110 protein-coding genes, 4 tRNA genes and 3 pseudogenes (2 of these 117 only partly in view) are annotated in these 112,025 nt (G+C 72.0%); 30 read left to right on the forward strand and 87 right to left on the reverse strand.

Annotation, left to right across the window (positions count from 1 at the left end; translation table 11 throughout):
- Together rplM and V2S66_RS07530 are read right to left on the reverse strand one after the other, a co-directional pair.
- Positions 1–137: the 5' end (the start) of a 50S ribosomal protein L13 gene (gene rplM, locus V2S66_RS07525; RefSeq protein WP_330793735.1), read on the reverse strand. 307 nt of this gene lie to the left of the window's left edge; only the first 137 of its 444 coding nucleotides appear in the window; the start codon lies at positions 135–137; its stop codon lies beyond the left edge, outside the window.
- A gap of 279 nt (positions 138–416) precedes the next feature.
- Positions 417–2,039: an ABC-F family ATP-binding cassette domain-containing protein gene (locus V2S66_RS07530; RefSeq protein WP_330793736.1), complete on the reverse strand. Its 1,623-nt coding sequence runs from the start codon at positions 2,037–2,039 to the stop codon at positions 417–419.
- 162 nt (positions 2,040–2,201) lie between these two features.
- Between V2S66_RS07530 and V2S66_RS07535 the strand changes: the two genes are divergently transcribed.
- Positions 2,202–3,785: a hypothetical protein gene (locus V2S66_RS07535; RefSeq protein ID WP_330793737.1), complete on the forward strand. Its 1,584-nt coding sequence runs from the start codon at positions 2,202–2,204 to the stop codon at positions 3,783–3,785.
- 39 nt (positions 3,786–3,824) lie between these two features.
- Here the strand turns inward: V2S66_RS07535 and truA are convergent, their stop codons facing one another.
- From truA to V2S66_RS07705, 34 genes are all read right to left on the reverse strand, one after another.
- Positions 3,825–4,670: a tRNA pseudouridine(38-40) synthase TruA gene (truA, locus tag V2S66_RS07540; RefSeq protein WP_330793738.1), complete on the reverse strand. Its 846-nt coding sequence runs from the start codon at positions 4,668–4,670 to the stop codon at positions 3,825–3,827.
- Between the two features lie 89 nt (positions 4,671–4,759).
- Complete coding sequence (gene rplQ, locus V2S66_RS07545) at positions 4,760–5,296, reverse strand: 50S ribosomal protein L17 (protein WP_330793739.1); 537 nt, start codon at positions 5,294–5,296, stop codon at positions 4,760–4,762.
- 112 nt (positions 5,297–5,408) lie between these two features.
- Complete coding sequence (locus tag V2S66_RS07550) at positions 5,409–6,431, reverse strand: DNA-directed RNA polymerase subunit alpha (RefSeq protein ID WP_033177813.1); 1,023 nt, start codon at positions 6,429–6,431, stop codon at positions 5,409–5,411.
- 133 nt (positions 6,432–6,564) lie between these two features.
- Positions 6,565–7,191, reverse strand: a complete 627-nt coding sequence (rpsD, locus tag V2S66_RS07555) for a 30S ribosomal protein S4 (RefSeq protein ID WP_330793740.1) — start codon at positions 7,189–7,191, stop codon at positions 6,565–6,567.
- 26 nt (positions 7,192–7,217) lie between these two features.
- The gene (gene rpsK, locus V2S66_RS07560; protein ID WP_037912406.1) at positions 7,218–7,622 is read right to left on the reverse strand and encodes a 30S ribosomal protein S11; all 405 of its coding nucleotides are present in this window, start codon (positions 7,620–7,622) and stop codon (positions 7,218–7,220) included.
- 73 nt (positions 7,623–7,695) lie between these two features.
- Entirely contained in the window at positions 7,696–8,076 is a 381-nt protein-coding gene (rpsM, locus tag V2S66_RS07565; RefSeq protein WP_330793741.1) for a 30S ribosomal protein S13, read from the reverse strand.
- A 183-nt stretch (positions 8,077–8,259) separates the two neighbouring features.
- Positions 8,260–8,373, reverse strand: coding sequence for a 50S ribosomal protein L36 (rpmJ, locus tag V2S66_RS07570; RefSeq protein ID WP_003956441.1), 114 nt, complete (start codon positions 8,371–8,373; stop codon positions 8,260–8,262).
- Positions 8,374–8,401: 28 nt separating this feature from the next.
- Entirely contained in the window at positions 8,402–8,623 is a 222-nt protein-coding gene (infA, locus tag V2S66_RS07575) for a translation initiation factor IF-1 (RefSeq protein WP_003956442.1), read from the reverse strand.
- Between the two features lie 135 nt (positions 8,624–8,758).
- Entirely contained in the window at positions 8,759–9,595 is an 837-nt protein-coding gene (map, locus tag V2S66_RS07580) for a type I methionyl aminopeptidase (protein WP_330793742.1), read from the reverse strand.
- 128 nt (positions 9,596–9,723) lie between these two features.
- Complete coding sequence (locus V2S66_RS07585) at positions 9,724–10,383, reverse strand: adenylate kinase (RefSeq protein ID WP_330793743.1); 660 nt, start codon at positions 10,381–10,383, stop codon at positions 9,724–9,726.
- Positions 10,383–11,699 carry a preprotein translocase subunit SecY gene (gene secY, locus V2S66_RS07590; RefSeq protein ID WP_330793744.1) on the reverse strand — a complete coding sequence of 439 codons (1,317 nt, stop codon included), beginning with the start codon at positions 11,697–11,699 and terminating at the stop codon, positions 10,383–10,385. The genes V2S66_RS07585 and secY overlap by 1 nt, the downstream gene beginning before the upstream one ends.
- A 192-nt stretch (positions 11,700–11,891) precedes the next feature.
- Positions 11,892–12,344, reverse strand: coding sequence for a 50S ribosomal protein L15 (gene rplO, locus V2S66_RS07595; protein ID WP_413966324.1), 453 nt, complete (start codon positions 12,342–12,344; stop codon positions 11,892–11,894).
- A 2-nt stretch (positions 12,345–12,346) separates the two neighbouring features.
- Entirely contained in the window at positions 12,347–12,529 is a 183-nt protein-coding gene (gene rpmD, locus V2S66_RS07600; RefSeq protein WP_031524772.1) for a 50S ribosomal protein L30, read from the reverse strand.
- Positions 12,529–13,134, reverse strand: a complete 606-nt coding sequence (gene rpsE / locus V2S66_RS07605; protein ID WP_031524774.1) for a 30S ribosomal protein S5 — start codon at positions 13,132–13,134, stop codon at positions 12,529–12,531. The genes rpmD and rpsE overlap by 1 nt, the downstream gene beginning before the upstream one ends.
- A gap of 52 nt (positions 13,135–13,186) precedes the next feature.
- Positions 13,187–13,570, reverse strand: coding sequence for a 50S ribosomal protein L18 (gene rplR, locus V2S66_RS07610; RefSeq protein ID WP_330793745.1), 384 nt, complete (start codon positions 13,568–13,570; stop codon positions 13,187–13,189).
- A 2-nt stretch (positions 13,571–13,572) separates the two neighbouring features.
- Positions 13,573–14,112: a 50S ribosomal protein L6 gene (gene rplF / locus V2S66_RS07615; RefSeq protein ID WP_330793746.1), complete on the reverse strand. Its 540-nt coding sequence runs from the start codon at positions 14,110–14,112 to the stop codon at positions 13,573–13,575.
- Between the two features lie 21 nt (positions 14,113–14,133).
- Positions 14,134–14,532 carry a 30S ribosomal protein S8 gene (gene rpsH / locus V2S66_RS07620; RefSeq protein WP_093713219.1) on the reverse strand — a complete coding sequence of 133 codons (399 nt, stop codon included), beginning with the start codon at positions 14,530–14,532 and terminating at the stop codon, positions 14,134–14,136.
- A gap of 226 nt (positions 14,533–14,758) precedes the next feature.
- Positions 14,759–14,944 carry a type Z 30S ribosomal protein S14 gene (locus V2S66_RS07625; protein WP_030890724.1) on the reverse strand — a complete coding sequence of 62 codons (186 nt, stop codon included), beginning with the start codon at positions 14,942–14,944 and terminating at the stop codon, positions 14,759–14,761.
- Positions 14,945–14,947: 3 nt separating this feature from the next.
- Entirely contained in the window at positions 14,948–15,508 is a 561-nt protein-coding gene (rplE, locus tag V2S66_RS07630; RefSeq protein WP_330793747.1) for a 50S ribosomal protein L5, read from the reverse strand.
- Positions 15,508–15,831, reverse strand: a complete 324-nt coding sequence (gene rplX, locus V2S66_RS07635; RefSeq protein WP_330793748.1) for a 50S ribosomal protein L24 — start codon at positions 15,829–15,831, stop codon at positions 15,508–15,510. Before rplX ends, rplE begins: the two co-directional genes overlap by 1 nt.
- A 3-nt stretch (positions 15,832–15,834) precedes the next feature.
- The gene (gene rplN / locus V2S66_RS07640) at positions 15,835–16,203 is read right to left on the reverse strand and encodes a 50S ribosomal protein L14 (protein WP_069462148.1); all 369 of its coding nucleotides are present in this window, start codon (positions 16,201–16,203) and stop codon (positions 15,835–15,837) included.
- Between the two features lie 109 nt (positions 16,204–16,312).
- Entirely contained in the window at positions 16,313–16,597 is a 285-nt protein-coding gene (rpsQ, locus tag V2S66_RS07645; RefSeq protein ID WP_326451242.1) for a 30S ribosomal protein S17, read from the reverse strand.
- Positions 16,597–16,830: a 50S ribosomal protein L29 gene (rpmC, locus tag V2S66_RS07650; protein WP_330793749.1), complete on the reverse strand. Its 234-nt coding sequence runs from the start codon at positions 16,828–16,830 to the stop codon at positions 16,597–16,599. Before rpmC ends, rpsQ begins: the two co-directional genes overlap by 1 nt.
- Positions 16,830–17,249 carry a 50S ribosomal protein L16 gene (rplP, locus tag V2S66_RS07655; protein ID WP_188284648.1) on the reverse strand — a complete coding sequence of 140 codons (420 nt, stop codon included), beginning with the start codon at positions 17,247–17,249 and terminating at the stop codon, positions 16,830–16,832. The genes rpmC and rplP overlap by 1 nt, the downstream gene beginning before the upstream one ends.
- A 5-nt stretch (positions 17,250–17,254) precedes the next feature.
- Entirely contained in the window at positions 17,255–18,097 is an 843-nt protein-coding gene (gene rpsC, locus V2S66_RS07660; RefSeq protein WP_330793750.1) for a 30S ribosomal protein S3, read from the reverse strand.
- Complete coding sequence (rplV, locus tag V2S66_RS07665) at positions 18,097–18,444, reverse strand: 50S ribosomal protein L22 (RefSeq protein WP_330793914.1); 348 nt, start codon at positions 18,442–18,444, stop codon at positions 18,097–18,099. The genes rpsC and rplV overlap by 1 nt, the downstream gene beginning before the upstream one ends.
- 58 nt (positions 18,445–18,502) lie before the next feature.
- Positions 18,503–18,784, reverse strand: a complete 282-nt coding sequence (gene rpsS, locus V2S66_RS07670) for a 30S ribosomal protein S19 (RefSeq protein ID WP_330793751.1) — start codon at positions 18,782–18,784, stop codon at positions 18,503–18,505.
- A gap of 12 nt (positions 18,785–18,796) precedes the next feature.
- Positions 18,797–19,633 (reverse strand): 50S ribosomal protein L2, encoded by an 837-nt coding sequence (rplB, locus tag V2S66_RS07675; protein WP_330793752.1) that lies wholly within the window; start codon positions 19,631–19,633, stop codon positions 18,797–18,799.
- Positions 19,634–19,681: 48 nt separating this feature from the next.
- On the reverse strand, positions 19,682–20,014 hold the full coding sequence (rplW, locus tag V2S66_RS07680; protein ID WP_330793753.1) for a 50S ribosomal protein L23: 333 nt from the start codon (positions 20,012–20,014) through the stop codon (positions 19,682–19,684).
- A complete protein-coding gene (gene rplD, locus V2S66_RS07685; RefSeq protein ID WP_330793754.1) occupies positions 20,014–20,664 on the reverse strand; it encodes a 50S ribosomal protein L4 in 651 nt (216 codons plus the stop codon). The genes rplW and rplD overlap by 1 nt, the downstream gene beginning before the upstream one ends.
- Positions 20,665–20,669: 5 nt before the next feature.
- Complete coding sequence (gene rplC / locus V2S66_RS07690) at positions 20,670–21,314, reverse strand: 50S ribosomal protein L3 (protein ID WP_330793755.1); 645 nt, start codon at positions 21,312–21,314, stop codon at positions 20,670–20,672.
- A 14-nt stretch (positions 21,315–21,328) separates the two neighbouring features.
- Complete coding sequence (gene rpsJ / locus V2S66_RS07695; protein ID WP_014144312.1) at positions 21,329–21,637, reverse strand: 30S ribosomal protein S10; 309 nt, start codon at positions 21,635–21,637, stop codon at positions 21,329–21,331.
- A gap of 398 nt (positions 21,638–22,035) precedes the next feature.
- On the reverse strand, positions 22,036–23,010 hold the full coding sequence (locus V2S66_RS07700) for a helix-turn-helix transcriptional regulator (protein WP_330793756.1): 975 nt from the start codon (positions 23,008–23,010) through the stop codon (positions 22,036–22,038).
- A gap of 99 nt (positions 23,011–23,109) precedes the next feature.
- Entirely contained in the window at positions 23,110–24,882 is a 1,773-nt protein-coding gene (locus tag V2S66_RS07705; RefSeq protein WP_330793757.1) for a putative Ig domain-containing protein, read from the reverse strand.
- 267 nt (positions 24,883–25,149) lie between these two features.
- On the opposite strand from V2S66_RS07705, the gene V2S66_RS07710 reads away from it, so the two are divergent.
- Complete coding sequence (locus V2S66_RS07710; RefSeq protein WP_330793758.1) at positions 25,150–26,205, forward strand: YihY/virulence factor BrkB family protein; 1,056 nt, start codon at positions 25,150–25,152, stop codon at positions 26,203–26,205.
- Positions 26,206–26,217: 12 nt separating this feature from the next.
- Here the strand turns inward: V2S66_RS07710 and V2S66_RS07715 are convergent, their stop codons facing one another.
- The 3 genes from V2S66_RS07715 to V2S66_RS07725 are packed head-to-tail and all read right to left on the reverse strand — an operon-like array spanning position 26,218 to position 27,930.
- Entirely contained in the window at positions 26,218–26,787 is a 570-nt protein-coding gene (locus V2S66_RS07715; protein WP_330793759.1) for a DoxX family protein, read from the reverse strand.
- A 28-nt stretch (positions 26,788–26,815) separates the two neighbouring features.
- Positions 26,816–27,088, reverse strand: a complete 273-nt coding sequence (locus V2S66_RS07720; protein ID WP_330793760.1) for a DUF397 domain-containing protein — start codon at positions 27,086–27,088, stop codon at positions 26,816–26,818.
- The gene (locus V2S66_RS07725; protein WP_330793761.1) at positions 27,085–27,930 is read right to left on the reverse strand and encodes a helix-turn-helix domain-containing protein; all 846 of its coding nucleotides are present in this window, start codon (positions 27,928–27,930) and stop codon (positions 27,085–27,087) included. Before V2S66_RS07725 ends, V2S66_RS07720 begins: the two co-directional genes overlap by 4 nt.
- Before the next feature lie 213 nt (positions 27,931–28,143).
- Between V2S66_RS07725 and V2S66_RS07730 the strand changes: the two genes are divergently transcribed.
- Together V2S66_RS07730 and V2S66_RS07735 are read left to right on the forward strand one after the other, a co-directional pair.
- Complete coding sequence (locus tag V2S66_RS07730; RefSeq protein WP_330793762.1) at positions 28,144–28,596, forward strand: ATP-binding protein; 453 nt, start codon at positions 28,144–28,146, stop codon at positions 28,594–28,596.
- Between the two features lie 89 nt (positions 28,597–28,685).
- Positions 28,686–29,287, forward strand: a pseudogene (locus V2S66_RS07735) (Uma2 family endonuclease).
- 43 nt (positions 29,288–29,330) lie between these two features.
- On the opposite strand, the gene V2S66_RS07740 reads toward V2S66_RS07735, so the two are convergent.
- Both V2S66_RS07740 and V2S66_RS07745 read right to left on the reverse strand, forming a co-directional pair.
- Positions 29,331–31,025 (reverse strand): hypothetical protein, encoded by a 1,695-nt coding sequence (locus tag V2S66_RS07740; protein WP_330793763.1) that lies wholly within the window; start codon positions 31,023–31,025, stop codon positions 29,331–29,333.
- Positions 31,022–31,732, reverse strand: a complete 711-nt coding sequence (locus V2S66_RS07745) for an ABC transporter ATP-binding protein (RefSeq protein WP_330793764.1) — start codon at positions 31,730–31,732, stop codon at positions 31,022–31,024. Before V2S66_RS07745 ends, V2S66_RS07740 begins: the two co-directional genes overlap by 4 nt.
- A gap of 335 nt (positions 31,733–32,067) precedes the next feature.
- Here V2S66_RS07745 and V2S66_RS07750 point away from each other — a divergent pair, with 335 nt between their 5' ends.
- The 4 genes from V2S66_RS07750 to V2S66_RS07765 all read left to right on the forward strand — a co-directional run bounded on the left by V2S66_RS07750 (position 32,068) and on the right by V2S66_RS07765 (position 41,202).
- Positions 32,068–33,825 carry a PIG-L family deacetylase gene (locus tag V2S66_RS07750; protein WP_330793765.1) on the forward strand — a complete coding sequence of 586 codons (1,758 nt, stop codon included), beginning with the start codon at positions 32,068–32,070 and terminating at the stop codon, positions 33,823–33,825.
- A gap of 147 nt (positions 33,826–33,972) precedes the next feature.
- Positions 33,973–34,683: a hypothetical protein gene (locus V2S66_RS07755; protein ID WP_330793766.1), complete on the forward strand. Its 711-nt coding sequence runs from the start codon at positions 33,973–33,975 to the stop codon at positions 34,681–34,683.
- 61 nt (positions 34,684–34,744) lie between these two features.
- A complete protein-coding gene (locus V2S66_RS07760; protein WP_330793767.1) occupies positions 34,745–38,914 on the forward strand; it encodes an NACHT domain-containing protein in 4,170 nt (1,389 codons plus the stop codon).
- Between the two features lie 2 nt (positions 38,915–38,916).
- A complete protein-coding gene (locus V2S66_RS07765) occupies positions 38,917–41,202 on the forward strand; it encodes a glycosyltransferase (protein WP_330793768.1) in 2,286 nt (761 codons plus the stop codon).
- A 116-nt stretch (positions 41,203–41,318) separates the two neighbouring features.
- Here the strand turns inward: V2S66_RS07765 and tuf are convergent, their stop codons facing one another.
- The 12 genes from tuf to rplK all read right to left on the reverse strand — a co-directional run bounded on the left by tuf (position 41,319) and on the right by rplK (position 58,402).
- Positions 41,319–42,512, reverse strand: a complete 1,194-nt coding sequence (gene tuf, locus V2S66_RS07770) for an elongation factor Tu (protein ID WP_073492364.1) — start codon at positions 42,510–42,512, stop codon at positions 41,319–41,321.
- 151 nt (positions 42,513–42,663) lie between these two features.
- Positions 42,664–44,793, reverse strand: a complete 2,130-nt coding sequence (gene fusA, locus V2S66_RS07775) for an elongation factor G (RefSeq protein ID WP_330793769.1) — start codon at positions 44,791–44,793, stop codon at positions 42,664–42,666.
- A 38-nt stretch (positions 44,794–44,831) separates the two neighbouring features.
- Positions 44,832–45,302 carry a 30S ribosomal protein S7 gene (rpsG, locus tag V2S66_RS07780; protein WP_205044586.1) on the reverse strand — a complete coding sequence of 157 codons (471 nt, stop codon included), beginning with the start codon at positions 45,300–45,302 and terminating at the stop codon, positions 44,832–44,834.
- Positions 45,303–45,304: 2 nt separating this feature from the next.
- Positions 45,305–45,676 carry a 30S ribosomal protein S12 gene (gene rpsL / locus V2S66_RS07785; protein WP_014144289.1) on the reverse strand — a complete coding sequence of 124 codons (372 nt, stop codon included), beginning with the start codon at positions 45,674–45,676 and terminating at the stop codon, positions 45,305–45,307.
- A 332-nt stretch (positions 45,677–46,008) separates the two neighbouring features.
- A complete protein-coding gene (locus tag V2S66_RS07790) occupies positions 46,009–46,446 on the reverse strand; it encodes a DUF1707 and DUF4190 domain-containing protein (protein ID WP_330793770.1) in 438 nt (145 codons plus the stop codon).
- 233 nt (positions 46,447–46,679) lie between these two features.
- A complete protein-coding gene (locus V2S66_RS07795; protein WP_330793771.1) occupies positions 46,680–50,579 on the reverse strand; it encodes a DNA-directed RNA polymerase subunit beta' in 3,900 nt (1,299 codons plus the stop codon).
- Positions 50,580–50,685: 106 nt separating this feature from the next.
- Positions 50,686–54,171, reverse strand: a complete 3,486-nt coding sequence (rpoB, locus tag V2S66_RS07800) for a DNA-directed RNA polymerase subunit beta (RefSeq protein ID WP_330793772.1) — start codon at positions 54,169–54,171, stop codon at positions 50,686–50,688.
- A gap of 505 nt (positions 54,172–54,676) precedes the next feature.
- Positions 54,677–55,063 (reverse strand): 50S ribosomal protein L7/L12, encoded by a 387-nt coding sequence (gene rplL, locus V2S66_RS07805; protein ID WP_330793773.1) that lies wholly within the window; start codon positions 55,061–55,063, stop codon positions 54,677–54,679.
- A gap of 131 nt (positions 55,064–55,194) precedes the next feature.
- Entirely contained in the window at positions 55,195–55,725 is a 531-nt protein-coding gene (gene rplJ, locus V2S66_RS07810; protein ID WP_330793774.1) for a 50S ribosomal protein L10, read from the reverse strand.
- A gap of 312 nt (positions 55,726–56,037) precedes the next feature.
- Positions 56,038–56,892: an SCO4651 family lipoprotein gene (locus V2S66_RS07815; protein WP_330793775.1), complete on the reverse strand. Its 855-nt coding sequence runs from the start codon at positions 56,890–56,892 to the stop codon at positions 56,038–56,040.
- Positions 56,893–57,045: 153 nt separating this feature from the next.
- Positions 57,046–57,771, reverse strand: a complete 726-nt coding sequence (gene rplA / locus V2S66_RS07820) for a 50S ribosomal protein L1 (protein WP_330793776.1) — start codon at positions 57,769–57,771, stop codon at positions 57,046–57,048.
- Between the two features lie 196 nt (positions 57,772–57,967).
- A complete protein-coding gene (gene rplK / locus V2S66_RS07825) occupies positions 57,968–58,402 on the reverse strand; it encodes a 50S ribosomal protein L11 (protein ID WP_330793777.1) in 435 nt (144 codons plus the stop codon).
- A gap of 230 nt (positions 58,403–58,632) precedes the next feature.
- On the opposite strand from rplK, the gene V2S66_RS07830 reads away from it, so the two are divergent.
- Positions 58,633–59,430 (forward strand): SGNH/GDSL hydrolase family protein, encoded by a 798-nt coding sequence (locus V2S66_RS07830; protein ID WP_330793778.1) that lies wholly within the window; start codon positions 58,633–58,635, stop codon positions 59,428–59,430.
- A gap of 110 nt (positions 59,431–59,540) precedes the next feature.
- On the opposite strand, the gene nusG is transcribed toward V2S66_RS07830, so the two are convergent.
- The 3 genes from nusG to V2S66_RS07845 all read right to left on the reverse strand — a co-directional run bounded on the left by nusG (position 59,541) and on the right by V2S66_RS07845 (position 60,944).
- The gene (gene nusG / locus V2S66_RS07835; protein WP_330793779.1) at positions 59,541–60,401 is read right to left on the reverse strand and encodes a transcription termination/antitermination protein NusG; all 861 of its coding nucleotides are present in this window, start codon (positions 60,399–60,401) and stop codon (positions 59,541–59,543) included.
- Positions 60,402–60,481: 80 nt separating this feature from the next.
- Positions 60,482–60,766, reverse strand: a complete 285-nt coding sequence (secE, locus tag V2S66_RS07840; RefSeq protein ID WP_330793915.1) for a preprotein translocase subunit SecE — start codon at positions 60,764–60,766, stop codon at positions 60,482–60,484.
- 105 nt (positions 60,767–60,871) lie between these two features.
- A tRNA-Trp gene (locus V2S66_RS07845) sits at positions 60,872–60,944 on the reverse strand.
- Positions 60,945–61,097: 153 nt separating this feature from the next.
- Here V2S66_RS07845 and V2S66_RS07850 point away from each other — a divergent pair.
- Positions 61,098–62,348, forward strand: a complete 1,251-nt coding sequence (locus tag V2S66_RS07850) for a pyridoxal phosphate-dependent aminotransferase (RefSeq protein ID WP_330793781.1) — start codon at positions 61,098–61,100, stop codon at positions 62,346–62,348.
- A gap of 125 nt (positions 62,349–62,473) precedes the next feature.
- Complete coding sequence (locus tag V2S66_RS07855) at positions 62,474–63,502, forward strand: adenosine deaminase (RefSeq protein WP_330793782.1); 1,029 nt, start codon at positions 62,474–62,476, stop codon at positions 63,500–63,502.
- Between the two features lie 37 nt (positions 63,503–63,539).
- On the opposite strand, the gene V2S66_RS07860 is transcribed toward V2S66_RS07855, so the two are convergent.
- The 6 genes from V2S66_RS07860 to V2S66_RS07885 all read right to left on the reverse strand — a co-directional run bounded on the left by V2S66_RS07860 (position 63,540) and on the right by V2S66_RS07885 (position 66,233).
- The gene (locus V2S66_RS07860) at positions 63,540–64,586 is read right to left on the reverse strand and encodes a UDP-N-acetylmuramate dehydrogenase (protein WP_413966328.1); all 1,047 of its coding nucleotides are present in this window, start codon (positions 64,584–64,586) and stop codon (positions 63,540–63,542) included.
- Between the two features lie 155 nt (positions 64,587–64,741).
- Positions 64,742–65,170, reverse strand: coding sequence for a MaoC family dehydratase (locus V2S66_RS07865; protein ID WP_330793784.1), 429 nt, complete (start codon positions 65,168–65,170; stop codon positions 64,742–64,744).
- Positions 65,170–65,640 carry a MaoC family dehydratase N-terminal domain-containing protein gene (locus tag V2S66_RS07870; RefSeq protein WP_330793785.1) on the reverse strand — a complete coding sequence of 157 codons (471 nt, stop codon included), beginning with the start codon at positions 65,638–65,640 and terminating at the stop codon, positions 65,170–65,172. The genes V2S66_RS07865 and V2S66_RS07870 overlap by 1 nt, the downstream gene beginning before the upstream one ends.
- 153 nt (positions 65,641–65,793) lie before the next feature.
- Positions 65,794–65,958 carry a 50S ribosomal protein L33 gene (gene rpmG / locus V2S66_RS07875; protein ID WP_004571794.1) on the reverse strand — a complete coding sequence of 55 codons (165 nt, stop codon included), beginning with the start codon at positions 65,956–65,958 and terminating at the stop codon, positions 65,794–65,796.
- Between the two features lie 84 nt (positions 65,959–66,042).
- Positions 66,043–66,115, reverse strand: a tRNA-Met gene (locus V2S66_RS07880).
- Positions 66,116–66,160: 45 nt separating this feature from the next.
- Positions 66,161–66,233: transfer RNA gene (locus V2S66_RS07885), tRNA-Thr, on the reverse strand.
- Between the two features lie 239 nt (positions 66,234–66,472).
- On the opposite strand from V2S66_RS07885, the gene V2S66_RS07890 reads away from it, so the two are divergent.
- Positions 66,473–67,720: an amidohydrolase family protein gene (locus V2S66_RS07890; RefSeq protein WP_330793789.1), complete on the forward strand. Its 1,248-nt coding sequence runs from the start codon at positions 66,473–66,475 to the stop codon at positions 67,718–67,720.
- Positions 67,721–67,729: 9 nt separating this feature from the next.
- The gene (locus V2S66_RS07895; RefSeq protein WP_330793791.1) at positions 67,730–68,380 is read left to right on the forward strand and encodes an NAD(P)H-binding protein; all 651 of its coding nucleotides are present in this window, start codon (positions 67,730–67,732) and stop codon (positions 68,378–68,380) included.
- Between the two features lie 192 nt (positions 68,381–68,572).
- Here the strand turns inward: V2S66_RS07895 and V2S66_RS07900 are convergent, their stop codons facing one another.
- Together V2S66_RS07900 and V2S66_RS07905 are read right to left on the reverse strand one after the other, a co-directional pair.
- On the reverse strand, positions 68,573–69,538 hold the full coding sequence (locus tag V2S66_RS07900) for an aldo/keto reductase (protein WP_330793792.1): 966 nt from the start codon (positions 69,536–69,538) through the stop codon (positions 68,573–68,575).
- An 89-nt stretch (positions 69,539–69,627) separates the two neighbouring features.
- On the reverse strand, positions 69,628–71,016 hold the full coding sequence (locus V2S66_RS07905) for a serine hydrolase domain-containing protein (protein WP_330793793.1): 1,389 nt from the start codon (positions 71,014–71,016) through the stop codon (positions 69,628–69,630).
- Between the two features lie 169 nt (positions 71,017–71,185).
- Here V2S66_RS07905 and V2S66_RS07910 point away from each other — a divergent pair.
- Positions 71,186–72,141, forward strand: a pseudogene (locus tag V2S66_RS07910) (aldo/keto reductase).
- Positions 72,142–72,466: 325 nt separating this feature from the next.
- Here V2S66_RS07910 and V2S66_RS07915 read toward each other — a convergent pair.
- Positions 72,467–73,057 (reverse strand): hypothetical protein, encoded by a 591-nt coding sequence (locus V2S66_RS07915; protein WP_330793794.1) that lies wholly within the window; start codon positions 73,055–73,057, stop codon positions 72,467–72,469.
- Between the two features lie 541 nt (positions 73,058–73,598).
- Between V2S66_RS07915 and V2S66_RS07920 the strand changes: the two genes are divergently transcribed.
- Both V2S66_RS07920 and V2S66_RS07925 read left to right on the forward strand, forming a co-directional pair.
- Positions 73,599–75,002, forward strand: coding sequence for a sulfatase family protein (locus tag V2S66_RS07920; protein ID WP_330793795.1), 1,404 nt, complete (start codon positions 73,599–73,601; stop codon positions 75,000–75,002).
- 189 nt (positions 75,003–75,191) lie between these two features.
- Positions 75,192–76,148 (forward strand): formylglycine-generating enzyme family protein, encoded by a 957-nt coding sequence (locus V2S66_RS07925; protein WP_330793796.1) that lies wholly within the window; start codon positions 75,192–75,194, stop codon positions 76,146–76,148.
- A gap of 83 nt (positions 76,149–76,231) precedes the next feature.
- On the opposite strand, the gene V2S66_RS07930 is transcribed toward V2S66_RS07925, so the two are convergent.
- Positions 76,232–76,313 (reverse strand) — tRNA-Tyr (locus tag V2S66_RS07930).
- A gap of 221 nt (positions 76,314–76,534) precedes the next feature.
- Here V2S66_RS07930 and V2S66_RS07935 point away from each other — a divergent pair.
- Entirely contained in the window at positions 76,535–77,023 is a 489-nt protein-coding gene (locus V2S66_RS07935; RefSeq protein ID WP_330793797.1) for a YajQ family cyclic di-GMP-binding protein, read from the forward strand.
- Positions 77,024–77,082: 59 nt separating this feature from the next.
- Here the strand turns inward: V2S66_RS07935 and V2S66_RS07940 are convergent, their stop codons facing one another.
- The 13 genes from V2S66_RS07940 to V2S66_RS08000 all read right to left on the reverse strand — a co-directional run bounded on the left by V2S66_RS07940 (position 77,083) and on the right by V2S66_RS08000 (position 88,927).
- Positions 77,083–77,538: a peroxiredoxin gene (locus V2S66_RS07940; RefSeq protein WP_330793798.1), complete on the reverse strand. Its 456-nt coding sequence runs from the start codon at positions 77,536–77,538 to the stop codon at positions 77,083–77,085.
- 58 nt (positions 77,539–77,596) lie between these two features.
- Positions 77,597–77,989 carry a YccF domain-containing protein gene (locus V2S66_RS07945; RefSeq protein WP_330793799.1) on the reverse strand — a complete coding sequence of 131 codons (393 nt, stop codon included), beginning with the start codon at positions 77,987–77,989 and terminating at the stop codon, positions 77,597–77,599.
- Positions 77,986–78,846 carry a zinc metalloprotease HtpX gene (gene htpX / locus V2S66_RS07950; RefSeq protein ID WP_330793800.1) on the reverse strand — a complete coding sequence of 287 codons (861 nt, stop codon included), beginning with the start codon at positions 78,844–78,846 and terminating at the stop codon, positions 77,986–77,988. The genes V2S66_RS07945 and htpX overlap by 4 nt, the downstream gene beginning before the upstream one ends.
- A gap of 122 nt (positions 78,847–78,968) precedes the next feature.
- On the reverse strand, positions 78,969–80,540 hold the full coding sequence (locus V2S66_RS07955) for an NADH-quinone oxidoreductase subunit N (RefSeq protein ID WP_330793801.1): 1,572 nt from the start codon (positions 80,538–80,540) through the stop codon (positions 78,969–78,971).
- Positions 80,540–82,162 (reverse strand): complex I subunit 4 family protein, encoded by a 1,623-nt coding sequence (locus V2S66_RS07960; protein ID WP_330793802.1) that lies wholly within the window; start codon positions 82,160–82,162, stop codon positions 80,540–80,542. The genes V2S66_RS07955 and V2S66_RS07960 overlap by 1 nt, the downstream gene beginning before the upstream one ends.
- Before the next feature lie 6 nt (positions 82,163–82,168).
- Entirely contained in the window at positions 82,169–84,163 is a 1,995-nt protein-coding gene (locus V2S66_RS07965; RefSeq protein ID WP_330793803.1) for an NADH-quinone oxidoreductase subunit 5 family protein, read from the reverse strand.
- Positions 84,160–84,543, reverse strand: a complete 384-nt coding sequence (gene nuoK / locus V2S66_RS07970) for an NADH-quinone oxidoreductase subunit NuoK (RefSeq protein WP_330793804.1) — start codon at positions 84,541–84,543, stop codon at positions 84,160–84,162. Before nuoK ends, V2S66_RS07965 begins: the two co-directional genes overlap by 4 nt.
- Positions 84,543–85,139, reverse strand: a complete 597-nt coding sequence (locus V2S66_RS07975) for an NADH-quinone oxidoreductase subunit J family protein (protein ID WP_330793806.1) — start codon at positions 85,137–85,139, stop codon at positions 84,543–84,545. Before V2S66_RS07975 ends, nuoK begins: the two co-directional genes overlap by 1 nt.
- Positions 85,136–85,762, reverse strand: a complete 627-nt coding sequence (locus V2S66_RS07980; RefSeq protein ID WP_330793808.1) for a NuoI/complex I 23 kDa subunit family protein — start codon at positions 85,760–85,762, stop codon at positions 85,136–85,138. The genes V2S66_RS07975 and V2S66_RS07980 overlap by 4 nt, the downstream gene beginning before the upstream one ends.
- Before the next feature lie 3 nt (positions 85,763–85,765).
- Positions 85,766–86,728: a complex I subunit 1/NuoH family protein gene (locus tag V2S66_RS07985; protein WP_330793809.1), complete on the reverse strand. Its 963-nt coding sequence runs from the start codon at positions 86,726–86,728 to the stop codon at positions 85,766–85,768.
- Positions 86,725–87,897: an NADH-quinone oxidoreductase subunit C gene (locus V2S66_RS07990; protein ID WP_330793810.1), complete on the reverse strand. Its 1,173-nt coding sequence runs from the start codon at positions 87,895–87,897 to the stop codon at positions 86,725–86,727. The genes V2S66_RS07985 and V2S66_RS07990 overlap by 4 nt, the downstream gene beginning before the upstream one ends.
- The gene (locus tag V2S66_RS07995; RefSeq protein WP_413966329.1) at positions 87,894–88,481 is read right to left on the reverse strand and encodes an NADH-quinone oxidoreductase subunit B; all 588 of its coding nucleotides are present in this window, start codon (positions 88,479–88,481) and stop codon (positions 87,894–87,896) included. Before V2S66_RS07995 ends, V2S66_RS07990 begins: the two co-directional genes overlap by 4 nt.
- Positions 88,482–88,537: 56 nt before the next feature.
- Positions 88,538–88,927, reverse strand: coding sequence for an NADH-quinone oxidoreductase subunit A (locus tag V2S66_RS08000; protein ID WP_330793813.1), 390 nt, complete (start codon positions 88,925–88,927; stop codon positions 88,538–88,540).
- Between the two features lie 170 nt (positions 88,928–89,097).
- On the opposite strand from V2S66_RS08000, the gene V2S66_RS08005 reads away from it, so the two are divergent.
- Positions 89,098–90,333, forward strand: a complete 1,236-nt coding sequence (locus tag V2S66_RS08005) for a sensor histidine kinase (RefSeq protein ID WP_330793814.1) — start codon at positions 89,098–89,100, stop codon at positions 90,331–90,333.
- Between the two features lie 148 nt (positions 90,334–90,481).
- Positions 90,482–91,804: a sensor histidine kinase gene (locus tag V2S66_RS08010; RefSeq protein ID WP_330793815.1), complete on the forward strand. Its 1,323-nt coding sequence runs from the start codon at positions 90,482–90,484 to the stop codon at positions 91,802–91,804.
- A gap of 146 nt (positions 91,805–91,950) precedes the next feature.
- On the opposite strand, the gene V2S66_RS08015 is transcribed toward V2S66_RS08010, so the two are convergent.
- Positions 91,951–92,925, reverse strand: coding sequence for a quinone oxidoreductase family protein (locus V2S66_RS08015; protein ID WP_330793816.1), 975 nt, complete (start codon positions 92,923–92,925; stop codon positions 91,951–91,953).
- 170 nt (positions 92,926–93,095) lie between these two features.
- Between V2S66_RS08015 and V2S66_RS08020 the strand changes: the two genes are divergently transcribed.
- From V2S66_RS08020 to V2S66_RS08030, 3 genes are all read left to right on the forward strand, one after another.
- Positions 93,096–93,755, forward strand: coding sequence for a response regulator transcription factor (locus tag V2S66_RS08020; protein WP_330793916.1), 660 nt, complete (start codon positions 93,096–93,098; stop codon positions 93,753–93,755).
- A gap of 199 nt (positions 93,756–93,954) precedes the next feature.
- Positions 93,955–95,895, forward strand: coding sequence for a 2-oxoacid:acceptor oxidoreductase subunit alpha (locus tag V2S66_RS08025; protein ID WP_330793817.1), 1,941 nt, complete (start codon positions 93,955–93,957; stop codon positions 95,893–95,895).
- Positions 95,888–96,979 (forward strand): 2-oxoacid:ferredoxin oxidoreductase subunit beta, encoded by a 1,092-nt coding sequence (locus tag V2S66_RS08030; RefSeq protein ID WP_330793818.1) that lies wholly within the window; start codon positions 95,888–95,890, stop codon positions 96,977–96,979. The genes V2S66_RS08025 and V2S66_RS08030 overlap by 8 nt, the downstream gene beginning before the upstream one ends.
- Before the next feature lie 100 nt (positions 96,980–97,079).
- Here the strand turns inward: V2S66_RS08030 and V2S66_RS08035 are convergent, their stop codons facing one another.
- Positions 97,080–97,451, reverse strand: a complete 372-nt coding sequence (locus V2S66_RS08035) for a winged helix-turn-helix transcriptional regulator (RefSeq protein ID WP_330793819.1) — start codon at positions 97,449–97,451, stop codon at positions 97,080–97,082.
- Positions 97,452–97,557: 106 nt separating this feature from the next.
- Here V2S66_RS08035 and V2S66_RS08040 point away from each other — a divergent pair, with 106 nt between their 5' ends.
- From V2S66_RS08040 to V2S66_RS08050, 3 genes are all read left to right on the forward strand, one after another.
- Positions 97,558–98,430: an NmrA family NAD(P)-binding protein gene (locus V2S66_RS08040; RefSeq protein WP_330793821.1), complete on the forward strand. Its 873-nt coding sequence runs from the start codon at positions 97,558–97,560 to the stop codon at positions 98,428–98,430.
- Between the two features lie 168 nt (positions 98,431–98,598).
- Positions 98,599–99,576, forward strand: coding sequence for an EamA family transporter RarD (gene rarD / locus V2S66_RS08045; RefSeq protein ID WP_330793823.1), 978 nt, complete (start codon positions 98,599–98,601; stop codon positions 99,574–99,576).
- 49 nt (positions 99,577–99,625) lie between these two features.
- Positions 99,626–100,201 carry a flavodoxin family protein gene (locus V2S66_RS08050; protein ID WP_330793824.1) on the forward strand — a complete coding sequence of 192 codons (576 nt, stop codon included), beginning with the start codon at positions 99,626–99,628 and terminating at the stop codon, positions 100,199–100,201.
- A 58-nt stretch (positions 100,202–100,259) separates the two neighbouring features.
- Here the strand turns inward: V2S66_RS08050 and V2S66_RS08055 are convergent, their stop codons facing one another.
- The 4 genes from V2S66_RS08055 to V2S66_RS08070 form a co-directional block, all read right to left on the reverse strand.
- Positions 100,260–101,237: an ABC transporter permease gene (locus V2S66_RS08055; protein WP_330793825.1), complete on the reverse strand. Its 978-nt coding sequence runs from the start codon at positions 101,235–101,237 to the stop codon at positions 100,260–100,262.
- A complete protein-coding gene (locus V2S66_RS08060; RefSeq protein ID WP_330793826.1) occupies positions 101,224–102,201 on the reverse strand; it encodes an ABC transporter ATP-binding protein in 978 nt (325 codons plus the stop codon). The genes V2S66_RS08055 and V2S66_RS08060 overlap by 14 nt, the downstream gene beginning before the upstream one ends.
- 97 nt (positions 102,202–102,298) lie before the next feature.
- Positions 102,299–103,597 (reverse strand): LolA family protein, encoded by a 1,299-nt coding sequence (locus V2S66_RS08065; protein ID WP_330793827.1) that lies wholly within the window; start codon positions 103,595–103,597, stop codon positions 102,299–102,301.
- Between the two features lie 303 nt (positions 103,598–103,900).
- On the reverse strand, positions 103,901–104,920 hold the full coding sequence (locus tag V2S66_RS08070) for a polyprenyl synthetase family protein (protein ID WP_330793828.1): 1,020 nt from the start codon (positions 104,918–104,920) through the stop codon (positions 103,901–103,903).
- 400 nt (positions 104,921–105,320) lie between these two features.
- Here V2S66_RS08070 and egtA point away from each other — a divergent pair, with 400 nt between their 5' ends.
- The 4 genes and pseudogenes from egtA (at position 105,321) to egtD (ending at position 109,978) form a co-directional block, all read left to right on the forward strand.
- The gene (gene egtA / locus V2S66_RS08075; RefSeq protein WP_330793829.1) at positions 105,321–106,622 is read left to right on the forward strand and encodes an ergothioneine biosynthesis glutamate--cysteine ligase EgtA; all 1,302 of its coding nucleotides are present in this window, start codon (positions 105,321–105,323) and stop codon (positions 106,620–106,622) included.
- Positions 106,623–106,805: 183 nt separating this feature from the next.
- Positions 106,806–108,110, forward strand: a complete 1,305-nt coding sequence (gene egtB / locus V2S66_RS08080; protein WP_413966330.1) for an ergothioneine biosynthesis protein EgtB — start codon at positions 106,806–106,808, stop codon at positions 108,108–108,110.
- Positions 108,110–108,823: pseudogene (gene egtC / locus V2S66_RS08085) on the forward strand (ergothioneine biosynthesis protein EgtC); the annotation flags it as partial. The gene egtB and the pseudogene egtC, both read left to right, overlap by 1 nt.
- A 210-nt stretch (positions 108,824–109,033) precedes the next feature.
- A complete protein-coding gene (gene egtD, locus V2S66_RS08090) occupies positions 109,034–109,978 on the forward strand; it encodes an L-histidine N(alpha)-methyltransferase (RefSeq protein ID WP_413966331.1) in 945 nt (314 codons plus the stop codon).
- A gap of 88 nt (positions 109,979–110,066) precedes the next feature.
- Here the strand turns inward: egtD and V2S66_RS08095 are convergent, their stop codons facing one another.
- Positions 110,067–110,612, reverse strand: a complete 546-nt coding sequence (locus tag V2S66_RS08095; protein ID WP_330793831.1) for a DinB family protein — start codon at positions 110,610–110,612, stop codon at positions 110,067–110,069.
- 108 nt (positions 110,613–110,720) lie between these two features.
- On the opposite strand from V2S66_RS08095, the gene V2S66_RS08100 reads away from it, so the two are divergent.
- Complete coding sequence (locus tag V2S66_RS08100; RefSeq protein ID WP_330793832.1) at positions 110,721–111,224, forward strand: hypothetical protein; 504 nt, start codon at positions 110,721–110,723, stop codon at positions 111,222–111,224.
- A gap of 86 nt (positions 111,225–111,310) precedes the next feature.
- Here the strand turns inward: V2S66_RS08100 and nuoN are convergent, their stop codons facing one another.
- A protein-coding gene (nuoN, locus tag V2S66_RS08105) for an NADH-quinone oxidoreductase subunit NuoN (RefSeq protein ID WP_330793833.1) crosses the window boundary here: on the reverse strand, positions 111,311–112,025 show its end. It continues 950 nt past the right edge of the window; 715 of the gene's 1,665 nt are visible here — the last part of the coding sequence; the start codon falls outside the window, past its right edge; its stop codon occupies positions 111,311–111,313.

Consider the following 112,025-nt stretch of genomic DNA (forward strand, 5'->3'; position numbering starts at 1 on the left):
GGCGCGTAGATGGGCTTGTGCTTGCCCCGCAGGAGGTTGGCGGCCGTAGTGGCCAGACGGCCCAGGACAACGTCCTGCGCGTCGATGACGTGCCACTGGCGCTGGACATCGCCGGGCTTGGGGCTGAACGTACGCACGGTCGTAGCCTTCGCTTCTTCTCAGTAGGTGTTCCCCCGGGTCCGCGAGGATCACGGGGAAGGGGTCCTGACAAGGCCACCCGGACGATCACGACAGCCGTGGCGGCGCACGGGGACGCAACCCGTTCGCCTGCCGCTGGTCATCGGCCCGGTGGACCGGCGTAAGGGCCCCTCACGTGAGATAGAGCAAGCCAATACGCATAACGAACCGTAAGAGTACCGTTCGGCCCCCGCACGGGTCAAAACGCCTGCCCCGGCCGCCACCCGCCCGGCGCGCCCTCAGCGGTCGCGCCGCACCCGCCGCTCGTCCCAGACCGGCTCGCTCGTCTCCCGTACCAGCCCGTCGGAGCCGAAGACGAGATAGCGGTCGAAGGAGCGGGCGAACCAGCGGTCGTGGGTGACCGCGAGCACCGTGCCGTCGTAGGACTCCAGGCCCTCCTGGAGGGCCTCCGCGCTCTCCAGGTCGAGGTTGTCGGTGGGCTCGTCGAGCAGCAGCGCGGTGGTGCCCTGGAGCTCCATCAGGAGGATCTGGAACCTGGCCTGCTGGCCGCCGGAGAGCTTGTCGAACGGCTGGTCGCCCTGCCGCTCCAGCTCGTAGCGGCGCAGCACGGACATGGCGCGGCCGCGGTCACGGGCGTGCTCGCTCCACAGGATGTCGACGAGCGTGCGGCCGAGCAGCTCCGGGTGCGCGTGGGTCTGCGCGAAGTGGCCGGGCACCACCCGCGCGCCGAGCTTGTACGAGCCGGTGTGCGCGACGCTGTCGTCCCCGGCCAGCAGCCGCAGGAAGTGCGACTTGCCGGAGCCGTTGGAGCCGAGCACCGCGACCCGCTCGCCGTAGTACACCTCCAGGTCGAAGGGCTGCATCAGGCCGGTCAGTTCGAGCTTCTCGCAGGTCACCGCGCGGACCCCGGTACGGCCGCCCTGCAGCCGCATCCTGATGTCCTGCTCGCGCGGCGGCTCCTGCGGGGCGCCCGCGTCCTCGAAGCGGCGCAGCCGGGTCTGGGCGGCGTGGTAGCGCGACGCCATGTCGGGGCTGATGGCGGCCTGCTGGCGCAGCCGCAGCACCATCGCCTTGAGCTTGGCGTGCTCCTCCTCCCAGCGGCGGCGCAGCTCCTCGAAGCGGGCGAAGCGCTCCTTGCGCGCCTCGTGGAAGGTGTCGAAGCCGCCGCCGTGCACCCACACCGTGGACCCGGCCGGGCCGGTCTCCACGCTGACGATCTTCTCCGCGCTGCGGGCGAGCAGCTCGCGGTCGTGGCTGACGAACAGCACGGTCTTCTTGGTCTGCGCGATCTGCTCCTCCAGCCAGCGCTTGCCGGGGACGTCCAGGTAGTTGTCCGGCTCGTCCAGCAGCAGCACCTCGTCGGGGCCGCGCAGCAGCGCCTCCAGGACCAGCCGTTTCTGCTCGCCGCCGGACAGCGTCCTGACCTCGCGCCACTGCGCCCGCTCGTACGGGACGCCGAGCGCGGCGACCGTGCACATGTCCCAGAGCGTCTCGGCCTCGTAGCCGTGCGCCTCCGCCCAGTCGCCGAGCGCGTGCGCGTACGCCATCTGGGCCGGCTCGTCGTCCTGCGCCATGATCGCCAGCTCGGCGGCGTCGACGGCCTTGGCGGCCGCCTGGATGCGCGGGTGCGCCACGGAGACCAGCAGGTCCCGTACGGTGCGGTCGTCGCGGACGCTGCCCACGAACTGCCGCATCACGCCGAGGCCGCCGCTGACCGTGACCGAGCCGCCGTGCGGGGCGATCTCGCCGGAGATCAGGCGCAGCAAGGTGGTCTTGCCCGCGCCGTTCGGCCCGACCAGGGCGACGGCGGCGCCTTCGCCGACCCGGAACGAGACGTCGCCGAGCAGCGCCCGCCCGTCCGGCAGGTAGTACTCGAGGTGCGCTGCTTCGACATGTCCCATACCGGCGATTGTCCCTGCCCGGCGCGATGCGGCCCAACCCGTTTTCCCCCGGGTGCGCGCCCGGCGCGGTCCGGCGGCGGACGGCCGGCGGTCAGCGGGCGGGGTACGGGTGTTCAGCCATCGCGATAGGTGAAGGCGCGAGGCGTCACTATGATGCGCGACATGACTGAAGGGCCCGGGCAGCAGCCCCCGCAGGAACCCCGTGACGGCGCCTCCGACGGCGGACGCGAGGTCCTGGAGGGGCTGGTCATTCCCTCACGACGCCAGCCGCGCCACGCGACGCACCACGATCCGCGCCGCGACTACGCCGCGCCGCAGGACGCCTCCGGCGGCGAGCAGCCGGACGCGGCCGCGCCCGGGGCCGGGCCGGCCTGGAGCCCGGAGTCCGCCGCCGCGACCGGCCAGGGCGGCCAGCAGCCGCCCGCGTCGGACCCGCCGCGGACCGCCAAGGGCCTCCCCACCCGCCAGCCGAGCGGCAACCCGCCGCAGATCGCCCAGGCCGCCCGGCCCGCGCCGGGCGGGCAGGACGCGTGGGGCGCAGGCGCCCCGCAGGCACAGGCACCGGGCACACCCGGCCCGACCGGGCCGCAGTCACCCCTCGGCCAGCGCCCGCCGGGCACTCCCGGCGCGCAGGACGCGTGGGGCGCAGGCGCCCCGCAGGCCCAGGCACCGAGCACACCCGGCAGCCGGCCGCACCCCGGCCCGACCGGGCCGCAACCACCCCTCGGCCAGCGCCCGCCGGGCACTCCCGGCGCGCAGGACGCCTGGGGCGCAGGCGCCCCGCAGGCACAGGCACCGAGCACACCCGGCCCGACCGGGCCGCAGCCGCCGCTCGGGCAGCGCGCGCCGGGGGGACGCGGGTCGCGGGGGCGGACGGCGGGGCGGGCCGGACGCGGCGCGGAAGGGGCGGAGGCGGCCGGGATTGCGTTCCGGCGGGAGCCGGACGGCGGCGGGACACCCGACTGGGGCGCGCTGGCCGCCGAGCAGGAGGCGTCGGGCCGGCGCCGTCGCAAGGTGATGATGCTGACCGGCGCGATCGTCGCCGTCGCGGTGATCGCCGGGGGCGTCGCGACCGCCGTCGTGCTGTCCGGCAAGAGCAGCTCCGACACCGCGATCGACAAGCCGTCCTCGTCCACCGGCGGCTCCGCGACCCAGGCGTCGCTGCCGCCGCAGCCGTCGTTCTCCTCGGTGGCGCCGCCGCCGCCGGCGAACCCGGTCGACTACATCGGGACGGCCGCCAAGGACAAGGCGCCGCTCACCCCGGGCAGCCTCTTCCCCGGCAAGCAGTTCCTGATGGACGGCCGGGTCTATGTGAAGACCGCCGCGGCCGGCACGACGTCGTGCGCGAGCGGCGCACGCTCCGCGGTCGCCCAGGCGCTCGCCGCCAACGGCTGCCGCAAGCTGATCCGCACCACGTACACCAGCGGCGGCGTCGCCGTCACCGTGGGCGTGGCGGTCTTCGACGACACCGCGCACGCCACGAAGCTGAAGACGGTGGCGCAGTACCTCGCCCCGCTCAACGGCGGCGGCGTCCACGACTTCTGCCACGCGGTGGCCTGCCGGATGACCTCGAACTCGATCGGCCGCTACGCCTACTTCGCCATCGCCGGGCTGAAGGACGGCAAGACGATCACCGCCAGCGACAAGGTGGCCCTGCTCGGCGCGAACGACGCGTCGAACTTCGCCTTCCAGCGGATCATCCAGCGCGGCAGGGACGCGGCGGCCGCCGACCCGAGCCGCCGCTGAGCGCGGCGGCGCGCGCCGCCGCTCAGGGGCAGCCGCCGCTCAGGGGCAGCCGGGCAGCGTCCGCTTGTTGCGGGCCTCCCGGGTGCGGGCGGCCAGCTGGTCGTCCGCGGGGTAGCCGACCTCCTCAAGGGTCAGGCCGTGCGGGCGGACCACGTTGACCGCGGAGTGCCGGACCCGCCCGGCCAGCACCTCGCCGGGGAAGCCGGGCGGCCGGTGGCCGTCGCCGACCAGGATCATCGCGCCGACCAGCGCGCGGACCATGTTGTGGCAGAAGGCGTCGGCCCGCACGGTCGCCACCGCGAGCCCGTCGGGGGTGCGCTCCCAGTGCAGGTCGATCAGGGTGCGGATGGTGGTCGCGCCCTCACGCTTCTTGCAGTAGGCGGCGAAGTCGTGCTCGCCCAGCAGCAGCTTCGCGGCGGCGTTCATCGCGTCCACGTCGACCGGGCGGTCGTGCCACAGGACGTGGCCGCGCAGCAGCGGGTCCACCCCGCCGGGGTGGTCGCCGACGCGGTAGGCGTAGCGGCGCCAGATCGCCGCGAACCGGGCGTGGAAACCGGCCGGCGCCTGCCGGACCTCCCAGACCCGCACGTCCCACGGCAGCCGGCCGGCGAGCCGGCGGCGCAGCCGGGCGCCCTCGTCCTCCCAGGCCGCGGCCGGCAGGTCGACGTGCGCGACCTGGCCGCGGGCGTGCACGCCGGCGTCGGTGCGGCCCGCCACGGTCAGCTCCACCGGGTCCGGCAGCCGCAGCACCGTCTGGATCGCGGACTCCAGCTCGCCCTGCACGGTCCGCCTGCTGCGCTGCTTCGCCCAGCCGGAGAACCCGGCCCCGTCGTACGCGAGGTCCAGCCTGACCCGTACGAAGCCGGGCGCGGGGTCGTCGCTCACAGGTGGTTCCTCGCTCTTCGCTCGTTCTCGGATACGGAAGCGGGCCCGCACCCCAAGGGGTACGGGCCCGTCCGGCGGTCTCAGGACGCTCAGGCGTCCTTGGACTCCTCGTCCGCGTCGGCGGGGACGGCGTCCTCGACGACCTCGGGCTTGGCGTCCTCGACCGCGTCGTCCTTCTTGACGTCGGCCTTGGCCTCGTCACCGGCGCGGTCCTTGGCGGAACGCTTGGTCGCGGCCTCGGCCTCGCCCACGGCGTTCTGCTGCACGGTCAGCGCCTCGACCAGCTCGATGACCGCCATCGGGGCGTTGTCGCCGCGACGGCCGCCGATCTTGGTGATCCGGGTGTAACCGCCGGGGCGGTTCTCGTACCGCGGCGCGATCTCGGTGAAGAGCGTGTGCACGATGCTCTTGTCGGTGATCTGCTGCAGCACCTGGCGACGGTTGTGGATGTCGCCCTTCTTCGCCTTGGTGATCAGGCGCTCCGCGACCGGGCGCAGCCGGCGCGCCTTGGCCTCGGTGGTGGTGATGCGGCCGTGCTCGAAGAGCGACTTCGCGAGGTTCGCGAGGAGCAGCTTCTCGTGCGCGGCGCTGCCGCCCAGACGGGCACCCTTGGCGGGCTGAGGCATGGTCTTTCTCCTTCTTCGCTGCACCGGCCGTGTCAGGTACCGATGTCAGTGCGAACCGGCGGCCGCCGGTTCGTGGGGGTCCGGCGTGGGGTGAGCCACGCCGGAAGGCGTGCTAGTACTGCTCGGTCTCGACGAAGCCCGCGTCCACGTCGTCGTCGGCGCCGAAGGCGTCCGCGGCGGCGGTGGGGTCGAATCCGGGCGGGCTGTCCTTGAGGGCCAGGCCCATGCCGGCCAGCTTCGCCTTGACCTCGTCGATCGACTTCGCGCCGAAGTTGCGGATGTCGAGGAGGTCCGCCTCGGAGCGGGCCACCAGCTCGCCCACCGAGTGGATGCCCTCGCGCTTGAGGCAGTTGTAGGAGCGGACCGTGAGCTCCAGCTCCTCGATCGGCAGGGCGAGGTCCGCGGCCAGGGCGGCGTCCGTGGGGGACGGGCCCATGTCGATGCCCTCGGCGTCGACGTTCAGCTCGCGGGCCAGGCCGAACAGCTCGACCAGGGTCTTGCCGGCCGACGCCATGGCGTCACGTGGCCGCATGGCCTGCTTGGTCTCGACGTCGACGATCAGCTTGTCGAAGTCGGTGCGCTGCTCGACACGGGTCGCCTCGACCTTGTAGGTGACCTTGAGCACCGGGCTGTAGATGGAGTCGACCGGGATGCGGCCGATCTCCTGGCCCTGCTGCTTGTTCTGCACCGCGGAGACGTAGCCGCGACCGCGCTCGACGGTCAGCTCCATCTCCAGCTTGCCCTTGGCGTTCAGGGTGGCCAGCACCAGGTCGGGGTTGTGCACCTCGACACCGGCCGGCGGCGCGATGTCCGCGGCGGTGACGACACCCGGGCCCTGCTTGCGCAGGTACATCACGACCGGCTCGTCGTGCTCCGAGGAGACGACGAGCTGCTTGATGTTGAGGATGACGTCGGTGACGTCCTCCTTGACGCCCGGCACGGTGGTGAACTCGTGCAGGACCCCGTCGACGCGGATGGACGTGACCGCCGCACCCGGGATCGAGGAGAGGAGGGTACGGCGCAGGGAGTTGCCGAGGGTGTAGCCGAAGCCGGGCTCCAGCGGCTCGATCACGAACCGGGAGCGGAATTCGTCGACGACCTCTTCGGTCAACGAGGGACGCTGAGCGATCAGCATGAGTCTGGTTCCTTCAGTCGTGGGCGCCCGCTATTTGACGCCCCCTGTACTACGAGGGTACGGGCGGCACGGCGCGAACCCGGAATCCGGTTCCGCGGCGCGTACCGCCCGTGACCGCTGAGCTGCCGCCCGACTACTTCGAGTAGAGCTCGACGATCAGCTGCTCCTGCACCTGGGTGTCGATCACCTGGCGCTCGGGCAGGCTGTGCACGAGGATCCGCAGCTGTCCGGCGTTGGACTCGAGCCACGCGGGCACGGTCTTGTCGCCGGCCTCGCCCTGGGCCACCTGGAAGGGGGTCAGGGTGCGGGAGGACTCGCGGACCTCGACGATGTCGTTCACGGACACGCGGGCCGACGGGATGTCGGTCTTGCGGCCGTTCACGGTGATGTGTCCGTGACGCACCAGCTGACGGGCGTGGTCGCGGGACTTGGCGAAGCCGGCCCGGTACACCACGTTGTCGAGGCGGGTCTCAAGGATGCGCAGAAGGTTCTCACCGGTCTTGCCGGACTTCTGGTTCGCTTCCTTGTAGTAGTTCACGAACTGCTTCTCGAGGACACCGTAGATCCGCGCGCACTTCTGCTTCTCACGCAGCTGAAGCAGGTACTCGCTGTCCTTGGTGCGCCCGCGTCCGTGCTCACCCGGGGGGTAAGGACGGATCTCGATCGGGCACTTCGCGCTCTCGCACTTAGCTCCCTTGAGGAAGAGCTTCTGCTTCTCCCGACGGCATCGCTTGCAGTCGGCCCCGGTATAACGCGCCATTGTCTCAGTTCTCCTGTATCAGCTGGTCAGACGCGGCGGCGCTTCGGCGGGCGGCAGCCGTTGTGCGGGGTCGGGGTGACGTCCTGGATGGACCCGACCTCCAGGCCGGTGGCCTGGAGGGAGCGGATCGCGGTCTCACGGCCGGAGCCGGGACCCTTGACGAAGACGTCCACCTTGCGCATGCCGTGCTCCTGCGCCCGGCGGGCGGCCGACTCGGCGGCCATCTGCGCGGCGAAGGGGGTGGACTTGCGCGAGCCCTTGAAGCCGACGTGGCCGGCGGAGGCCCAGGAGATCACGTTGCCCTGCGGGTCGGTGATCGAGACGATGGTGTTGTTGAACGTGCTCTTGATGTGGGCGTGCCCATGAGCGACGTTCTTCTTTTCCTTGCGGCGCACCTTCTTGGCTGCGCCCTGACGGCCCTTAGGAGGCATGTCCTGGTTTCTCCCGGTGGAGGTGGTCGGTCCTACAGCGAAGACCGCTTATGTTGCGTCGTCCCGCTGAGGACTACTTCTTGCCCGGCTTCTTCTTGCCGGCGATGGCGCGACGCGGGCCCTTACGGGTGCGGGCGTTGGTGTGCGTGCGCTGGCCGTGGACCGGCAGGCCCCGGCGGTGGCGCAGACCCTGGTAGCAGCCGATCTCGACCTTGCGGCGGATGTCGGCCTGGACCTCGCGACGGAGGTCGCCCTCGGTCTTGAAGTTCGCGTCGACGTACTCGCGGAGCTTCACGAGGTCTTCCTCGGAAAGGTCGCGGACGCGGGTGTCCGGGTTCACACCGGTCTCCGCGAGCACCTGCTTCGAGAGCGAGCGCCCGATGCCGAAGACGTAGGTGAGGGCGATCTCCACGCGCTTCTCACGCGGGAGGTCAACGCCTGAAAGGCGTGCCATTTTCTTGGCTCCAAGTGGTTGGCGGAGGTCTTCCGCAGCGCCGGTTCCCGGCCGCCGTATGAGGTACGGACGGGTCCCCGGCCTCCACCGGGGGTGTCGTCGCCCTCTGTGGGCGACGGGTGCTGCGTATGTGCTCTGTGTGCGTCGCGCGAAGTTCTGCGAGGAGCAGGTGGTCGGCGTGCGTCAGCCCTGGCGCTGCTTGTGGCGCAGGTTGTCGCAGATGACCATGACCCGGCCGTGGCGGCGGATCACCTTGCACTTGTCGCAGATCTTCTTGACGCTCGGCTTGACCTTCATGGGTCTCAGGTTCTCCGGGTCTTGAGATCTACTTGTATCGGTAGACGATCCGTCCGCGCGTCAGGTCGTAGGGAGACAGCTCCACCACGACCCGGTCATCCGGGAGGATGCGGATGTAGTGCATCCGCATCTTGCCGCTGATGTGCGCGAGGACCTTGTGACCGTTCTGCAGCTCCACCTTGAACATCGCGTTCGGCAGAGACTCGATCACGGTGCCTTCGATTTCGATGGCGCCTTGCTTTTTGGCCATGTCCTGCTTTCGGGATCGGCTACCGGGGTCGGCTCCGGACATGCCGGAAGACACGCGGGGCCGACGTATGAGTCTACGGCAAGCCCTCCCGAAAGACGAATCGGGGAGCATGCCCACACTCGGTGATCGTTAAGCTCAGGCCAGCGGGTCGGGAGCGGCGGTGACGCCCAGCTCGGCGAGCTTGGCCCTGCCGCAGTCCGGGGCGGTCAGCACCAGCGGGCCCTTCTCGGTGAGCGCGATGGTGTGCTCCCAGTGCGACGACCACGAGCCGTCGTCGGACTTGACCGTCCACTCGTCCTCGAGGACGTGGGTGTGCGGGGAGCCGAGGGTGACCATCGGCTCGATCGCCAGGCACACCCCGGGCACCAGCTTGATGCCGCGGCCGCGCTTCTTGGTGACGTAGTTCAGCAGGTGCGGGTCCATGTGCATCTCGGTGCCGATGCCGTGGCCGCCGTAGTCCTCGACGATGCCGTACCGGCCGGCCGGCGGACGCGGCTGGCGGCGGATGTACGACTCGACGGCCCGGGAGATGTCCTCCAGCCGGTTGCCCTTGCGGAAGGCGGCGATGCCCGCCCACATGGACTCCTCGGTGACCCGGCTCAGCTCGATCAGCTCGTCGGCGTGGCCGCTGCCGACGAAGCAGGTGAAGGCGGCGTCGCCGTGCCAGCCGTCGACGATCGCACCGGCGTCGATGGCGATGACGTCGCCGTCCTTGAGCACCGTGGCCCGGTCCGGGATGCCGTGCACGACGACGTCGTTGACCGAGGTGCAGATGTTGCCGGGGAAGCCGCCGTAGCCGAGGAAGTTCGGCTTGGCGCCGTGGTCGGCGATCACCTTGGCGGCGACCTCGTCCAGGTCCTTGGTGGTCGCGCCGGGGACCGCGGCCGCCCGGGTCGCCTCGTGGATCGCCGCGACGACCAGCCCGGCCTCGCGCATCTTGGCGATCTGCTCGGGGGTCTTGATCTCCACCATCGCGGCTGACGCCTTCCTCGTGTCGGTTGTGCCCGTTCAACGATACGGCCGTGGCGCCCCTGAGGGCACCACGGCCGATTGCCGTACCGGGGCCGCGTCGCGCGGGCGCGGCCGGGGTGGCGCTGGTGTTACCGCCGCTCGCCGGCCCGCAGCGCCTCCATGGCGCGCGCGGTCACGTCGGCGACCGCGCCGAGCGCGGAGATCGTCTGCACCAGGCCCTGCTGCTTGTAGTAGTCGATGATCGGCTCGGTCTTGCTGTGGTACTCCTCCAGCCGGACCCGGACCTTCTCCGCGGTGTCGTCCGCGCGCTGGTACAGCTCGCCGCCGCAGACGTCGCAGACGCCCTCGGCCTGCGGCGGGCTGTAGTCGACGTGGAAGAGGTGCTTGTCGTTGTTGCGGCACAGCCGGCGGCCGGCGATCCGCTTGACGACCTCGTCCTCGGGGACCTCGAGGTCCAGGACCGCGTCGAGCCCGATGCCCGCGTCGGTCAGGAAGACGTCGAGCGCCTCGGCCTGGCCGACGTTCCGCGGGAAGCCGTCCAGCAGGAAGCCGTTCTCGGCGTCGGACTGCTGCATCCGGTCGGTGGCCATCCCGATGGTGATCTCGTCCGGCACGAGCAGGCCCGCGTCCGTGTACTCCTTGGCCTTGCGGCCAAGCTCCGTGCCCTGGCTGATGTTGGCGCGGAACAGGTCGCCCGTGGAGATGTGCGGGATCGACAGGTTCTTGGCGAGGAACGCGGCCTGCGTACCCTTGCCGGCGCCGGGCGGCCCGACCAGGACGATTCGCATCAGCGGAGGAACCCTTCGTAGTTACGCTGCTGGAGCTGGCTCTCGATCTGCTTCACGGTCTCCAGGCCCACACCCACGATGATCAGGATGCTGGTGCCGCCCAGCGGGAAGTTGCCGTTGCTCCCGTTGAAGATCGCGATGGCGACCGTCGGAACGAGGGCGATGAGACCCAGGTACAGCGAGCCCGGCCACGTGATGCGGTTGAGCACGTAACTGAGGTATTCCGCGGTGGGACGACCGGCCCGGATACCCGGGATGAACCCACCATACTTCTTCATATTGTCGGCGACCTCTTCGGGGTTGAAGGAGATCGCGACGTAGAAGAAGGCGAAGAAGACGATCAGCAGGAAGTAGGCGGCCATGTAGATCGGGTGGTCGCCCTTGGTGAAGTTGCGGCTGATCCACTGCGCCCAGCCGGACGTCGATCCGGAGAACTGGACGATCAGCGCCGGGATGTAGAGCAGCGACGAGGCGAAGATGACCGGGATCACACCCGCCTGGTTGACCTTCAGCGGGATGTACGTCGAGGTGCCGCCGTAGGACCGCCGGCCGATCATGCGCTTCGCGTACTGCACCGGGATGCGGCGCTGCGCCTGTTCGACGAAGACCACCAGGCCGACCATCGCCAGGCCGACCGCGATGACCGCCAGGAACTCCACCCAGCCGCCGGCGATCTTGCCGGAGACCTTGATCGCCCACAGCGAGCCGGGGAAGCCGGCCGCGATGGAGACGAACATCAGGATGGACATGCCGTTGCCGATGCCCTTGTCGGTGATCAGCTCGCCGAGCCACATGATCATCACGGTGCCCGCGGTCATGCACGTGACCATGGTCACCGTGGTGAAGATCGACTGGTTGGGCACGATCTGGTCGGTCTGGTTACACGTGGAGAAGAGGCTGCCGGAGCGGGCGGTGGCCACCAGGCCGGTGCCCTGCAGGACGGCGAGCGCCACCGTCAGGTAGCGGGTGTACTGGGTGATCTTCGTGGTGCCGGCCTGGCCCTCCTTCTTGAGGGCTTCCAGCCGCGGGATCACCACGGTGAGCAGCTGGAGGATGATGCTGGCCGTGATGTACGGCATGATCCCGAGCGCGAAGATGGTGAGCTGCAGCAGCGCGCCGCCGCTGAACATGTTCACCAGACCGAAGAGGCTGTTGTTGCCCTTCGTCTGCTTCACGCACTCGTTGACCACCGTGTAGTCGATACCTGGCACCGGAACGTGCGCGCCGAGCCGGTACACCACCACGATGGCCAGCGTGAAGAGCAGCTTCTTGCGCAGGTCGGGCGTCCTGAACGCCCGGGCGAACGCGGTGAGCACGGTGCCTCCTGCACCCCCCGCGCAGGGCGGAAGGACGGTCTGATGAGGTTCGGGAAGAGAGCAGCGTCAGCCACCATACCGGCGAGGCGGCCCCACCGGGAATGACCAACCAGGAAAGGAAAGTCATAGGAAGAGAACGACCGGGGATGCCCCCACGTACTGGGCATCCCCGGTCGGGTGTCGCATCCGGGCTCAGACGAGCTCGGTGACACTGCCACCGGCAGCGGCGATCTTCTCCTTGGCGGAGCCGGAGGCCGCGTCAACGGTCACCTGCAGCGCCACGGAGACCTCGCCGGTGCCGAGCACCTTGACGAGCTGGTTCTTGCGCACGGCACCCTTGGCGACCAGGTCGGCCACGGTGACCTCGCCACCCTCGGGGTAGAGGGTGGCGAGCTTGTCCAGGTTGACGACCTGGTACTCGGTGCGGAACGGGTTCTTGAAGCCCTTGAGCTTCGGCAGCCGCATGTGGAGGGGCATCTGCCCGCCCTCGAAGCGTGCCGGAACCTGGTAGCGGGCCTTGGTGCCCTTGGTGCCACGACCGGCCGTCTTGCCCTTGGAGCCCTCACCGCGACCCACACGGGTCTTCGCGGTCTTGGCGCCAGGAGCAGGACGCAGGTTGTGGATCTTGATCGGGTTGTCACCCATGATCAGTCGACCTCCTCAACCGTGACGAGGTGGCGGACGGTGTGGACCATGCCGCGGATCTCCGGGCGGTCCTCCTTGACCACGACGTCGTGCAGGCGCTTGAGCCCGAGCGAACGCAGGGTGTCACGGTGGTTCTGCTTGCTGCCGATGTAGGACTTGGTCTGCGTGACCTTCAGGCGCGCCATCACACACCCACTCCGGCACGGGCCCGCAGCAGGGCGGCGGGCGCGACGTCCTCGATCGGCAGGCCGCGGCGGGCGGCGATCTCCTCGGGCCGCTGAAGGCCCTGGAGAGCGGCCACCGTGGCGTGCACGATGTTGATCGCGTTGTCCGAGCCGAGGCTCTTGGACAGCACGTCGTGGATGCCCGCGCACTCCAGCACGGCGCGCACCGGGCCACCGGCGATGACGCCGGTACCGGGGGAAGCCGGCTTGAGCAGGACGACGCCCGCGGCCTTCTCACCCTGGATGGGGTGCGGGATGGTGCCCTGGATACGGGGGACCTTGAAGAAGTGCTTCTTGGCCTCCTCCACACCCTTGGCGATGGCGGCCGGCACCTCCTTGGCCTTGCCGTAACCGACACCCACGGTGCCGTCACCGTCGCCCACCACGACCAGCGCGGTGAAGCTGAAGCGACGACCACCCTTCACAACCTTGGCGACGCGATTGATCGCGACGACCCGCTCGACGTAGGCGGTCTTCTCGGCCTGCTGGCCACCGTCCCGCCGGTCCTTACGGTCCCGTCGCTCGCCGCCACCGGCACCGCTTCCGCGGCGCTGGGGTCCAGCCATTGGAATTACCTCTCGATCTCTTCGGCGTTTCTCCGCTAGCTAACGGAACCGGCTAGAAATTCAGACCGGCTTCGCGGGCGGCGTCCGCCAGGGCGGCGATGCGCCCCGCGTACTGGTTGCCGCCACGGTCGAACACGACAGCGTCGACGCCCTTGGCCTTCGCACGCTCGGCCACGAGCTGGCCGACCTGCTTCGCCTTGGCGCTCTTGTCGCCTTCGCCGCCGCGGATGGACGCGTCGAGGGTCGACGCGGACGCGAGCGTGTGGCCTGCCAGGTCGTCGATGACCTGGGCCACGATGCCGCGGTTGGAACGCGTCACGACCAGGCGCGGACGCTCGGCCGTCCCGGAGATCCGCTTGCGGACCCGGATGTGACGGCGCTTGAGCGCCGCTCCCTTGTACGCCTTGCCCTTGGCGATCTTCACACCGTATGCCATGGCTACTTACCAGCCTTTCCGACCTTGCGGCGGATGACTTCGCCGGCGTACTTGACGCCCTTGGCCTTGTACGGGTCGGGCTTGCGCAGCTTGCGGATGTTCGCGGCGACCTCGCCGACCTTCTGCTTGTCGATGCCCTCGACCGAGAACTTGGTCGGGGACTCGACCTTGAAGGAGATCCCGTCAGGTGCCTCGACGAGGATCGGGTGGCTGTAGCCCAGCGCGAACTCCAGGTTGGAGCCCTTCGCCTGGACGCGGTAGCCGACACCGCTGATCTCGAGCGCCTTGCTGTAGCCCGCGGTCACGCCGGTGATCATGTTCGCCACCAGCGTGCGGGACAGGCCGTGCAGGGCCTTCGAGACACGCTCGTCGTTCGGGCGGGTGACGAGCAGCGTGCCGTCCCCGTCCTTCGCGATCTCGATCGGCGCGGCGACGGTGTGGGTGAGAGAGCCCTTGGGGCCCTTCACCGCGACCGTGCGGCCGTCGATGGTGACGTCCACTCCGGCGGGAACCGAGATGGGCAGCTTGCCGATGCGCGACATTGCTATACCTCGCTTTCCCGGTTACCAGACGTAGGCGAGGACTTCCCCACCCACGCCCTTCTTCTGCGCCTGCTGGCCGGTGAGCAGCCCGTGGGACGTGGAGATGATCGCCACGCCCAGGCCGCCGAGCACCTTCGGCAGGTTGGTGGACTTTGCGTAAACCCGAAGACCCGGCTTGCTGATCCGCTTGATGCCGGCGATCGAGCGCTCGCGGTTGGGGCCGAACTTCAGCTCCAGGACGAGGTTCTTGCCGACCTCGGCGTCCTCGACCTTCCAGCCGGTGATGTAGCCCTCCTGCTGGAGGATCTCCGCGATGTGCGACTTGATCTTGCTGAACGGCATCACGACGTCGTCGTGGTACGCCGAGTTCGCGTTGCGCAGACGGGTGAGCATGTCTGCGATGGGGTCGGTCATGGTCATGAGTTGGCCCTGGGCCTCTCTCGCCGGGGTTTCCTGGTGCAGGGTCCCTCTCCCCGAGAGGTACTCGCCGTGGCGGGTACGTCGGGACGGGTGCGATGCGGTGGACCTACGGCGTAGTAAGTCGATGCGGGCGGCGAGCGCCCAACCCTTCTACCTTACGGGATGAAAGGCTGGGGTCTCGCCGGCCATCTGCTTACCGAGAGCTTCCGGGAGTCCCTTGTCGGGACTACCAGGAGCTCTTGGTCACGCCCGGCAGCTCGCCGCGGTGGGCCATCTCACGAAGGCACACACGGCACAGGCCGAACTTGCGGTAGACGGAGTGCGGCCGGCCACAGCGCTGGCAGCGGTTGTAGGCGCGCACAGCGAACTTGGGCTTGCGAGCGGCCTTGGCAATGAGAGCCTTCTTCGCCACGGCTCACGCCTCCTTGAACGGGAAGCCGAGGTGACGAAGGAGCGCACGGCCCTCAGCGTCGTTGGTCGCCGTGGTGACCACGGTGATGTCCATACCCCGGACGCGGTCGATCTTGTCCTGGTCGATCTCGTGGAACATGACCTGCTCCGTGAGACCGAAGGTGTAGTTGCCGCGGCCGTCGAACTGCTTGGGGGACAGGCCCCGGAAGTCGCGGATGCGCGGCAGCGCCAGCGACAGCAGTCGGTCGAGGAACTCCCACATGCGGTCACCGCGGAGGGTGACGTGGGCGCCGATCGGCTGACCCTCGCGCAGCTTGAACTGCGCGATCGACTTGCGGGCCTTGGTGATCTGCGGCTTCTGGCCGGTGATCGTGGCGAGGTCGCGGATGGCGCCCTCGATCAGCTTGGAGTCGCGGGCGGCGTCGCCCACACCCATGTTGACCACGATCTTGGTGAGACCGGGGATCTGCATGACGTTCTCGTACTTGAACTCGTCACGCAGCTTGCCCGCGATCTCCTCGCGGTAGCGCGCCTTCAGACGCGGTGCCGTAGTGGTGGCAGTCATCAGATGTCCTCACCGGTCCGCTTGGCAACGCGGATCTTGTTGCCCTCGTCGTCGAAGCGGTAGCCGACGCGGGTCACGACCTTCTTGCCGTCCTTCTCAACAACCAGCTGCACGTTGCTGATGTGGATCGGCGCCTCGGTGGTGATGATGCCGCCGGTCTTGGAACCGCGGTCGGTCTGACCGGCCTTGGTGTGCTTCTTGACCCGGTTGACACCCTCGACCAGGACGCGGTCCTCGCGGGGGAAGGCCACGATGACCTTGCCCTGCTTGCCCTTGTCCTTACCGGTGATGACCTGGACCAGGTCGCCCTTCTTGATCTTCATCGGTTACAGCACCTCCGGCGCGAGCGAGACGATCTTCATGAACTTCTTCTCGCGCAGCTCACGGCCCACCGGGCCGAAGATTCGGGTGCCACGCGGGTCGCCATCGTTCTTGAGGATGACGGCCGCGTTCTCGTCGAAGCGGATGTACGAGCCGTCGGCACGGCGGCGCTCCTTGACGGTGCGCACGACGACAGCCTTGACGACCTCGCCCTTCTTCACGTTGCCACCGGGGATCGCGTCCTTGACGGTGGCGACGATGACGTCACCGATGCCCGCGTAGCGGCGACCCGAGCCACCGAGAACACGGATGCAAAGGATCTCCTTGGCACCAGTGTTGTCGGCGACACGAAGTCGCGACTCCTGCTGGATCACGTCTATCTCCTGTTTGTCGCGTCGGTTCCCGGCGGGGTCGGTGTGCACCGACCCCGCCGAGCCTGACGGAACGGTCCTGAGCGGACACCCGCTCAGGGATTACTCGGCCTTACTTGGCCTTCTCGAGGATCTCCACGACACGCCAGCGCTTCGTCGCGGACAGCGGCCGGGTCTCCATCAGGAGGACGCGGTCGCCGATGCCGGCGGCGTTCTGCTCGTCGTGCGCCTTGAGCTTGTTGGTGCGGCGGATGACCTTGCCGTAGAGGGCGTGCTTCACACGGTCCTCGACGGCGACCACGACGGTCTTGTCCATCTTGTCGCTGACCACAAGGCCCTCACGGGTCTTGCGGAATCCGCGCTGCTCAGTCGTCTCAGTCACGTTGTTCTCGCTCATCAGGCGTTCTCCACCGTTTCCACGGTCTCGATGCCCAGCTCGCGCTCGTGCATCAGCGTGTAGATCCGGGCGATGTCCTTGCGGACGGTCCTCAGCCGGGTGTTGTTCTCCAGCTGTCCGGTGGCCGCCTGGAAGCGGAGGTTGAACAGCTCCTCCTTGGCCTCACGCAGCTTGCCGACGAGCTCCTCGTCGCCCAGCTGGCGCAGCTCGGTCGCCTTGGTACCGGCCGCCATCACGACTCACCTGCCTCGCGCCGCACAATGCGGCACTTCATCGGAAGCTTGTGCGCGGCGCGGGTGAGCGCCTCGCGGGCAACCTTCTCGTTCGGGAAAGACAGCTCGAACATCACCCGTCCCGGCTTGACGTTCGCGATCCACCACTCCGGCGAACCCTTACCGGAACCCATGCGGGTCTCGGCGGGCTTCTTCGTCAGCGGGCGGTCCGGGTAGATGTTGATCCAGACCTTGCCGCCGCGCTTGATGTGACGGGTGATGGAGATACGAGCGGACTCGATCTGCCGGTTGGTCACGTAGGCGGGGGTGACGGCCTGCAGGCCGTACTCACCGAACGCCAGCTCCGTGCCGCCCTTGGCCATGCCGTCACGACCGGGGTGGTGCTGCTTGCGGTGCTTGACCCTGCGGGGGATCAGCATGGTACTTAGCCTTCCGTTCCGGGGGTCTCCGCGGCCGGAGCCTCAGCGGCGGCGGGTGCCTCAGCCTTGACGGCTGCGGGCGCCTCGCCCTGGGGACGACGGCCACGGCCACCGCGCTCGCCGCCGCGCTCGCCACCGCGGCGCTGCGGACGCTCGTTGCCGCCGCCGCGGGCCGGGCGGTTGCCCGCGCGGGCTGCGGCGTTGTCGGCGCGGACCTCGGCGATGTTCTTCACGTCGCCCTTGTAGATCCACACCTTGACGCCGATGCGGCCGAAGGTGGTCTTGGCCTCGAAGAAGCCGTAGTCCACGTTCGCGCGCAGCGTGTGCAGGGGCACCCGGCCCTCGCGGTAGAACTCCGAGCGGGACATCTCGGCGCCGCCGAGACGGCCGCCGCACTGGATCTTGATGCCCTTGGCGCCGGCCTTCAGCGTGCCCTGCATGCTCTTGCGCATGGCGCGGCGGAAGGAGACACGGGAGGACAGCTGCTCGGCGACGGCCTGGGCCACCAGCTGAGCGTCCATCTCCGGGTTCTTGACCTCGAGGATGTTCAGCTGGACCTGCTTGCCGGTCAGCTTCTCCAGGTCACCGCGGATGCGGTCGGCCTCCGCGCCGCGGCGGCCGATGACGATGCCCGGCCGGGCGGTGTGGATGTCGACGCGGACGCGGTCACGGGTGCGCTCGATCTCCACCTTGGAGATGCCGGCCCGCTCCATGCCCTGCGTCATCATCCGGCGGATGGCGACGTCTTCCTTGACGTAGTCCTTGTACAGCTTGTCGGCGTACCACCGGGACTTGAAGTCCGTGGTGATGCCGAGCCGGAACCCGTAAGGGTTAACCTTCTGGCCCATTACCGGGTCCCTTCCTTGCTGGCGACGACCACGGTGATGTGGCTGGTCCGCTTGCGGATCCGGTAGGCGCGGCCCTGGGCGCGCGGCCGGAACCGCTTCAGGGTCGGGCCCTCGTCCACGAACGCCTCGCTGATGAACAGCGACTCGGCGTCCGTGTGGTCGTAGTTGTGCGCGGCGTTGGCGATGGCGCTCGCAAGCACCTTGCCGACCGGCTCACTCGCGGCCTGCGGGGTGAAACGCAGGACCGCCTGAGCCTCCGTGGCATCCATGCCACGGATGAGGTCCACCACGCGGCGGGCCTTCATGGGCGTGACGCGGATGTACCGCGCCTGGGCCCTGGCTTCCATGGTTGTCCCTTCGGTGTCAGTCATGTCTGTCGCTCTCGCGTGACGCTTGATCGTGTGATCAGCGACGACGCGACTTGCGGTCGTCCTTCTCGTGGCCGCGGAAGGTGCGGGTCGGCGCAAACTCGCCGAGCTTGTGGCCGACCATCGACTCAGTGACAAACACCGGGACGTGCTTACGGCCATCGTGCACCGCGATCGTGTGGCCCAGCATCGCCGGGACGATCATCGAGCGGCGGGACCAGGTCTTGATGACGTTCTTGGAGCCGGCCTCGTTCTGTACGTCCACCTTTTTGATGAGGTGGTCGTCGACGAAGGGCCCCTTCTTGAGACTGCGCGGCATCTACACCCGCTCCTAGCGCTTCTTGTTCGTCTTGCGGCGGCGGACGATGTACTTGTTGCTCGCCTTCTTGGGAGAACGAGTACGACCCTCCTTCTGACCCCACGGGGAGACCGGGTGGCGACCACCGGAGGTCTTGCCCTCACCACCACCGTGCGGGTGGTCCACCGGGTTCATGGCGACACCGCGGACGGTCGGGCGGACGCCCTTCCACCGCATGCGGCCGGCCTTGCCCCAGTTGATGTTCGACTGCTCGGCGTTGCCGACCTCACCGATGGTGGCGCGGCAGCGGACGTCGACCATCCGGACCTCGCCGGACGGCATGCGAAGGGTGGCCATGTTGCCTTCCTTCGCCAGCAGCTGCACCGAGGCGCCCGCGGAGCGGGAGATCTTGGCGCCGCCACCGGGCCGCAGCTCGATCGCGTGGATCGTGGTACCCACCGGGATGTTGCGCAGCGGCAGGTTGTTGCCCGGCTTGATGTCGGCGTTGGCGCCGTTCTCGATCCGGTCGCCCTGCTGGAGCTTCGCGGGGGCGAGGATGTAGCGCTTCTCGCCGTCCGCGTAGTGCAGCAGCGCGATGCGCGCGGTGCGGTTGGGGTCGTATTCGATGTGCGCGACCTTGGCGGGCACGCCGTCCTTGTCATGGCGACGGAAGTCGATGACACGGTAGGCGCGCTTGTGGCCACCGCCCTGGTGGCGAACGGTCACACGACCGGCGTTGTTACGGCCGCCCTTGCTGTGCAGGGGGCGGACCAGCGACTTCTCCGGCGTGGACCGCGTGATCTCGACAAAGTCGGCGACGCTGGAGCCACGACGGCCCGGCGTCGTCGGCTTGTACTTGCGGATACCCATTTCTCAGTCCTCGGAAAGTTCCGGACTTCTGAACGACTCCGATCTCCGTTAGGAGACCGGGCCGCCGAAGATGTCGATGCGGTCGCCCTCGGCAAGGGTCACGATGGCGCGCTTGGTGTTGGCGCGCTTGCCGAAACCGGTGCGGGTGCGCTTGCGCTTGCCCTGCCGGTTGATCGTGTTGACCCCGGTGACCTTGACCTGGAAGACCGCCTCGACGGCCTGCTTGATCTGGGTCTTGTTCGCACGCGGGTCGACGACGAACGTGTACTTGTTCTCGTCCAGCAGCGCGTAGCTCTTCTCGGAGACCACCGGCTTGATCAGCAGGTCACGGGGGTCCGTGTACGTCTTGCTGGTGATCGCGGTCTCGGTGTGCTCGGCCATCAGGCGTCGCTCCCTTCGGTCTCGGCGTCGCCGTTACCGATGAAGCGGTCGAAGGCGGCCTTGGTGAAGACCACGTCGTCGGAGACGAGCACGTCATACGTGTTCAGCTGGCCCGCGTCCAGGATGTGCACCTGGGGCAGGTTGCGGGCGGACAGCCAGCCGGCCTCGTCCGCGCGCTCGACGACCAGCAGCAGGTTCTTGCGCTCGCTGATCTTGCCGAACAGGGTCTTGGCCGCCTTCGTCGACGGGTTCTCGCCGTCGACGACGCCGGTCACGACGTGGATGCGGTTGTGGCGGGCCCGGTCGGTGAGGGCACCGCGCAGCGCGGCGGCCTTCATCTTCTTCGGGGTCCGCTGCGAGTAGTCACGCGGCACGGGGCCGTGCACGACGCCACCGCCGGCGAACTGCGGCGCACGGGTCGAGCCCTGGCGGGCGCGGCCGGTGCCCTTCTGGCGGTACGGCTTCTTGCCGCCACCACGGACCTCGCCACGGGTCTTGACCTTGTGCGTGCCCTGACGGGCCGCGGCCAGCTGCGCGACGACGACCTGGTGGATCAGCGGGATGCTGACCTTGGCGTCGAAGATCTCGGCCGGAAGCTCTACGGTCCCGGCGGTGTCGCCCGCGGGCGACAGAATGTCAATGCTGCTCATTATCCTCAGGCCCCCTTGGCCGCGGTGCGGACCAGGACGAGGCCGCCGTTCGGACCGGGAACCGCACCCTTGATCAGGAGCAGGCCCTTCTCCGCGTCAACGGCGTGGACGGTCAGGTTCTGGGTGGTGACCCGCTCGTTGCCCATGCGGCCCGCCATGCGCATGCCCTTGAACACGCGACCGGGGGTGGCACAGCCGCCGATGGAGCCCGGCGAGCGGTGCTTGCGCTGGACACCGTGGCCGGCGCCGAGGCCCTTGAAGTTGTGACGCTTCATGACACCGGCGAAGCCCTTGCCCTTGCTCTTGCCGGTCACGTCCACCTTGACGCCGGCCTCGAACACCGCAGCGGTGATCTCCTGGCCGAGCGTGTACTCACCGGCGTCTGCGGTACGCAGCTCCACCAGGTGGCGGCGGGGGGTGACGTCGGCCTTCGCGAAGTGGCCCTTGAGGGGCTTGTTCACCTTGCGCGGGTCGATCTCGCCGAAGGCGATCTGGACCGACTCGTAGCCGTCGAGGTCGTTGGTACGCACCTGGGTGACGACGTTGGGGCCGGCCTTGACGACGGTCACGGGGACGACACGGTTGTTCTCGTCCCAGACCTGGGTCATGCCGAGCTTCTCGCCCAGGATGCCCTTGATCTGCTTGGTCATCTTCTCCGCGCCTCTCAGAGCTTGATCTCGATGTCGACGCCGGCCGGAAGGTCCAGGCGCATCAACGAGTCAACGGTCTTGGGCGTCGGGTCGAGGATGTCGATCAGGCGCTTGTGCGTGCGCATCTCGAAGTGCTCGCGCGAGTCCTTGTACTTGTGCGGCGACTTGATGACGCAGTACACGTTCTTCTCAGTGGGCAGCGGCACCGGGCCTGCGACCTGCGCACCAGTGCGGGTCACCGTCTCGACGATCTTCTTCGCCGAGGAGTCGATGACCTCGTGGTCGTAGGCCTTGAGCCGGATGCGGATCTTCTGTCCCGCCATGGCTACTCCGTAGTCCTTGTCTCTTTTTGAGCTCCGGCATCCGCTTGCGCCGACCCACGCGGTCGGGCGTGTCGCACTCCTCGCCATGGTTTTCCCGCATGCGGAAAAGCCCTGATCAAGGGGTTTGCGTGGGAGAAAACACCCACCGGATGCCTGGCCGGAGCCGCACTGACGCTTCCCGGAAGATTCCCGTACGTCCGCCCCAGCGCTGCCCACCAGGGCAGATAAGGCGACGAGTACTGTGGGACTCGCTTCCGGTCCTCCCGACGGGAGGCGCGCAGCATCGGCGCTCGACCGAGCAACTTGAGTAGTCTGCCATACCGGGCGCACCCCACGCCAATCGAGCCGGGTAGCTTACCCCTCCGTGGCGAGACCCCAAACACAGGTGCGCGGCGGTCTCACCGGTCGTCCGACAGCCACCCCAGCCGGGCGGCCTTCACGCCCGCCTGGAAGCGGGTGGAGGCGTCCAGATGGCGCAGGATGTCCGCGACCCGGCGCTCCACGGTGCGCTCGGTGATGTTCAGCGCGCGGGCGATCGTCCGGTCCTTGGCGCCGCTGGCCATCAGCCGCAGCACCGCCAGGTCCCGCGGATCGGGACCCCGCCGGCAGTCGGCGGCCCCGCCGAGCGGCGTCGCCCGCTCCCACAGCGTCTCGAACGCCAGCAGCAGCGCGTCCAGCAGCGGCGAGCGGCGGATCAGCAGCCGGGTCGCCGCGTCGGTGCCGGTGAAGCTGATCGGCACGATCGCCTGCTCCCGGTCGGCGATCAGCATCTTCATCCGGATCTCCGGCAGCGCGCGGGCCTGCTCCCCCACCGCCAGGTACTGCTCCAGCAGCTGGCTGCCGCCCGGCTCGGCGAGCGTCGGCGCGTGGTAGATCGCCCGGTACGACACCCCCCGGGCGAGCGCCTGCAGCTCGTTGGTGTTGAGCGAGCCCGCCTGGAGGTACGGCGGGCTGTCGATGATCAGCACCTCCTCGCGGGCGCCCAGCTCCAGCCGGGTCAGCGCGCGCAGCACCGCGTCCGCGCCCTCCAGCACCTCGATCAGGTCGCCGGGGCCCGCGCCCTCGGTGGCCTTCGCGCGCAGCGACAGCTCCCGCGCCTGCACCCGCAGCCCGTCCAGCTCCTGGTGGTGGTGGAGCACCAGCGCGTCCAGCGCCACCTCGGGCGGCGCGGCGATCCAGCGCACCGGCCGGCCGAGCAGCCGGTTCGCCAGCCCGGCCGCGGCGAGGCGCGCCAGCGCGGTGCGTATCCGCGGCGCGGCCACCTCCAGCGCCTGCGCGATCTGCGGCACCGCGGCCTGCGCGTGCGCCAGCAGGTGCAGGTAGACGTCGCTCTCCACCGGCCCGAGGCCGACCGGCTTCAGCAGATGGTCCATCGGCGGCACCTCGTGTCCGGTCGGCGGGAGGGGAACGCGGGTCCGTGCGGGGCGGCGCGAGCCGCCCCGCACGGCGGGGAGGAAGGACGGGCCCTGTGGTCAGAATGCCCGGTAGACCGTCCACAGGAAGCTGGTCGTGCCGGAAACCCCGTCCGCGTCCACGGCCCTGACGGTCACCGTGCGGGTGCCGGCGACGGTGGGCGTGCCGGAGACCGCGCCGCTGCGGCTGATGGACAGCCCCGCCGGCAGCCCGGTCGCGGTGAAGGTCAGCGCCTCGCCGGCGCTGTCGCTCGCCTGGATCTGCAACGGGATGGACTGGAACCCGGTGAAGCCGAACTGCTGCCCGGGGTTGGTCACGGTGACCGTGCCGCCGCCACCGCCCGTGCCCTTGACCGTCCAGGTGAAGGCCGCGGAACCGGTCCTGCCCGTGCTGTCCTTGGCGGTCAGCGTGGTGCGGAAGCTGCCGGCCGCGGTGGGCGTGCCGCTGATCGTGCCGGACGAGGCGTCGATCGCCAGGCCGCCCGGCAGCCCGGACGCCGACCACGTGTACGGAGCGGTGCCGCCGCCGGCCGAGCCCTTCACCGGCGTGACGGCCGTGCCGACGGTGCCGCTCTGGTCGCCGGGGCCGGTGACGGTCAGGTCGCCGGGGGGCGGCTGGCTGCCGCCCGCGGTGAACGCGCCCACGCCCGCCGGGGTGCCGAGCCCGGTCGGCCCGTCCCAACCGGTGCGCGCCGCGCAGATCGCCGTGCCGCAGCTGCCGTTGGTGCCGGTGGTCACGTCGTTCAGCTGGTCGGTGTGCGCGTACGGGTACGCGGCCGGGTCGTCGTTCGCGCCCGGCGCGCCGGCCAGCGCGTACATCGCGGTGATCAGCGGGGTGGCGAGGCTGGTGCCGCCGTACTGCTGCCAGCCCGCCGCCTGGTAGGTGTCGTAGATGGCCAGGCCGGTCTGCGGGTCGGCGTCCGCCGACACGTCGGAGTTCGCCTCGCGGGAGCAGCCGGTGCTGACGCCCGCCTGCCACGTCGAGCGGGTGCGGTACTGCGAGCAGCCGGAGCCCGCGCCGCTCCACGCGCTCTCCGACCAGCCGCGGGTGCTGGAGTCGCGCTTCAGCGAGGTGCCGCCGACCGCGAGGGTGTACTGCGAGGACGCCGGGTACTGGGTGCCGCCGCTGTAGCCGTTGTCCCCGGTGGCGAAGGCGAAGAGCACGCCCGGCACGTTCCAGTGGCTCTCGTCCTGGCCCTGGGTGGAGTCCTCCGAGGAGCTCCAGGAGTTCGACACCAGCTTGGCGCCGAGCCGCACCGCCTGGTCGTCGGCGGCGTAGAGGTTCGGGTCGTTGTTGTCGTCGGACTCCACCAGCAGGATGCGGCACTGCGGGCAGGCCGCCGAGACCGCGTCGAGGTCGAGGGTGATCTCCTCCGACCAGCCCGCGTCGCCCTGCGGGTAGGAGGTGCCGCCGCGCTGGTCGACCTTGCGGAAGCAGCCGTTGGCCGTGGTGCACGCCGGCAGCCCGTACTGGCTGCGGTACGTCGCCAGGTCCGACTCCGCCCGCGGGTCGTCGTAGGCGTCGACGATCGCGACGGTGACGCCGCTGCCGCCGCTCGGCAGCCGGTACGCGGACTGGATGTCGGACGGGCCCATGCCCGAGGGCACCGCGGGCCGCACGCCCGTCGCGCCCTGCACGCCCGTCAGCCGCTCGGCCCAGCAGTTGGCGTGCCCTGGCTCCGCGGTGGCGCAGCCGGCCGGCTGCACGGCGGCCCTGGCGGCCGGCGCCGGCGCGGCCTGCGCGGCGCCCGGCAGCAGCGCCAGCCCCGCGAGGGCTGTCGCCGCCGCCAGGCCGGCCGCGCGGGCCTGCCGGGATATCGACGTGGACTTCATCGTGTCGGGTGTCCTCTCCGGTGGGGAGCCGACGGCCGGCGCCCCCTGCGCGGTGGGGTGGTCCGCAGGCGGCGCCGACGGGCGGCGAGGGTGACCGCTGCACCGTAGAGGCGGCCGCCCGCCCGCACACCGGCGAGATCCGACAACGTCGGCAACCCGACACCGGTGGCCCGCGGCCTGCCCCCGTGCGGTGTCCCGGCGGCGTCTCAACCGCGCCCGGCGGGGCAGAAGACGGGTGATGTCGGCCCACACCGCTTGGGGGTGGAGGTGCGCAGCAGCGTCCGCCGGTTCGACGCCTTCCAGCGGCGCCGGCCGTGGGCCGGGGTCCCGGTCGCGGTGGTGTACAAGTTCGCCGAGGACCAGGGCGGTTACCTCGCCGCCCTGATCGCCTTCTACGGCTTCCTGTCGGTCTTCCCGCTGCTGCTCCTGCTGGTCTCGGTGCTCGGCTTCGTGCTGCACGGCGACCCCGCGGCGCAGCGCCAGGTGCTGCACTCGGCGCTCAGCCAGTTCCCGGTCATCGGCGACCAGATCGGCGAGAACATCCGCTCCTTCAAGGGCAGTCCGCTGGCGGTCGCCGCGGGCGCGCTCGGCGGCCTCTACGGTGTCCTCGGCGTCGCGCAGGCCGCGCAGAACGCCCTGGCCAAGGTGTGGGCGGTACCGCGGTACGTCCGCCCCGACCCGTTCCGCGCCCGGCTGCGCAGCCTGCTGGCGGTGCTCGTCCTCGGCGCCGGCCTGGTCGCCAGCACCGCGCTGGCCGCGCTCTCCGCCCAGACCAGCAGCTTCGGGGAGCACTTCGGGGCCGCTCCGCGCCTCGTCGCGGCCCTGCTGTCGGTGGCGCTGAACGCGGCGCTGGTCCTCGCCGCCTTCCGGGTGCTCGGCCCGCGCACCGTGACCTGGCGGCCGCTGGGCGGCACCGCGGCCTGCGCGGCGGTGCTCTGGCACGGCGTCCAGTGGGCCGGGACCTTCTACGTACGCCACGAACTGACCGGCACCACTGCGACGTACGGCCTCTTCGGCATCGTGCTCGGCCTGGTCACCTGGATCTACCTCGGCGCGCTGATCTTCGTGCTGGCCGCCGAGACCGCGTCCGTACGGGCCCGCCGGCTGTGGCCGCGCAGCCTGCTCACGCCGTTCACCGACCACGTCACGCTGAGCGCCGCCGACCAGCGCGCCTACACCTCGTACGCCATGACGGAGACGTTCAAGGGCTTCGAGCGGGTCGAGGTCAGCTTCGAGCCGCCGCCCGTACGGCGGCGGCCGGGCGCACGCCCGGCCGCCGAGGAGGAGGACGACGGCGACGTCGGCGGCGCCGACGTCGAGTGAGGTCGAGTGGGGTCAGGGCAGGTGCTTGCGGACCGATCCGACGGCGCCGCTGACGCCGTCCGCGGCGCTGCCGACCACGTCGCCGGCGCGGTCGACGACCGCGTGCGCCTGCTGCGACACGGCGTCGGACGCGTGCCGGGTGCCACGCCGGGTGCGGTACGCCAGCGACGGCTTGCCGTGCGTGTCGGCGGCGGCGATCAGCAGGCCGCCGAGCAGCGAGACGTTCTTGAGGAAGTGGGTCCGCTGCACGGCCCGTTCCTCCTTGTCCTCGACCTCCCAGAACCGATGGGCGGCGAGCGTCGTCGGCACCAGGGTCACGGCGAGCGCCAGCGCGGCCGGGCGCGGCAGCCGCCCCAGCGCGAGCAGCACCCCCGCGCCCAGCTGCACGGCGCCGTTGAGCCGGACCAGGTCCTCCGGGTTCTCGGGGAGCAGCGACGTGCGCGGCGCCACCGTCGAGGCGACTGGGTCGGTCACCGGCAGGGAGGCGGGCACCAGCGCCGCGGGCTCACGCACCGCGTCGTAGCCACCGCTGATGAACATCGAGGCCAGCAAGGGCCGGGCGAATCTGCGCAAGACAGCCATGTCTGTCGGTTGCCCCGCCGCGTCGACGTCACACCGCGTCGGTGTGCTCCGACGCGAACGCGACGAAGGTGGTCCACGCCTCGGGCGTGAGCGTCAGGTGGGGACCCTGCGGGTCCTTGGAGTCCCGCACGAGGATCGCCTCCGGCGAGGTGGCGACCTCGACGCAGTCGGGGCCGTCGTTACTGCTGTAGCTGGACTTCGTCCAGGCCACCTCGACGCACTCCGGTCCGTCGTTCGTGCTGTAACTGGACTTGACCCACTCCGGCACGGAACCGGCCCCGGTGGAGGGCTTGAGGCTCATCTCTCTCCCCGCAACTTCTCGATGAAGGCCAGCGAATCACGCGGCGTGAGGGCCTGCGCTCGGATCATGCCATACCGCATCTCCAAGATCTGGACCTCCTTCGGGTCGCTGATCAAGCGGCTGGTCAGCTGCACCTCGTTGTGCCCTACGGCCGATCCGTCGATCAGTTTGAGCACTTGAAGCGAGCCGCCCAGCCCAGCGTGCTCCTCGCTCTCGGTGGGCATCACCTGAATTTGAACGTGCGGCAACCTACCCAAGTCCAACAGGCGTTCGAGCTGGTGCTGCCTGACCATCTTGCCCCCGACCGGGCGACGGAGCACTACCTCCTCCTGCACGAAGGTCAGGAGCGGAGCCGGATGCCGCTCGAAGATCCGCTGCCGGTCCATCCGCCCTGCCATCAAGCGTTCGAGTTCGTCCTCGCCGTACGTCGGGCGCCGTTCACGGTAGTTCGCCCGCGCGTACTCCTCGGTCTGCAACAAGCCATGCACCACGGTGTTGCCGTACGCCCCCAACTCAACGGCGTCAGCCTCAAGTTTGGCCAGATCCCGCACCTTCTTGGGGTAGCGGGCCTCCGCGACGTCCGGCTTCATCGCGGCCAGGAAGCCGCCCGCCTTCAGGACGCGGTCCGCGTTGTCGAGGAACTCCGCCTTGGGGACGCGGACTCCGCGTTCGACCTTGGAGACCATCTCCTCGCCGTAGCCGATGGCCGCGCCCAGCTCCGCCTGGGTGAGCCCGGCCAGCTCGCGCCGCGACTTGATCAAGCGGCCGACCATCCGCATGACCCCGGTGGAGTCGTCCTCCAGGCTCGCGTCCCACCGGGATTCGTCCTTCTCAGCGTCCATGTCAGCACCGCCACGCTCTGTACAGGTCGTTTCGAGACGCAAGCGTATGAAGAGGCGACTGTGCGTGTCCGGGGAAGTCACATAAAGTCACGCGTGAATGTTTCCGCCGGGCCCGTACAGGGCCGGCGGGTGGCCGTACAGCACCCGCCCAGGAGGCGGCGGTACGGGCGTCGCGGCTGGTCGGAGGGGGTGGACGGGGCCACTCTCGGTGGGGTGACCCAGGACATCCGTATCCCCGAACTCACCCCGGCCGCAGGCCGGTTCAGCATCCAGTGGGCGGCCTCGCGGCGCAACGCCCACCGCGCGCGGACGGCCGCCGCCGGGCAACTGCGCGCGTGGGGGCTGCCGCACGAGGCGGCCGCGCACATCGTCGCCGAACTCACCGCGAACGCGGTCACGCACGGGCGGGTGCCCGGACGCGACTTCCGGCTGACGCTCGTCGCCTCGGCGACCGTGCTGCGGATCGAGGTGGCGGACGCGCGCGGCGACCGGCTGCCGGTCGCCGCGCGCGAGGCGGACGACGCCGCGGAGTCCGGCCGCGGCCTGCTGCTCGTCGCCGCGCTCGCCGACCGCTGGGGCGTCACCTCGGGCCCCTCCCCCACCAAGACCGTCTGGGCCGAACTCGACCTGCCCCCAAGTTGCGCCGACCCGGCCCTGACCTCGTGACAACCGTCCGCAACCGGGCTCCCCGGATACCATGGGAGCGGGTTTCCAGCCCCGGCCTGGCCGGCCATCCGCAGAGAGGAGTGCGTGTCATGACCATCGCCCCCGACGACGCACGGCATGACGCACTCCAGTATCAGGCGATGCGGGACATCGTCGAGCGGATGCAGTTCGACGTCCCCGGCAAGCTGGAGATCACCAGGGAAGGAATCGTTCACGACCTGATGTCCCGGGCGGGCCGCACGAGCTGACGGCCGCGCGCGTCGGACGGCGGCTGGAGAAGGTCCTGCCGGACGGCCTGTTCGCCCACACCGGCACGCCCGACATCGAGGACGTCGACCAGGGCGTGATCCGCCATCCGGACATCATCGTGATCGCGGAAGCCGACATGGAGGTCGAGGGGTCCTTCGACCCGCGGACGCTGCTCGCCGCCATCGAGGTGGTGTCGCGGTCCAACCCGGACAACGACTGGGTCGGCAAAATGCGTGACTACCCGCAGATGGGCATCCCGGTCTACGTGATCTTCGATCCCCGGACCGGCCAGGGTGCGGTGCTGGACGACATCCACTCCACGCCCGACGGCCCGCGCTACGCGACGCGCAAGGACTTCGTCTACGGCGAGGACGTCACCATCGGCGCGTGGACGATCTCCACGGAGAACCTGCCGCGTTACGCCGCCTCCGGGCGGTCCTGAGCGCCCGGTGCGCCCGGTGCCCGCGGAGCGCGTCGCGCGGATCTCAGTGTTCCAGCAGGCGGTCGGCGGACCGGCGGACGACGAGGGTGAGCGCCGTGGTCAGAAGCGCGGCGATCCACGCCGCGCGAGCGGCATCGGCAGCGGAAGGGTGGACGACCGCCGGGTCGAGGACGAGGGCGAGGACGACGACGGAGACGAGCGGCCCGGCCGCGTACCAGGCCAGGTAGATGAGCGGCCCCGGGCTGCCGACCGGCGATCCCCCGCCGAGGAACATGAGCTGCGTGCGGGCCGGCCCGCGACACGCCCCGTACAGCGCGGCAACGGTGAACGGCGGCACGCACACCGGCATCAGCACCAGCGCCCACGGCTCCCCGCGCACGGCGAACGGAACCGCCGCGAGCACCGCCAGCACCACCCCGAGCACCAGCGGCACGACCCCGTGCTGAAGCATCAGCGTGCGCAGCCGGTACGGCGACCAGGCCGACCGCCGCAGGTCGTCCGTCTCGACCCGGGCCGGCTCGGCGAGCGCCCCCACCGCGAGGTACCCGCAGAGCAGGCCGACGACCAGGCCGACCGGGCGCCGCTCTCCGCCGAGGTCCGCGCCGAGCCCGGCCGCGCCCGCCGCAGCGGCGGCCCACAGCGCGGCGCGCCCCAGCCGGCCGGGCGCGCGCAGCAGCGCGAGCGCGTCGCGCCACACCACGGCGAGCCTGCGGCCGGACCGGCCGCGCGGCGGCCGCAGCCGCACCAGCCGGCCGGACTGCCCGCCGCCCGCCTCCATCAGCGCGAGTTTCGCCGCGCGCAGCTCCAGCGACCAGGCGACCGAGGCCACGGTGGTGGCGGTGGCCGCCCGCACCCGCAACTGGGCGGTCGGCACCGCGGCCGCGTCCCGGTGCGCGTGCGCGACCGCCGCGGCCGTCGCCACGACGAGCAGCGCGACCGCGGCGGGCCAGCCGGGCGCCGCGCCGCCGCAGGCCCGCACCACCGGCTGGGCCGCCCACCCCCACGGCCCGGCCCACAGCTCGACCCACTCCAGCGCGCGCACCCGGTGCCCGGCGCCGGCCGCCCACGTCTGCCCGGCCAGCGCGATCAGCAGCAGCAGGGCGGGGCCGCTCCAGCGGCGCACCGCACGCGCCCAGCGGGCACGGCGCTCCACCGCCATGCCGAGCGCCACCGCGAGCAGCGGCAGGCACAGCGCGCCGGGCAGCGCCGCGGCCAGCGCCTCCCCGATCGGCGCCCGCCCGGTGACGCGCAGCGCCACCGCGCCCACCAGGCCGCCGGCCGCCCCCGGGGCGAGCGCCAGCCACGCCGACAGCCGGAACCACGGCCGCAGCACCGCCCCGCGCCGCACCGGCTGCGCCAGCAGCCAGCCCACGCTGGGCCCCGGCACCACCACCGGGCCGCGCCACAGCGCATCCCGGGCGGCGACCAGCGCCAGCACGCCGCCGAGCAGCGTGAACAGCGCGGGCACCGCCCGCACCAGGCCCTCGCCGAAACCGCCGTAGTCCGCGCCCTCGTTCAGCCCGCGCAGGAAGTGCACGGCGACACCGCTGCCGTACGCGACGGCGGCGAGCACCAGCGTGTACAGCAGCACCGCCAGGTCGCGGCCCTGCTGCCGCCGGTGCGCGCGGCGTTTGCGGCGCAGCCAGGCGAGCGTCTCGGCGGTCCTGTCGTCGTCCGCCTCGACCCAGCCCGCCTCGACCGCGCCCGCCTCGACCGCGCCCGCGTCCTCGGCGGTCACGGGCGCCGGCCGAGGTCGTCCAGGACGACGGCCGGCGGGCCCTCGGCGATGACCCGGCCGTCCTCCAGGGCGATCATGTGATCGGCGACGGTCCGCGCGAGGTCGGGCTGATGGGTGGCGAGCAGCACCGCGACGCCGCTCTGCTTCTCGGCGACCAGCAGGTCGGCCAGCCGCTGCCGGGCCTCGGGGTCGAGGCGCTGCTCGGGCTCGTCGAGGATGAGCAGGTCGCGCGGGCGCACCAGCGCGGCGGCCAGCAGCAGCGACTGCATCTGGCCGGAGGAGAGCGAGCCGGGCAGCGCGTGCGCGTGGTCCGCCAGCCGGCGGTCGGCGAGGATCTCGTCGATCCAGCTGTCCGCGTCGTCCACCGCGTGTGCCACGGTGACCAGTTCGAGGTGCTCGCGGACGGTGAGGTCCGGGTAGCAGGCCACGGTGTCGCCGACGACGGCGACGCGCGCCCGCACCTGCGGGTCGTCCTCGTCGACCGGCCGGCCGTCGAACAGCGCGCGCCCCGCCGTCGGCGCGTCCCGGCCACCTGCGATCCGCAGCAGCGTCGACTTGCCCGAGCCGTTGTGGCCGTACAGCGCGATGCACCGCCCCGCGTCGAGCCGCAGGTCCAGCGGGTGCAGTGCTTTTCTCTCCCCGTACGTCCTGCTGACGCCCCGCAGCTCCACCAGCGCGCTGCCGGTCGGCTCCGCCGTCCCCGCCATTGGTCCTCCGTATCCCCACCGCGCGCCGATCGTACGCGCCCACCGGGCTCCGCCCGGGGCTTTTCAGGGGCGCGAGGAACTGCGCGACCAGCCACCACGACAGCTGCACGACGCCACCGGCCCGAAGGGGCAACTGCGGTCGCCGACCGGACCACCGGCCGGCGGCCGGTTGCCCGCGCCCCCGGCAGGGCGCAACGCCCAGCGCGGTCCGGGCGCCAGCCCGGCGCGAGCTCGGGGAGGGGGCGAGGCGCGGCGTTGGGGGGGCGCACCGCCGGGTGAAGGGGGTCACATCGGGTGGAGGGAACCCCTCCGGGCAGGAGAACCTCATCCGGCGTGTGGACCCGATCGGCAGACGCACACTCCTCGCGGCGGCAGCCGCCACCGCAACCGCCACCGCAACCGGCTGCGCCCCCGCCCCGCGCGGCCACGGCACGCTGCCGGACCCGAGGGCGACCCAGCCGTACCGCGACGCACCGGGCGGCCGCGCGAGCGTCGTGCAGGTGCTCGCCCACCCGGACGACGACCTGTACTTCATGAACCCCGACACCCTGCACTCGCTGCAGGCCCGCACCCCGGTGGTCTCGGTGTACGTCACCGCCGGGGAGTCCACCGGCGTCAACCACGAACCGTACGGCCCGCGGGTGCGCCACCACCGGGACCGCCCGGCGTACTCCTCGGCCCGCCACCAGGGCCTGCGCCAGGCGTACGCGACGATGCTCGGCCTCCCCCACTTCACGCCCTGGCGGCGCGAGGTGACCGTGCTCGCGCCAGGGATACACGCCGAGACGAACACCCTCGGCCACGCCACGCTGATCTTCCTGCAGGTCTCCATGCACGAGCTGAGCGCGACCGCGAGCCTGCCGATGATGTGGGAGCAGCCGGGGGTGACGCTGGCGTACGTGGACGCGCAGGGCGCGCCGGCCGGGGCGGCGGGCCGGGCGACGTGGACGCACGGCAAGCTCGTCGACGCGCTGGCCGGGATCTTCGACCGCTACCGGCCGACGCTGATCAGGACCCTCGACCCGGACCCGGACACGCAGGTGCACGACCGCCGGCACCCGACGAGCAGCGACCAGCCCGGCTACTCCGACCACCGCGACCACACCGCCGCCGCGCTCTTCGCCTGGAAGGCGATGGACCGCTGGGTGGCGTCCGCGGCGGCGCGGGACGGCGAGGTGCCGGCGTTCACCGTCACCGCGTACCGCGGGTACTACAACCAGCGCTGGCCGTTCGACCTGCCGCCGGCCACCGTGGCGCTCAAGGGCCGCTTCCTCTTCCAGTACGGCGGGGACGTCACCTGGGCGTGCGGCAACCCCGGCGGTTGCGGCGACTACGGGCAGGGACGCGACCAGCCGCTGACCAACCGCAAGGGCTGGGTCCGGTCGACCCGCGTCCGCTACCCCGGCGCGGGCCGCAAGCTCACCGGGCCGCCCGGCGCCCGCACCGCGTACGAGGTGCTGGGCACCCGCGCGACCCGCCGCGACGAGACGGCGCCCGGCGTGTGGGGGCCGCCGCAGGACCTCGGCGGCGGCCCGCTGGCGCCCGCGCTGTCGGTGGTGCGGGACGCCTCGGGGCGGACCCTGCTGTTCGCGCTGCGCTTCTCGGTGCTGGCCGGCGACGGCGGCGGCGACCTGCGGGACGTCGTGGTCCGGGCGGACGGCCGCTGGACCTCGCTGGGCACGCCGGACCGCGAGGGCGACCTCGGGCGGCGCACCGGCTCGCCCGTCGCGGTGGCCGCGCCGGACGGGCGCGTGCACGTCTTCGCGCGCACCGCGGCCAAGGGCGTGGCGACCCGGGTGCTGGCCGGCGGCCGCTGGAGCCGCTGGCGCGACCTGGGCGGCGCGGAGGTCCAGGAGGGCCTCGCGGTGCTGACCGACGCCACCGGCCGGGTGCACGTCTTCGCCTCCGGCCGCGACACCGTCCACCACTGGGCGCAGTCCCACCCCGGCGGCCCGGTCCGGCTCCGGCCGCCCACCGGGCTCCCCCGCCCCAGCGACCCCCCGGCCGCCGTCCTCGCCCCCGACGGCACGATCGCCCTCACCTACCCCCGCCCCGCCTCCGCCCACCCCCACCGCGCCCGCCTGCGCGTCTGACCCCGCCGCCCGAGCCCGCGCCCGCAGCCGCGGGCGGAACCGGGGGCGGCACCGGCGCTGTGACCACCCGCCCCCGTCCGGGTTCCGGCCTGCCGCCGGGCCAGGGGTGGCAGACTGGCGGCGGGGCCGAAGGCAGGGGTGGGGATCGTGTCGGTGATCGTGAACATCGCGATCGGGCTGGCCACCAGCGTCATCAGCGGCGTCCTGGTGTGGGCCTGGGAGCGCGGCAAGCGGGCGCGGGCGCTGACCCGCAAGGCGCGCTTCTTCGGGATGGCGCCGGGCCGGGCCTGCCTGATCGTGATGAACGACAAGTACAACGCGCCCGGCAGCGCCGCGCACCAGGACGTCCAGGCGATGATCGACGTGGCCACGCTCGCCGGCGAGTTCGGCTGCGAGGTGTCGGTGGCGGCGGCCGGCACGTTCACCGGCAGCAACGGCGACCGCACCGAGTTCTGCGTCGGCGGCCCGCTGGCCGGCTCCAACCCGCGCACCGGCGGGCACCTGGCCGCCTACCTGCCCGGCGTCGCCGTCCACCCCTTCGACGCGGGCCCTGACGCGGCCGCGTTCCTCGTCGGCGGCCACACGTACCGGTTCGACCGCGGGGAGCAGGAGTACGCGCTCATCGCGAAGTTCACGCCCGCGGAGGCCACCGCCTCCGTCATCCTGATCTGCGGGCAGAGTGCGACCGGCAACCGTGCGGCCGTCCACTTCCTGAAGCGCGCCCACCGCGAGCTGGCGCGGTCCGTGGCCTCGCAGGACCGCTACTGCCTGATCGTCAGGCTCGCGGCCGTGCGGACGTACGGCCACCTGGGCACGAGTCTCGAACGCGACGTGACGGACGCGGCGTTCGCCGGCTGACCGGCGGGCGCGGGCAGGCACCGAGCCGGCGCTGGGCCGACAGAAGGGGGGCGGGGGCGCGATGGACGACCTCCAGTTACTGACGCTCGTACTGGGCAGCGTCGGCATCGGCGGCGCGCTGGCCGTCGTGCGGCTGCTGATCACCCGCTGGCTCGTCTCCTGGCGGGGGCCGGCCCGCCTGCGGTGGGCCAGGATCTCGGTGTGGCGGGGCGAGAACAGCTCGGACACCGGTCTCCGGTACACCGACCTGAACGTGGCGACCAGGCCGGCGGTCACCAGGCCGTCGGCCGCCGGCGCCGACCACTACGGCCCGGACGGCGTCCTGCCGGCCGAGGAGACCCTGCTGCGCCTGCTCAGCCCGGCCCGCGGCAACGTCGTGGTCCTCGTCGGCGACGCCGGCTCCGGCAAGTCCACCGTGCTGCGCAACCTCGCGGCCGTCCTGGCCAGCCGTTCGATGCGCACCCGCCGCCGCCCGGTGCCCATCCTGCTGAACCTGCCGGACTGCCGGGAGGCCGCGCACAGCCACGCCCTCTCGATCGCCGAGATCGCCCGGCACGCCTGGACCGCACGGGAGATCCTCGGCCCGCTCAAGCAGCGCTGGCTGTCGCGCGGCCGCTGCGTCCTGCTGCTCGACGCTCTCGACGAGATCGTCGACCCCTACGACCGCGTCCTCGTCCTGTCCTGGCTCCGCGAGCAGATGGCCGCCTACCCGGGGAACTCCTGGATCGTCGCCACCCGCCCGCTCGCCGCCCGCCCGCTCCCCGCCGCGCCCGGCTCGGACCCCGGCTTCGGCTTCGAACTCGGCTTCGACCAGCCGATGAACCTGTGGCTCCAGCCGCTCACCCCCGAGCAGATGGGGCACTTGGTCCGCGCGCAGTACGCCCTGCCGCGCGACCGGCCCGTCCCGGTCGGCCGCGAGCCCGTCGGCCGCGAGCCCGTCAGCGAGGCCGCGGACCGCGCGGAGTCGTCGGTGCTGGGCTGGGTCCGCAGGAACTCCCTGGAGGAGCTGGCCGCCGATCCCCTCGTGCTCCGGCTGATCGTCTCGCTCTACCAGTACGAGGACTCGCTGGAACGGGTCTCCGCGCCCGACATCTACGCCCAGGTGTGGGAGCTGCACCAACGGCGCGCGTCCCCGCACTCGTACCGCCTCGGCAGCCGGGGGGCGGTGCTCGCGGGCGCCCTGGCGCTGCAGATGCTGTCCCGGGGGCGCAGCCGGGTCAGCGGCGACGAGGCGGTCCGCATCATGGCGGGTGAGGAGGGGCTCAGGGGATCGCCGGGCTTCCTGGGCGAGTACTTCGACTGGCTGCGCGAGAGCGGCGTCCTGTCGTTCCGGCGCGACGGGTACGGATTCGCCCTGGACGGCATGCGCGACTACCTGGCCGCGGAGTACCTGCGCGGCGACCGCCGGGTCTCGCCGCTCACCGAGCAGATCCTCAACCCGTCGTGGTACGGGACGATCCTGATGTGGTCGGCGATGGCCGACGCGAGCCCGGTGATCGAGGCGTGCCTGGACGTGGGCACGCCACCGGTGCTGGCGCTCGCCCGCCGCTGCGCCGAGGTCAGCCCGGCCGTCGCCGCCGGACTGCGCAGGGAGTTGCGCCGGATGCTCGCCGAGGACGCCGAGCGCGGCGCACCCGCCGCGGAGCTGCGGCCCGCGCTCGCCGGGACGACCTCGGCGCTGGCGCAGTACGTCGAGGAGCGGCACCCGCAGCCCGCCGATCCGGCGGAGGTGGATCTGGCGATACGCCGGGTCGGGTACAGCTGGGACCCGCGGGCGCAGGAGCACGACCCCGCGGTGTACTTCGCCGCGGCGGCGGCCTGCGCCGGCCGCGCGGAGAGCAGGGACGTCGACCGGCTGCGCTTCCGCGGCCTGATCGGGCTGGCCCTGCGCATGCGGGCCCAGCACCGCGGCTCCTCCCGCGACCTGTGCCTGGCCGCGCTGACCTGCCTGGACCGGCGTGAGCGGCACCGCAGCGACCTGGCCCTGGCGATCACGGTCTATCTCGGCGCGGACCCGCAGGACAGGGATCTGGACGCCAGGGACGTGCCGGCCGTCACCCACGCGCTGCTCCGGCACCTGCGGGAGGTCGGCCCCGGCGGCTTCGAGACGGTGGTGCCGCTGCTCGCCGCGCACGAGGACGCCGCGGCGCTCGTCCACCTCTGCGTGCGCGCGGACCTCGAACTGAAGGACTACGCCGAGCGGTTCCTCACCGTCCGCGCTCCCGGCGCGATGTCGGCCCCCGACGCCTGGGCCGACCTGGCGGAGGAGTGGCGGCTCGACCGGAGCCGGCTGATCCGCGGCCTGTCGGCGCTGTGCCGGCTCACGCTGGACCGGGACGCGCTGCGCGAGGCGGGCGAGCGGCTGGCCGGGCAGCGCGAGACAGCCCCCAAGGGCCTCGCCGACGACCTGGACGGCCTGGCCGACGCGCTCGCCGCGCTGGGCCGCTCGCTCGACGACTGGCGGTTCGACCAGCAGGACGCGGCGCTGCGCGGGGCGGTCAGGATCGCCCGGGAGGTGCGGGCCACGGTGGCGGCCGCGCCGACCGCGCTGGCCGTGGAACTGGTGGAGCCCGCGGCCGCCCACATCGAGGTGCTGGCCGACACCGCCCGCAGGCGGCTGGCCCGCGCCCTGCCGCCGCGCCCCGACGTCACCGCGGCGCTGCCCGCCGCCCGGCTGCGCGACGACACCGTCACGTTCCAGGTGCGGGTGGGGAACGCCGAGGGCAGCGCGCCGGTGCAGTCCGGGTGGCTGGAGGTCGGGGTCGGGTCCGGCGGGTTCGCGCCGGCCACCCAGCGTGTCGACCTGCCCGCGGTGGTCCCCGGCGGCGGCAGCGCCACGGTGCCGGTCCGCCTCGACCTCACCGAGGCGGACTCCGACGCGGCCGCTGTCGAGGTGACCTTCACCCTGCGCCACACGGCGCGCGGCGGCGCACCGGCCGCCGCCGTCGAGGGCCGGCTCTCGCTCGCCGTGGACCGCGCCTTCGACCCGATCGACCCCAACCCGTTCTCCACCGGCGCGCTGGGCCGCCCGGTGGACGACCCGAGGATGTTCTACGGCCGCGACGAGCTGCTGGGGCGGGTCCGCGCCCGGCTGCGGGAGGCGGCCTCACCGGGCGTCGGCATCGCGGTCTTCGGCCAGAAGCGCACCGGCAAGTCCTCCATCCGGCTGCAGTTGATGCGCCTGCTCGCCGAGGAGGACGGGCTGCCGGTGGTGGACGTCGGGAACCTCGGCGAGCTGCTGCCGACCGGGCCGGACGGCGTGGACGAGCGGGTGCTGGGCCTGCTGCTGTGGCGCATCCTCGACGGCGCCGACCGGGCCGCAGCCGACGGCCCCCGGCTGCTGCCGGCCGGCTTCGACCGGGAGCGGCTGATCGCCAGCCCCGACCCGGTGATGGACTGCGCCGACCTCTTCCGCCGCTACCGGCAGGCGCATCCGCAGTGCCCGCCCTGGGTGGTCTTCATCGACGAGTTCCAGTACCTGGACCAGTGGATCAGGGAGGGGCTCGTACCGGCGTCGATCATGCGCGCGTTCAAGGCGATCGTGGAGCGGCAGCTCTTCCACCTGGTGCTGGTCGGCCAGTCGGACCTGGAGCGGCTGATCGCGGCCGACCCGAACGCCTTCGGGGTCTTCGGCATCGAGCGGGTCAGCTACCTGGCGGAGCCGGGCGCCCGCGCGCTGATCGAGGAGCCGGTGCCGCTGCCCGCCGGGAGCGCCCCGCACGACGACGGCGGCCCGAGCCGCTACCGGGGCCGGGCCGTCGAGGAGGTCATCCGGCTCTCCGGCGGCAACCCCTTCTACATCCAGCGGTTCTGCTCGGTGCTGGTCGACCACATGAACGCCGAGCGGGCCGCCACGGTGACCGAGGCGGACGTCGCGCAGGTCGCGGACGGCCTGGTGAGCGCGCTGCGGGCGGGCGACTTCGACAACCTGGAGTCGCCCGCGACGGCGGACGCCCGCTGGACCGCCGCCGACGTCAGGACCGTCCTCGCGGCCGTCGCCAACGCCACCCGCGAGCTGCCCGACGGCGGCGCGGCGACGCTGCGGGAGATCGAGCACTGCCACCCCGGGCCGCTCCCCGACGGCCTGCTGGAGGACCTGGTCGCGCGCCAGATCGTGCGCGGCGAACGCGACGGCTACCGGATCGTCGTCGGCGTCTACGAGGCGTGGCTCCGCCGCTACTTCGGGCCGCCGGAGCGGCCGCAGAGCAGCCCGAGGGTGAGGACACGGTGAACGTGAGCACGACCGGCCCGTACCGCTTCGTCGGGATGATCCCGACCGGCGGCCAGTTCGTCGAACGGCCCGAGCTGACCCGCAGGATCACCGGGCTGTGGCGGCAGCCCGGCCGGCCGGGCAACCTGAGCCTCTTCGGGCACCGGCGCGTCGGCAAGTCCGCCCTGGTCGCGCACGCGCTCGGGCAGCTCGCCCACGGCGAGCGGCCGGACCTGGCCGTCGTCGGGCTCGGCCTGGGCGGTCAGGGCTCGGTCTACGACCTGTTCGGCGCGGTGACCCGGCAGATCGCCGCGGCCTTCCCGGACGCCGCCGGCCTCACCGAGCTGTCCGCGGCGGTGGGCGCCGCGCGCGGCTGGTTCGACCTGCACGGCGCGCTCGCCGCGTTCTTCCGCGAGGTCGGCCGGCGGAACCTCCACGTGCTCCTCGTGCTGGACGACTTCGACCGGGCCCCGCGGGTGCTCCCCGAGCTGTCCGCCTTCCAGCTGCTGCGCTCCCTGGCCAGCGAGCCCGGCTACACGGTCGGCCTGCTGACCGTCTCGCGCCGCCCGGTCATCGACATCGAGACCGACGCGGCGGGCGGCTCGTACCTGGACGGGGTGATCGCGCAGCGCGCCTACGTGGGCATGTTCACCGCCGCCGAGGCGGGCGCGCTGGTGGACCGGGCCAGGGCGGCGGGGGTCGACCTGAGCGCGGTGCTCCCCGGCCTCGTCGCCCGGTCGGGCCTGCACCCCTACCTGCTGGGGCTGCTCTGCCGGGAGCTGGTGGAACACCACGGGCAGACCGGGGTGGTCGACGTCGACGCCGCCTTCGGCTCGGTGGCGGGGGAGTTCCGCGCGCACTTCGACCGGCTGCTGGAGGCCGTCGACGTGGACAGCGGCGGCCGCGGCCGGGCGCTGCTGCGGTCGATCGCCGCCGGCGAGCGGCTCCCGGCCAGGACCCAGGACCTCCAGCAGCTCACCGACCTGGGCGTGGTGGTGGCCAACGGCGAGGACCTGCGGCTGTTCGCCGCGGAGTTCGCCTCGTACGTGCGCGACCCGCGGCAGCCGCAGGACGCGGGCGGTGCGGCCGGCGGGCGGCGCGGGGCCGGCGCCCACCGGTGCACGGCGCTGGTGGTCGCCACCGAGTGGAGTTCCGCGCACGGCGGCCTGAGCACCCTGAACCGGCAGCTGTGCACGGCGCTGGCCGGGCAGCGGGTGCAGGTGTTCTGCACGGTGCTGGAGGCGACCGCCGAGGAGGTGGCCGACGCCGCGGCGCGCGGGGTGACCCTGCTGGTGCGGACGCCGGTGGCCGGCGCGCCCGCGGAGACCCGGCTGTTCCGGCGGCCCGGCCTGCCCGACGGGGTCGTCCCCGACCTGGTGATCGGGCACGGGCGGATCACCGGGCCGGCGGCGCTGATGCTCGCCGAGGACCACTTCCCCTCCGCGAAGAAGCTGCACTTCGTGCACATGGACCCGGACGAGATCGAGTGGCACAAGCCGGACCACGCGGACGACGCGGTGTACGACGCCGAGTCCCGCCGGAACATCGAGCTGGCCCTGGGCCGGGCCGCGGATCGGCTGGTCGCGGTCGGACCGCGGCTGCACGGCCGGTTCCTCGGCTCGCTGTCCCGGCCGGAGGACCAGGAGCCGCTGCGTTTCGACCCGGGCTTCGACCTGGCCGACGAGCGGCCCCGCAAGGTGCCCGGCGGCACTCCGGTGACCGTGCTGCTGACCGGCCGCGCCGAGGACGCCCGGCTCAAGGGCCTGGACCTGGCCGCCAAGGCGTGCGGCCTGGCGGCCGAGTGGCGGCACGAGGCGCAGCTGCGGCGTATCGAGCTGGTGGTGCGGGGAGTGCCCGAGCAGGGGTCGGCCGCACAGGTCGCCACGCTCAGGGACTGGGCGGACAGCACCCGGCTGGGGATCGTCCCGCGGCACTACACCACCGACGCGCAGTCGCTCGCCGACGATCTCGGCCGGGCCAGCCTGGTGGTGATGCCGTCACGGGCCGAGGGCTTCGGCCTGGCGGGCCTGGAGGCCCTGGTGGCGGGCACGCCGGTGCTCGTGAGCGGCGAGAGCGGGCTCGGCGAGCTGCTGCGGGACGCGCTGGGCGCTGAGGCGGCGGGCCGCTGCGTGGTGCCGATGTCCGGTGACTCCGCCAAGGACGTGGACACCTGGGCGCGGGCCGTCGACCGGGTGCTGCGCGACCCCGCCGCCGAGTTCGCCCGCGCCCAGGAGCTGCGCGCGGACCTGGCCGGCCGGCTCACCTGGGCGTCCTCGGCGGACGGGCTGCTCACCGCGCTGGGCTTCTGACCGCGCACGGCTCCTGACCGGACGCGGCTTCTGACCGCGGACGTGCGAAGACCCCGCGTCGCCCGGAGGCGGCGCGGGGTCTTGCGTACGGCGTCAGGCCCGCCGCAGGCGCAGGGTCACTTGTTGATCTTGGTGACCTGGCCGGCGCCGACGGTCCGGCCACCCTCGCGGATGGCGAACTTCAGGCCCTCCTCCATGGCGATCGGCTGGATCAGCGCGACCGTCATGGCGGTGTTGTCGCCCGGCATGACCATCTCGGTGCCCTCGGGGAGGGTCACCACGCCGGTCACGTCCGTGGTACGGAAGTAGAACTGCGGGCGGTAGTTGTTGAAGAACGGCGTGTGACGGCCACCCTCGTCCTTCGACAGGATGTACGCCTGGGCCTCGAAGTCGGTGTGCGGCGTGACCGAACCCGGCTTGATGATGACCTGGCCGCGCTCGACGTCCTCGCGCTTGATGCCGCGGAGCAGCAGACCGACGTTCTCACCGGCCTGACCCTCGTCGAGCAGCTTGCGGAACATCTCGATACCGGTGACCGTGGTGGTGGTCTTCTCGGTCTTGATGCCGATGATGTCGACGGTCTCGTTGACCTTGAGGATGCCGCGCTCGATACGACCGGTGACGACGGTGCCACGACCGGTGATCGTGAAGACGTCCTCGATCGGCATCAGGAACGGCTTCTCGACGTCACGGGCCGGAGTCGGGATCGCCTCGTCGACGGCCGACATGAGGCCGAGGAGCTTCTCGCCCCACTCCTTGTCGCCCTCCAGCGCCTTGAGCGCGGAGACGCGCACGACCGGCAGGTCGTCGCCCGGGAACTCGTACTCGGAGAGCAGCTCGCGCACCTCGAGCTCGACGAGCTCCAGGATCTCCTCGTCGTCCACCATGTCGGCCTTGTTCAGGGCGACGACGATGTAGGGGACGCCGACCTGGCGGGCCAGGAGCACGTGCTCCTTGGTCTGCGGCATCGGGCCGTCGGTCGCGGCGACCACCAGGATCGCGCCGTCCATCTGCGCGGCACCGGTGATCATGTTCTTGATGTAGTCCGCGTGACCGGGGCAGTCGACGTGGGCGTAGTGACGCGACTCGGTCTGGTACTCGACGTGCGCGATGGAGATGGTGATACCGCGCTGGCGCTCCTCAGGAGCCTTGTCGATCTGGTCGAAGGCCGAAGCCTCGTTCAGGTCCGGGTACGCGTCATGCAGCACCTTGGTGATCGCCGCGGTAAGGGTCGTCTTACCGTGGTCGATGTGACCGATGGTGCCGATGTTGACGTGCGGCTTAGTCCGCTCGAACTTCGCCTTCGCCACTGGGGTCCTCCTGGGAGTGGATCTGTACGCCTTGCTTCATCGGCGCCAGGTGATCTTTGCTGGAATGCGGACTGCCGGGGAGCTTCCGGTGCGATTGCACCGGAAACACCCCGAAGCCTGCTGTCAAGCCTAAGGGGTGGGGAACGCGGGGTTACTCGCCCTTGGCCTTCGCGATGATCTCCTCGGCGACGTTCCGCGGAACCTCGGCGTAGGAGTCGAACTGCATGGAGTAGCTGGCCCGGCCCGAGGTCTTCGACCGCAGGTCGCCGACGTAGCCGAACATCTCGGACAGCGGGACCAGACCCTTGACGACCCGGGCACCGCTGCGCTCCTCCATGGCCTGGATCTGGCCACGGCGGGAGTTGAGGTCGCCGATGACATCACCCATGTAGTCCTCAGGGGTGGTGACCTCGACGGCCATCATCGGCTCGAGGAGGACGGGGCTCGCCTTGCGGGCACCCTCCTTGAACGCCTGCGAACCGGCGATCTTGAACGCCAGCTCGGAGGAGTCCACCTCGTGGTAGCCGCCGTCGAGCAGGGTGACGCGAACGCCCACCATCTCGTAGCCGGCCAGGATGCCGAACTTCATGGCCTCCTGCGCGCCCGCGTCCACCGACGGGATGTACTCGCGGGGGATGCGGCCACCGGTGACCTTGTTGACGAACTCGTAGGTCGCGTCGCCACCCTCGAGCGGCTCGAGCATGATCTGCACCTTGGCGAACTGACCGGTGCCACCGGTCTGCTTCTTGTGGGTGTAGTCCACGCGCTCGACCGTCTTGCGGATGGTCTCGCGGTACGCGACCTGCGGCTTGCCGACGTTGGCCTCGACCCGGAACTCGCGCCGCATGCGGTCGACCAGCACCTCGAGGTGCAGTTCGCCCATGCCGCCGATGATGGTCTGGCCGGTCTCCTCGTCCGAGTGGACCTGGAAGGAGGGGTCCTCCTCCGAGAGACGCTGGATGGCGACACCCAGCTTCTCCTGGTCACCCTTGGACTTGGGCTCGATCGCGACCTGGATCACCGGCGCCGGGAAGTCCATGGACTCCAGGATCACCGGGTTCTTGTCGTCGCACAGCGTCTCACCGGTGGTGGTCTGCTTCAGGCCCATGACGGCGATGATGTCGCCGGCGCCCACCGAGTCGATCTCCTCACGCTTGTTCGCGTGCATGCGGTAGATCTTGCCGATGCGCTCCTTCTTGCCCTTGACCGAGTTCAGCACTGCCGAACCCGACTCCAGGCGGCCCGAGTAGACCCGGACGAAGGTGAGCTTGCCCAGGTGCGGGTCGCTCATGATCTTGAACGCGAGGCCGGAGAACGGCTCGTCGTCCGAGGGCCTGCGCTTGATGATCTCCTCGGCGTTGCCGACCGCGTGGCCCTCGATGGCCTCGACGTCCAGCGGCGACGGGAGGTAGCGCACGACCGCGTCGAGCAGGGGCTGGACGCCCTTGTTCTTGAACGCGGTGCCGCAGAACACGGGGGTGACGGTGACGGAGTCCGCGCTGCCCTTGGAGGCCAGCGTGATGCGGCGGATGGCCGCCATCAGCTGCTCCTGGGTGGGCTCGGTGCCCTCCAGGTACAGCTCCATCATGTCGTCGTCGTGCTCGGCGACGGCCTCGAGCAGCTTGCCGCGCCACTCGTCGGCCGCCTCGACGTGGGTGTCCGGGATGTCGACGACGTCGTACATCTCGCCCTTGGTCGCCTCGACGGACCAGACCAGCGCCTTCATCTGGACGAGGTCGACCACGCCCTTGAAGTCGGCCTCGGCGCCGATCGGCAGCTGCATGACCAGCGGAACCGCGCCGAGGCGGTCCACGATCATGTCGACGCAGCGGTGGAACTCGGCGCCGGTGCGGTCCAGCTTGTTGACGAAGCAGATGCGGGGCACGCCGTAGCGGTCCGCCTGCCGCCAGACCGTCTCGGACTGGGGCTCCACACCGGCGACACCGTCGAACACCGTGACCGCGCCGTCGAGGACGCGGAGCGAACGCTCCACCTCGACGGTGAAGTCGACGTGGCCCGGGGTGTCGATGATGTTGATGGTGTGGTCGACGTCATCGAGCGGCCAGTGGCAGGTCGTCGCGGCGGACGTGATCGTGATGCCGCGCTCCTGCTCCTGCTCCATCCAGTCCATCGTGGCAGCGCCGTCGTGGACTTCGCCGATCTTGTACGAAACACCGGTGTAGAACAGGATCCGCTCGGTGGTCGTCGTCTTGCCCGCGTCGATGTGGGCCATGATCCCGATGTTGCGGACCCTGGCCAGGTCAAGCGAAGTGGTGGCCATGTGGCTCAGTCTTCTCTCGGTTCTCGATGGGGTTCCGACTACCAGCGGTAGTGCGCGAAGGCCTTGTTGGACTCGGCCATCTTGTGGGTGTCCTCGCGGCGCTTCACGGACGCGCCGAGGCCGTTGCTGGCGTCGAGGATCTCGTTCATCAGGCGCTCGGTCATGGTCTTCTCGCGACGAGCGCGGGAGTAACCGACCATCCAGCGCAGCGCCAGCGTGTTCTGGCGGCCCGGACGGACCTCGACCGGCACCTGGTAGGTCGCGCCACCGACGCGGCGGGACTTGACCTCAAGGGTCGGCTTGATGTTCTCGAGCGCGCGCTTCAGCGTGATGACCGGGTCGGCGCCGGCCTTCTCGCGGACGCCTTCGAGAGCGCCGTACACGATGCGCTCCGCGGTGGAGCGCTTGCCGTGCAGGAGGATCTTGTTGACGAGCGACGTCACCAGCGGGGAGCCGTAAACCGGGTCGACGATGACCGGGCGCTTCGGGGCGGGGCCCTTACGAGGCATGCTTACTTCTCCTTCTTGGCGCCGTAGCGGCTGCGCGCCTGCTTACGGTTCTTGACGCCCTGCGTGTCGAGGGAACCACGAATGATCTTGTACCGAACACCCGGCAGGTCCTTCACACGACCACCGCGCACGAGCACGATCGAGTGCTCCTGCAGGTTGTGGCCCTCACCCGGGATGTAAGCGGTGACCTCGATGCCACTGGTCAGGCGCACACGGGCGACCTTGCGCAGCGCCGAGTTCGGCTTCTTGGGGGTGGTCGTGTACACACGCGTGCAGACGCCACGACGCTGGGGGGAACCCTTCAGCGCGGGCGTCTTGTTCTTCTCGACCTTGTCCTGCCGGCCCTTGCGGACCAACTGCTGGATCGTAGGCACCGTTTCTCCGGTTTCTGTGTGCCGATCTCGATAAAACTAACCTGGGGACCGACCCACGCGGTCGGGTGTGTCGCACACCCCGCACGGATCCGAAAGTCCGGAAGAGTGCATTGTGGCGGGTGTCATGGCCTCGGTGTCCTCGTGCGGTCCGATGGCACGCACAAGAACCCGGGCACACCCCAGGCACAAGGTCAGAGCGTACCTATCGCATTCGCTGGGGTCAAAACAAATGCGTACGGGCTGGACACGCCCGCGCTCCGGCCCCGGCGCGGACCGGTCCCGCGCCCGTGCGGCGCCCGCGCCCGCGCCCGCGGAGATCCGGAGGGCGGACCCTAGGCGTGGGCGATCACCGCGATCACCGCGACCGTCGCGACGACGGCGGTGAGCAGCAGCGCACAGACCGTGTACCCCAGCACCAGGCCGCCGACCGCCATGCCGTCGCCCCGCTCGCCGGTGCGGCGCATCTGCCGCCTGGCCAGATGCCCGAGGATCACCGCGGGCACCGCGGGCAGCACCATGAAGGCGCCGGCGATCCCGCAGACCAGCGACGCCAGCGCGTACGAGTTGGTGCCCGGCGGCGGGCCCGGCCGCGGCGCCCCGGGCATCGGACGCGGCACGTCCCGGGTCAGCGGCTCCAGCTCGCCGTACGTCCTGGAGCGGTAGGCGCGGTCGATCCGCTCCTCGTACTCGCCCTGGGTCAGCCGCCCGTCGGTGAAGGCGTCCTTCAGGACCTCCACCACGCGCTCCCGATCCGCGTCACCCGCCAGCATCCCTCCATCATGCCCAACCGCTTCCCGCCGCGGGCGCACCGGGGACGGGATCGGGGACGGATCGAGACGGTTCCGGCAAAGATTCGGTAAAGGTCTCCTCCAGGGGCGTCGTACGACACCTCCAGGCAGTCGATCTCACACAAAAGGGGCGGCGCCCCGGGGATCACTCCCCGGGGCGCCGCCCCCTTCTCAGCGTTTCAGCGTTTCATCGCTTCCTGCCCGGAGGGCGACGCTCAGCCGTTGTACGGGCCGTAGTCGTAGTCCTCCAGCGGCACCGCCTGGCCGGAGCCGGTGCCGAACGGGCTGTAGTCGATGTCGTCGTAGCCGACGGCCGAGTACATCGCGGCCTTGGCCTCCTCGGTCGGCTCCACCCGGATGTTGCGGTAGCGGGACAGGCCCGTACCGGCCGGGATCAGCTTGCCGATGATGACGTTCTCCTTCAGACCGAGCAGCGAGTCGGACTTGGCGTGGATCGCCGCGTCCGTCAGCACCCGGGTGGTCTCCTGGAAGGAGGCCGCCGACAGCCACGACTCGGTGGCCAGCGACGCCTTGGTGATGCCCATGAGCTGCGGGCGACCCGAGGCCGGGTGACCGCCCTCGGACACCACGCGGCGGTTCTCGGTCTCGAACCGGCCGCGCTCGACCAGCTCGCCGGGCAGCAGCTCCGCGTCGCCGGACTCGATGATCGTCACGCGGCGCAGCATCTGCCGGATGATGATCTCGATGTGCTTGTCGTGGATCGACACGCCCTGCGAGTTGTAGACCTTCTGGACTTCCTGCACCAGGTGGATCTGCACCTGGCGCTGGCCCAGGATGCGCAGCACGTCGTGCGGGTTGGTGGCGCCCACGGTCAGCTTCTCGCCGACCTCCACGTGGTCGCCCTCGCCCACCATCAGACGGACGCGCTTGGAGATCGGGTAGGCGATCTCCTCGGCGCCGTCGTCCGGGGTGACGACGAGCTTCTTGGTCTTCTCGGTCTCCTCGATCCGGACCCGGCCGGCCGCCTCGGAGATCGGGGCGACACCCTTCGGGACACGGGCCTCGAACAGCTCGACCACACGCGGCAGACCCTGCGTGATGTCCTCACCGGCGACACCGCCGGTGTGGAAGGTACGCATGGTCAGCTGGGTGCCGGGCTCACCGATCGACTGGGCGGCGATGATGCCGACCGCCTCGCCGATGTCCACCAGCTTGCCGGTGGCCAGCGACCGTCCGTAGCAGTACGCACAGGTGCCGACGGCCGACTCGCAGGTGAGGATCGAGCGGGTCTTGACCTCCTCGACCCCCAGCCGCACCAGCTGGTCGATCAGCACGTCGCCGAGGTCGACGTTGGCGGGGGCGACGACCTTGCCGTCCACCACCACGTCCTCGGCGAGCATCCGCGCGTACACGCTGGTCTCGACGTCCTCCGTCTTGCGCAGCGAGCCGTCCGGCTGGCGCTCGGCGATCCGCAGCTTCAGACCGCGCTCGGTGCCGCAGTCCTCCTCGCGGATGATGACGTCCTGCGAGACGTCCACCAGACGACGGGTCAAGTAACCCGAGTCGGCGGTGCGCAGCGCGGTGTCGGCCAGACCCTTCCGGGCGCCGTGGGTGGAGATGAAGTACTCCAGCACGGACAGGCCCTCACGGAAGGACGCCTTGATCGGACGCGGGATGGTCTCGTTCTTGGCGTTCGAGACCAGGCCGCGCATACCCGCGATCTGACGCATCTGCATCATGTTTCCGCGGGCGCCCGAGTCGACCATCATGAAGATCGGGTTGGTCTTCGGGAAGTTGGCGTTCATCGCCGCGGCGACCTCGTTGGTCGCCTTGGTCCAGATGCCGATCAGCTCGTCGGAACGCTCCTGCTTGGTGATCAGGCCGCGCTCGTACTGCTTCTGGACCTTCTCGTCCTGCGCCTCGTAGGAGGCGATGATCGCCTTCTTGGCCTCGGGCACGACGATGTCGGTGACCGACACGGTGACGCCGGAACGGGTCGCCCAGTGGAAGCCCGCCGCCTTCAGGTTGTCGAGCGTCGCCGCCACGATGACCTTCGGGTAGCGCTCGGCGAGGTCGTTGACGATCTCGGAGAGCTGCTTCTTGCCGACCGCGTAGTCCACGAACGGGTAGTCCTCGGGCAGCAGCTCGTTGAAGAGCGCCCGGCCCAGGGTGGTGCGCAGCCGGAAGCTGTCACCGACCTGGTACGGCTCCTCGCCCTCGGTGGGCTCCGGCGGGGTCCAGCCGCGCGGCGGGACGGTGCCCACCGGGAAGCGGATGTCCACCGGCGCCTGCATCGACAGCTCGCGGTTGTCGAACGCCATGATCGCCTCGGCGGTGGCGCCGAACGCCCGGCCCTCGCCCCTGATCTCGCGCTCTTCGGAGTCCGTGGTCAGGAAGAACAGGCCGAGCACCATGTCCTGGGTCGGCATGGTGACCGGACGGCCGTCGGCCGGCTTGAGGATGTTGTTCGAGGAGAGCATCAGGATGCGCGCCTCGGCCTGCGCCTCCGCGGAGAGCGGAAGGTGCACGGCCATCTGGTCGCCGTCGAAGTCGGCGTTGAAGGCGGTGCAGACCAGCGGGTGGATCTGGATCGCCTTGCCCTCGACCAGCTGGGGCTCGAACGCCTGGATGCCGAGGCGGTGCAGCGTCGGTGCGCGGTTCAGCAGCACCGGGTGCTCGGCGATGACCTCTTCCAGCACGTCGTACACGACCGTGCGGCCGCGCTCGACCATGCGCTTGGCCGACTTGATGTTCTGCGCGTGGTTCAGGTCCACCAGGCGCTTCATCACGAACGGCTTGAAGAGCTCCAGCGCCATGGCCTTGGGCAGGCCGCACTGGTGCAGCTTGAGCTGCGGGCCGACGACGATCACCGAGCGGGCGGAGTAGTCGACGCGCTTGCCGAGCAGGTTCTGGCGGAACCGGCCCTGCTTGCCCTTGAGCATGTCGGACAGCGACTTCAGCGGACGGTTGCCGGGGCCCGTGACCGGGCGGCCGCGGCGGCCGTTGTCGAAGAGCGCGTCCACCGCCTCCTGGAGCATCCGCTTCTCGTTGTTCACGATGATCTCGGGGGCACCGAGGTCGAGCAGGCGCTTCAGGCGGTTGTTGCGGTTGATCACGCGGCGGTACAGGTCGTTCAGGTCGGAGGTCGCGAAGCGGCCACCGTCCAGCTGCACCATCGGACGCAGGTCCGGCGGGATCACCGGGACGCAGTCCAGCACCATGCCGTTGGGCTTGTTGGTGGTCTGCAGGAACGCGGAGACGACCTTGAGGCGCTTGAGCGCCCGGGTCTTCTTCTGGCCCTTGCCGGTGCGGATGATCTCGCGGAGGCGCTCGGCCTCCTCCTCCAGGTCGAAGGACTCCAGGCGCTTCTGCAGCGCGGCTGCGCCCATCGAGCCCTGGAAGTAGGTCCCGAAGCGGTCGCGCAGCTCGCGGTAGAGCAGCTCGTCGCCCTCCAGGTCCTGGACCTTGAGGTTCTTGAAGCGGGCCCACACCTCGTCGAGGCGGTCCAGCTCCCGCTGGGCGCGGTCGCGCAGCTGCTTCATCTCGCGCTCGGCGCCTTCGCGCACCTTGCGGCGCACGTCGGCCTTGGCGCCCTCGTTCTCCAGCTCGCCGAGGTCGGCTTCCAGCTTCTTCTGCCGGGCCTCGACGTCGGCGTCACGGCGCTGCTCGACCTGCTGACGCTCCACGGAGACCTGGGCCTCCAGCGACGGCAGATCGCGGGTGCGGCGCTCGTCGTCCACCCACGTGATCATGTACGCCGCGAAGTAGATGACCTTCTCGAGGTCCTTCGGGGCGAGGTCGAGCAGGTAGCCGAGGCGCGACGGGACGCCCTTGAAGTACCAGATGTGCGTGACGGGCGCGGCGAGCTCGATGTGGCCCATCCGCTCACGGCGCACCTTGGCGCGAGTGACCTCGACGCCGCAGCGCTCACAGATGATGCCCTTGAAGCGGACACGCTTGTACTTGCCGCAGTAGCACTCCCAGTCCCGGGTGGGGCCGAAGATCTTCTCGCAGAAGAGCCCGTCCTTTTCCGGCTTGAGGGTGCGGTAGTTGATGGTCTCCGGCTTCTTGACTTCGCCGTGCGACCAGGTCCGGATGTCGTCCGCGGTGGCAAGGCCGATCCGCAGCTCGTCGAAGAAGTTGACGTCGAGCACTTGTCGTCAATCCCTCTTTCGGGGTCGTCGATTGTCAAACATGGTCTGGACGGTCCTGGGAGAGGCCGCCCGGTCCGGGATGAGCCGGAGTCGGGCGGCCGGCCCGTCAGACCTCTTCGACGCTGCTCGGCTCGCGCCGGGACAGGTCGATACCGAGCTCTTCCGCGGCGCGGAAGACGTCCTCGTCGGTGTCGCGCATCTCGATGGACATGCCGTCCGAGGACAGCACCTCCACGTTGAGGCAGAGGGACTGCATTTCCTTGATGAGCACCTTGAAGGACTCGGGAATGCCGGGCTCGGGGATGTTCTCGCCCTTGACGATGGCCTCGTAGACCTTCACCCGGCCGAGAACGTCGTCGGACTTGATGGTCAGCAGCTCCTGGAGTGCGTACGCGGCGCCGTACGCCTCCAGCGCCCACACCTCCATCTCGCCGAATCGCTGCCCGCCGAACTGCGCCTTACCGCCCAGCGGCTGCTGGGTGATCATCGAGTACGGACCGGTGGAGCGGGCGTGGAGCTTGTCGTCCACCAGGTGGTGCAGCTTGAGGATGTACATGTAGCCGACCGAGATCGGGTCCGGGAACGGCTCGCCGGAGCGGCCGTCGAACATCCGGGCCTTGCCGGACGGCAGCACCATGCGGTTGCCGTCGCGGTTGGGGACCGTGGACTCGAAGAGGCCGGTGATCTCGTCCTCGCGGGCGCCGTCGAAGACCGGGGTCGCGACGTTGGTGCCCGGCGCGACCTGGTCGGCGTCGATCGCCTGCAGGCGGCGCGCCCACTCCTCGCCGATGCCGGAGACGTCCCAGCCCTGCTTCGCGAGCCAGCCGAGGTGGATCTCCAGCACCTGCCCCGGGTTCATCCGGGACGGGACGCCGAGCGGGTTGAGGATGATGTCGACCGGGGTGCCGTCCTCCAGGAACGGCATGTCCTCGACCGGCAGGATCTTGGAGATGACGCCCTTGTTGCCGTGCCGGCCGGCCAGCTTGTCGCCGTCGGTGATCTTCCGCTTCTGCGCCACGTACACGCGCACCAGCTGGTTCACACCGGGCGGCAGCTCGTCGCCCTCCTCGCGGTCGAAGACGCGGACGCCGATGACCTTGCCGACCTCGCCGTGCGGCACCTTCAGGGAGGTGTCGCGGACCTCGCGGGCCTTCTCGCCGAAGATCGCGCGCAGCAGCCGCTCCTCCGGGGTCAGCTCGGTCTCGCCCTTCGGGGTGACCTTGCCGACCAGGATGTCGCCGGCGACCACGTCGGCGCCGATCCGGATGATGCCGCGCTCGTCGAGGTCGGCGAGGACCTCCTCGGAGACGTTCGGGATGTCCCGGGTGATCTCCTCCGGGCCGAGCTTGGTGTCACGGGCGTCGACCTCGTGCTCCTCGATGTGGATCGAGGAGAGGACATCGTCCTGCACGAGGCGCTGCGACAGGATGATCGCGTCCTCGTAGTTGTGACCCTCCCACGGCATGAACGCGACCAGCAGGTTCTTGCCGAGGGCCATCTCGCCCTCGTCGGTCGACGGGCCGTCGGCCAGCACCTGGCCGGCCACCACGCGGGCGCCCTCGTCCACGACGACCTTCTGGTTGAAGGACGTGCCCTGGTTGGAGCGGGAGAACTTGGCGACCCGGTACGTGGTGTACGTGCCGTCGTCGTTGGTGACCGTGACGTAGTCCGCGGAGACCTCCTGGACCACACCGTCCTTCTCGGCCTTGATCACGTCGCCGGCGTCGACCGCGCAGCGGTACTCCATGCCGGTGCCGACCAGCGGCGCCTCGCTCTTGATCAGCGGCACCGCCTGGCGCATCATGTTCGATCCCATGAGCGCGCGGTTGGCGTCGTCGTGCTCCAGGAACGGGATCATCGCGGTCGCGACCGACACCATCTGGCGCGGCGAGACGTCCATGTAGTCGACGTCGTCGCCGGGGATGTAGTCGATCTCGCCGCCACGGCGGCGGACCAGCACGCGGGACTCGGCGAACCGCAGGTCCTCGGTCAGCGGCGCGTTGGCCTGCGCGATGACGAAGCGGTCCTCCTCGTCCGCGGTCAGGTAGTCGACGTCGTCGGTGACGACGCCCTCGACGACCTTGCGGTACGGGGTCTCCACGAAGCCGAAGGCGTTCACCCGGCCGTAGGAGGCGAGCGAGCCGATCAGGCCGATGTTCGGGCCCTCCGGCGTCTCGATCGGACACATCCGGCCGTAGTGCGAGGGGTGCACGTCACGGACCTCGAAGCCGGCCCGCTCACGGGACAGACCGCCGGGGCCCAGCGCCGACAGGCGGCGCTTGTGGGTCAGGCCGGACAGCGGGTTCGTCTGGTCCATGAACTGCGACAGCTGGCTGGTGCCGAAGAACTCCTTGATGGAGGCGACGACCGGCCGGATGTTGATCAGGGTCTGCGGCGTGATCGCCTCGACGTCCTGGGTGGTCATCCGCTCGCGCACGACGCGCTCCATCCGGGCCAGGCCGGTGCGGACCTGGTTCTGGATGAGCTCGCCGACGTTGCGCAGGCGGCGGTTGCCGAAGTGGTCGATGTCGTCGACCTCGACCACGATCTGCGAACCGTTGTCACCGCTGGTCTCGGTCTCGCCGGCGTGCAGCTTCACCAGGTACTTGATGGTGGCCAGGATGTCGTCGGTGGTGAGCACGCCGGCGTCCAGCGGCGCGTCGCTGCCGAGCTTCTTGTTCACCTTGTAGCGGCCGACCTTCGCCAGGTCGTAGCGCTTGGGGTTGAAGTAGAGGTTCTCCAGCAGGGTCTGGGCGGCCTCCTTGGTCGGCGGCTCGCCCGGACGCAGCTTGCGGTAGATGTCGAGCAGCGCGTCGTCCTGGCCCTGGGTGTGGTCCTTCTCCAGGGTGGCGCGCATCGACTCGTACTCGCCGAACTCCTCCAGGATCTGCTCGGTGCTCCAGCCGAGCGCCTTGAGCAGCACGGTGACCGACTGCTTGCGCTTGCGGTCGATGCGGACACCGACCATGTCGCGCTTGTCGATCTCCATCTCCAGCCAGGCGCCCCGGGACGGGATGATCTTGGCGGAGAAGATGTCCTTGTCGGACGTCTTGTCGATCTGGCTGTCGAAGTAGACGCCCGGCGAGCGGACCAGCTGCGAGACGACGACACGCTCGGTGCCGTTGATGCAGAAGGTGCCCTTGTTGGTCATCAGGGGGAAGTCGCCCATGAAGACCGTCTGGGACTTGATCTCGCCGGTCTCGTTGTTGGTGAACTCGGCGGTGACGAAGAGCGGCGCGCCGTACGTGAAGTCGCGCTCCTTGCACTCGTCCAGCGAGTTCTTCGGCGGCTCGAAGCGGTGGTCGCGGAAAGTGAGCGACATCGACCCGGAGAAGTCCTCGATCGGGGAGATCTCCTCGAAGATCTCCTCCAGACCGGACTTCCTGGGGACGTCCTGCCCACTGTCCAGGGCCGCCTCGACCCGGGCCTTCCACGCGGCGTTGCCGAGCAGCCAGTCAAAGCTCTCGGTCTGGAGCGCGAGGAGGTTCGGAACTTCGAGCGGTTCACGGATCTTCGCGAAAGAGATGCGCAGCGGTGCGGTGCTTGCGCCGTTGTTCGAATTGGCAGTCGAGGCGTTGCGCGAGGCGGCCAAGAGGGGGTCCTTCCGAGGGCTCGGACTCACTACGCGCATACCGGTCCGCCCCTGAGCTTGAGGAAAACCCCTGATGAAGGGCCCTCTCAGTGGTGCTCAGATATGGGCATGCCGCTGGTGACGGGCCAGGCAGCAGCTAACAGGCAGCGCAAAGGGTCAGTGTAGCCACTTGGCCCACTGATGTCCAGAGCTGTGATTCGGAGTACCGAATCGTCGCCCCCTCCGCCCGTCTCGCGCCCCGGTTCCCCTCGGATGGAACCGGATCCGCACTCACCACGCTGCAAAGCCATGCATTCCCGCATCGCCGCCGATCCATGCATCCGATGCCGAAGAAGTGCGGCCGGTGCTGCACGGCCACCGGCCCCGAGCCGGACCGGTGTGGCGACGCGTCCTGAGAATTGCGCGAAGCGTGCCATACGTCAAGGCCCCGTCGCCGGGAGAGATCCAGAACGCCGCAGGGCGGCCACCCGGAAGGGTGACCGCCCTGCGGCGGGTGGAGCAGGTGTTACTTGACCTCGACCGAGGCGCCGGCGCCCTCGAGCGCCTCCTTGGCCTTGGCAGCGGCTTCCTTGGTGGCCTTCTCGACGACGGCCTTGGGAGCGCCGTCCACGAGGTCCTTGGCCTCCTTCAGACCCAGGGAGGTCAGCTCGCGCACGACCTTGATGACCTGGATCTTCTTCTCGCCGGCACCCGTGAGGATGACGTCGAACTCGTCCTGCTCCTCGACGGCCTCGGCGGCGGCGACGCCCGCGCCACCCGCAGCGGGGGCGGCGGCGGCGACGGCCGCGGTGACGTCGAACTTGTCCTCGAACGCCTTCACGAACTCGGAGAGCTCGATGAGGGTCATCTCTTCGAACTGCGCGAGCAGGTCGTCCTGGCTGAGCTTCGCCATGGTGGCGGGTCCTTCCATTCAATCGGCTGGTGCCGGGTGTACATGTCGGCGGGCGTACGTCAGGCCCGCGGCGACCTCCGCGCTGCGCCGTACTGCTACGGCCTCACGCGGCGGTCATTGTGCGAGCCGAATTACTCGGCACCGCCCTGCTCGGCCCGCTTGGCACGAAGCGCGTCCGCGGTGCGGACGAACTTCGAGGGAAGCGCCTGGAAGAGCGCGGCAGCCTGGGACTGCTTGCCCTTCATGGCGCCCGCCAGCTTGGCGAGCAGAACCTCGCGGGACTCGAGGTCCGCAAGCTTCTTGATCTCGTCGGCGGACAGCGCCTTGCCGTCAAGGACACCGCCCTTGATGACGAGAGCGGGGTTGTCCTTGGCGAAGTCGCGCAGACCCTTCGCCGCCTCGACCGGGTCACCGGTCACGAAGGCGACGGCCGACGGACCCGCGAACAGGTCGTCGAGCGTGCTGATCCCGGCCTCGTTGGCCGCGATCTTGGTCAGCGTGTTCTTCACCACGGCGTACGTGGCGTTCTCACCGAGCGAACGGCGCAGCGTCTTGAGCTGCGCCACGGTGAGACCGCGGTACTCGGTCAGCACAGCGGCGTTCGAGGAGCGGAACTGATCCGTCAACTCGGCAACCGCGGCAGCCTTGTCAGGCCTCGCCATGAGTCTCGGCCTCCTTCCGGGTGATTGCGGACCGCCCGGCGTGAAGGGACTCTCCTCGGCGAAAACAAACGCCCCGAGCGCAGGCGCACGGGGCGAGACTCGACGGACACGCACACACGAGGCGTACGGTTCCGGAGATCATCCACGGTCACCTGCGCGGGCCGTCCGCATCCAGCGGATCCTTCGGCCGCCCTGTCCCTTTCGGGGCACGGCGACAACCAGCGGTCTTTGGCTTCCCGAGCAGCGTACGGGACCCGGTCCCCGCGGGGCAAATCGCCTCCGGCGGGCGCCCGCGGGCCGCGGGGCGGCGGTTCAGGCAGCCGCGGGCCGACCGCCGACCGCCGCCGCGTCGGCGGTGTCCGCGACGGGAGGCGCGGCGATGCTCCGAGGGCCGCCGAGGGCCGTGACGTCGACCGAGATCGACCGCCCGGGTCCGCACGTGACCACCCACCCGACCGGTCGCCCCCGGGCGTCCACCCACACGTCCAGCTGCGCGCTCTCGGCGCCGGCGGGCAGGACGGCGGGCGGGGCGCTCCCGGCCAGGACCAGACGCCGGTCAGCGGCGAGCGCCGCCCGGTCCACCGTGCCCTGGTAGTGCGTGGCGACCGTGCCGTCGACGTTCTGCGAACCCAGGTCGATCACGCCGGCCGCGTCCGCCGCCATCCACAGCCCGTCGAGCGGGTTGGCCTGCAGCCCCTCTTCCGACAGCCTCGGAACCGGGACCTTCATCCAGTGCCTTCCCCGCAGCGCGCCGCTGGGCCGGGGCCCGACCCCGTAGTAGAACGCGCCGTCCACCAGCAGCACCTCCGTCGTGTCGGAGGCGCTCAGCTCCTGCATCGCCAGTTGCGCGGTCGGCGCCCGGACGTCCATGGCCGGTCGGGAGCCCCAGGTGAACAGGCCGTCGAAGCGGACCTTCCGGCCGTCCCAGGCCACGTTCTCGGTGGCGACGAGGGACTGCCTGGCGTCGCCGTAGGCCGCGAGCCGCCGCATGAGCGCGGTACGCGCGGCGCGGCCCGGGTCCGGGGTCACCGGCACCGGGGAGGCCGAGAAGGGAACCGGCACCGGGCGTACCGCGCGCCGCGGCGCGGCCGGGCCCGACGAGCATCCGGCGAGCGCCACCGCAGTCGCGGCGACCGCCGCGCAGGCCGCGAGCACGCGTGTCCTCATGCCGTCGCCCACCCCGTACTCGTGTCCGCCGGCCGGACTGCTTCGCGCAGCCGACCGCCCCGGCGGCACTGTAGCGGGGCCGCGGTCGCGAGAACGGGCCGGGCCCGCCTCCCCGGGGGGAGGCGGGCCCGGTGTGCACGGTGCGGCCAGGCGTCACACGGACGCCGGGTCCTCCTCGACGAGGAGGTTGCGGGTGCGGTTGGAGTCGACCTGGATGCCGGGGCCCATGGTCGTGGAGACCGCGGCCTTCTTGATGTAACGGCCCTTGGCGGCGGACGGCTTGAGACGCAGGATCTCGTCCAGGGCCGCCGCGTAGTTCTCCACCAGCTGGGCGTCGTCGAAGGACACCTTGCCGATGATGAAGTGCAGGTTCGAGTGCTTGTCGACGCGGAACTCGATCTTGCCGCCCTTGATGTCCGTGACCGCCTTCGCCACGTCGGGCGTCACGGTGCCGGTCTTCGGGTTGGGCATGAGGCCACGCGGGCCGAGGACGCGGCCGAGGCGGCCGACCTTGCCCATGAGGTCCGGGGTGGCGACGACGGCGTCGAAGTCCAGCCGCCCCTTCGCCACCTCGTCGATGAGTTCGTCGGAGCCGACGATGTCGGCCCCCGCGGCTTCCGCGGCCGCGGCACGGTCACCGGTCGCGAAGACCAGGACCCGGGCGGTCTTGCCGGTGCCGTGCGGGAGGTTCACGGTGCCGCGGACCATCTGGTCGGCCTTGCGAGGGTCGACACCCAGGCGGAAGGCGACCTCGACGGTCGAGTCGAACTTGGTGCTGGACGTCTCCTTGGCGAGACGGACGGCCTCCAGAGGCGCGTAGAGGCGCTCCTGGTCGATCTTGGCGTCCGCAGCGCGGAGAGACTTGCTGCGCTTGCTCACTGCTGCTCCTACGGTTCTGGGAGTCGTGGTCGGGGCCGAGCGGGCCCTCCCACATCTGCTGCTACTGCGAGGCCGACGTCAGCCCTCGGCCCATCGCTCGGGCTTCCTGCTCACTCGCTCCGCGGACGGCCTCGCCCTCCTTGCCCTCCATCGGACAGGAGGGGCCGATCGGCCGGCCACTGCGCGAGCTCGGGCGTCAGCCCTCGACGGTGATGCCCATCGACCTGGCGGTGCCCGCGATGATCTTCTCCGCGGCGTCCAGGTCGTTGGCGTTCAGGTCGGGGAGCTTGGTGGTGGCGATGTCGCGCACCTGGTCGCGGGTGAGCTTGGCGACCTTCTTCACGTGCGGCTCGCCGGAGCCCTTGTCCACGCCCGCGGCCTTGAGGATGAGCTTCGCGGCCGGCGGGGTCTTGGTGATGAACGTGAAGGTCCGGTCCTCGTAGACCGTGATCTCCACCGGGATCACCATGCCGCGCTGCGACTCGGTGGCCGCGTTGTAGGCCTTGCAGAACTCCATGATGTTCACGCCGTGCTGGCCCAGCGCGGGGCCGACCGGCGGGGCCGGGTTGGCCGCACCGGCGTTGATCTGGAGCTTGATCAGCCCCGTGACCTTCTTCTTCTTGGGAGGCATTGCTCTCTCCGGGTCCTGTTGAGAGTTTCCATGCCTGCGAGCAGGCATACCGCACCACGATAGCGGGTATCGCGCCGTGCTCCGAATCCGGCTGGTCAGTACGCCCGGGTGCCGGGCGGCTGAAACCCAGGTCTACGCGCAAAGAATTTCTGACATGAACACTTCCCAGAGGGGCGACAGCTTGCTACTCCTTAGTAGCCAACAGCGATCCTGCCCCCCATGGAGGTTCCGTGAGACCGGCCACGAAGTCCCTCTCAGCGATCGGCACCGTCATCCTCGCGTTCGTCCTCGCGATCGTCGTCACAGGTCCGGCCCAGGCGGCCGGACCCGCGTATGTCGCCCTCGGGGACTCCTACTCGGCCGGCAACGGCGCGGGCAACTACGACAGCGCGAGCGGCGACTGCCACCGCAGCTTCAGCGCCTACCCCTACCTGTGGAAGAACGCGCACGCGCCGTCCTCCTTCTCCGACCTCGCCTGCTCCGGCGCGGTGACCTCCGACGTGCTCAACAACCAGCTCGGCACGCTCAGCGCCTCCACCGGTCTGGTCACCCTCACCATCGGCGGCAACGACGCGGGCTTCTCCGACGTGATGACCACCTGCGTCACCGGGTCCGACAGCTCCTGCGTCAGCCGGGTCAACACCGCGGAGACCTTCGTCAGGAACACCCTGCCGGGCCGCCTCGACTCCGTGTACAACGCGATCCGGGCCAAGGCCCCGAACGCCCACGTGGTCGTGCTGGGCTACCCGGACATGTACACCCTCAACGTCTTCTGCGTCGGGATGAGCGCCACCAAGCACCAGAAGATCGACGAGGCGGCCGACCTCATCGACACCACCACCGCCGCCCGCGCAGCCGCCCACGGCTTCTCCTTCGGCGACGTCCGCAGCACCTTCCACGGCCACGAGCTCTGCTCCGGCGGCGACTACCTGCACTCCCTGGTCATCTCGCCGAGCTTCGAGTCCTACCACCCCACCGCCACCGGCCACTCCGCCGGCTACTACCCGGTGCTCAACTCCCTCGACTGACCTCCACCGGGCGCCCTCCCCCCACCCGCCGGGCGCCGAACGGCGAAGCCCCTGCTCCCCGCGCGTACGCGGGGGCAGGGGCTTGCGAGGTCGATCCGGCGGCGGAGCCGTCAGTTCTTCTGGATCTGGTCGAAGCTCAGCTCGACCGGGGTCTCGCGGCCGAAGATCTCGACGAGGCCCTTGACCTTCTTGGAGTCGGGGTTGATCTCGTTGATCGTGGCCTGGAGGGTGGCGAAGGGGCCGTCGGTGACGGTGACCGAGTCGCCGACCTCGAAGTCGAGGACCTGGACCTCGATCTTGCGGGGCTGGGCGGTGCCCTCGGCGATCGCGGCGGCCTCGGCCGCGGCCTCCACCTCGGGGGCGAGCATCTTGACGATCTCGTCCAGCGTCAGCGGGTACGGGTCGTACGCGTTGCCCACGAAGCCGGTGACGCCCGGGGTGTTGCGGACCACGCCCCACGACTCGTTCGTCAGGTCCATGCGGACCAGGACGTAGCCGGGGAGCTTGTTCTGACGGATCGTCTTGCGGTCGCCGTTCTTGATCTGGACGACTTCTTCCTGGGGCACTTCTGCCTGGTAGATGTAGTCCTCGACGTTGAGCGAGACGGCGCGCTGCTCCAGGTTGGACTTCACGCGGTTCTCGTAGCCCGCGTAGGTGTGGATCACGTACCACTCGCCGGGCAGCGTGCGCAGCTCCTCGCGGAACGCGGCGACGGCGTCGACCGGCTCTGCGGGCGTGTCCTCGCCGGCGTCCTCGGCGGACTCCTCGTCCTCCGAGTCGTCCTCCGCGGACGTCTCGTCCTCGTCCTCGGCGTCGACGGTGTCCTGCTCGGCGGACTCGTCCTCGGCCAGATCGGCAGTCTCGGCCTGGTCGACGTCGCCCTCCGCGGTCTCGACGGTGTCGAGTGCGGTGTCGTCGCCATCGGCAGACTCGTCGGTGGCGGCGCCGTCGTACACGTTCGGGTCAGACACGGTGACTGCTTCTTCCTGACTTCAAAGGGTGGGACATACGGACAGGTGCCGTGGGCTCAGGCCCGGCACCCGCCGCGGGATCAGCCGAAGACGTACGAGACGAGCTTCGAGAAACCCCAGTCAACCACGCTGACGAAGGCGATGACGACGACAACGAACACAATCACCACGGTGGTGTACGTCATCAGGTCATTGCGGCTCGGCCAGACGACCTTCCGCAGCTCCGCCACGATCTGGCGGTAGAAGAGAGCAAGACGACCGAGCGGGCCCTTCTTTCCGCGCTTGCCACCGCGGCGGGGCTTCTTGTCGGTCTCCTTGTCATCCTGAGTCGTGCCAGGCTCAGGAACGCCGATGGAGTCCGTGATCTCAGTCACTCGTCCTCACCTGACTCCGGGGTCGTGGCCATGCCGCGCCCGTCGCGCGGTACGGCGAGTGCTTATCCTGCCCACGCCCACCATCAGGCGTGCGAGCAGGGCCGGAGGGACTTGAACCCCCAACCGCTGGTTTTGGAGACCAGTGCTCTACCAATTGAGCTACGACCCTTTGCTGACTCACCCAACGTACCGCAGTGCAGCAGTTGGGAGGGCCACCGACGGATGAGTGTACGTGCTCGGAGGCTCCCCGTCGAACGTCTTGCACCCGAAGGGGTCGGCAAACCCGGTGCCGGGCCGCGGCGGGGAGTGGGACCATGCAGTCATGAGCGCAGCAACCCCCTCCGCCACCCCGTCAGCACCGTCCCCGAGCGAGCGCCGGGTGTCGGCCCGCATCGGGGCGATCTCCGAGTCCGCGACGCTGGCCGTGGACGCCAAGGCCAAGGCCCTCAAGGCCGCCGGGCGTCCGGTGATCGGCTTCGGCGCCGGCGAGCCCGACTTCCCGACCCCCGACTACATCGTCGAGGCCGCGGTCGAGGCGTGCCGGACCCCGAAGTACCACCGCTACACGCCGGCCGGCGGCCTGCCCGAGCTGAAGGCCGCGATCGCCGCCAAGACGCTCCGCGACTCCGGCTACGAGGTGGACGCCTCCCAGGTGCTGGTCACCAACGGCGGCAAGCAGGCGATCTACGAGGCGTTCGCAGCCGTCCTCGACCCGGGCGACGAGGTCATCGTGCCCGCCCCGTACTGGACCACCTACCCCGAGTCGATCCGGCTCGCCGGCGGCGTGCCGGTGGAGGTCGTGGCCGACGAGACCACCGGCTACCGGGTCTCGGTGGAGCAGCTGGAGGCCGCCCGCACCGAGCGCACCAAGGTGCTGCTCTTCGTCTCCCCGTCCAACCCCACCGGCGCGGTCTACAGCGAGGCCGACACCGAGGCGATCGGCCGCTGGGCCGTCGAGCACGGCCTGTGGGTGCTGACCGACGAGATCTACGAGCACCTCGTCTACGGCGACGCGACGTTCACCTCGCTGCCGGCGATCGTCCCCGAGCTGCGCGACAAGTGCATCGTCGTCAACGGCGTGGCGAAGACGTACGCGATGACCGGCTGGCGGGTCGGCTGGATCGTCGGCCCCAAGGACGTGGTGAAGGCCGCGACCAACCTGCAGTCGCACGCCACCTCCAACGTCTCCAACGTCGCCCAGGTCGCCGCGCTGGCCGCGGTCACCGGCGACCTGTCCGCGGTCGCCGAGATGCGCGCGGCCTTCGACCGGCGGCGGCAGACCATCGTGCGGATGCTCAACGAGATCGACGGCGTGCTCTGCCCGGTCCCCGAGGGCGCGTTCTACGCCTACCCGTCGGTGAAGGCCCTGCTCGGCAAGGAGATCCGCGGCAAGCGCCCGGCCACCTCGGTGGAGCTGGCCGCCCTCACCCTCGACGAGGCCGAGGTCGCGGTCGTCCCCGGCGAGGCCTTCGGCACCCCCGGCTACCTGCGGCTGTCCTACGCGCTCGGCGACGACGACCTCGTCGAGGGCGTCTCCCGGCTGCAGAAGCTGCTCGGCGAGGCCACCGACTGACCCCTTCGCCTGACCCCTTCGCCGCCGCGGAGACCCGGACGCCGGGATCCGCTCCTGCTTTCGGGCAAGCCCCCGTTCGGAGAAAGTGGTTCCGGGCGGGGGCCGACGTGTAGCAGGATCTTGGAATGGCACGCGAGGCACCCACGGCCCGGGACGTCCGGCTCCTTCCCAAGGCTCATCTGCATCTGCACTTCACCGGGTCGATGCGGCCCGGCACCCTGCTGGAGCTCGCCGACCAGCACGGCGTCCACCTGCCCGAGGCGCTGACCTCGGGCCAGCCGCCGAGCCTGCGGGCGACCGACGAGCGCGGCTGGTTCCGCTTCCAGCGGCTGTACGACATCGCCCGCTCGTGCCTGCGCACCCCCGAGGACATCCGGCGGCTGGTGCGCGAGGCCGCCGAGGAGGACGTGGCGGACGGCTCCGGCTGGCTGGAGATCCAGGTCGACCCGACCTCGTACGCGCCCCGGCTCGGCGGGCTGATCCCCACCATGGAGATCATCCTGGACGGCGTGCGGAGCGCCTCGCACGACACCGGCCTCGGTATGGGCGTGGTGATCGCCGCGAACCGCATGAAGCACCCGCTGGACGCCCGTACGCTGGCCCGGCTGGCGGTCCGCTACGCCGACCAGGGGGTCGTCGGCTTCGGGCTGTCCAACGACGAACGCCGGGGCCTGGCACGGGACTTCGACCGCGCCTTCGCCATCGCCCGGGAGGGCGGCCTGCTGGCCGCACCGCACGGCGGCGAGCTGGCCGGGCCCTCCAGCGTCCGGGACTGCCTCGACGACCTGCACGCGCAGCGCGTCGGGCACGGGGTGCGCGCCGCCGAGGACCCCCGCCTGCTGCGCCGCCTCGCCGACGCGGGCGTCACCTGCGAGGTCTGCCCGGCCTCCAACGTCGCCCTCGGCGTGTACGACAAGCCCGAGGACGTCCCGCTGCGCACCCTCTACGACGCCGGCGTCCCGATGGCGCTGGGCGCCGACGACCCCCTGCTCTTCGGCTCGCGGCTGGCCGCCCAGTACGACATCGCGCGCGCCGCGCACGCCTTCACCGACGCCGAACTCGCCGACCTGGCCCGCCAGTCCGTCCACGCCGCGCGCGCCCCGCAGGACGTCAAGGACGGCATGCTGACCGGCATCGACGGATGGCTCGCCTAGGGTCTGTCGTTGGCGGCCGGGACGGCGCCGCCGGAGGTCAGAGGGCGACGCCCACCGTGACCGGCTCGTTGACCAGCGTCACGCCGAAGGCGGCGGCGACGCCGCCGCGCACCTCGCGGGCGAGCGCCAGCAGGTCCTGGGTGGTGGCCGCGCCGCGGTTGGTGAGCGCCAGGGTGTGCTTGGTGGAGATGCGGGCCGGCCCGTCCCCGTAGCCCTTGGTGAAGCCGGCCCGGTCGATCAGCCAGGCCGCGGAGAGCTTGGTGCGCTCGCCCGGCTCGGGGTAGGCGGGCGGCTGGACGTCGGCGCCGAGCCGGGCGCGGGCCCGGTCCAGGAAGGCGGCGTAGTCGTCGGCGCCGAGCACCGGGTTGGTGAAGAAGGACCCGGCCGACCAGGTGTCGTGGTCGTCGGGGTCGAGCACCATCCCCTTGCCGGCCCGCAGCCCCAGCACCGTCTCCCTGACCTTGGCCAGCGGCGCCCGGTCGCCGGGCCCGACGCCCAGCGCCCGCGCGGTCTCGGCGTATTTCACCGGCGCGGACATGCCGCCCGCGTCCTCCAGTGCGAAGCGGACCCGCAGCACCACGTGGCGCGCCGGGTCCTCCTTGAAGCGGCTGGTGCGGTAGGCGAAGCCGCAGTCCTCGCCCGCGACGGTCACCGTCTCGCCGGTGGTCCTGTCGTAGGCGACCACCTCGGTGATCGTGCTCGACACCTCCTGGCCGTACGCGCCGACGTTCTGGATCGGCGTGGCGCCGGCCGAGCCGGGGATGCCGGCCAGGCACTCGATTCCGGCCAGGCCCGCGCGGACCGTCTCAGCGACCGCGTCGGTCCAGTTCTCGCCGGCGGCCAGCTCCAGCCGGCGGCCGTCGAGGCGCACGCCCCGGGTGGCGACCACGACGGCGGTGCCGTCGAAGCCGGCGTCGCCGATCACCAGGTTGCTGCCGCCGCCCACCAGGAGCACCGGCTCCCTGCGGGCGTCGGCGGCGCGGACCGCCTCGATGAGCTCCTCGTCGGTGACCGCGGTCACCAGGCGCGCGGCGGGACCGCCCAGCCGGAGGGTCGTGAACGGTGCGAGCGGGACGTCTTCCATTACGTGCACCACGCCATTCTTCCATCCGCCGGGCCCGGCACCCGTCCCCGGCCCGCCCGCGCGCCCGGCGCGCTCCCGGCGCACGGTACGGGTAAGGGGCGCCCACCAGTGGCGGACGCCCCTTACCCGTACCCGCTGCTGCCGCGGCGCGGTGCTCAGCCGAGCCTGACCACCGCGCGGGACATGCCGAGCACCTTCTGGCCCGCGCTGGTCGCGACCAGGTCGACCCGCACCAGGTTGTCGTCCAGCTTCGCGGCGACCTTCCCCGTCACCTCGACGCGCGCGCCCTCGTCGTCGTTCGGCACCACGACCGGCTTGGTGAACCGCACGCCGTACTCGACGACCGCGCCCGGGTCGCCGGCCCAGTCGGTGACCACCCGGATCGCCGAGGCCATGGTGAACATGCCGTGCGCGATCACGTCGGGCAGCCCGACCTCGCGGGCGAACCTCTCGTTCCAGTGGATCGGGTTGAAGTCGCCGGACGCGCCCGCGTACCGGACCAGCGTGGCGCGGGTCACCGGGAAGCCGGCGGGCGGCAGCTCCGTGCCGACCTCCACGTCGTCGTACGCGATCCTCGCGGCCATCACGCCTCCCCGCCCTGCTCCGGCCCGGACGCGCCGCGGGCCACCAGCTTGGTCCAGGCGGTCACCACGTGCTCGCCGGACTCGTCGTGGACCTCGCCGCGGATGTCGAGGATCTCGTTGCCCGCCATGGACTTGATCGCCTCGATCGTCGAGACGACGGTGAGCCGGTCGCCGGCCCGCACCGGCCGGGTGTAGGCGAACTTCTGGTCGCCGTGCACCACCCGGCCGTAGTCGAGTCCCAGCTCCGGGTCCGTGACCACGACGGCCGCCGCCTTGTAGGTGATCGAGAAGGCGAAGGTCGGCGGCGCGATCACATCGGCGTGGCCGAACCCCTTGGCCGCGTCCGCGTCCCGGTAGACGGGATTGTCGTCGCCGATCGCCTCGGCGAATTCACGGATCTTCTCCCGGCCCACTTCGTAGGGCTCGGTGGGCGGATAACTGCGCCCGACGAAGGACTGGTCCAGAGCCATCGGCACCTCCGGTGCGGAACGGAACGGGGCACGACATGCCGCGAGGCCGTCCCCGGTGGTGAACACGGGTACGGCCTCACGACGGAGCCTGAGCCTGCTGCGTGCACCGGCAGCCGAAGCCGGCGGCGCACACGGCGTGCAGAAAGCAGAAGGTCAGCGGGTCTCGCGGTGCGCGGTGTGCGCGTTGCAACGCGGGCAGTGCTTCTTCATCTCAAGACGGTCCGGGTCGTTGCGCCGGTTCTTCTTGGTGATGTAGTTCCGCTCCTTGCACTCCACGCAGGCCAGCGTGATCTTCGGGCGGACGTCGGTGGCGGCCACGTGAGTGCTCCTTGACGAACGGGGGTGATGAACACAGAAAGAGTAGCCGATCGAGGGACCGAACCCGCAATCGGCTACGGAGAGTAGCGGCGACCGGACTTGAACCGGTGACACAGCGATTATGAGCCGCTTGCTCTACCGACTGAGCTACGCCGCTTCGACGAACTGGCCCCCGCCATAGGGCGGGGAACCGATCCATCAGAGCCCCAATACGGAATCGAACCGTAGACCTTCTCCTTACCATGGAGACGCTCTACCGACTGAGCTATTGGGGCGAGCGAGGAAGACATTACACGGTCCGCAGCGATACGTGAAATCCGTATCCGTCAGGGCAGATCGGGCCTCCGCCGCGCGGCCGGCCGCCGCTCGGCGCGACCCTCGCCGGTACGACTAATGCCTTCCTGCCGGGCGCGGGACGCACCTCCGCATAGGGTCGGACCTGCGTGATCATGCCCGTCGACCGGCACTTGACGCCCGCCGCCCGCCGCCTGCCTGTCCGCATCGGAGGAGCGCGATGACCGACACCCCCCGCGAGAGTCCCCGGGAGACCGCCGCGGAGACCGCCACCCTGCTGCTGTGCGGCGCCCGGCTCGCCGACGGGCGCACCGTCGACGTCCGCCTGAGCGGCCAGCGGATCGAGGCGGTCGGCACCTCGGGCAGCCTCGCGCTGCCGGCCGGCCGCGGCGGCCGCCCCGCCGAGGGCGCCCGGATCGACCTGCGCGGCTACCTGCTGCTGCCGGCGCCGGCCGAGCCGCACGCCCACCTGGACCTCGCGCTGACCGCCGGCGGCCCGCCCACCGGCGACACCGCGGACGTGCAGCGGCGGGCCACCGAGGCCGCGCTCCTCCAACTCGGCCACGGCGCCACCGCGGTGCGCAGCCACGTCCGGGTCGGCGACGTGCAGGGCCTGCACGCGCTGGAGGCGGTGCTGCAGGCCCGGCGGGCGCTGCGCGGCCTGGTCGAGGTGCAGGCCGTCGCGGTGCCCCGGCTGCTGACCGGCGTCGCGGGCGCGGACGGCTGCGCGATGCTCCGGGACGCGCTGAAGATGGGCGCCTGCGTGGTCGGCGGCTGCCCCGAGCTGGACCCCGACCCGAGCGGGTACGCCGAGGTGGTGCTGTCGCTGGCCGCGGAGTTCGGGGTGCCGGTGGACCTGCACGCCTCCGCCGCCGACCCGGCCCGGCTGGCCCGGCTGGCCGCGATGGCCGGCGGGCTGCGCCCCGGCGTGACGCTCGGCCCCTGCCACGCGCCCGCCGGCCTGCCGCCCGAGGCGCTCGCCTCCACCGCGGAGCGCCTGGCGGCGGCGGGCGTGTCGGTGGTGGTGCTGCCGCAGGGCGGCTGCGGCGCGCTGGAGCGCGACGGGATCGCGCCGGTACGGGCGCTGCGCGCGGCGGGGGTACGCCTCTGCGCCGGCAGCGGCTCGCTCGGCGACCTCGCCAACCCGGTCGGCCGCGGCGACCCCCTGGAGGCCGCCTTCCTGCTGGCCACCCACGGCGTCTGCCCGGCCCCGCAGGCGTACGACCTGATCAGCGGCCAGGCGCGGGCGGTGCTCGGGCTGCCGGAGGTACGGGTCGAGGCCGGCTTCCCCGCGGAGCTGCTCGCGGTACGCGGCGACAGCGTGGCCGGCGTGCTGTCGCTCGCGTACAGCCGGCTGGTGATCCACCGCGGCCGGGTGGTCTCGCGGACCAGCGCGGTGCGCGAGTACTGCGACTCGGCGGGCGAGGCGGCCCTCGACCTCCCACGGCAGTCGCACCGCGAGGCGTAACGTCGCGGCATGCGTACGGTGATCGCTGGTGGACACGGACAGATCGCGTTGCGGCTCGAGCGCAGGCTCGCCGGGCGCGGGGACAGCGTGGTGGGACTGATCCGCAACCCGGCCCAGGCCGAGGACCTGCGGGCGGTGGGCGCCGAGGCGGCGGTGGTCGACCTGGAGTCGGCGAGCGTCGAGGAGGTGGCGGCGGTGCTGCGCGGCGCGGACGCCGCGGTCTTCGCGGCCGGCGCGGGCGCCGGCAGCGGCGCCGACCGCAAGCTCACCGTGGACCGCGACGCGGCGGTGCTGCTCGCGGACGCGGCGGAGCAGGCCGGCGTCCGGCGCTTCCTGGTGGTCTCCTCCATGGGCGCGCACGCCGAGGCCACCTACCCCGACGCGGTCTTCCAGGCGTACCTGCGCGCCAAGGGCGCGGCGGACGACGCGATCCGCGCCCGCGACGCGCTCGACTGGACGATCCTGCGCCCCGGCGCGCTGACCGACACCCCCGGCACCTCCCGCATCCGGCTGGCCCCCTCCACCGGCCGCGGCTCGATCCCCCGCGAGGACGTCGCCACCACCCTCGCCGCCCTCCTCGACACCCCCGCCACCGCCGGTCTCACCCTCGAACTGATCTCCGGCGACACCCCCATCGACGAGGCCGTCACCAACGCCTGAGCGCCCCAAAGGGGCGCGGGGAACGGCGCGACCAGCCACCACCCGGCAGAAGGCCCGGGGGACGACAGCACCCCGCCCCCACGGACCGCCCCAAAGGGGCGCGGGGAACGGCGCGACCAGCCACCACCCGGCAGAAGGCCCGGGGACGACAGCACCCCGCCCGCACGGGCGGACGTCACCCCACCCCAGGCGTCAGCCGTAGAAGTTGCGCTGCCACCGGTGCCGCGCCAGCACCTCCAGCGTGCGGGCGTCGAGCAACCCGCCGTCGCTCACCGCGGCGTTGCGCTCGGCGTTGCGGACCGTCCGCATCCCCGGAATCACCGTGGACACCTGCGGAGCACTGAGCACGAACCGCAGCGCGGTCCCGGCGAGTTCGTCCCGGGTGATGCCGAGGTCGGCGACGATCGCGTCGACGTGCTCCTCGACCTGCGCCGGCCGGTCGCCGCGGAAGTAGCGGTTGCGGAAGTCGCCCTCGGGGAATGTGCTGCCCGCGACGACGCTGCCGGTCAGCCCGCCCTCGTCGAGGGCGACCCGGACGATCACGCCGACGCCGTGCTCCTCGCAGGCCGGGAAGAGCTCCTCGGCCGGCGCCTGGTCGAAGACGTTGTAGATGACCTGGACGGTGTCGACGGCGCCGCTGCGCACGAGCGCGAGGGCGTTCGCCGGCTGGTGGTCGTTGATCGACACGCCGAACAGCCGGATCAGCCCCTCGCTCTTGAGGTCGGCGATCGTCTCGAGCCAGTCGCCGCGCCCGACCCACTCGTCGCTCCACACGTGGAACTGGAGCACGTCGAAGTGGTCGAGGCCGCTCGTCCGCAGGCTCGTCTCCAGGCTCTGCCTGATGTGCGCGCCGGGGAACGCGTCGGCCGGGTCGACGCCGTCGGGCGCGGGCCACCGGCCGTTCAGCGGCGGCACCTTGGTGGCGACGAGCACCTCGTCGCCGGCCCGCTCCCGCACCAGCCGGCCGACGATCCGCTCGCTCTCGCCGTAACCGCGTGCGGTGTCGACGAAGTTGACGCCGAGGTCGAGGGCGCGGTGCAGGGCGCGCAGCGAGTCGTCCTCGCTCGCGCCGATCCACGCCGACGCGCCGATCCCCCAGGCCCCGTACCCGATCTCCGACACCGACAGTCCGCTACGACCGAGCGGGCGATACCGCATGAGGACTCCTATACGAGGCGATCACGACGCGGCCGAACATAACACCGGGACGGGGGCCCGGGGGCGCGGGTCTGGGGGGACGCGGAGTCCTACCGCCGTACGGCCTGGGGGGCCAGGCCCTTCGTCTCCTCGTCGGCGATCCGCGCGGAGTCGGCCGCGGCGTGCCGCGCCGCGCCGGCCGGGGCGGTGGACTTGCCGCAGAACGCGGGGTCCAGCGCGGCGCGTTCCGCGGCGAAGACGTCACCGTTGTTGGAGGCGTTCGCCGACACCGTCAGCTGCCGGGAGCCGTCCTTGGTGGTGTACGAGTAGGTCTGGTAGCCCTCGATGATCCCGTCGTGCCCGTAGACCTGCACCCCGCAGGAGAGCGTGTACTGCCGGATGCCGAGGCCGTAGCCGGAGGTCGAGTCGATCGGGGCGATCGTCTCCATCTCGGCGACCTGCGCCTGCGGCATCAGCGTGCCGGCGGCGAGCGCCCGCCAGTACGCGTTCAGGTCCGCGGTGCTGGAGATGGCCGCGCCGGCCGTCCAGATCCACGACGCGGTCTGCTCGGTCGCGTCCAGCATCGGCTTGCTGCGGTCGTCGTCGGTGAGGTAGCCGTTCGCGTGCGGGCCGCCGATGCCGGTCTGCGGGACGTAGAAGCGGGTGTGCGTCAGCCCGAGCGGCGTGAGGACGCGGTCGGCGAGCACCTGGGCGTACGGCTCCGCGGTGACGTGCTCGACGAGCAGGCCGAGCACCACGAAGTTGGTGTTCGAGTACTGGTACCGGCTGCCCGGTGTGAACTGCGATCCCTGCGCCACGGCCTGCGCTACCAGGTCGGCCGGGTCGTAGACCTGGTAGCGGAAGTTCTGGTAGCCGGGGATGGTGGAGCCGGCGAGCAGGTCGTTGGTGTAGTCGTACAGGCCGCTGGTGTGGTTCAGCAGTTCGCGCACGGTGATCCGCGACCCGGCGGGCAGCACGCCGGCCGCGAGGTAGCCGGTGGCGGGCGCGTCCAGGTCCACCAGGTGCTGCGCCTCCAACTGGAGGACGAGCACCGCGGTGAAGTTCTTGGTGATGCTGCCGACGCGGAACTGGCCGAGCGGGTCCACGGGCGTGTTCGCGCCGCGGTCGCCGGTGCCGACGCTCACCGTGCCGCCGCCGCCCGCGGTGTCGCTGACCTGGGCGAAGACACCGGGAGAACCAGCCGCCACGACGCTCTGGAGCGCGCTGCGCAGGCCCGTCAGGTCGGGGGCGCCCGCCGCAGGGCGCGCGGCCGGCGACGCGGCCGTGGTCCGCGCCCCGGCGGCCTGGGCGCTGCCCGCGGCCGCGCCGACCGTCAGCGAGCCGACCGCGCCGAGGGCGGCGAGCGCGGCGAGGGCGGTACGCGGGCCGCGGGCGCGGCGGGCCGCGCGCGGGGTGCGGACGCCGCCGTCCGCACCGCCGGAACCCGAGCCTGCGCCTGCGCCTGGCTCTGCGTCTGAACCCGAGGGACGAGGGGACACGTGGGACTCCCGTTCTGTCGTGTTGACAACTGATGCCCACGCTACGTGCGTTGCGTGTGTGGCGCACGGAATTGATCAAGCGGGGTGGATCTTGGCGGGGCCGCTCGGCGCGGTTCCCCCGCAGGCCGGGGGCAGACCGGGTGGGGAGACCGGATGGCGGACTGCGCGGATGGCTTCCGAGGAGATCACCGCGGCCGCCGCGGCACCTGGGACCCGGGTGGTCTGACGGTCAACCGGCTGGGGTTCGGGGCGATGCGGCTGACCGGCGGCGGCGCCTTCGACCTCGGCACGCCGAGCGACCGCGAACGCTCCATCGGGGTGCTGCGGCGCGCCGTCGAGCCGGGCGTCGACCACATCGACACCGCCGCCTTCTCCTTCTCCTCGCTGCGTTCGGCCAACGAGCTGATCAACCGCGCGCTCGCGCCCCCGACGACCTGGTGATCGTCACCGAGGTCGGCCCCGGGCGCGACCCGTCCGGTGCGTGGCTGCCCTGGGCCAGGCCCGAGCAGCTGCGCGGCCAGGTCGAGGAGAACCTGCGCCGGCTCGGCCGCGACCACCTCGACGTGGTCAACCTCCGCGCCATGGGCGCGGGCCCGATCGACGAGCACTTCGGCGGGCTGGCCGACCTCCGTGCCGCCGGGCTCGTCCGCCACCTCGGCGTGTCCAACGTCACCGCCGAGCACCTCGCGCAGGCGCGGGCGATCGCCCCGGTGGTCTGCGTGCAGAACCGTTACGGCCTGGACGGCCGCCGCGCGGAATCCGACGACCTGCTGCGGCGCAGCGGTGAACTGGGCATCGCCTTCGTGCTGTTCTTCGCCATCGCGGGCGAGGGCCGCGAGGCCGGCGCGAGGGCAGGAGCGGCGGCCGGCGCGAGGGCAGGAGCGGCGGCCGGCGCGCCTGCCGAGCACGACGAGGTCTCGCGGTCGCCCGCCGCCACGGCGCGACGCCGGCACAGGTCAGGCTCGCCTGGACGCTGCACCTGGGCCGCCCTGTGCTGGCCATTCCCGGCACCGGGAACCCGGCGCACCCAGCCGGGAACGAGCCGGGAACGTCGCGGCGGCCGGGCTCGTCCTCAGCCCCGAGGAGCTGGCCCGGCCCACGGCGGTGCACGCGGACGCCGGCTGACCGGCCCGGCCCGCCTCAGCCCCCCCTGATGGCGTACGCCGAACGGCTGGCCGGCCTCTTCGGCGACGCCGGATCCCCCGAGGCCGGCCGGGCGATCGGCGGCGCGCTGCCGTATGCGATCGGCAGGGCACGACGGAGGCCGCGCGGCGTGCCGCCGCCGGCCACGCCCACCGGCCCGACCCGGGCGCCCTGCGCGCCGAGACGTTCGGCCAGGGCCTCGACGGCGTCCTCGACGGCCTCGCGCCGCGCCTGCCGCGCCAGGCCCCCTCCGGGCGGGACCGGCCGCGATCGGCGGCGTCAGGAGACGTCCGGCGCGGCCCCCGGGTCAGAAGCCGGAGCAGTAGGCGGTCGCGGAGGGCCCGCTGGCGGTGTCGGTGTGCACCTTGCCGTCGTCCTTGACGGCCGCGCAGGTCACGGTGCCACCCGAGGCGCCCAGCGTCACGGCGAGCGAGCCGCCGGTGCGGTACTCCTTCGTGGTCACCTTCAGGTGCCACGGCAGCGCCTTCACCGTCTCCTTGGTGGTCGAGATGTTCCCGCCGTGCCAGGTCGAATAGGCGACGGCGACGTCGCGGGCCGTACCGGTGATGCTGTACCGCACGGTGACCTGCTTGGTGGACTCGCCGTGGACGGCGGTCGCGATGCCGGCGACGGCGCCGAGGAAGACCAGACCCGCGAGGACGATCCAGGGCCACCTGCGCCACCGCTTCGGCGGCGGCGAGTGGACGTGCCCGCTGCCCGTGGGCCCGTCCGGCGGCGTCGGCCCGTCCTGGCCCCCCGCACCGTGGTCGCTCCAGCCGGTCACCACCTCCTCCTGCACCGCCGGCTCCCCCGGCGCGTGCGGCGGCCCCACCCCGGCCCCCCACCGGGACTCGTCACGCTCCGGGTGGCCCCCCTGCCCCGACGTCGGCTCGCTCATACGACCAGAGTGCGACGTGAGCGCAGTCGCGGCGAACGGAGGAGCGGCCGCGTACCCCCGCCGGGGCGGCCCCCGGCCCCCCGGCCCCCGGCCCCCGCCCTCCCCCGACCACGCCACGGCACGTCCGCCCCGCCACGGCGACCCTTGCGGCGGCAGCACGGTCAGTGAGCCTTTCCGTTCCGGTCATGCCGTGGAGCCTGGCAGGCCGTCCGGCCGGGCGCGGCGCCGACCGCGGCGACAGCCGCGGTGACAGCCGCGGCGACAGCCGCGGTGACAGCCGCAGCACCCAACGCGATGGCAACTGCTGCCCCAGAAGACTTCGTTCGTCACGGCAGTGTTGCCACCGTATGAACATACGAAGGCCGCGTGAAACCGGCGTGTCAGCAGCGGACTTGTCGTTGCCGCGTCTTCGCGCCCGACCGTAGCGTCCTGCCCGGACCGATCGGTCGCGTCCCCGCGTCGGGGCAGCGTTCGGCCGGATCAGCTCGTTCGCTCGCTCGCACATCCGCAACCCGCTCTCCCGTCCAGAAGGGGTACGACTGTGAGCAGTAACGACCAACCGGGCTTCGGCCGGCGGGGATTCCTCGCCGGCGCGGCCGCGGTGACCGCCGCCACCGTGACGGGTATCGCCGCTGCCGGACCCGCCGCCGCCCAGAGCGCGGCCGGGTCACGCCCGAACATCCTGGTCATCCTCACCGACGACCAGCCCAACGCCACCGAGTGGGCCACCCCGAAAACGCTGGGCTGGCTGGTGGACAACGGGGTGAAGTTCACCCACGGCCACGTGAGCACGCCGCTGTGCGCACCGTCCCGCTCGTCGATCTTCAGCGGCCGGTACGCCCACAACCACGGGGTCCGCGACAACAGCAGCCCGTACAACCTGGACCAGCACACCACCGTGCAGCGGTACCTGCACGACGCGGGCTACCGCACCGGGCTGTTCGGCAAGTACCTCAACGCCTGGCGCTCCGCCGACAACCCGGCCCACTTCGACGACTGGCTGCTCCTCGACCCGGTCGTCTACAACAACGGCACGTACAACGACAACGGCACCGTGCACGGCATCGCCGGCTACAGCACCACGGTGATCAAGAACCGGACGCTGGCCTTCATCGACGCCGCGGCGACCGACCACCGGCCCTGGTTCGCCTTCGTCGCGCCGAAGGCCCCGCACGGCCCGAACACCCCGGACGCCAAGTACGCCAACACCCCCGTCCCGGCGTGGAACGGACGCCCCTCGGTCCCCGAGGCCGACCGCAGCGACAAGCCCGCGTACATCCAGAACGCCACCCACACCCTGGACGACGGGCGCACCATCCGGCAGAACCAGTTGCGCACCCTGCTCTCGGTGGACGACGCGGTGCAGGAGATCCACGACAAGCTCGCCGCGCTCGGCCAGCTGGAGAACACCCTGGTCTTCTACCTCGGCGACAACGGCTACTGCTGGGGCGACCACGGGTGGACGGCCAAGTCGGTGCCGTACCGTCCGTCGATCGAGGTGCCCTTCTACGTCTCCTGGCCGGCGGCGGGGCTCAGCGGCGGCAAGGTCGACAACCGGATCGTGGCGAACATCGACATCGCGCCCACCATCCTCGACGCGGCGGGGATCACGCCCGACACCCCGCAGAACGGTCACTCGCTGCTCGGTTCGAACCGGCGCGACCACCTGCTGGTCGAGTGGTGGCACCGCAACCCGGGCAGCGACCCGCACACCTGGGCCTCCACGGTGAGCGCGTCGCGGCAGTACACCGAGTACTACGCGCTGCACACCGACAGCACCGGCCAGGAGGTGGGCACCGGGGAACTGGTCGCGCGTGAGTACTACGACCTGGTCAACGATCCGTACCAGCTGACCAACCTGCTCTACCAGGCCACCCCGGCGCAGGAGGCCGCGCTCGGCATTCCGGCGCTGGCGGCGCAGCTGGCGGCGGATCGCGCCTCCTGAGCCGGTTTCCTGAGACGGGCTGCTGAGCCGGTCTCCTGACCGGGTGGGTGCCGGGGGTCCGGCCCCGGCACCCGCGGCCCCGCCCGCCGCCCCGAAGGTCACCCCGCCCCACCGCGCACCTCACGCCGCACGTCACCCCGCCCGTCGTCCGGCCCGAGGCGGCCGGCTCCCGCAGGAGGCCACACCCCCATGGACGCCCGGTCCCACGCGTCGTGCTGCGTTCCCGGTCACGGCCCCGCCGACCTCCACCTCGCACCCCCGGCGCCCCCGGTCCGGGCGCCGCGCGGCACGGCGGCCGTACGGGTGGCGCGGGGCCTCCTCCCGCTGCCCGGCGGGCGCTTCCAGATGGGCTCCGACGACCCGGACGGGGTGCCGGCCGACGGCGAGGGGCCGGTCCGCGAGGTCGAGATCGGCGCCTTCGCCGTCTCCCCGACCACCGTCACCAACGCGGAGTTCGCGTCCTTCGTGAAGGAGACGGGCCACGTGACCGACGCCGAACGCTTCGGCTTCTCCTACGTGTTCCAGTCCTTCCTGCCGCAGCAGCTGCGTCCCGTCTCCCCGCCCGTCGCCGGCACCCCCTGGTGGCGGGCGGTGGACGGCGCGAGCTGGCGGGCGCCGTTCGGCCCCGGAACCACCTTCGCCGACCGGCAGAACCACCCCGCGGTCCACGTGTCCTGGCACGACGCCCTGGCCTACTGCGACTGGTCGGGCACCCGGCTGCCCACGGAGGCGGAGTGGGAGTACGCCGCCCGTGGCGGGCTGGCCCGCAAGCGCTACCCCTGGGGCGACGAACTCGCTCCCGGAGGGCGGCGGATGCTGGCGATCTGGCAGGGCGACTTCCCCCTCCCCTCGCCCGGCAGCCGACCGGGCACCGTGCCCGTCACGGCGCACCGGCCCAACGGCTTCGGCCTGTTCAACACGGTGGGCAACGTATGGGAGTGGTGCGCCGACTGGTTCAGCCCGGACTTCCACCGCACCGGACCGCGCCACGACCCGGCCGGCCCGCCCGACGGCACGGCGCGCGTCATGCGCGGCGGCTCCCACCTGTGCCACGCGTCCTACTGCAACCGCTACCGGGTCGGCGCCCGCAGCTCCAACACCCCGGACAGCTCAACCGGCAACATCGGCTTCCGCGTGGCCCGCTGAACCCCGCGCGACCCTGCTCCCCCGCAAACGACTGAGGGGCCTGTGACCAGCGAAAACGCTGGTCCCAGACCCCTCAAGACGCGTGGCGGCACGTGGATTCGAACCACGGTAGGCTAAGCCGACGGATTTACAGTCCGCTCCCATTGGCCACTCGGGCATACCGCCATGGGATGACGCCGAGGACGATCCGCGCGAGGCGGTGGTCCTTGGCGACGACGTAAACGATACCTGATCCGGAGGGGTGGTCCGCCACCGGATTGATCAGGGTGCGGGGCGGGCCGGGTGGCTAGGGTGGCGGGTGGCGCGGTCCGCGGGACCGGGCCGCTGACCGAACCGGTGGACCACCGAGGGCCACCGGAGGAACACAGCCAAGGAGCCCACTGAAGATGGCCGACTCCAGTTTCGACATCGTCTCGAAGGTCGAGCGGCAGGAGGTCGACAACGCCCTCAACCAGGCCGCCAAGGAGATCTCGCAGCGGTACGACTTCAAGAACGTCGGGGCGTCGATCTCGTGGTCGGGCGAGAAGATCCTCATGGAGGCGAACTCCGAGGAGCGTGTGAAGGCGATCCTCGACGTCTTCGAGACCAAGCTCGTCAAGCGGGGCATCTCGCTGAAGGCGCTGGACGCGGATGAGCCGCAGCTGTCCGGCAAGGAGTACAAGATCTTCGCCTCGATCGAGGAGGGCATCTCCCAGGAGAACGCCAAGAAGGTCGCGAAGATCATCCGGGACGAGGGCCCGAAGGGCGTCAAGGCCCAGGTGCAGGGCGACGAGCTGCGCGTCAGCTCCAAGAGCCGGGACGACCTGCAGTCCGTGCAGGCGCTGCTCAAGGGCAAGGACCTGGACTTCGCGCTGCAGTTCGTCAACTACCGGTGACGCGTCCCCGGTGCCGGTAGCGGCCGCCTGCCCCGGCTCGGGGGCGGGCGGCCGCTGTGTCAGGCGGTGAGCTGCTTGACGACGGCGAGCGCGTCGTCGACGTGCGCGCCGATGCTGCCCATGGCGGAGAACGCGTGCCGGATGACGCCGTCCCGGTCGATGACGAACGTGATGCGGCCGGGGACGACGCCGAGCGTGGTGGCGCCGTACTGCTTGCGGACCGTCCGGGCCTTGTCGGAGAGCAGGACGAACGGCAGGTCGTGGCGGCCGGCGAACTTCTCGTGGGACTCGACGCTGTCCGAGCTGACGCCGATGACCTCGGCGCCGGCGTCGGTGAAGCTCTCGTAGCTGTCGCGGAAACTGCACGCCTCGGCGGTGCAGCCGCGCGTGTTGTCCTTCGGGTAGAAGTACAGCACGACGACCTTCTCGGCGAGCTTCGCGCTGAGCGTGACGGGCGTGCCGGACTGGTCGGGGAGCGTGAAGTCCGGTGCCTTGTCGCCGACTTGCAGGGACATCGTCGTCTCCTTGGTGTGAGGTGTCACCTCACACCGTACGGCCCCGGCGCCGCCCCGGTCAGCGCACGCCGAACGGCTCGTCGCTCGGCACGATCTCCTTGCCCAGCGGCATCAGCGACAGCGGGATCAGCTTGAAGTTCGCGATGCCGAACGGGATGCCGATGATCGTGATGCACAGCGCCAGGCCGGTGACGATGTGGCCGAGCGCCAGCCACCAGCCGGCCAGGATCACCCACAGCACGTTCCCCACGAAGGAGCCGGCGCCGGCGTCGCGGCGCTCGACCGCGGTGTAGCCGAACGGCCAGAGCGCGTAGATGCCGATCCTGAAGGCGGCGATGCCGAACGGGATGCCGATGATCGTGATGCACAACAGCAGGCCGGCGAGGAAGTAGCCGAGGCACATCCACAGCCCGCAGAGGATCAGCCAGATGACGTTGAGGATGGTTCTCACCGGGGGGTACCTGCCATTTCTTCGAGCCGCGCGATGCGGTCGGCCATGGGCGGGTGGGTGGAGAACAGCTTCGACGCATCGCCCGGGCGGAACGGGTTGGCGATCATCAGATGACTCGTCGTCTCCAGCCTAGGCTCGGGAGCCAGCGGCCGCTGCTTGGTGCCGGCGTCCAGCTTGTGCAGCGCCGAGGCCAGCGCCAGCGGGTCGCCGGTCAGCCGGGCGCCGGAGGCGTCCGCCTCGTACTCCCGGGAGCGGGAGACGGCGAGCTGGATGAGGGAGGCGGCCAGCGGGCCGAGGATCATCAGCATGAGCACGCCGAGGATGCCGGGGCCCTCGTCGTCGTCCGAGCGGCCGATCGGGATGAACATCGCGAACTGCGCCAGGAAGACGATCGCCGAGGCCAGCGCGCCGGCCACCGAGGAGATGAGGATGTCCCGGTTGTAGACGTGGCTCAGCTCGTGGCCGATCACGCCGCGCAGCTCGCGCTCGTCCAGTATCTGCATGATGCCCTCGGTGCAGCACACCGCGGCGTTGCGCGGGTTGCGTCCGGTGGCGAAGGCGTTCGGCGCCTCGGTGGGCGATATGAAGAGCCTCGGCATCGGCTGGCGCGCGCTGGTGGAGAGCTCCCGCACGATCCGGTAGAGCGCGGGGGCCTCGAACTCGCTGACCGGCCGGGCCCGCATCGCCCGCAGCGCCAGCTTGTCGCTGTTCCAGTACGCGTACGCGTTGGTGCCCAGCGCGATGAAGAGCGCCACGATGAGCCCGACCCGGCCGAACAGGCTGCCGATGAGCAGGATGATGGCAGACAGAACGCCGAGCAGTACGGCGGTCTTCAACCCGTTGTGCCGGCTGTGCACGGCGCCCTCCAAATTCTGTGGCCGGGGGGACCTCCCCCTTCAGGAGAACCTCCTACCCACGCCAACGCCACCTGAGCGCCACTGGTTCCCGTGCGCGTACGCAGCGCGACCAAAGCGCCTGCTCACAGCAGTGCGCCCTGGGCGTAGCGCAACACGATCTGCGGCGCCCCGGAGAGCACCAGCCCGGCCGCGGCGGTGAGCGCGATGGCCGCGCCGAGCGCGAACGGCGTGCCCGCCACGGCCGCGGAGGCGGCCGCACCGGCCCCGGGGGCCGCGGAGGCCGCTGCGGCCGGGCTCTGCGCCGGGATCGCGGGCGCCCCCTGCCCCGGACGGGTGAAGAGCAGCGCGGTCCACCGCAGGTAGTACGCGAGGGCGATCACCACGTTGACCGCCATGATCACCGCGAGCCAGCCGTGCTGCGCGCCGACCGCGGAGGAGAAGACCACGACCTTGGCGAAGAGGCCGACGACGCCCGGCGGCAGCCCGGCCAGGCACAGCAGGAAGAAGGCCAGGGCGAGCGCGCTGAGCGGCCGGGCCGCGTACAGGCCCCGGTAGTCGTCGAGCCGCCCCGCGGGCGCGCCGCGGGTCACCAGGGCCGCGACCGCGAAGGCGCCGAGGTTCACCACGCCGTACATCAGCGCGTACGCCACGGTCGCGCCGATCTCGTGCGCCGGGCTCCGCGCCGAGGCGGCCGCGGCCATCGGGACCAGCAGGTAGCCGGCCTGGCCGATCGAGGACCAGGCGAGCAGCCGGACCGCGCCGCGCTCGGCGTCGGGGCGCTGCCGCAGCGCGCCCACGTTGCCGACGGTCATGGTGAGCGCGGCCAGCACGCCCAGCGCGGGCCCCCACACGTCGTGGTACGGGCGGAAGGCGATCACCGTGACCAGGATCAGCCCGGAGAACCCGGCGGCCTTGCCCACCACCGACAGGTACGCGGCGACCGGCAGCGGGGCGCCCACGTAGGTGTCGGGCACCCAGAAGTGGAAGGGCGCCGCGGCCAGCTTGAAGGCGAAGCCGACCAGCGTCAGGGCGGCGCCGACCTTGGCGAGGTGGTCGAGCTGCCCCGGGGTGTGCGCGAGGGCCGTCGCGACCTCGGAGAGGTTGACCGTGCCGGTGGCGGCGTAGACGAAGCTGATGCCGAGCAGCGAGACCGCGGTGGCGGTGACCGAGGACAGGAAGAACTTCAGCGCCGCCTCGCTGGCCAGCCGGTCGCCGCGGCGCAGCCCCACCAGCGCGAAGGCGGGCAGCGTCGTGACCTCCAGCGCCACGATCAGCGTGATCAGGTCGCGGGAGGCGGGCAGCAGCGCACCGCCCGCGGCCGAGGAGAGCAGCAGGAACCAGTACTCGCCGCTGGGCGGCTCACCGGTGCCGTCGGTGGTCCCGGTTGCCAGCGAGAGCAGGGCGGTCAGCAGCGCCCCGCCCAGCACCAGCACCTGGATGACGAGGGTGAAGTGGTCGGCGGCGTAGGAGCAGGATGCACCGGGGGTCTGACAGAAGGTGCCGCGGTGCCCGTCGCGCAGCGGGATCAGGGTCAGCCCCGCGGCGAGCAGGCCGGCCGCGGTCACCCAGCCGAGCAGCGCCTTGCGGGCCGGCGGCAGGAAGAGGTCGGCGACCAGCACGGCCACCGCGAGCGCCGCCGGCACCACCACCGGGGTCAGCGCCGTCCAGTCGACGGACTGCACGAGGGACGGCATCAGTTGCCTCCGAGCAGGGAGCGGACGGCCGGGTCGGTCAGGCCGAGCAGGACGGCGGGCCACAGTCCGGCCAGCACGGTGAGGGCGGCCAGCGGCGTCCAGGCGGCGAACTCGTAGCCGCGCACGTCGGCCAGGACCGGCTGGGCGTGCGCGGTGTCGCGGTCGCCCATGCAGATCCTGCGGACCACGGTCAGCAGGTACGCGGCGGTGAGCAGGGTGCCGAAGGCGGCGACGGCGGTGAACGTCAGGTAGGCGGGCCTGCTGAGACCGCCGCCGGGCCGGAACGCGCCGAACATCGCGAGCATCTCGCCCCAGAACCCGGCCAGGCCCGGCAGGCCGAGCGAGGCGACGGCGGCGAAGGCGAGCAGGCCGCCGAGGCGCGGCACGCGGCCGTACAGCGCGGCGCCGGTGCGGCCGGCGAGCTGGTCGAGGTCGCTGGAGCCGTAGCGGTCCTTGACGGCGCCGACGAGGAAGAACAGCAGGCCGGTGATCAGGCCGTGGGCGATGTTCGCGAAGAGCGCGCCGTTGACGCCGGCCGGGCTGAGCGAGGCGATGCCGAGCAGCACGAAGCCCATGTGGCCGACGGAGGAGTACGCGATCAGGCGCTTGAGGTCGCCGCCGTTGCCCTGCCGGGCGAGCGCGAGGCAGGCCAGCGACCCGTAGACGATGCCGACGACGGCGAACGCGGCGAGGTAGGGGGCGAAGGTGTGCATGCCCTCGGGGGCCATCGGCAGCAGGATCCGCACCAGGCCGTAGGTGCCCATCTTCAGCAGCACGCCGGCGAGCAGCACCGAGCCCACGGTCGGCGCGGCGGTGTGGGCGTCCGGCAGCCAGCTGTGCAGCGGCCACATCGGGGCCTTCACGGCGAGGCCGAGGCCGACGGCGAGGACCGCGATCAGTTGCGTGGAGTGACTGAGCGATGACCCGTTGTCAGTGGCGAGTGCCACCATGTCGAACGTGCCCGCTTTCACGCCGATGAGCAGCAGGCCCAGCAGCATGACCACGGACCCGAGGACGGTGTAGAGGATGAAGCGCAGGGCCGACCGCTCGCGGTCGCCTCCGCCCCAGCGGGCGATCAGGAAGTACATCGGGATGAGCACGGTCTCGAAGGCGAGGAAGAACAGGATCAGGTCGAGCACCGCGAAGGTGGCGAGGGTGCCCGACTCCAGCAGCAGCACCAGCGCGACGAACGCCTTCGGAGACGGGCCGCCGGTACGGGCGGTGGGCGCGCCGGCGTCCGCACCGGAGGCGGCCTGGCCGGAGGCGGCCGGCGGGCGGAAGTAGGAGTAGAGCGCGCACAGGAAGGTCAGCAGCGCGGTCAGGACCAGAAGGGGGAGCGAGATGCCGTCGATGCCGAGGTGGAGGTGGACCCGCAGCGCGGGGATCCAGGTGAGGTCCGTGGTGGCCTGCATCCGCGCCGGGTGGCCGTGGTCGAAACCGGCCGCGAGCACGAGGGACAGCACGAGCACCGCGCCGGTGACGGTGACGCCGTGCCGCAGGACTGCCTGGCCGGGGTCACGGCCGCGCAGTCCGGGCGGTGCGGGCAGCAGCGCGGCGACGGCGCCGAGCAGCGGCAGCACCAGGATCGCCGCGAGGAGGTACTGGAGTGCGGTGTCGTTCACGGGTGGTCACGCTCCGACGGCGACGAGGACGGCGAGGACGACGGCACCGGCCAGCAGCGCGCTGAGGTACGTCTGGACGTTTCCGGTCTGCGCCCGGCGGACCGCGGCGCCCAGCAGCCGGGGGGTGCCGCCCGCACCGCGGACGTATGTCTCCACCACGTCGCGGTCCAGGAAGCGGACCAGGTTCGCGGCGGCCAGCACCGGGCGGACGAAGAGCAGGGCGTACAGGGCGTCGAGGTGGAAGCCGCGGGCGGCGTGCCGGTGCAGGGGGCCGAGCAGCAGCCGGCCGGGGTCGCCCGGGTCGTCGGAGGCCGCGATGTCGCCGTAGATCTCCTCGTGGGCGTCGATCGCCTCCGCCTCGACGAGTTCGGGCTCGGCGTCCGCGTCGGCGGCCTCGGCGACGACCGCGCCGATCGGGTGGTCGTGGCGGAGCTGGGCGGTGGCCGACCAGGCGCCGTAGGCCACGACCACGCCGACCACGGCCAGGCCGGCGCCGAGGACGGAGGTGATGAGCGTCGGGCCGAGCGGGCTGTGGTCGAACCAGTCGGGAAGCTCGCGGTAGGTGAGGCCGCCGAAGGCGATCGTCGGCACGGCCAGCACCCACAGCACGCCGGTCATCAGGAAGGGCTGCCTGCCGTGGTCGGGCGCTTCCGGGCCGCTGCCGCGGAAGGCCAGCAGGAAGAGCCTGGTGGCGTAGCCCGCGGTGAGCACCGCGGTCGCCAGGCCGGCCACGAGCACCGTCCAGCCGACCGCCGACGGCACCAGCGGGGTGTCGCCGGAGGAGGCGTGCTCGGCGGCGCGCAGCACCGACTCCTTGGAGAAGAAGCCGGACAGCGGCGGCAGCGCAGCCAGGGCGGCCAGCGCGATGCCCATCGTCCACATCGCGTCCGGGACCCGCTTGGACAGCGCGCCCATCCGGGACATGGCGGTGAGCGAGTTGGTGCCGGAGGCGTGGATGACGGCGCCCGCGCCGAGGAAGAGCAGGGCCTTGAACGCACCGTGCGACAGGAGGTGGAAGACGGCGGCGTCGCGGTCGCCGACCGCCAGCGCCCCGGCCATGTAGCCGAGCTGGCCGATCGTCGAGTAGGCGAGCACCCGTTTGATGTCGTCCTGGGCGAGGGCGGCGAGCGCGGAGCCGACCATCGTGACGGCGGCCATCGCGGCGAGCACCGCGAGGGCGGCGGCGGACGCGGTGAACACCGGCAGCAGCCTGGCCACCAGGTAGATGCCGGCGGCCACCATGGTCGCCGCGTGGATCAGCGCGGACACCGGGGTCGGTCCTGCCATCGCGTCGGGCAGCCAGGTGTGCAGCGGGAACTGCGCGGACTTGCCGGCGACTCCGGCGAGCAGCAGCAGCGCGATCACCGTCGGGTGCGCCAGCTCGTGGTGGGTGGCGGCGGTGAGGATGCCGTTGATCCGGAAGGTGCCGGCGTCCGAGGCGAGCGCGAACACGCCGATCAGGAAGGGGACGTCGCCGAGCTTGGTGACCAGGAACGCCTTGAGGGAGGCCGACCGGGCGGTCTCGGTCTCCCAGTAGTGCCCGACCAGGAAGTACGAGCAGATGCCCATCACCTCCCAGCCGACGAGCAGCACCATCAGGTCGCCGGTGTAGACGACCAGCAGCATCGCGGCGGTGAACAGGGAGACCAGGGCGGCGTAGGAGGGATAGCGCGGGTCGTCCCGCAGGTAGGCGACGGAGTAGACCTGCACGCAGGTGGCGACCAGGCCGACCAGCACCGCGGTCAGCACCGAGAAGCCGTCCAGGTGCAGCGCCAGGTCGATCGGGACGGTGCCGGTGGCGGCCAGCCGGTGCGCGGCGTCGGTGGGCGCGCCGGTGCCCTGGCGGGCGGCGACCACGATGGCGAGCGCGAAGGACAGCGCGGTCGGCAGCAGGGCGATCGGCCGGACGAAGCCGGGTGCGCGCCGGCCGACCAGCAGCCCGGCGGCCGCGCCGAGGAAGGGCAGGACGGGGACGAGCACGGCAAGGGCGGTCAGGGTCACGCGGTGGCCTCGGCCTTCTCGTCGTCGCCCGCCGGCGCGGGCGCCGCGTCGTGGTCGGGGTGCGGGCGCCCGTCCCGGTCGGCGAGGCCGGTGAGGCGGTCGATGTCGGCGCTGCCGCGGTTGCGGAAGACCAGCAGCACGATCGCCAGGCCGAGCCCGATCTCGGCGGCGGCGATGGTGATGGTGAACAGGGTGAGCGCCTGGCCGGAGTGCAGGGAGTCGCGCAGCCACACGTCGAAGGCGACCAGGTTGAGGTTGACGGCGTTGAGCATCAGCTCGACGGACATCAGGACGAGGATCGCGTTGCGGCGGGCGAGCACCCCGTAGACGCCGACGCAGAACAGGAGGATCGCGAGGACGGCGGGATAGGCCAGGTGCATCAGTTCTCCTTGCCGCCGGTACGGGGCGCCGACGCGGCCGCGGCCTGGTCGGCGACGGGGTCGCGGCGGGAGAGCACGATCGCGCCGACCAGCGCGGCCAGCAGCAGCACGGAGAGCGCCTCGAAGGGCAGCACCCAGTGCCGGAAGAGGCTCGCGCCGGTGGCCCGGGAGGAGCCCTGGACGGTGCCGTGCAGGTTGATCCAGCTGGACCGGAAGGCGTCGGCGACCACCCACACCAGGGTGACCGCGGCCGCGGCGGCCACCGCGAAGGCCACCCAGCGGTTCTCCGAGTCGGCGTCAGGGGACCGGCCGATGGGCGCCTTGGTGAGCATCAGCCCGAAGAGCAGGAGGACGACCACAGAACCGACGTAGATCAGCACCTGCACCCAGGCGATGAACTCCGCGGTGAGCAGCAGGTACTCGATGGCCAGGCCGCCGAGCGCGACGACCAGCCACAGCGCGGCGTGCACGAGCTGCCGGGTGGTGACGGTGAGCAGCGCGGCGCCGAGGGTGGCGAGGCCGACGAGGACGAAGGTGATCTCGACGCCGGTCGGGGACAGGAAGCCGGGGTGGTGGGCGGCGGCGGAGACGTTCACGCGTCACCCTCCCCGGAGCCGGCGTCCGGCCCGGACGCGTCCGGTTCCGCGGGGGCCGGTTCCGCGGGGGCCGGTTCCGTGGGGGCCGGTTCCTGGGCGGCGCGGGCGGCGGCGGCCTTCTCCGCCGACTTGCGCGCGGCCGCGATCTCCTTGGGCTCCTCCGCGGCGGGGTCGAGCGGCGGCGGCGGGGGCACGGTCCACATCCAGTCGCGCAGCTTGTCGCGCTCGTGGGTGAGGTCCAGGATGTCCGTCTCCGCGTACTCGAACTCCGGGGACCAGAAGAGCGCGTCGAAGGGGCACACCTCGATGCAGATGCCGCAGTACATGCACAGGGCGAAGTCGATGGCGAAGCGGTCCAGCACGTTGCGGCTGCGCTCCCGCCCGCCGGGGGCGGCCGCCGGCACCGTCTCCTTGTGGGAGTCGATGTAGATGCACCAGTCGGGGCACTCGCGTGCGCACAGCATGCAGACCGTGCAGTTCTCCTCGAACAGCGCGATGACGCCGCGGCTGCGCGGCGGCAGTTCGGGCTGCGCGTCGGGGTACTGCGCGGTGACGGACCGCTTGGTCATCGTCCGCAGGGTGACGGCCAGGCCCTTGGCCAGACCGGATCCGGGGATACCCATGGGTCAGGAGGTCACCACCTTCACGACGCCGGTGAGGGCGATCTGGGCCAGGGCGAGCGGGATCAGCACGGTCCAGGCGAGTTTCTGCAGCTGGTCCTCGCGCAGCCGCGGGTAGCTGACCCGCAGCCAGATCACCACGAACGCGAGGAGGCCGGTCTTCAGCAGCGTCCACAGCCAGCCGACGCTGCCCGACCAGGGGCCGTGCCAGCCGCCGAGGAACAGCACGGTCGTCAGCCCGCACAGCACCACGATGCCCGCGTACTCGGCGAGCAGGAAGAGCGCGAAGCGCAGGCCGGTGTACTCGGTGTACGCGCCGAAGATGATCTCGGAGTCGGCGACCGGCATGTCGAACGGCGGCCGCTGCAGCTCGGCGAGGCCCGCGGTGAAGAACACCAGGCCGCCCATCAGCTGCCAGAGCGTCCACCACCAGTGGTACGACTCGACGATGCCGGGCAGCGACAGCGTGCCCGCGGCCATCGCGACGGAGGCGCCGGCGAGCAGCATCGGCAGCTCGTACGCCATCAGCTGCGCGGCCGTGCGCAGGCCGCCGAGCAGCGAGAACTTGTTCGCCGAGGCCCAGCCGGCCATCAGCGAGCCGAGCACGCCGACGCCCATCACGGCCAGGACGAAGAAGAGGCCGGCGTCGACGGCCTGGCCGACGAAGCCGTGCGGCCCGACCGGGATGACGATCAGCACGACGAGGTACGGCAGCAGGGCGACGGCGGGCGCCAGTTGGAAGATCCTGCGGTCGGCCTCGGCCGGGACCACGTCCTCCTTCTGGGCGAACTTCACCCCGTCCGCGACGAGTTGGGCCCAACCGTGGAAACCGCCCGCGTACATCGGGCCGAGCCGGCCCTGCATGTGCGCCATGACCTTGTGCTCGGTCTGGCCGACCAGCAGCGGGAGGGTCAGGAACACGACGAGCACGGCGACCAGCCGCAGGACGACGTCCAGCGTGTCGTTCACGTCGCGCCTCCGGCGGGGGGTTCGTCAGCATTCTCAGGCCCGTCGCCGGGCTCCGGCGCGGCGTCGGCCTTCGGCTCGGGCTCGGCGTCCTTCTTCGGCGCCGCGTCGGCCTTCGGCTCGGGCTCGGCGTCCGGCTTCGGCGCGTTGTCAGCCTTCGGCGCCGCGTCGGCCTTCGGCTCGGGCTCGGCGTCCGGCTTCGGCGCGTTGTCAGCCTTCGGCGCCGCGTCGGCCTTCGGCTCGGGCTCGGCGTCCGGCTCCGGCGCGGCGTCGGCCTTCGGCGCCGCATCTGCCTTCGGCTCGGGCTCGGCGTCCTTCTTCGGCGCCGCGTCGGCCTTCGGCTCGGGGGGCGGCTGCTCCCACGGGGCGTCCGGGACACGTTCGCGCGGCGGGGCCGCCGGGGCCTGCGGGGCCGCGGAGGACCCGGGCTCCGCCGGTGCGAAAGGCTCCGCACCGGCCTGGCTCGCGGAGCCGCCCGAGGCGCTGCGCATCCGCCGCGGCGGCCGCTCGCCGGCCGCGCCGGCACGGCCCGCGGGGCCCGCGCCCGCACGGGGGGTGCGCGCCGGGGCCGGCGGGAGCTGGCCCTTGAGCGGACCCCACTCGTTGGGGTCGGGCACCCCGGGCGGCAGCATCTGGCGCCGCTTGGGGCCGCCGTCGTGCGACTCGCCCGGCTCCTTCGCGCCGGGCCACGCCTTGGCCACCCGGGCGGCCAGCACGAAGTCCTTGCGCAGCGGGTGCCCCTCGAACTCCTCGGGCAGCAGCAGCTTCGCCAGCCCGGGGTGCCCGGGGAACCCGACGCCGAACATCTCGTGGGTCTCCCGCTCGTGCCAGCCGGCCCCCGCGTACACCCCGGTCGCGGTCGGCAGCGCGGCGTCCTCGTACGGCACGGTGGTGCGCACCAGGAGGCGCCGCACGCCGTGGCCCGCCGACCCGGCGGCCGGCTCGCCCAGCGCGACGAGGTGCGCGCAGACGCGGAATCCCTCGCCCGGCTCGTCGACGGCGCTCAGCCAGTCGAAGAAGGTGCAGCCCAGCTCGTCGCGCGCGGTGGTCAGCGCGGCGATCCAGGACGCGGCGGGCACGTCGACGGTGAGCAGGTCGTACGCCTGTGCGGCGCTCGCGCCCTCGCCGAAGACCTCCGCGGCCGCCTCGGGCAGCGCGTCGAAGCCGCTCATCGCTCCCCCGGTGTCGCGGGCGGCGCGACCAGCCCGCTGGTCAGCGCCGCGGTGGAGGGCCGCCCTGCGGCGGCGTCCGACCCGTACCGCTCGCCCAGCGACTCGCGCGCGATCTTCTCCTGGAGCTTGAGGATGCCCTGCAGCAGCGCCTCGGGCCGGGGCGGGCAGCCGGGCACGTAGACGTCGACGGGGATGATCTGGTCGACGCCCTTGGTGACGGAGTACGAGTCCCAGTACGGGCCGCCGCAGTTGGAGCACGCCCCGAAGGAGATGACGTACTTCGGCTCGGGCATCTGCTCGTACAGCCGCTTGACGGCCGGGGCCATCTTGTCGGTGACCGTGCCGGAGACGATCATCAGGTCGGCCTGGCGCGGGCCGGGCGCGAAGGGGATCACGCCGAGCCGGATGAAGTCGTGCTTGGCCATCGACGCCGCGATGAACTCGATCGCGCAGCAGGCCAGGCCGAAGTTGAAGACCCACAGGCTGTAGCGGCGGCCCCAGTTCAGGACCACCTTCATCGGCTCCGGCGCCAGCCGGGCCAGCGGCCCGAGCCGCTGCGGTTCGAGCCGCTGCGCTCCGGGCATCTGCGGCTCGGGCAGCGACACCGGCCGGGGGGCGGCCGCGCCGCCCTTCGCCTCGCTCATGTCCATTCGAGTACGCCCTTCTTCCAGGCATACAGCAGCCCGACCGCGAGGAAGCCGATGAAGACGAACATCTCCACCAGCGTGGTGCCGCCGAACCCGGGCGCCGCGAACACGGTGGCCCACGGGAACAGGAAGATCGAGTCGACCGCGAAGATCACGTAGAGGTACGCGTACACGTAGTAGCGGATCTGGGTGTGCGCCCAGCCCTCGCCGACCGGGTCGACCCCGCACTCGTACGTGAGCATCTTCTCCTGGGTCGGCACGACGGGCCGCAGCAGCCGGCCGCCCGCGAACGCGACCGCCACGAAGAGCACACCGACGACCGCGACCAGGCCGACGACCGAGTAGCCGTGGAAGTAGTCCACGTCCGTCCGCCCCTCGTTCACTCGTAGACCGGTGGTGTCCAGCGATCCGTGTGGATCTTTAGACGATTTATACGGAGGGAGTCTAGGCCCTGGCCAAACCCGCGCTCACAGCCGTACCTGGGGATAACCCCACCACGGGCGGAGCGCGCTCCCCATGGCGCGGCCCGCCCCGGGCCCGGCACGCTTGCCCCATGAACACCTCGTCCGCCCCCGGCCGCCTCCCCCCGCCCGGCCCGGCAGCCGCCGGGTCCCCGCCCCCGTCGAACGATCCGCTGCCGCCGCCGCGCTTCGCGTACGACCCGGTGACCTGGCGTGAGGTCGGATACCTGCTGCTCAACCTGCCGATGGCGATCGTCGGGTTCGTGTACGTGGTGACCATGCTGGCGGTCGGCCTGAGCCTGTCGGTGACCGTCATCGGGCTGCCGCTGCTCGCCTTCGGGCTGGCCGGCAGCCGCGGCCTCGGCCGGCTGGAGCGCAACCGGGCCCGGCAGCTGCTGGGCGTGCACGTGGACGAGCCGCGGCCGCTGCGGCCGAGCACGCTGGGCTTCCTGCCGTGGCTGTGGGCGGCGCTGAAGGACCCGGTGGGCTGGCGGCACGCGCTGTACTTCGCGGCCCGCTTCCCGTGGGGCATCCTCACCTTCGTCGTCACGCTGAACGCGCTGATCGTCGCCTGGCCGGTGCTGCCGTTCCTGGCCCGGGGCATGACGACGGTGGACCGGGTGATGGTGCGCGGGCTGCTCCAGCCCTCCGACGAGCTGGAGCAGCGGATCGCCGAGCTGGAGTCCGACCGGGGCGTGGTCGTCGACACCGCGGCGGCGGACCTGCGGCGGATCGAGCGCGACCTGCACGACGGCGCGCAGGCCCGGCTGGTCGCCCTGGCGATGGACCTCGGCCTGGCCAGGGAGAAGCTGCTGGAGGACCCGGCGGCCGCGGCGAGGATGGTCGGCGAGGCCCACGGCGAGGTGAAGATCGCGCTCCAGGAGCTGCGCGACCTCGCCCGCGGCATCCACCCGGCGATCCTCACCGACCGCGGCCTGGACGCCGCGATGTCCTCCCTGGCGTCACGCTGCACGGTGCCGGTGGCGGTCACCGTCGACCTGCGGGCGCGGCCCGCCGAGGCGATCGAGGGCATCGCCTACTTCACCGTCTCCGAGCTGCTCCAGAACGTCTCCAAGCACAGCCGTGCGCGCGGCGCCTCCGTCGACGTGTGGCGGGCCGCCGACCGGCTGATGATCCAGGTGCGCGACGACGGCCGGGGCGGCGCGGACGCGTCCTCCGGCTCGGGCATGGCGGGGCTGGCCGAACGGCTCGACTCGGTGGACGGCCTGTTCGTGGTCAGCTCCCCGGTCGGCGGGCCGACCGTGGTGACCGCCGAACTCCCCTGGCGTGACCGGGACTTCCGCCGGCCCGCGGCGGCACGCGGCTGACCCGCCGGCACCCCGCGCGAGCTGGGGTGGGGCTACCCCCACCCCCAAGAGGCCGATCCGCACCATGGGTGCGCGGGCCGCCGCCGCGCACCCTTGACGTAGGACGAGCGGCCCGGGGACGGGCAGCCCAGAAAGGACGGTCCCCGCCATGGCATACGGCTTCCCGCCGCAGGAGCGCGAACGCGCGCACGTCCTCCCGCCGGCGCTGCGCGCGCCGTTCGAAGCGCGCACCTGGCGGGAGTTCGGGTACCTGCTGCTCAACCTGCCGATGGGCATCGTCGGCTTCGTCTGGACGGTGACCATGCTCTCGGTGGGCGCCGGGCTGCTGATCACCTTCGTCGGGTTGCCGCTGCTGGTGCTGGCGCTGGGCGGGTGCCGCGCGATCGGCTACGTCGAGCGCTCCCGCGCCCGAGCGCTGCTGTGGCTCGACGTCGAGGAGCCGGGTCCCACCCCCGTCAAGGGCCGCGGCCTGCTGGCCCGCCTCGGCGCGCAGCTCGGCAGCGGGGTGAACTGGCGGCACGCGCTCTACTGCCTGGTCCACTTCCCGTGGGGCGTCTTCAGCTTCTCGGTCGCGATCAGCTTCTTCTGCTACGGCTGGGGCCTGCTCACCTATCCGCTGTGGCGGTGGATCTTCCCGGTCTCCTTCGGCCAGCAGGGCCTGCAGATCTACGGCAGCGACGACGGCCACCACGGCTGGTGGCTGCACACCCCGGCCGACATGGCGCTGAGCGTGCTCGTCGGCGGCACGCTGGTGCTGGCCGGGCCGTGGGTGACGCGGGGCATGGCGCACGTCGACCGGTACCTGGTCGGCGGGCTGCTCGGCCCGTCCCGGCTGGCCACCCGGGTCACCGAGCTGGAGTCCGACCGGGGCGTGGTCGTCGACACCGCGGCGGCGGACCTGCGGCGGATCGAGCGCGACCTGCACGACGGCGCGCAGGCCCGGCTGGTCGCCCTGGCGATGGACCTCGGCCTGGCCAAGGAGAAGCTGCTGGAGGACCCGGCCGCGGGCGCGGCGATGGTCGAGGAGGCGCACGGCGAGGTGAAGATCGCGCTCCAGGAGCTGCGGGACCTCGCCCGCGGCATCCACCCGGCGATCCTCACCGACCGCGGCCTGGACGCCGCGATGTCCTCCCTGGCGTCCCGCTGCACGGTGCCGGTGGCGGTCACCGTCGACCTGCCGGGGCGGCCGGTCCCGGCGATCGAGGGCATCGCCTACTTCACCGTCTCCGAGCTGCTCCAGAACGTCTCCAAGCACAGTGGCGCCTCGCGCGCGACCGTCGACGTGTGGCAGGTCGCGGACCGGCTGATGGTGCACGTCGGGGACAACGGGCGCGGTGGGGCTTCGCTGGGGGCCGGGTCCGGTCTGGCGGGCCTCGCCGGGCGGCTCGCCTCCGTCGACGGTGTCCTCGCCGTCGACTCGCCCCCGGGCGGGCCCACCCGCATCTCGGCCGAGCTCCCCTGGCGGGTCTAGCCCCGCGCACCCCCCGCCGGGCCCTCCGGGCCGCTGACGACGTACAGCCCCCGTCGTGGCACGCCGCGCAGTCCCCCGCGCCCCCGAGAACGGGCCGGCGCCCCCGCCGGGGCCGCCCACGGCGGGGCGGGCCCGCGGGGCGCGGGTCAGCGTCCGGCGCGGAAGGTGGTGACGGAGAGGAGGGTTTTGCCGATGTTCGCGCCGGACTGGAGGGTCGCGTGGGCGAGGGGGGCGTGGGCGAGGGGGAGCTCGGAGGTGATGTCGAGGCGGATCGCGCCGGAGGCGAGGAGCGAGAGCGCGGCGAGGGCGTGGGCGCGGAGCCGGGCGGGGGCGCGGCGGCCGAGGTCGGCGATGTCGTAGCCGGTCACGGCGCGGTTGTTCCTCCACAGCGGCCGCACCGGCAGGCTCAGGTCGGGGTGCCGGGCGGCCTCCCCGTAGACCACGACCCGCCCGAAGGGCGCGAGCACGCCGAGGCTGGCGAGCCGGGTGGGCCCGCCGATCGGGTCGAGGACCAGGTCGAGGTCGGAGAGGTGTTCGGCGAACCCGTCGCGGGTGTGGACCGCGTCGTAGCCGAAACGTTTCGCGTAGTCCGCCTTGGCGGGCGACCCGACCGTGCCGTGGACCACGGCGGCGCCCAGCGCGCGGGCTATCTGCGCGGCCGCGGAGCCGACCCCGCCGGCCGCCGCGTGGATGAGCACCGAGTCGCCGGCGGCCAGCCGCCCCGCTCCGGCGAGCAGCCCGTACGCGGCGCTGAGCGTCAGCCCCGCACCGCCGCCGTCGCGCAGCGAGATGCCGTCGAGGGGGAAGGCGAAGTCGGCGCGGGCGACCGCGTACTCGGCGTAGCCGCCGCCGTCGGGGAGGTAGGCGGCGACCGGGTCGCCGACGGTGAGGCCGGTGACGCCCGGCCCGACGACGGCGATCTCGCCGGAGACCTCCAGGCCGGGCACGGTGATGCCGTCCGGCGCGCCGAAGTCGCCGAGCCGGTGCTCCACCTCGCCGTGGTTGACGCCGGCGTACGCCACCCGGATCAGCACCTCGCCGGGGCCGGCGGACGGGACCGGCACCTCCACGGGGCGCAGCACTTCAGGACCACCGATGACGTCGAAACCGACCGCGCGCACGCGCTCTCCTCTCCCTGGGACGACCCGTACCGCGGCCTTCCCCTTGTTGCCGGGCGCAACCTTGCCCACCGCAAACCGTATTCCCCATTCCCCGGTGGTTGCTGGGATGCTGGGACAGCCGGCCGGACGGGCCGGCGGCGAGACGGGGGCTGGAGACGGTGGAGGACAGGGTGCGGGTGGTCATCGCCGAGGACTCGGTGCTGCTGCGGGAGGGCCTGACCCGCCTGCTGACCGACCGGGGCCATGACGTGGTGGCCGGCGTCGGCGACGCGGAGGGCCTGCTCAAGGCGGTGCGCGAGCTGGCGGACCAGGGCGCGCCGCCCGACGTGGTGGTGGCGGACGTGCGGATGCCGCCCACGCACACCGACGAGGGCGTGCGCGCCGCGGTGCGGCTGCGCAAGGACCACCCCGGCATCGGCGTGCTGGTGCTGTCGCAGTACGTGGAGGAGCAGTACGCCACCGAGCTGCTCGCGGGCAGCAGCCGGGGCGTGGGCTATCTGCTGAAGGACCGCGTCGCCGAGGTCCGCGAGTTCGTGGACGCGGTGGTGCGGGTCGCCCGGGGCGGCACCGCGCTCGACCCGGAGGTCGTCGCGCAGCTGCTCGGCCGCAGCCGCAAGCAGGACGTGCTGGCCGGGCTGACCCCGCGGGAGCGGGAGGTGCTGGGGCTGATGGCCGAGGGCCGGACGAACTCGGCGGTCGCCAAGCAGCTCGTGGTGAGCGACGGCGCGGTCGAGAAGCACGTGAGCAACATCTTCCTCAAGCTGGGGCTCGCGCCGAGCGACGGCGACCACCGGCGGGTGCTCGCGGTGCTCACGTATCTGAACTCCTAGCGCGACCGGCGGCGGCCCGGCGGGCCCGCGGGTTACTTCCAGCTTGCCGACCGGTGGAGGCCCCACATCGGTCGCGCCGCTGGATGGCCCAGGGGTACCCGGGAATCCGGCGCTTCCACATTGCGGGACGTCCCGGGAAGGCCATCCTTACCGACGTACGATGACCGGTGAGCCGCCGCCTCGAAGGAGGTCCGTTTCCGTGACCAGCCAGGTCAGCAGCCCCGTCGACGGGGCCTCTCAGCCTGTTGTGACCGACGTCCTGGGTGTACAGCGCAAACCGGCCAAGGAGATCAGGCGGCTGGACCGCGTGGTGATCCGCTTCGCCGGTGACTCGGGCGACGGGATGCAGCTCACCGGGGACCGCTTCACCTCGGAGACCGCGTCGTTCGGCAACGACCTGTCGACGCTGCCGAACTTCCCCGCCGAGATCCGCGCGCCCGCAGGCACCCTGCCCGGCGTGTCCTCCTTCCAGCTGCACTTCGCCGACCACGACATCCTCACCCCCGGCGACGCCCCCGACGTGCTGGTGGCGATGAACCCGGCGGCGCTCAAGGCGAACCTGGCGGACCTGCCGCGGGGCGCGGAGATCATCGTCAACACCGACGAGTTCACCAAGCGCGCCATGCAGAAGGTCGGCTACGCCGCGAACCCGCTCGACGACGGGTCGCTGGAGGCGTACGCGGTGCACCCGGTGCCGCTGACCACGCTGACGCTGGAGGCGCTCAAGGAGTCCGGGCTGGCCCGCAAGGACGCCGAACGGGCGAAGAACATGTTCGCGCTCGGCCTGCTGTCGTGGATGTACCACCGGCCGACCGAGGGAACCGAGACGTTCCTGCGCTCGAAGTTCGCGAAGAAGCCGGACATCGCCGAGGCGAACATCGCCGCCTACCGGGCCGGCTGGAACTTCGGCGAGACCACCGAGGACTTCGCGGTCTCCTACCAGGTCGCGCCGGCCGCCTCGGCGTTCCCGGCCGGCACCTACCGCAACATCTCGGGGAACCTGGCGCTGGCGTACGGCCTGGTCACCGCCGCGCAGCGCAGCGGGCTGCCGCTGTTCCTGGGCTCCTACCCGATCACCCCGGCCTCCGACATCCTGCACGAGCTGTCGCGGCACAAGAACTTCGGGGTGCGCACCTTCCAGGCCGAGGACGAGATCGCGGCGATCGGCGCCGCGCTCGGCGCGTCCTTCGGCGGGTCGCTGGCCGTCACCACCACCTCGGGTCCCGGCGTGGCCCTGAAGTCCGAGACGATCGGCCTCGCCGTGTCGCTGGAGCTGCCGCTGCTGGTGGTGGACATCCAGCGCGGCGGCCCCTCCACCGGGCTGCCCACCAAGACCGAGCAGGCCGACCTGCTGCAGGCGATGTACGGGCGCAACGGCGAGGCGCCGGTGCCGATCGTCGCCCCCGCCACGCCCGGGGACTGCTTCGCCGCCGCGCTGGAGGCGGCCCGCATCGCGGTCACCTACCGCACCCCGGTGATGCTGCTCTCCGACGGCTACCTGGCCAACGGCTCCGAGCCGTGGCGCGTCCCCGAACTCCACGAACTGCCCGAGATCCCGGTGGAGTTCGCGGCGGGCCCGAACCACACGGCGGCCGACGGCACGGAGAGCTTCTGGCCGTACCTACGCGACCCGCAGACGCTGGCCCGCCCCTGGGCGGTGCCCGGCACCGCCGGCCTCGAACACCGCATCGGCGGCATCGAGAAGCAGGACGGCACCGGCAACATCTCCTACGACCCGGCCAACCACGACCACATGGTCCGGGTCCGCCAGGCCAAGATCGACGGCATCGCCGTCCCGGACATCGAGGTCGACGACCCGGACGGGGCGGCCCGCACCCTGGTGCTGGGCTGGGGCTCCACCTACGGTCCGATCACCGCCGCGGTCCGCCGGGTGCGCCGCGAGGGCGCCGCGGTCGCGCAGGCCCACCTGCGCCACCTCAACCCCTTCCCGGCCAACCTCGGCGAGGTGCTGCGCTCCTACGAACGGGTGATCGTGCCGGAGATGAACCTCGGGCAGCTCGCCCACCTGCTGCGCGCGAAGTACCTGGTCGACGTCCAGTCCTACAACCAGGTCACCGGACTGCCCTTCAAGGCCGAACAGCTGGCCCAGGCCATCGCGAAGGAGAACACCGATGTCTGAGGCCGTCGAGATCCTGTCGTCCGCCGCCGCGCTGTCCCTGGTGCCGAAGGCGCCCGCGCCGCAGAGCATGAAGGACTTCAAGTCCGACCAGGAGGTCCGCTGGTGCCCCGGCTGCGGGGACTACGCGGTGCTGGCCGCGGTGCAGTCCTTCATGCCGGAGCTGGGCCTGGCCCGCGAGAACGTCGTCTTCGTCTCCGGCATCGGCTGCTCCTCGCGCTTCCCGTACTACATGAACACGTACGGCATGCACTCCATCCACGGCCGCGCCCCGGCCATCGCGACCGGCCTGGCGGCCAGCCGCCGCGACCTGAGCGTGTGGGTCGTCACCGGGGACGGGGACGCCCTGTCCATCGGCGGCAACCACCTGATCCACGCGCTGCGGCGCAACGTCAACCTGAAGATCCTGCTCTTCAACAACCGGATCTACGGGCTGACCAAGGGCCAGTACAGCCCCACCTCGGAGATCGGCAAGATCACCAAGTCCACGCCGATGGGTTCGCTGGACGCGCCGTTCAACCCGGTCTCGCTGGCGATCGGCGCGGAGGCGTCCTTCGTCGCCCGCACCATCGACTCCGACCGCAAGCACCTCCAGTCGGTGCTGCGCGCGGCCGCCGCGCACCCGGGGACCGCGCTGGTGGAGATCTACCAGAACTGCAACATCTTCAACGACGGCGCCTTCGACGCGCTCAAGGACAAGGAGCGCGCCCAGGAGGCGCTGATCCACCTGGAGCACGGGCAGCCGATCCGGTTCGGCGCACCCGCCGCGGACGGGCTCGGCGTCAAGGGCGTCGTCCGCGACCAGGCCAGCGGGGACCTGCGGGTCATCGACGTCACCGCCGAGGGGACGGACGCGGTGCTCGTCCACGACGCGCACGCCGCCTCCCCGACCACGGCGTTCGCGCTGTCCCGGCTCGCCGACCCGGACACCCTCCACCACACGCCGATCGGCGTGCTCCGCGACATCGTGCGGCCGGTCTACGACGTGGACATGGCGGAGCAACTCGACACGGCGGTCACCCGGCAGGGCGCGGGAGACCTGGGGCGGCTGCTCGCGGGCAGCGACACCTGGACGGTCGCCGGCTAGCGCCCGCCTCCCGCCTGCCGCACCCCGCGGTGGGCCCGCGCTCCCTCGCGGCGGGCCGCCGTCGGGGCGGCCCGTCAGACGGCGGCGTCAGACGGCGGCGTCAGACGGCGGCGGCGTCGTAGGCGGCGTCGTAGGCGGACTGGGCGCGGGTGACCTCGGAGACGTGGGCGGTGGTCCAGTCGGCCAGGGCGCGGACGTGCACGGCGGCGTCCGCGCCGAGCGGGGTGAGGGAGTAGTCGACGCGCGGCGGGATCACCGGATGCGCGAGACGCGCCACGAATCCGTCCCGCTCCAGCACGCGCAGCGTCTGCGTGAGCATCTTCTCGCTGACCCCGCCGATCTGCCGGCGCAGCTCGCTGAAGCGCAGCGTCCCGGTGGACAGCTCGATCAGCACGAGCACCCCCCAGGTGCTGGTGACGTGCTCCAGGACGGCCCGCTCGGGGCACCCGACGGCGTACTCACTTACCTTCACGTATGTACCCTACTTCAAGGTGGGTACTTTCGAGAAGTTAGTGCTCACGTTACGGTGGCGTCAGAACGCGGAAGAAGCTCTGAAACGCCACAGAACGGAAGCACACATGAGCATCGTCGTCACCGGAGCCACCGGCCAGCTCGGCCGCCTGGTCGTCGCGGATCTGCTGGAGCGCGGTGTCGCTGCGGGGGAGGTCGCCGCGGTCGTCCGCGACGAGGCCAAGGCCGCCGACCTCGCCGCGCAGGGGGTCGAGCTGCGGGTCGCCGACTACGACCACCCGGAGACGCTCAAGGACGTCTTCCGCGCGGGCGACCGGGTGCTGCTGATCTCCGCGAACGAGGTCGGCCGCAGGATCCCGCAGCACACGGCGGTGGTGGACGCGGCCGCCGCGGCGGGCGTCGCGCTGCTGGTGTACACGGGCGTGCTGGGCGGCCCGGACGCCGACTTCGCGCTCGCGGACGAGCACAAGGCCACCGAGGAGCACATCCGCGCCTCCGGACTGCCGTACGTCTTCCTGCGCAACGGCTGGTACACCGAGGTCTACACCGCCAACCTCGCCCCCGTGCTCGCGCACGGCGCGGTGATCGGCAACGCCGGCGAGGGCCGGGTCGCCTCGGCCGCGCGGGCCGACTACGCGGCGGCCGCCGCGGCCGTGCTGGCCGGCGAGGGCCACGAGAACACGGCGTACGACCTGAGCGGCGACACCGCGTGGAGCTTCCCGGAGTACGCCGCGGTGATCAGCGAGCTGACCGGCCAGGAGGTCGTCTACCGCGACGTGCCGGGCGAGGAGCGCCAGGCCATCCTGGTCGGCGCCGGGCTCCCCGAGGCGTTCGCCGCGGTCCTGGTGGACGTCGACCACGCCATCGGCCGCGGCCTGCTGGCCCGCACCAGCGGCGACCTGTCCCGCCTGATCGGCCGCCCGACCACCCCGCTGCGCGCCTCCGTCCAGGCGGCGCTGGACGAGGCCCCGCAGGGCTGAGCCACCGGGCCCGAGCCCCGGGCGGCAGCGGCCTCCCGCACGCACCGCCTCCGGCCTGTCATGACCGTCCTTTGATACGGGCATGGCAGGCCGGCCGCGTCCCCGCTACCGTCGGACCGGCGGCCGCGCACCACCGGCCGCCCGGCACGGGCGGGGAGGACGATCAGGATGGGCGATCAGCGCAGGGGACTGGCCTACGGGTTCGCGGCCTACGGCCTGTGGGGCCTGTTCCCGCTCTACTGGCCGCTGCTGGAGCCCGCGGGCGCGCTGGAGATCCTGGCCCACCGGATGGTGTGGTCGCTCGCCGTGGTCACCCTCCTGCTGCTGGTCCTGCGCCGCTGGGCCTGGCTGGGCGAACTGCGCAGGCAGCCCCGGCGCCTCGCCCTGGTGGCGCTCGCCGCCACCCTGGTCTCGGTCAACTGGGGCATGTACATCTGGGGCGTCAACTCCGGCCACGTGGTGGAGACCGCGCTCGGCTACTTCATCAACCCGCTGGTCACCATCGGGCTCGGCGTGCTGGTGCTGCACGAACGGCTGCGGCCGGCCCAGTGGGCGGCGGTCGGCGTCGGCGCGGCCGCGGTGGTCGTGCTGACCGTCGGCTACGGACGGCTGCCGTGGATCGCGCTGACCCTGGCGTTCTCCTTCGGCGTCTACGGCCTGGTGAAGAAGAAGATCGCGATGGGCGGCCTCGAGTCGCTGGCGGCGGAGACCTCCGTGCAGTTCGTGCCCGCACTGGTCTTCCTGCTGGTCCTCGGCGCCCGCGGCCACGCGACCTTCACCGGCCACGGCCCCGGGCACGCCTCGCTGCTGGCGCTGAGCGGCCTGGTCACGGCGGTGCCGCTGGTCTGCTTCGGCATGTCGGCGAACCGGCTGCCGCTGTCCACGATCGGCCTGATGCAGTACCTGGCGCCGGTCTTCCAGTTCCTCATCGGGGTGCTGCACTTCCACGAGCGGATGCCCGCCGAACGGTGGGCCGGGTTCCTGCTGGTGTGGACCGCCCTGGTGCTGCTGACCTGGGACGCGCTGCGGGCCGCGCGCCGCGGCCGGGCCGCCCTGGCCCGCGCGTCGGCGGGCCGGCCGCGGCCCCCGCAGGCCGCGGCGCTGCCGGGAGCGGCCGGCGGCCCGCCCGCCGACGCCTCCGCCTGACCGTAGGCCCGGGCTTGACCGGCGTTCGGCTCGCGCGCAACATATGCGCATGCATGAAACCCCGCGAGTGGACGCCTCCCGCAGCTTCCTGTTCCTGCTGGGCAGCACCCGCAGGGACGGCAACACCGAACTGCTGGCGCGCCGCGCCGCCGAGCAGCTGCCCCAGGGCGTGCCGCAGCGCTGGCTGCACCTGAGCGAGCTGCCGCTGCCCTCCTTCACCGACCACCGGCACGACGACCGGACCCGCTGGACCCTCCCCGAGGGCCACGGCGCCACGCTGCTCGACGCCACCCTGACGGCGACCGACCTGGTCATCGCCTCACCGCTGTACTGGTACGCGGTGAGCACCTCCGTCAAGCAGTACCTGGACCACTGGTCGGGCTGGCTGCGGGCGCCGGGGGTGGACTTCCGGGCCAGGATGGCCGGCCGCACCCTGTGGGGCGTGTCCGCGCTCGCCGACGAGGACCTCTCCGCCGCCGACCCGCTGATCGGCACGCTGAACAGGACCGCGGACTACATGGGCATGCGGTTCGGCGGCGTCCTGCTCGGCTACGGCAACCGGCCAGGAGACGTCCTGCGGGACGAGGAGGCGCTGCGCCGGGCGAAGACCTTCTTCGACCACTGACCGAGCGGCCACCGACCGCTGACCGTCGACCGGGTGCGGAGGCCGGGGCCGGGGCGGGCTACGCGGTGACGTCCCGGGTACTGAAGCGGGCCCATGCGGCCGAGCCGAACACCGCGGCGTACAGCGCCTGCAGGCCCAGGTTCCGCACGACGCCGTCCCACTGCATAGGGTCGCGCAGCACATCGGCGAAGCTCAGCCAGTAGTGCGGGAAGAGATACGGCTGGACGGCGTGCAGCTGCGGGATGGTGTCCACGATCTGCACGGTGATCAGCAGCCCGACGGTGGTGGCCATCGCGCCGATCCCGCTGTCGGTCAGGGTGGACACGAACAGGCCGAGCGCTCCCATCCCGACCAGCGAGGCCGCCACCAGCAGCGCGATCAGCAGCGCCCGCAGCATCCCGTCCGAGAGCGACAGCGTCGTGCCGGAGAGCGTGGTCACGTCCCCGACCGGGAACAGCGCGAACCCCACCACCAGCGCGGACACCGCGACCACGACGGTGGCCGCGACGCAGAAGGCCAGCACCGACAGGTACTTGACGGCCAGCAGCCGGGTGCGGCCGGCCGGGGCGACCAGCAGATAGCGCAGGGTGCCGCCGCCCGCCTCGCCGGCCACCGCGTCGCCCGCCACCACGCCGACGGCCATCGGCAGGAAGAACGGCAGCGTCGCGGCGAGCGAGGCGAAGGTCAGGAACAGGCCGTTGTTGCTGACCTGTTCGATGAAGGCGGGGCCGTCGCCGCGGCCGCCGCCCGCCGAGCCGCCGCCGTGCGTCTCGATCCTGACCGCGATGCCGACCAGCAGCGGGACGCCCGCCAGCACCGCGAACAGGGCGAGGGTGCGCCCGCGGCGGAAGACGGTGACCAGCTCGGACCGCAGCAGGCCGAGCGACCACACCAGGCGCGGCGCCCGCGGGACGCCCGGCGCCGGACGCCCTTCCGGGCCCGCCACCGCGGCGGCCGCGGTGACCGCGGCCGCGCCGGCCGCCGGGGCGCCGGTGCGCTCGGGCGGTCCGGCCGCCAGTCGTTCAGCCCGCGACATCGAAGCCCTCCCCCGTCAGGGCCACGAACGTGTCCTCCAGCGAGGCGCGTTCGAGGCCGAAGCCGCGGACCCGCACACCGGCGGTGACCAGGGCCGCGTTCAGCTCCGCCAGGTCCGGCGGCTCGGCCGGCAGTTCGCCGGTGACCCGGCCGCCGGCGGTGGTCAGGTCCCGCACGCCGTGCTCCGCGAGGATCCGGGCGGCGTCGCCCACGTCCGGGGTGGTCACCGCGAGCCGCCCGAGGGCGCCCGCGGACAGGTCCGCGACCGGCCCCTGGGTGATCAGCCGGCCGCGGGCCATCACCGCCGCGTGGGTGCACACCTGCTCGATCTCGTCGAGCAGGTGCGAGGAGAGGAAGACCGTGGTGCCGTCCGCGGCGAGCCCCCTGACCAGGCCGCGGATCTCCCGCATCCCCTGCGGGTCCAGGCCGTTGGTCGGCTCGTCCAGCACCAGCAGCTCCCGGGGCTGCAGCAGCGCCGCGGCCAGGCCCAGGCGCTGCTTCATGCCCAGCGAGTACGCCTTGGCCCGCTTCCCGGCCGCGGCCGACAACCCCACCCGGTCCAGCGCCGCGCCGACCCGGGCGACCCGGGTGCGGGGGTCCGCGGTCGGGTCGGCCGCGTCGTAGCGCAGCAGGTTGTCGCGGCCGGACAGGAAGCCGTAGAGCGCCGGGCCCTCGATGAGGGCGCCGACCCGGGGCAGCACCGAGCGCACCGCCTGGGGCATCGGGCTGCCCAGCACCCGGGCGCTGCCCGCGGTGGGTGCGATCAGGCCCATCAGCATGCGGATGGTGGTGGTCTTGCCCGAGCCGTTGGGACCGAGGAAGCCGAAGACGCTGCCGCGCGGCACCCGCAGGTCCAGGCCGTCCACCGCGAGCGTGCCGCGGTACTGCTTGGCGAGACCGCGCGTCTCGATCACCACGTCGCCCGGGTCGGGGCCGCCCCCGCCGTCGGGCTCGCCTTCGGCCACGCCGTCCACCGCTGCTCTCGCTCTCCTCGATCGCTCCGCCCGGCCCGCGCCCCGTCTCGGCGGGGCGGCGGGCCGGAGTCCTGCCGTGGGCCGTCCGCTACTTCGCCGCGGCCCCCGCCGCGTCGGTCAGCGCGGACTCGGTGACCGCGCCGACGTAGAGCGTGCCCTTGTCGGTCAGCAGTGCGTTGACCAGCCGGGTGTGGAAGAGGGTGCCGGTGCCGAAACTGCCGGTGACCTGCTTGCCGAAGGCGTTCAGCGGGGAGTCGCCGCCGTGGCCGCCGCGCTTGCCGTGCGCGCCGCCGCCGAAGAGCCCCTCAGCGCCGTCCGCCCCCGACGTGCCGGTCTTGTCGAGCGCGCCGCCGGGAGAGGTGATGACGGCGATGGAGTCCCAGCCCTTGCCGAGCACCGTCGGCCCGGCCTCGGCGCCGTGGGGCGTCTGCGGGCGCTCCCGGTGGTCGGCGGACGACGAGCCGCCCTCGGTGACCTTCACGCCCTTGGGCGGGGTGAAGGCGAAGGTGCTCGCGGCGGGCCTGCCGAAGCCGACCTTGGTGAAACCGACGTCGAAGACCGCCTTGCCGCCGCTCCTGGGGGTCAGCGTGACCTTGAGCGGCACGCCGGTCTTCGCGTCGACCGCTATCCGGATCGCGCCGATCGTGGTGGTGTCGGCGTGCTGAGGGGTGATCAGCAGCTGGTAGGCGCTGTGGCCGGCGACGCGGGCGGTGCCGGCCACGGTGATCGAGGCGGTGCCGTCGGCCGCCTTGAGGATCGCCTGCGCGGCCGCCTGCGGCGTCGCGGGGAAGTCCGCGGAGCGCTGCCGGTCCTGCGCGCGGGCCTGCGCGTCCTGCGGGAGCGTCTGGTGGTAGGCCTGGTCGGACGCGCTGTCATACGCCCACAGCTGGGCGCCGTTGTGGATGACGCTGTACTCGGCGGCCGGTTCGAGCAGCGAGATCTTCTGCCGGTCCTGGCCGTCCGCGCTCACGTGCAGGGTGTGGGTGCCGTCGAGCAGCGCGGTGAGGTGGCTCTGCGGCGCCGCGGCCGAACCCTGCCCCGCTCCGGGGCCGCCGCCGGAGGGCCCGGAGCCGCCGAAGAGGCTGCCGGCGCCGCCGGAGAACCCCGCGGGCAGGCCGAGGTCGGTGGTCACCTTCACGGTGCCGTCGACGGTCTGGGTGTCGGATCCCGCCATCTTCGTCAGCAGTTGCTGGGCGGTGAGGGTGGGCAGCGACGGGTCTCCGCTGTCGGCGAGCGCCGGGACCAGGCTGATGGTCGCCGCCGCCACGCCCGCCACGGCGACCGGAACCGCGTACCGCGCCGCCTTGCGGCGCCGTCCCCGGGCGCCCCCGCCGTCGTCGCCGCCGTCGTCAGGACCGGGATACGGTGCCGGTTGGATGCGTGCCATTGCGTTTCTACCTCCGTCGTCGCGGCGGTCGGTCTGCTGCGCACTCGTCCACTCCCCGGGCCCATTGTCGCCCGGTCCGCCGTGAAGTGGTGTCTCCATCACACCAAACCGGCCGGTCCCGCACATCAGCCGACGGATGCAACCGAATGTACGCCCGCGGGATGACGAACGGCGGTCCCGTACACGCCTGGACGCACTTCCCCTAGGGGTCTGCCCCCGGGTGGCCGGGTCACACCGCCGAGCGCACGCGGCCCGGCTCGGCCCGCCGCGGGGTCGGCCCGCCCCGGGACAGCCCCCTGCGGCTCAGCCCGCCCGGTGGACGACCGCTTCGCACATCCCGGCCAGCGCGAACTTCGCCGGGCAGTCGGGCAGCGGGGCCAGCGCACTGCGGGCCTCGTCGGCGTAGCGCACGGTGTCGCGCCTGGCCTGCTCCAGGGCCGGGTGGGCGCGCAGCAGCTCCAGCGCCTCGGCGTGCAGGGCGTCGTCGGTCAGGTCGCCGTCGAGCAGTTCGTTGAGCCTGCGGTCGGCCGGGGAGTCCGATCCCCTGCCCTGGGCGCGCCACTTGCGCAGGTGCAGCACCGGCAGCGTCGGGATGCCCTCGCGCAGGTCGGTGCCGGGGGTCTTGCCGGACTCGTGGCTGTCGCTGGCGATGTCCAGGACGTCGTCGGCCAGCTGGAAGGCCATCCCGATCCGCTCCCCGTACTGGGTGAGCACGCTGATCACCGAGTCGTCCGCGCCGGACATCATCGCGCCGAACCGGCCGGAGACCGCGAACAGGGCGCTGGTCTTCCCGGAGATGACCTCCAGGTAGTGGTCGAGCGGGTCGCGACCCTCCGGCGGGCCGACCGTCTCCATGATCTGGCCGGTGACCAGCCGCTCGAACGCCTCGGCCTGCACCCGCACCGCCTCTGGGCCCAGGTCGGCCAGCAGGTGGGAGGCGCGGGAGAAGAGGAAGTCGCCGGTCAGCACGGCCACCGAGTTGCCCCAGCGGGTGTTGGCGCTGGGCACCCCGCGGCGCACCTCGGCCTCGTCCATCACGTCGTCGTGGTACAGCGTGGCCAGATGGGTCAGCTCGATGACGACGGCGGCGGGCACCACCCCGGGGGCGTGCGGATCGCCGAACTGCGCCCCCAGCATCACGAGCATCGGCCGGAACCGCTTGCCACCCGCCTGGAGCAGGTGGCGGGCCGCGTCGGTGATGAAGGGCGCGTCGCTCTTGGTGGCCTCGAGCAGGCCCTCCTCCACGGCCGCGAGTCCGGCCTGGATGTCGGCCTCGAGGGCCTCGTCCCACACGCTCAACCCGAAGGGCCCGACGACGGTCACGAGGGGTACTCCTGTCGCTGATCTGGCTTCTGGCGGGATCCGTGCTCGGTCCGTGCTCTCCGGCGCAGCGGGTACTGCCCCTACCGGCAGCGTAGCCGGTCCGCTGTGGATCACCGCCGGGGCATGGCCCCCCTCAGGGGTAGCGCGCCGAGCCGGACACGATCACTGCACGTATAATCCCGATTACGGGAATTGCGCAGGTTTGTCTCACTCGAAAGGATGACACCGGGGCGACGGGGAATGAAGGGCTGATTTCGAATGCTTGACCGAAGGCTCCTTCATCAGGAACCAAGACCCTTCCGCGGCGAGGCGAATTACACTCACGGCAGCAACATGTGACATGTCCTCGCTTCGGGAGCAGAAGACCCTGTACCCGACCCAAGAGAGAGGAGGTGGATCGATGGCAGCCGACCTTGACGACCTGGCGGACCTCAAGGAGGACGACGCCGAAGCCCATGTGCACGGTGTCTGCTTCAAGACGGGTCCGCCCGAGCGGACCGGCGTGGAGCTGGAGTGGCTGGTTCAGGACCGCTCCGACCCCCGCGCGGTGATACCCGTCGACAGGCTGGACGCGGCACTCGCGCCGGTCGAGGCTCCGGGCGCGCTTCCCCGGGGCAGCAGACTCACCCGTGAACCAGGCGGACAGGTGGAGCTCAGCTCCCCGCCCGCCCCCACCCTCGGCGCGTGCGTCGAGGCGATGGCCATGGATCTGGCCGTACTGCGGCAGGCCGCCGACCAGGCAGGACTGGTCCTCGTCGGCAAGGGCCTCGACCCGCTCAGGAACCCGCCCCGCGTGCTCGACCATCCCCGCTACCGGGCCATGGAGCACTTCTTCGACCGCGAGGGGCCCTGGGGCCGCACCATGATGCGGCGTACCGCCTCGCTCCAGATCAACCTGGACAGCGGTGAGGACCACGACGGCATCACGGGCTACCGCAGCCGATGGGCGCTCTCCCACCGGATCGGCCCGGTGCTCGTCGCCGCCTTCGCCAACTCCCCCTACAGCGGCGGCCGCGCCACCGGGTGGCTGTCCACCCGGCAGGCCACCTGGAACCGGATGGACCCCGGCCGGACCCGGCATCCCCGGCACCATCCCGACCCCCGTACCGCCTGGGCGCGGTACGCGCTGGACGCCCGCGTGCTGTGCGTACGGGTGCCCGACGAGGAGCACTCCGACTCCGGCGGCGCGGACGGCGGCGGCTCCGACTGGTCGGCGCCGCCGGGTCTGACCTTCCGCGGCTGGCTGCGCGGCGCCGCTCCCGGGCTGCGCCGGCCGACCACCGCCGATCTCGACTACCACCTCAGCACGCTGTTCCCGCCGGTCCGCCCCCGCGGCTGGCTGGAGCTGCGGATGATCGACGCCCAGGACGGCGACGACTGGATCGTGCCGACCGTGCTGGCGGCGACCCTGCTGGACGATCCGGTCGCCGCGGACGCGGCCCGCGCGGCCACCGAACCGCTGTGCGCGGACGGTGCGCCGATCCCGGCCGACGAGGTGTGGCGCCGCGCCAGCCGGATCGGCCTGGCCGACCCGGACCTGGCGAAGGCGGCGCGCGCCTGCTTCGCCGCCGCGGAGAGCGCTCTGGCGCGCTCCGACGCGCCCCCGCGGCTGCGCCGGGCGCTGTCCGACTTCGCCGAGCGCTATCCCGAACGAGGCCGATGTCCCGCCCATGACCAGTTGGACGCGCTCAGCCGCGCCTGACCCCCTGGAAGGCATGCCGTGACCAACCCCTCCACGACGGGCAGCGACACTGCCCGAACCCCCGCACCGTCCGACCGTGCAGCCCCTTCCGACCCGCAGGCCACGCCCGACCCGGCGGCCGGGGCGCCCCGCGACCCGGTCGCCACGGCCCGTGCCGCCCTGGAACGCGCCCGCCGCAGGACCATGGCGCTGACCGGCGCGGTCACCGAGGACGACCTCGTCGCCCAGCACTCGCCGCTGATGTCCCCGCTGGTCTGGGACCTGGCGCACATCGCCAACCAGGAGGAGCTGTGGCTGGTCCGGGAGGCCGGCGGCCGCCCCGGGCTGCGCCCCGACCTCGACCACCTCTACGACGCCTTCAGGACGCCGCGCGCCGACCGCCCCGCCCTGCCGCTGCTCGGCCCGGCCGAGGCGCGCGCCTACGTGGCGGAGGTCCGCAGCCAGACCCTTGAGGTGCTGGCCGCCGCCGACACCTCGCCTGACCAGCAGGAACGCCTGCTGGCCGACGGCTTCGTCTTCGGCATGCTCGCCCAGCACGAGCAGCAGCACGACGAGACGATGCTCGCCACCCACCAGCTGCGGCAGGGCCCGCCGGTGCTCGACGCGCCGGAACCGCCGCAGGCGCCCGCCGACGCCGCCGCGCTGCCGCCCGAGGTCCTGGTGCCCGGCGGTCCCTTCACCATGGGCACCAGCACCGAGGCGTGGGCGCTGGACAACGAGCTGCCCGCGCACACCGTGGACGTCCCCGCCTTCTGGCTGGACACCACGCCGGTCACCAACGGCGCCTACCTGGAGTTCATCGCGGCCGGCGGCTACCGGGACCCGGCCTGGTGGACGCCCGAGGGATGGCGGCACGTCCAGGAGGAGGGCCTGGAGGCCCCTCAGTTCTGGTCGCGTGACGGCGAGACCTGGGTGCGCCGCAGGTTCGGCCACGTCGAGCCGGTGCCGGCCGACGAGCCGGTGCTGCACGTGTGCTGGTACGAGGCGGACGCGTACGCCCGCTGGGCCGGCCGGCGGCTGCCGACCGAGTCCGAGTGGGAGAAGGCCGCCCGGCACGACCCGGCCGGCGGCCGCTCCCGCCGCTATCCGTGGGGCGACGCCGACCCGGGGCCCGAGCACGCCAACCTCGGCCAGCGGCACCTGCGGCCGGCCCCCGCCGGCAGCTACCCGGCAGGCGCCGCGCCCAGCGGCGCACGCCAGCTGATCGGCGACGTGTGGGAGTGGACAGCCTCGGACTTCGCGCCCTACCCGGGCTTCGAGGCGTTCCCGTACAAGGAGTACTCGGAGGTCTTCTTCGGGCCCGAGTACAAGGTGCTGCGCGGTGGCGCGTTCGGCGTCGACGAGGTCGCCTCCCGCGCCACCTTCCGCAACTGGGACTACCCGATCCGCCGGCAGATCTTCGCCGGCTTCCGCACCGCGCGCGACGCGGGCCCCGGCGAAGGGGCCGCGGCGGAGCACACCCGCCGGCCGGGCGGGGAGGGCGCCTGATGTGCCGCCACCTCGCCTACCTCGGCCCGCCGGCGCCGCTGGCCCGGCTGCTGACCGAACCGCCGCGGGGCCTGTACGAGCAGTCCTGGCAGCCGCGCAGGCAGCGCCACGGCACCGTCAACGCGGACGGCTTCGGGTTCGGCTGGTACCCCGTCGACCCCCCGCAGGAGGGCGACGAGGGCTTCCCGCTGCCCGCCAGGTACCGCAGGGCGATCCCGGTCTGGGCGGACGCCAACGCCGCCGAGCTGACCCGTACGGTCCGCAGCGGCGCCGTCCTCGCGGCGGTCCGCTCGGCCACCGCGGGCACCACGCAGGACGAGTCGGCGGCGGCGCCCTTCCGCGACGGGCGGTGGCTGTTCAGCCACAACGGCGCGGTCGCCGACTGGACCCGGCTGCCGACCGGTCTCGGCTCCGCCGAGCTGCTCGCCCTGGACGCCCGCAGCGACTCCGCGCTGCTGTGGGCGATGACCGCGCGGCGGCTGCGGCAGGGCGAGTCGCCGGGCGGCGCGCTGGCCGCGGTGGCCCGCGAGGTGGCCGCGGTCCGGCCCACCGCGCGGCTGAACTTCCTGCTCACCGACGGCCGCGCCATCGCGGCCACCGCCTGGGGGGACACGCTGTGGTACCGCCTCACGGGCCGCCGGGACGGCCTGGACACGGACGACAGGTCCGTGGTGGTGGCGTCCGAGCCCGACGACGCGCCCGGGGACTGGTGCGAGGTCCCCGACCGCTCGCTGCTGCTCGCGACCACGGCCGGCGTACGGATCATCCCGCTGCGCGGGACCAACCCGCCGCGCTCCTCGCGGCCCGACGGCAAGGACATCTCCCTCATGGACGACAGCCGCGCCACCGACGACCGGGCCGCGAGCCGCGCCGGCGCCGAGGACCACCTCGCCCCCGACGACCGCTTCACCCTCGACGACAGGCTGCCCGCGGACTACTTCACCGCCACGCTGCACGCCGACGTCCGGCGCGGCCTGGGCGGCACGCCGCGCACGCTGCCGCCGAAGTGGTTCTACGACGAGCGGGGCAGCGACCTGTTCGAGGAGATCACCCGGCTCCCCGAGTACTACCCGACCCGGGCCGAGCAGGAGATCCTCGACCGGCGGGCGGTGGAGATCGCCACCCTCACCCGCGCCGCGACGCTGATCGAGCTGGGCTCCGGCTCCTCGCGCAAGACCCGGCTGCTGCTGGACGCGCTGACCGCCGGCGGCACCCTGCGCCGGTACGCGCCGCTGGACGTCAGCGCGACGGCGCTGGAGGAGGCCGGCCGGGCGATCTGCCGCGACTACCCGGGTCTGCGGGTGGCCGCCACGGTCGCCGACTTCGAGGGCGGCCTCGCGCTGTCCGACGAGCCGGGCCCGCGGCTGCTGGCCTTCCTCGGCAGCACCATCGGCAACTTCGACGAGGAGCAGCGCGCCGCCTTCTACCGCACCCTGGCGCTCTCGCTGACCAGCGACGACGTCCTGCTGCTCGGCGCGGACCTGGTCAAGGAGCCGGAGGTGCTGGTCCGGGCGTACGACGACGCGGCGGGCGTCACCGCGGAGTTCGACAAGAACGTGCTGCACGTGCTCAACCGCGAGCTGGGCGCGGACTTCGACCCCGCCGGGTTCGACCACGTCGCGGTCTGGGACGCCGAGCACGAGCGGATCGAGATGCGGCTGCGCTCGCGGCGCGCGCAGGTCGCGAAGATCCCCGGCCTCGACCTGTCGGTCGACTTCGCCGAGGGCGAGGACCTGCGCACCGAGCTGTCCTGCAAGTTCCGCCGCGAGACGCTGACCGCGGAGCTGAAGGAGGGCGGATTCACAGTACGGCAGTGGTGGACCGACGCGGCCGGCCGTTTCGCGCTGCTCCTCGCGGTGCCCAACTAGAACTCCCCGCACCGCACTTGTGCGTCCGCGCCGCCCCCGGGCCGGGGGCGGCGCGGCGCGCGTCACGCTTCCGCGGACGGGGCGGGCCTCACGCGCCGACGACGCCGTCGATCCCCTCGCGCAGGAAGTCCGCGTGGCCGTTGTGCCGGCCGTACTCCAGCAGGACGTGCACCATCACCATGCGCAGCGACACCTCCTCCTCCCAGCGCGGCTGGTAGCCCGCCGCGTCCAGGGAGTCCGCGGCCGCCTCGATGCGGCGCGACTGCTCGACCTCCGCCTCCCACGCGGCGAACGCCTCGGCGCGGCTGGACCGGCTCGCGTCGTACGCCGCCTGGAAGTCCGCGGGCTTGTCCGACCACACCATCGGGGCGTCGTGGTCCTCGAACACCCGGCGGAACCAGGTACGTTCGACCTCGGCGAGATGGCGGACCAGGCCGAGCAGGGTCAGCGTGGACGGCGGTGAGGACGCGCGGCGCAACTCCTCGTCGGTCAGCCCCTGGCACTTCATCGCCAGCGTCCGCCGGTGGAAGTCGAGGAATGCCCGCAGCGTCTCGCGCTCGGTGCCGAAGGAGGGCGGCCCCACCCGGTCGTCGGTGATCGGCGCGGCGCCGGAGGGCGTGTCGTCGGTGGTCATCGGGGCAGCGTACCCGGCCGCAGCGGAACCCTTCCGTGGGGCGGCGGGTCGGCCGTTCGCGGCCACCGCGACGGCTCCCGCGTGGTGCCAGGCCCTATGCTCCCGCCCATGGGGAGATCCAGAACCATCGCGCTGACCGGTGCCGTCGTGGCGGTGGGGGCCGCCGCGACCGCGACGGTGCTCGTCCTCGGCGGGGGCGACGCGCACAAGTCCTCCGGCGGCGCCGGCACCGACACCGCGCAGCTCCAGCGGAGCATCACCCGCCGGCTGCCCGCCGGTTGGAGCAGCAGGGTGACCGCGGCCGGCGGCACCGTCGACATATGGCTGGTGCACCAGGGCGACATGGCCTCCACGATCGCCTCGATGCGCCGGAACAAGATCGTCAACACCGACGACCCGGCGATCATGACGCTCCTGCCGCCCGCCCCGCGCCACCAGGACTACCGCTTCCACATCGCCGACACCCACGACAGCACCGACCTCGTCCGGGCGGCCGTGAGCACCGCCCACCCGGCCCCGCACCCGGACCTGCAGTTCATGAGCCGGGAGTTCGTCCAGGCCCAGCTCGACGAGCTGCCCCCCGTCAGCCCCACCTCCTTCACCATCGGCTGACCGGCATCGGCGCCGGACGGCACGGCGCCGCCCGGCGCCCCTGGCGGGGGCGTCGGGCGGCGGGGTGGAAGGCGGTCCGCCGTCGGTCAGCGGACGAAGACGCCCGCCTTGTCCGCGAGGTCGAGGAAGTACTGCGGCGCGAGGCCGAGTACCACGGTGACGGCGACGCCGATGGCGATCGCGGTGGAGGTGAGCGGGGAGGGCACGGCGACCGTCGGGCCGTCGGCCTTCGGCTCGCTGAAGAACATCAGCACGATCACCCGGACGTAGAAGAACGCGGCGACCGCCGAGGAGATCACGCCGACGATGACCAGCGGCATCGCGCCGCCCTGCGCGGCGGCCTTGAAGACCGCGAACTTCCCGGCGAAGCCGGACGTCAGCGGGATGCCCGCGAAGGCCAGCAGGAAGACCGCGAAGACCGCGGCCACCAGCGGGGAGCGGCGGCCCAGGCCCGCCCAGCGCGACAGGTGGGTGGCCTCGCCGCCGGCGTCCCGCACCAGGGTGACCACCGCGAACGCGCCGAGCGTCACGAAGGAGTAGGCCGCCAGGTAGAACAGCACGGACGAGACGCCGTTCTTGTTCGTGGCGATGACACCGGCCAGGATGAAGCCCGCGTGGGCGACCGAGGAGTACGCCAGCAGGCGCTTGACGTCGGTCTGGGTGACCGCGACGATCGCGCCGAAGAGCATCGTCGCGATGGCCACGCCCCACATGACCGGCCGCCAGTCCCAGCGCATCCCGGGCAGCACCACGTACAGCAGCCGCAGCAGCGCGCCGAAGGCCGCCACCTTGGTCGCGGCG

The sequence above is a fragment of the Actinacidiphila polyblastidii genome (assembly GCF_036353415.1).
Lineage (GTDB): Bacteria > Actinomycetota > Actinomycetes > Streptomycetales > Streptomycetaceae > Actinacidiphila > Actinacidiphila polyblastidii.

Bases quoted from the DNA above. Each gene is read 5' to 3' on its own strand.
- V2S66_RS07530 (WP_330793736.1), bottom strand. From the start codon at position 2,039: ATGGGACATGTCGAAGCAGCGCACCTCGAGTACTACCTGCCGGACGGG.
- V2S66_RS07535 (WP_330793737.1), top strand. From the start codon at position 2,202: ATGACTGAAGGGCCCGGGCAGCAGCCCCCGCAGGAACCCCGTGACGGC.
- rplQ (WP_330793739.1), bottom strand. From the start codon at position 5,296: ATGCCTCAGCCCGCCAAGGGTGCCCGTCTGGGCGGCAGCGCCGCGCAC.
- V2S66_RS07550 (WP_033177813.1), bottom strand. From the start codon at position 6,431: ATGCTGATCGCTCAGCGTCCCTCGTTGACCGAAGAGGTCGTCGACGAA.
- rpsD (WP_330793740.1), bottom strand. From the start codon at position 7,191: ATGGCGCGTTATACCGGGGCCGACTGCAAGCGATGCCGTCGGGAGAAG.
- rpsK (WP_037912406.1), bottom strand. From the start codon at position 7,622: ATGCCTCCTAAGGGCCGTCAGGGCGCAGCCAAGAAGGTGCGCCGCAAG.
- rpsM (WP_330793741.1), bottom strand. From the start codon at position 8,076: ATGGCACGCCTTTCAGGCGTTGACCTCCCGCGTGAGAAGCGCGTGGAG.
- rpmJ (WP_003956441.1), bottom strand. From the start codon at position 8,373: ATGAAGGTCAAGCCGAGCGTCAAGAAGATCTGCGACAAGTGCAAGGTG.
- infA (WP_003956442.1), bottom strand. From the start codon at position 8,623: ATGGCCAAAAAGCAAGGCGCCATCGAAATCGAAGGCACCGTGATCGAG.
- map (WP_330793742.1), bottom strand. From the start codon at position 9,595: ATGGTGGAGATCAAGACCCCCGAGCAGATCGCCAAGATGCGCGAGGCC.
- V2S66_RS07585 (WP_330793743.1), bottom strand. From the start codon at position 10,383: ATGCGAATCGTCCTGGTCGGGCCGCCCGGCGCCGGCAAGGGTACGCAG.
- rplO (WP_413966324.1), bottom strand. From the start codon at position 12,344: ATGGGTGACAACCCGATCAAGATCCACAACCTGCGTCCTGCTCCTGGC.
- rpmD (WP_031524772.1), bottom strand. From the start codon at position 12,529: ATGGCGCGCCTGAAGGTCACGCAGACCAAGTCCTACATCGGCAGCAAG.
- rpsE (WP_031524774.1), bottom strand. From the start codon at position 13,134: ATGGCTGGACCCCAGCGCCGCGGAAGCGGTGCCGGTGGCGGCGAGCGA.
- rplR (WP_330793745.1), bottom strand. From the start codon at position 13,570: ATGGCATACGGTGTGAAGATCGCCAAGGGCAAGGCGTACAAGGGAGCG.
- rplF (WP_330793746.1), bottom strand. From the start codon at position 14,112: ATGTCGCGCATCGGCAAGCTGCCCATCTCGGTTCCCGCCGGAGTGGAC.
- rpsH (WP_093713219.1), bottom strand. From the start codon at position 14,532: ATGACCATGACCGACCCCATCGCAGACATGCTCACCCGTCTGCGCAAC.
- rplE (WP_330793747.1), bottom strand. From the start codon at position 15,508: ATGACTGCCACCACTACGGCACCGCGTCTGAAGGCGCGCTACCGCGAG.
- rplX (WP_330793748.1), bottom strand. From the start codon at position 15,831: ATGAAGATCAAGAAGGGCGACCTGGTCCAGGTCATCACCGGTAAGGAC.
- rpsQ (WP_326451242.1), bottom strand. From the start codon at position 16,597: ATGAGCGAGAACAACGTGACTGAGACGACTGAGCAGCGCGGATTCCGC.
- rpmC (WP_330793749.1), bottom strand. From the start codon at position 16,830: ATGGCGGCCGGTACCAAGGCGACCGAGCTGCGCCAGCTGGGCGACGAG.
- rplP (WP_188284648.1), bottom strand. From the start codon at position 17,249: ATGCTGATCCCCCGCAGGGTCAAGCACCGCAAGCAGCACCACCCCGGT.
- rpsC (WP_330793750.1), bottom strand. From the start codon at position 18,097: ATGGGCCAGAAGGTTAACCCTTACGGGTTCCGGCTCGGCATCACCACG.
- rplV (WP_330793914.1), bottom strand. From the start codon at position 18,444: ATGGAAGCCAGGGCCCAGGCGCGGTACATCCGCGTCACGCCCATGAAG.
- rpsS (WP_330793751.1), bottom strand. From the start codon at position 18,784: ATGCCGCGCAGTCTCAAGAAGGGGCCCTTCGTCGACGACCACCTCATC.
- rplB (WP_330793752.1), bottom strand. From the start codon at position 19,633: ATGGGTATCCGCAAGTACAAGCCGACGACGCCGGGCCGTCGTGGCTCC.
- rplW (WP_330793753.1), bottom strand. From the start codon at position 20,014: ATGGCCGAGCACACCGAGACCGCGATCACCAGCAAGACGTACACGGAC.
- rplD (WP_330793754.1), bottom strand. From the start codon at position 20,664: ATGAGCAGCATTGACATTCTGTCGCCCGCGGGCGACACCGCCGGGACC.
- rplC (WP_330793755.1), bottom strand. From the start codon at position 21,314: ATGACCAAGCAGATCAAGGGCATCCTGGGCGAGAAGCTCGGCATGACC.
- rpsJ (WP_014144312.1), bottom strand. From the start codon at position 21,637: ATGGCGGGACAGAAGATCCGCATCCGGCTCAAGGCCTACGACCACGAG.
- V2S66_RS07700 (WP_330793756.1), bottom strand. From the start codon at position 23,010: ATGGACCATCTGCTGAAGCCGGTCGGCCTCGGGCCGGTGGAGAGCGAC.
- V2S66_RS07705 (WP_330793757.1), bottom strand. From the start codon at position 24,882: ATGAAGTCCACGTCGATATCCCGGCAGGCCCGCGCGGCCGGCCTGGCG.
- V2S66_RS07715 (WP_330793759.1), bottom strand. From the start codon at position 26,787: ATGGCTGTCTTGCGCAGATTCGCCCGGCCCTTGCTGGCCTCGATGTTC.
- V2S66_RS07720 (WP_330793760.1), bottom strand. From the start codon at position 27,088: ATGAGCCTCAAGCCCTCCACCGGGGCCGGTTCCGTGCCGGAGTGGGTC.
- V2S66_RS07725 (WP_330793761.1), bottom strand. From the start codon at position 27,930: ATGGACGCTGAGAAGGACGAATCCCGGTGGGACGCGAGCCTGGAGGAC.
- V2S66_RS07745 (WP_330793764.1), bottom strand. From the start codon at position 31,732: ATGGCGGGGACGGCGGAGCCGACCGGCAGCGCGCTGGTGGAGCTGCGG.
- V2S66_RS07760 (WP_330793767.1), top strand. From the start codon at position 34,745: ATGGACGACCTCCAGTTACTGACGCTCGTACTGGGCAGCGTCGGCATC.
- fusA (WP_330793769.1), bottom strand. From the start codon at position 44,793: ATGGCCACCACTTCGCTTGACCTGGCCAGGGTCCGCAACATCGGGATC.
- rpsG (WP_205044586.1), bottom strand. From the start codon at position 45,302: ATGCCTCGTAAGGGCCCCGCCCCGAAGCGCCCGGTCATCGTCGACCCG.
- V2S66_RS07790 (WP_330793770.1), bottom strand. From the start codon at position 46,446: ATGCTGGCGGGTGACGCGGATCGGGAGCGCGTGGTGGAGGTCCTGAAG.
- rplL (WP_330793773.1), bottom strand. From the start codon at position 55,063: ATGGCGAAGCTCAGCCAGGACGACCTGCTCGCGCAGTTCGAAGAGATG.
- rplJ (WP_330793774.1), bottom strand. From the start codon at position 55,725: ATGGCGAGGCCTGACAAGGCTGCCGCGGTTGCCGAGTTGACGGATCAG.
- V2S66_RS07815 (WP_330793775.1), bottom strand. From the start codon at position 56,892: ATGAGGACACGCGTGCTCGCGGCCTGCGCGGCGGTCGCCGCGACTGCG.
- rplK (WP_330793777.1), bottom strand. From the start codon at position 58,402: ATGCCTCCCAAGAAGAAGAAGGTCACGGGGCTGATCAAGCTCCAGATC.
- V2S66_RS07850 (WP_330793781.1), top strand. From the start codon at position 61,098: ATGAGCGCAGCAACCCCCTCCGCCACCCCGTCAGCACCGTCCCCGAGC.
- V2S66_RS07855 (WP_330793782.1), top strand. From the start codon at position 62,474: ATGGCACGCGAGGCACCCACGGCCCGGGACGTCCGGCTCCTTCCCAAG.
- V2S66_RS07860 (WP_413966328.1), bottom strand. From the start codon at position 64,586: ATGGAAGACGTCCCGCTCGCACCGTTCACGACCCTCCGGCTGGGCGGT.
- V2S66_RS07865 (WP_330793784.1), bottom strand. From the start codon at position 65,170: ATGGCCGCGAGGATCGCGTACGACGACGTGGAGGTCGGCACGGAGCTG.
- V2S66_RS07870 (WP_330793785.1), bottom strand. From the start codon at position 65,640: ATGGCTCTGGACCAGTCCTTCGTCGGGCGCAGTTATCCGCCCACCGAG.
- V2S66_RS07890 (WP_330793789.1), top strand. From the start codon at position 66,473: ATGACCGACACCCCCCGCGAGAGTCCCCGGGAGACCGCCGCGGAGACC.
- V2S66_RS07895 (WP_330793791.1), top strand. From the start codon at position 67,730: ATGCGTACGGTGATCGCTGGTGGACACGGACAGATCGCGTTGCGGCTC.
- V2S66_RS07900 (WP_330793792.1), bottom strand. From the start codon at position 69,538: ATGCGGTATCGCCCGCTCGGTCGTAGCGGACTGTCGGTGTCGGAGATC.
- V2S66_RS07915 (WP_330793794.1), bottom strand. From the start codon at position 73,057: ATGAGCGAGCCGACGTCGGGGCAGGGGGGCCACCCGGAGCGTGACGAG.
- V2S66_RS07925 (WP_330793796.1), top strand. From the start codon at position 75,192: ATGGACGCCCGGTCCCACGCGTCGTGCTGCGTTCCCGGTCACGGCCCC.
- V2S66_RS07935 (WP_330793797.1), top strand. From the start codon at position 76,535: ATGGCCGACTCCAGTTTCGACATCGTCTCGAAGGTCGAGCGGCAGGAG.
- V2S66_RS07940 (WP_330793798.1), bottom strand. From the start codon at position 77,538: ATGTCCCTGCAAGTCGGCGACAAGGCACCGGACTTCACGCTCCCCGAC.
- V2S66_RS07955 (WP_330793801.1), bottom strand. From the start codon at position 80,540: ATGCCGTCCCTCGTGCAGTCCGTCGACTGGACGGCGCTGACCCCGGTG.
- nuoK (WP_330793804.1), bottom strand. From the start codon at position 84,543: ATGCACCTGGCCTATCCCGCCGTCCTCGCGATCCTCCTGTTCTGCGTC.
- V2S66_RS07980 (WP_330793808.1), bottom strand. From the start codon at position 85,762: ATGGGTATCCCCGGATCCGGTCTGGCCAAGGGCCTGGCCGTCACCCTG.
- V2S66_RS07990 (WP_330793810.1), bottom strand. From the start codon at position 87,897: ATGAGCGGCTTCGACGCGCTGCCCGAGGCGGCCGCGGAGGTCTTCGGC.
- V2S66_RS07995 (WP_413966329.1), bottom strand. From the start codon at position 88,481: ATGCCCGGAGCGCAGCGGCTCGAACCGCAGCGGCTCGGGCCGCTGGCC.
- V2S66_RS08005 (WP_330793814.1), top strand. From the start codon at position 89,098: ATGAACACCTCGTCCGCCCCCGGCCGCCTCCCCCCGCCCGGCCCGGCA.
- V2S66_RS08010 (WP_330793815.1), top strand. From the start codon at position 90,482: ATGGCATACGGCTTCCCGCCGCAGGAGCGCGAACGCGCGCACGTCCTC.
- V2S66_RS08030 (WP_330793818.1), top strand. From the start codon at position 95,888: ATGTCTGAGGCCGTCGAGATCCTGTCGTCCGCCGCCGCGCTGTCCCTG.
- V2S66_RS08040 (WP_330793821.1), top strand. From the start codon at position 97,558: ATGAGCATCGTCGTCACCGGAGCCACCGGCCAGCTCGGCCGCCTGGTC.
- rarD (WP_330793823.1), top strand. From the start codon at position 98,599: ATGGGCGATCAGCGCAGGGGACTGGCCTACGGGTTCGCGGCCTACGGC.
- V2S66_RS08050 (WP_330793824.1), top strand. From the start codon at position 99,626: ATGCATGAAACCCCGCGAGTGGACGCCTCCCGCAGCTTCCTGTTCCTG.
- V2S66_RS08055 (WP_330793825.1), bottom strand. From the start codon at position 101,237: ATGTCGCGGGCTGAACGACTGGCGGCCGGACCGCCCGAGCGCACCGGC.
- V2S66_RS08065 (WP_330793827.1), bottom strand. From the start codon at position 103,597: ATGGCACGCATCCAACCGGCACCGTATCCCGGTCCTGACGACGGCGGC.
- egtA (WP_330793829.1), top strand. From the start codon at position 105,321: ATGGCAGCCGACCTTGACGACCTGGCGGACCTCAAGGAGGACGACGCC.
- egtB (WP_413966330.1), top strand. From the start codon at position 106,806: ATGGCGCTGACCGGCGCGGTCACCGAGGACGACCTCGTCGCCCAGCAC.
- V2S66_RS08095 (WP_330793831.1), bottom strand. From the start codon at position 110,612: ATGACCACCGACGACACGCCCTCCGGCGCCGCGCCGATCACCGACGAC.
- V2S66_RS08100 (WP_330793832.1), top strand. From the start codon at position 110,721: ATGGGGAGATCCAGAACCATCGCGCTGACCGGTGCCGTCGTGGCGGTG.